Source organism: Pseudomonas fluorescens, from assembly GCF_041354075.1.
Lineage (GTDB): Bacteria > Pseudomonadota > Gammaproteobacteria > Pseudomonadales > Pseudomonadaceae > Aquipseudomonas > Aquipseudomonas fluorescens_CE.
The window spans coordinates 226,338-310,559 of sequence record NZ_JARZGC010000007.1 but is presented as its reverse complement, the minus strand read 5'-3'; the positions used below and the strand labels follow the sequence as shown (position 1 = coordinate 310,559).

At 61.3% G+C, this 84,222-nt stretch carries 85 protein-coding genes; 48 read left to right on the top strand and 37 right to left on the bottom strand.

The features are described 5' to 3' along the window. Window positions 1-328 precede the first annotated feature (328 nt). Together QIW53_RS12500 and QIW53_RS12495 are read right to left on the bottom strand one after the other, a co-directional pair. Window positions 329-1,549: a CaiB/BaiF CoA transferase family protein gene (locus QIW53_RS12500; protein WP_371049918.1), complete on the bottom strand. Its 1,221-nt coding sequence runs from the start codon at window positions 1,547-1,549 to the stop codon at window positions 329-331. 12 nt (window positions 1,550-1,561) lie between these two features. Beyond that, window positions 1,562-2,743: an acyl-CoA dehydrogenase gene (locus QIW53_RS12495; RefSeq protein WP_305410712.1), complete on the bottom strand. Its 1,182-nt coding sequence runs from the start codon at window positions 2,741-2,743 to the stop codon at window positions 1,562-1,564. A 158-nt stretch (window positions 2,744-2,901) separates the two neighbouring features. Here QIW53_RS12495 and QIW53_RS12490 point away from each other — a divergent pair, with 158 nt between their 5' ends. The 10 genes from QIW53_RS12490 (at window position 2,902) to QIW53_RS12445 (ending at window position 12,687) form a co-directional block, all read left to right on the top strand. Further along, window positions 2,902-3,801: a LysR family transcriptional regulator gene (locus QIW53_RS12490; RefSeq protein WP_371049917.1), complete on the top strand. Its 900-nt coding sequence runs from the start codon at window positions 2,902-2,904 to the stop codon at window positions 3,799-3,801. A 433-nt stretch (window positions 3,802-4,234) separates the two neighbouring features. Next, window positions 4,235-5,356 (top strand): Re/Si-specific NAD(P)(+) transhydrogenase subunit alpha, encoded by a 1,122-nt coding sequence (locus tag QIW53_RS12485; protein ID WP_371049916.1) that lies wholly within the window; start codon window positions 4,235-4,237, stop codon window positions 5,354-5,356. Between the two features lie 15 nt (window positions 5,357-5,371). Then, window positions 5,372-5,695: an NAD(P) transhydrogenase subunit alpha gene (locus QIW53_RS12480; protein ID WP_192307356.1), complete on the top strand. Its 324-nt coding sequence runs from the start codon at window positions 5,372-5,374 to the stop codon at window positions 5,693-5,695. Further along, window positions 5,695-7,128 carry an NAD(P)(+) transhydrogenase (Re/Si-specific) subunit beta gene (locus tag QIW53_RS12475; protein WP_371049915.1) on the top strand — a complete coding sequence of 478 codons (1,434 nt, stop codon included), beginning with the start codon at window positions 5,695-5,697 and terminating at the stop codon, window positions 7,126-7,128. Before QIW53_RS12480 ends, QIW53_RS12475 begins: the two co-directional genes overlap by 1 nt. Window positions 7,129-7,308: 180 nt before the next feature. Next, on the top strand, window positions 7,309-8,802 hold the full coding sequence (locus QIW53_RS12470) for an acetyl-CoA hydrolase/transferase family protein (protein WP_371049914.1): 1,494 nt from the start codon (window positions 7,309-7,311) through the stop codon (window positions 8,800-8,802). Between the two features lie 319 nt (window positions 8,803-9,121). Further along, window positions 9,122-9,337 (top strand): DUF1127 domain-containing protein, encoded by a 216-nt coding sequence (locus QIW53_RS12465; RefSeq protein ID WP_371049913.1) that lies wholly within the window; start codon window positions 9,122-9,124, stop codon window positions 9,335-9,337. A gap of 318 nt (window positions 9,338-9,655) precedes the next feature. Continuing rightward, the gene (locus QIW53_RS12460; RefSeq protein ID WP_371049912.1) at window positions 9,656-9,973 is read left to right on the top strand and encodes a DUF2388 domain-containing protein; all 318 of its coding nucleotides are present in this window, start codon (window positions 9,656-9,658) and stop codon (window positions 9,971-9,973) included. 105 nt (window positions 9,974-10,078) lie between these two features. Beyond that, a complete protein-coding gene (locus QIW53_RS12455; protein WP_371049911.1) occupies window positions 10,079-10,381 on the top strand; it encodes a DUF2388 domain-containing protein in 303 nt (100 codons plus the stop codon). Between the two features lie 27 nt (window positions 10,382-10,408). Then, window positions 10,409-10,729, top strand: a complete 321-nt coding sequence (locus tag QIW53_RS12450) for a DUF2388 domain-containing protein (RefSeq protein ID WP_371049910.1) — start codon at window positions 10,409-10,411, stop codon at window positions 10,727-10,729. Further along, the gene (locus tag QIW53_RS12445) at window positions 10,726-12,687 is read left to right on the top strand and encodes a DUF7844 domain-containing protein (protein ID WP_371049909.1); all 1,962 of its coding nucleotides are present in this window, start codon (window positions 10,726-10,728) and stop codon (window positions 12,685-12,687) included. Before QIW53_RS12450 ends, QIW53_RS12445 begins: the two co-directional genes overlap by 4 nt. A gap of 53 nt (window positions 12,688-12,740) precedes the next feature. Here the strand turns inward: QIW53_RS12445 and trpA are convergent, their stop codons facing one another. Both trpA and trpB read right to left on the bottom strand, forming a co-directional pair. Continuing rightward, window positions 12,741-13,553, bottom strand: a complete 813-nt coding sequence (gene trpA / locus QIW53_RS12440; protein WP_371049908.1) for a tryptophan synthase subunit alpha — start codon at window positions 13,551-13,553, stop codon at window positions 12,741-12,743. Beyond that, window positions 13,553-14,788 carry a tryptophan synthase subunit beta gene (gene trpB, locus QIW53_RS12435; RefSeq protein ID WP_371049907.1) on the bottom strand — a complete coding sequence of 412 codons (1,236 nt, stop codon included), beginning with the start codon at window positions 14,786-14,788 and terminating at the stop codon, window positions 13,553-13,555. Before trpB ends, trpA begins: the two co-directional genes overlap by 1 nt. Before the next feature lie 123 nt (window positions 14,789-14,911). On the opposite strand from trpB, the gene QIW53_RS12430 reads away from it, so the two are divergent. Continuing rightward, window positions 14,912-15,826 (top strand): LysR family transcriptional regulator, encoded by a 915-nt coding sequence (locus tag QIW53_RS12430; protein WP_371049906.1) that lies wholly within the window; start codon window positions 14,912-14,914, stop codon window positions 15,824-15,826. On the opposite strand, the gene QIW53_RS12425 is transcribed toward QIW53_RS12430, so the two are convergent. Beyond that, complete coding sequence (locus tag QIW53_RS12425) at window positions 15,802-16,125, bottom strand: DUF883 family protein (protein ID WP_371049905.1); 324 nt, start codon at window positions 16,123-16,125, stop codon at window positions 15,802-15,804. The two genes, QIW53_RS12430 and QIW53_RS12425, sit on opposite strands and share 25 nt — an antisense overlap. 156 nt (window positions 16,126-16,281) lie before the next feature. Between QIW53_RS12425 and QIW53_RS12420 the strand changes: the two genes are divergently transcribed. Together QIW53_RS12420 and QIW53_RS12415 are read left to right on the top strand one after the other, a co-directional pair. Then, on the top strand, window positions 16,282-16,497 hold the full coding sequence (locus QIW53_RS12420; protein WP_010465710.1) for a dodecin: 216 nt from the start codon (window positions 16,282-16,284) through the stop codon (window positions 16,495-16,497). Between the two features lie 122 nt (window positions 16,498-16,619). Then, the gene (locus QIW53_RS12415; protein WP_371049904.1) at window positions 16,620-16,844 is read left to right on the top strand and encodes a DUF1161 domain-containing protein; all 225 of its coding nucleotides are present in this window, start codon (window positions 16,620-16,622) and stop codon (window positions 16,842-16,844) included. Window positions 16,845-16,988: 144 nt separating this feature from the next. Here QIW53_RS12415 and QIW53_RS12410 read toward each other — a convergent pair whose 3' ends face one another. Then, window positions 16,989-17,990 (bottom strand): LLM class flavin-dependent oxidoreductase, encoded by a 1,002-nt coding sequence (locus QIW53_RS12410; protein WP_371049903.1) that lies wholly within the window; start codon window positions 17,988-17,990, stop codon window positions 16,989-16,991. A gap of 236 nt (window positions 17,991-18,226) precedes the next feature. On the opposite strand from QIW53_RS12410, the gene QIW53_RS12405 reads away from it, so the two are divergent. Together QIW53_RS12405 and QIW53_RS12400 are read left to right on the top strand one after the other, a co-directional pair. Then, complete coding sequence (locus tag QIW53_RS12405) at window positions 18,227-18,658, top strand: OsmC family protein (RefSeq protein WP_371049902.1); 432 nt, start codon at window positions 18,227-18,229, stop codon at window positions 18,656-18,658. A 130-nt stretch (window positions 18,659-18,788) separates the two neighbouring features. Further along, window positions 18,789-19,028, top strand: a complete 240-nt coding sequence (locus tag QIW53_RS12400; protein WP_371049901.1) for a DUF1161 domain-containing protein — start codon at window positions 18,789-18,791, stop codon at window positions 19,026-19,028. 6 nt (window positions 19,029-19,034) lie between these two features. Here QIW53_RS12400 and QIW53_RS12395 read toward each other — a convergent pair whose 3' ends face one another. Both QIW53_RS12395 and QIW53_RS12390 read right to left on the bottom strand, forming a co-directional pair. Beyond that, window positions 19,035-19,454 (bottom strand): PA0061/PA0062 family lipoprotein, encoded by a 420-nt coding sequence (locus QIW53_RS12395; RefSeq protein ID WP_371049900.1) that lies wholly within the window; start codon window positions 19,452-19,454, stop codon window positions 19,035-19,037. Between the two features lie 40 nt (window positions 19,455-19,494). Next, on the bottom strand, window positions 19,495-19,917 hold the full coding sequence (locus tag QIW53_RS12390; RefSeq protein ID WP_371049899.1) for a PA0061/PA0062 family lipoprotein: 423 nt from the start codon (window positions 19,915-19,917) through the stop codon (window positions 19,495-19,497). Window positions 19,918-19,977: 60 nt separating this feature from the next. Between QIW53_RS12390 and QIW53_RS12385 the strand changes: the two genes are divergently transcribed. Beyond that, a complete protein-coding gene (locus QIW53_RS12385; RefSeq protein WP_371049898.1) occupies window positions 19,978-21,069 on the top strand; it encodes an aminopeptidase in 1,092 nt (363 codons plus the stop codon). A gap of 79 nt (window positions 21,070-21,148) precedes the next feature. On the opposite strand, the gene QIW53_RS12380 is transcribed toward QIW53_RS12385, so the two are convergent. After that, a complete protein-coding gene (locus QIW53_RS12380; protein ID WP_371049897.1) occupies window positions 21,149-21,799 on the bottom strand; it encodes an HAD family hydrolase in 651 nt (216 codons plus the stop codon). 27 nt (window positions 21,800-21,826) lie between these two features. After that, window positions 21,827-22,372, bottom strand: a complete 546-nt coding sequence (locus tag QIW53_RS12375; protein ID WP_371049896.1) for a gamma carbonic anhydrase family protein — start codon at window positions 22,370-22,372, stop codon at window positions 21,827-21,829. 89 nt (window positions 22,373-22,461) lie between these two features. Between QIW53_RS12375 and prlC the strand changes: the two genes are divergently transcribed. Continuing rightward, window positions 22,462-24,513 (top strand): oligopeptidase A, encoded by a 2,052-nt coding sequence (prlC, locus tag QIW53_RS12370; protein ID WP_371049895.1) that lies wholly within the window; start codon window positions 22,462-22,464, stop codon window positions 24,511-24,513. Then, window positions 24,510-24,797 carry a YheV family putative zinc ribbon protein gene (locus tag QIW53_RS12365; protein ID WP_371049894.1) on the top strand — a complete coding sequence of 96 codons (288 nt, stop codon included), beginning with the start codon at window positions 24,510-24,512 and terminating at the stop codon, window positions 24,795-24,797. Before prlC ends, QIW53_RS12365 begins: the two co-directional genes overlap by 4 nt. 45 nt (window positions 24,798-24,842) lie before the next feature. Here the strand turns inward: QIW53_RS12365 and QIW53_RS12360 are convergent, their stop codons facing one another. Both QIW53_RS12360 and QIW53_RS12355 read right to left on the bottom strand, forming a co-directional pair. Further along, window positions 24,843-25,490 carry a dual specificity protein phosphatase family protein gene (locus QIW53_RS12360; RefSeq protein ID WP_371049893.1) on the bottom strand — a complete coding sequence of 216 codons (648 nt, stop codon included), beginning with the start codon at window positions 25,488-25,490 and terminating at the stop codon, window positions 24,843-24,845. Window positions 25,491-25,668: 178 nt separating this feature from the next. Beyond that, a complete protein-coding gene (locus QIW53_RS12355; RefSeq protein WP_371049892.1) occupies window positions 25,669-25,974 on the bottom strand; it encodes a hypothetical protein in 306 nt (101 codons plus the stop codon). A gap of 231 nt (window positions 25,975-26,205) precedes the next feature. Here QIW53_RS12355 and QIW53_RS12350 point away from each other — a divergent pair, with 231 nt between their 5' ends. The 3 genes from QIW53_RS12350 to QIW53_RS12340 all read left to right on the top strand — a co-directional run bounded on the left by QIW53_RS12350 (window position 26,206) and on the right by QIW53_RS12340 (window position 29,855). Then, a complete protein-coding gene (locus QIW53_RS12350; protein WP_371049891.1) occupies window positions 26,206-27,264 on the top strand; it encodes a PA0069 family radical SAM protein in 1,059 nt (352 codons plus the stop codon). Between the two features lie 242 nt (window positions 27,265-27,506). Then, a complete protein-coding gene (locus tag QIW53_RS12345) occupies window positions 27,507-28,238 on the top strand; it encodes a carbonic anhydrase (RefSeq protein ID WP_371049890.1) in 732 nt (243 codons plus the stop codon). 90 nt (window positions 28,239-28,328) lie between these two features. Beyond that, a complete protein-coding gene (locus tag QIW53_RS12340) occupies window positions 28,329-29,855 on the top strand; it encodes a SulP family inorganic anion transporter (protein ID WP_371049889.1) in 1,527 nt (508 codons plus the stop codon). 112 nt (window positions 29,856-29,967) lie between these two features. Here the strand turns inward: QIW53_RS12340 and QIW53_RS12335 are convergent, their stop codons facing one another. Further along, window positions 29,968-30,618 (bottom strand): hypothetical protein, encoded by a 651-nt coding sequence (locus QIW53_RS12335; RefSeq protein WP_371049888.1) that lies wholly within the window; start codon window positions 30,616-30,618, stop codon window positions 29,968-29,970. Between the two features lie 370 nt (window positions 30,619-30,988). Here QIW53_RS12335 and coxB point away from each other — a divergent pair, with 370 nt between their 5' ends. The 4 genes from coxB to QIW53_RS12315 all read left to right on the top strand — a co-directional run bounded on the left by coxB (window position 30,989) and on the right by QIW53_RS12315 (window position 35,322). Continuing rightward, window positions 30,989-32,116 (top strand): cytochrome c oxidase subunit II, encoded by a 1,128-nt coding sequence (gene coxB / locus QIW53_RS12330; protein ID WP_371049887.1) that lies wholly within the window; start codon window positions 30,989-30,991, stop codon window positions 32,114-32,116. A gap of 88 nt (window positions 32,117-32,204) precedes the next feature. Next, entirely contained in the window at window positions 32,205-33,791 is a 1,587-nt protein-coding gene (ctaD, locus tag QIW53_RS12325) for a cytochrome c oxidase subunit I (protein WP_192307325.1), read from the top strand. 66 nt (window positions 33,792-33,857) lie between these two features. After that, window positions 33,858-34,409 (top strand): cytochrome c oxidase assembly protein, encoded by a 552-nt coding sequence (locus QIW53_RS12320; protein WP_371049886.1) that lies wholly within the window; start codon window positions 33,858-33,860, stop codon window positions 34,407-34,409. Between the two features lie 25 nt (window positions 34,410-34,434). After that, complete coding sequence (locus QIW53_RS12315) at window positions 34,435-35,322, top strand: cytochrome c oxidase subunit 3 (RefSeq protein WP_371049885.1); 888 nt, start codon at window positions 34,435-34,437, stop codon at window positions 35,320-35,322. 6 nt (window positions 35,323-35,328) lie between these two features. Here the strand turns inward: QIW53_RS12315 and QIW53_RS12310 are convergent, their stop codons facing one another. Then, window positions 35,329-35,532, bottom strand: a complete 204-nt coding sequence (locus QIW53_RS12310; RefSeq protein ID WP_150765453.1) for a twin transmembrane helix small protein — start codon at window positions 35,530-35,532, stop codon at window positions 35,329-35,331. Window positions 35,533-35,602: 70 nt separating this feature from the next. Here QIW53_RS12310 and QIW53_RS12305 point away from each other — a divergent pair, with 70 nt between their 5' ends. The 5 genes from QIW53_RS12305 to QIW53_RS12285 are packed head-to-tail and all read left to right on the top strand — an operon-like array spanning window position 35,603 to window position 39,512. After that, window positions 35,603-36,343: an SURF1 family protein gene (locus tag QIW53_RS12305; protein WP_371049884.1), complete on the top strand. Its 741-nt coding sequence runs from the start codon at window positions 35,603-35,605 to the stop codon at window positions 36,341-36,343. Continuing rightward, on the top strand, window positions 36,309-36,902 hold the full coding sequence (locus QIW53_RS12300) for a hypothetical protein (protein WP_371049883.1): 594 nt from the start codon (window positions 36,309-36,311) through the stop codon (window positions 36,900-36,902). The genes QIW53_RS12305 and QIW53_RS12300 overlap by 35 nt, the downstream gene beginning before the upstream one ends. Window positions 36,903-36,913: 11 nt before the next feature. Further along, entirely contained in the window at window positions 36,914-37,993 is a 1,080-nt protein-coding gene (locus QIW53_RS12295; RefSeq protein ID WP_371049882.1) for a COX15/CtaA family protein, read from the top strand. Further along, window positions 37,981-38,880 carry a heme o synthase gene (cyoE, locus tag QIW53_RS12290; RefSeq protein ID WP_371049881.1) on the top strand — a complete coding sequence of 300 codons (900 nt, stop codon included), beginning with the start codon at window positions 37,981-37,983 and terminating at the stop codon, window positions 38,878-38,880. The genes QIW53_RS12295 and cyoE overlap by 13 nt, the downstream gene beginning before the upstream one ends. Next, the gene (locus QIW53_RS12285) at window positions 38,877-39,512 is read left to right on the top strand and encodes an SCO family protein (protein ID WP_371049880.1); all 636 of its coding nucleotides are present in this window, start codon (window positions 38,877-38,879) and stop codon (window positions 39,510-39,512) included. Before cyoE ends, QIW53_RS12285 begins: the two co-directional genes overlap by 4 nt. A gap of 195 nt (window positions 39,513-39,707) precedes the next feature. Here the strand turns inward: QIW53_RS12285 and QIW53_RS12280 are convergent, their stop codons facing one another. Genes QIW53_RS12280 through QIW53_RS12270 form a run of 3 tightly spaced genes read right to left on the bottom strand, consistent with a single transcriptional unit; the run spans window position 39,708 to window position 42,186 of the window. After that, window positions 39,708-40,478, bottom strand: a complete 771-nt coding sequence (locus QIW53_RS12280) for a MetQ/NlpA family ABC transporter substrate-binding protein (RefSeq protein ID WP_192307317.1) — start codon at window positions 40,476-40,478, stop codon at window positions 39,708-39,710. Window positions 40,479-40,504: 26 nt separating this feature from the next. Further along, window positions 40,505-41,179: a methionine ABC transporter permease gene (locus QIW53_RS12275; protein ID WP_371049879.1), complete on the bottom strand. Its 675-nt coding sequence runs from the start codon at window positions 41,177-41,179 to the stop codon at window positions 40,505-40,507. Next, window positions 41,179-42,186, bottom strand: a complete 1,008-nt coding sequence (locus QIW53_RS12270) for a methionine ABC transporter ATP-binding protein (RefSeq protein WP_371049878.1) — start codon at window positions 42,184-42,186, stop codon at window positions 41,179-41,181. Before QIW53_RS12270 ends, QIW53_RS12275 begins: the two co-directional genes overlap by 1 nt. Window positions 42,187-42,432: 246 nt before the next feature. On the opposite strand from QIW53_RS12270, the gene katE reads away from it, so the two are divergent. After that, entirely contained in the window at window positions 42,433-44,571 is a 2,139-nt protein-coding gene (katE, locus tag QIW53_RS12265; protein ID WP_371049877.1) for a catalase HPII, read from the top strand. A gap of 94 nt (window positions 44,572-44,665) precedes the next feature. Here katE and QIW53_RS12260 read toward each other — a convergent pair whose 3' ends face one another. The 4 genes from QIW53_RS12260 to zur are packed head-to-tail and all read right to left on the bottom strand — an operon-like array spanning window position 44,666 to window position 47,468. Continuing rightward, on the bottom strand, window positions 44,666-45,382 hold the full coding sequence (locus QIW53_RS12260) for a PA5502 family lipoprotein (protein ID WP_371049876.1): 717 nt from the start codon (window positions 45,380-45,382) through the stop codon (window positions 44,666-44,668). Window positions 45,383-45,419: 37 nt separating this feature from the next. Next, window positions 45,420-46,208, bottom strand: coding sequence for a zinc ABC transporter permease subunit ZnuB (znuB, locus tag QIW53_RS12255; RefSeq protein WP_192307312.1), 789 nt, complete (start codon window positions 46,206-46,208; stop codon window positions 45,420-45,422). Beyond that, complete coding sequence (gene znuC / locus QIW53_RS12250) at window positions 46,201-46,986, bottom strand: zinc ABC transporter ATP-binding protein ZnuC (protein ID WP_371049875.1); 786 nt, start codon at window positions 46,984-46,986, stop codon at window positions 46,201-46,203. The genes znuB and znuC overlap by 8 nt, the downstream gene beginning before the upstream one ends. Continuing rightward, window positions 46,986-47,468 carry a zinc uptake transcriptional repressor Zur gene (gene zur / locus QIW53_RS12245; RefSeq protein ID WP_371049874.1) on the bottom strand — a complete coding sequence of 161 codons (483 nt, stop codon included), beginning with the start codon at window positions 47,466-47,468 and terminating at the stop codon, window positions 46,986-46,988. Before zur ends, znuC begins: the two co-directional genes overlap by 1 nt. A gap of 66 nt (window positions 47,469-47,534) precedes the next feature. Between zur and znuA the strand changes: the two genes are divergently transcribed. Next, window positions 47,535-48,455, top strand: a complete 921-nt coding sequence (gene znuA / locus QIW53_RS12240) for a zinc ABC transporter substrate-binding protein ZnuA (RefSeq protein WP_371049873.1) — start codon at window positions 47,535-47,537, stop codon at window positions 48,453-48,455. Between the two features lie 100 nt (window positions 48,456-48,555). On the opposite strand, the gene QIW53_RS12235 is transcribed toward znuA, so the two are convergent. Continuing rightward, entirely contained in the window at window positions 48,556-49,506 is a 951-nt protein-coding gene (locus QIW53_RS12235; RefSeq protein WP_371049872.1) for a homoserine kinase, read from the bottom strand. A gap of 57 nt (window positions 49,507-49,563) precedes the next feature. Continuing rightward, a complete protein-coding gene (locus QIW53_RS12230; RefSeq protein WP_371049871.1) occupies window positions 49,564-49,854 on the bottom strand; it encodes a DUF2782 domain-containing protein in 291 nt (96 codons plus the stop codon). 74 nt (window positions 49,855-49,928) lie between these two features. Between QIW53_RS12230 and polA the strand changes: the two genes are divergently transcribed. Further along, window positions 49,929-52,700, top strand: coding sequence for a DNA polymerase I (gene polA / locus QIW53_RS12225; protein WP_371049870.1), 2,772 nt, complete (start codon window positions 49,929-49,931; stop codon window positions 52,698-52,700). 309 nt (window positions 52,701-53,009) lie between these two features. Here the strand turns inward: polA and yihA are convergent, their stop codons facing one another. After that, window positions 53,010-53,654: a ribosome biogenesis GTP-binding protein YihA/YsxC gene (gene yihA / locus QIW53_RS12220; RefSeq protein WP_371049869.1), complete on the bottom strand. Its 645-nt coding sequence runs from the start codon at window positions 53,652-53,654 to the stop codon at window positions 53,010-53,012. A gap of 191 nt (window positions 53,655-53,845) precedes the next feature. On the opposite strand from yihA, the gene QIW53_RS12215 reads away from it, so the two are divergent. The 7 genes from QIW53_RS12215 to QIW53_RS12185 all read left to right on the top strand — a co-directional run bounded on the left by QIW53_RS12215 (window position 53,846) and on the right by QIW53_RS12185 (window position 61,185). Continuing rightward, window positions 53,846-54,136 (top strand): c-type cytochrome, encoded by a 291-nt coding sequence (locus tag QIW53_RS12215; protein ID WP_371049868.1) that lies wholly within the window; start codon window positions 53,846-53,848, stop codon window positions 54,134-54,136. A gap of 45 nt (window positions 54,137-54,181) precedes the next feature. Continuing rightward, window positions 54,182-54,793 carry a c-type cytochrome gene (locus QIW53_RS12210; RefSeq protein ID WP_371049867.1) on the top strand — a complete coding sequence of 204 codons (612 nt, stop codon included), beginning with the start codon at window positions 54,182-54,184 and terminating at the stop codon, window positions 54,791-54,793. A 200-nt stretch (window positions 54,794-54,993) separates the two neighbouring features. Next, complete coding sequence (dsbA, locus tag QIW53_RS12205) at window positions 54,994-55,635, top strand: thiol:disulfide interchange protein DsbA (protein ID WP_371049866.1); 642 nt, start codon at window positions 54,994-54,996, stop codon at window positions 55,633-55,635. Between the two features lie 14 nt (window positions 55,636-55,649). Continuing rightward, entirely contained in the window at window positions 55,650-56,528 is an 879-nt protein-coding gene (locus tag QIW53_RS12200) for an endonuclease/exonuclease/phosphatase family protein (protein ID WP_371049865.1), read from the top strand. Next, window positions 56,525-58,609 (top strand): GGDEF domain-containing protein, encoded by a 2,085-nt coding sequence (locus tag QIW53_RS12195; protein WP_371049864.1) that lies wholly within the window; start codon window positions 56,525-56,527, stop codon window positions 58,607-58,609. Before QIW53_RS12200 ends, QIW53_RS12195 begins: the two co-directional genes overlap by 4 nt. A gap of 103 nt (window positions 58,610-58,712) precedes the next feature. Continuing rightward, window positions 58,713-59,495 carry an N-acetylmuramoyl-L-alanine amidase gene (locus QIW53_RS12190; RefSeq protein ID WP_371049863.1) on the top strand — a complete coding sequence of 261 codons (783 nt, stop codon included), beginning with the start codon at window positions 58,713-58,715 and terminating at the stop codon, window positions 59,493-59,495. Between the two features lie 76 nt (window positions 59,496-59,571). Continuing rightward, window positions 59,572-61,185, top strand: a complete 1,614-nt coding sequence (locus QIW53_RS12185) for an EAL domain-containing protein (RefSeq protein ID WP_371049862.1) — start codon at window positions 59,572-59,574, stop codon at window positions 61,183-61,185. A 6-nt stretch (window positions 61,186-61,191) separates the two neighbouring features. Here the strand turns inward: QIW53_RS12185 and QIW53_RS12180 are convergent, their stop codons facing one another. Together QIW53_RS12180 and algB are read right to left on the bottom strand one after the other, a co-directional pair. Continuing rightward, window positions 61,192-62,979, bottom strand: coding sequence for a KinB sensor domain-containing domain (locus QIW53_RS12180; RefSeq protein WP_371049861.1), 1,788 nt, complete (start codon window positions 62,977-62,979; stop codon window positions 61,192-61,194). 10 nt (window positions 62,980-62,989) lie between these two features. After that, a complete protein-coding gene (algB, locus tag QIW53_RS12175; protein WP_371049860.1) occupies window positions 62,990-64,336 on the bottom strand; it encodes a sigma-54-dependent response regulator transcription factor AlgB in 1,347 nt (448 codons plus the stop codon). A 435-nt stretch (window positions 64,337-64,771) separates the two neighbouring features. Between algB and QIW53_RS12170 the strand changes: the two genes are divergently transcribed. The 5 genes from QIW53_RS12170 (at window position 64,772) to QIW53_RS12150 (ending at window position 69,241) form a co-directional block, all read left to right on the top strand. Continuing rightward, window positions 64,772-65,059 (top strand): hypothetical protein, encoded by a 288-nt coding sequence (locus tag QIW53_RS12170; RefSeq protein ID WP_371049859.1) that lies wholly within the window; start codon window positions 64,772-64,774, stop codon window positions 65,057-65,059. Window positions 65,060-65,130: 71 nt separating this feature from the next. Beyond that, complete coding sequence (locus QIW53_RS12165) at window positions 65,131-65,295, top strand: DUF1328 domain-containing protein (RefSeq protein WP_003177151.1); 165 nt, start codon at window positions 65,131-65,133, stop codon at window positions 65,293-65,295. Between the two features lie 2 nt (window positions 65,296-65,297). Continuing rightward, window positions 65,298-65,762: an inhibitor of vertebrate lysozyme family protein gene (locus QIW53_RS12160; RefSeq protein ID WP_371049858.1), complete on the top strand. Its 465-nt coding sequence runs from the start codon at window positions 65,298-65,300 to the stop codon at window positions 65,760-65,762. A gap of 712 nt (window positions 65,763-66,474) precedes the next feature. Next, window positions 66,475-67,806 (top strand): glutamate/aspartate:proton symporter GltP, encoded by a 1,332-nt coding sequence (gene gltP, locus QIW53_RS12155; protein WP_371049857.1) that lies wholly within the window; start codon window positions 66,475-66,477, stop codon window positions 67,804-67,806. A 205-nt stretch (window positions 67,807-68,011) separates the two neighbouring features. Beyond that, complete coding sequence (locus tag QIW53_RS12150) at window positions 68,012-69,241, top strand: nucleoside recognition domain-containing protein (protein ID WP_371049856.1); 1,230 nt, start codon at window positions 68,012-68,014, stop codon at window positions 69,239-69,241. A 48-nt stretch (window positions 69,242-69,289) separates the two neighbouring features. On the opposite strand, the gene QIW53_RS12145 is transcribed toward QIW53_RS12150, so the two are convergent. From QIW53_RS12145 to QIW53_RS12105, 9 genes are all read right to left on the bottom strand, one after another. Next, window positions 69,290-69,913 (bottom strand): ABC-type transport auxiliary lipoprotein family protein, encoded by a 624-nt coding sequence (locus tag QIW53_RS12145; protein WP_371049855.1) that lies wholly within the window; start codon window positions 69,911-69,913, stop codon window positions 69,290-69,292. Further along, entirely contained in the window at window positions 69,910-70,848 is a 939-nt protein-coding gene (locus QIW53_RS12140) for an MlaD family protein (RefSeq protein WP_371049854.1), read from the bottom strand. The genes QIW53_RS12145 and QIW53_RS12140 overlap by 4 nt, the downstream gene beginning before the upstream one ends. Before the next feature lies 1 nt (window position 70,849). After that, window positions 70,850-71,653 (bottom strand): ABC transporter ATP-binding protein, encoded by an 804-nt coding sequence (locus tag QIW53_RS12135; protein ID WP_371049853.1) that lies wholly within the window; start codon window positions 71,651-71,653, stop codon window positions 70,850-70,852. Continuing rightward, window positions 71,650-72,798, bottom strand: coding sequence for an ABC transporter permease (locus QIW53_RS12130; RefSeq protein ID WP_371049852.1), 1,149 nt, complete (start codon window positions 72,796-72,798; stop codon window positions 71,650-71,652). Before QIW53_RS12130 ends, QIW53_RS12135 begins: the two co-directional genes overlap by 4 nt. Before the next feature lie 54 nt (window positions 72,799-72,852). After that, the gene (locus QIW53_RS12125; protein ID WP_371049851.1) at window positions 72,853-73,881 is read right to left on the bottom strand and encodes a DUF5924 family protein; all 1,029 of its coding nucleotides are present in this window, start codon (window positions 73,879-73,881) and stop codon (window positions 72,853-72,855) included. 213 nt (window positions 73,882-74,094) lie between these two features. Further along, window positions 74,095-75,471 (bottom strand): M16 family metallopeptidase, encoded by a 1,377-nt coding sequence (locus tag QIW53_RS12120; RefSeq protein ID WP_371049850.1) that lies wholly within the window; start codon window positions 75,469-75,471, stop codon window positions 74,095-74,097. 176 nt (window positions 75,472-75,647) lie between these two features. Next, the gene (locus QIW53_RS12115; protein WP_371049849.1) at window positions 75,648-77,306 is read right to left on the bottom strand and encodes a Na/Pi cotransporter family protein; all 1,659 of its coding nucleotides are present in this window, start codon (window positions 77,304-77,306) and stop codon (window positions 75,648-75,650) included. Window positions 77,307-77,584: 278 nt separating this feature from the next. Then, complete coding sequence (locus QIW53_RS12110; protein WP_371049848.1) at window positions 77,585-78,352, bottom strand: TerC family protein; 768 nt, start codon at window positions 78,350-78,352, stop codon at window positions 77,585-77,587. An 85-nt stretch (window positions 78,353-78,437) separates the two neighbouring features. Beyond that, window positions 78,438-79,745, bottom strand: a complete 1,308-nt coding sequence (locus QIW53_RS12105; RefSeq protein ID WP_371049847.1) for a CitMHS family transporter — start codon at window positions 79,743-79,745, stop codon at window positions 78,438-78,440. A gap of 419 nt (window positions 79,746-80,164) precedes the next feature. On the opposite strand from QIW53_RS12105, the gene QIW53_RS12100 reads away from it, so the two are divergent. Further along, window positions 80,165-80,566 (top strand): GFA family protein, encoded by a 402-nt coding sequence (locus tag QIW53_RS12100; RefSeq protein WP_371049846.1) that lies wholly within the window; start codon window positions 80,165-80,167, stop codon window positions 80,564-80,566. Here QIW53_RS12100 and QIW53_RS12095 read toward each other — a convergent pair whose 3' ends face one another. Beyond that, entirely contained in the window at window positions 80,567-80,893 is a 327-nt protein-coding gene (locus QIW53_RS12095; RefSeq protein WP_371049845.1) for a DOPA 4,5-dioxygenase family protein, read from the bottom strand. Window positions 80,894-80,977: 84 nt separating this feature from the next. Between QIW53_RS12095 and QIW53_RS12090 the strand changes: the two genes are divergently transcribed. After that, on the top strand, window positions 80,978-81,649 hold the full coding sequence (locus QIW53_RS12090) for an NAD(P)-dependent oxidoreductase (RefSeq protein WP_371049844.1): 672 nt from the start codon (window positions 80,978-80,980) through the stop codon (window positions 81,647-81,649). Here the strand turns inward: QIW53_RS12090 and QIW53_RS12085 are convergent. Further along, complete coding sequence (locus QIW53_RS12085; protein WP_371049843.1) at window positions 81,636-82,586, bottom strand: choline sulfate utilization transcriptional regulator; 951 nt, start codon at window positions 82,584-82,586, stop codon at window positions 81,636-81,638. The two genes, QIW53_RS12090 and QIW53_RS12085, sit on opposite strands and share 14 nt — an antisense overlap. Before the next feature lie 114 nt (window positions 82,587-82,700). Between QIW53_RS12085 and betC the strand changes: the two genes are divergently transcribed. Next, on the top strand, window positions 82,701-84,215 hold the full coding sequence (gene betC / locus QIW53_RS12080) for a choline-sulfatase (protein WP_371049842.1): 1,515 nt from the start codon (window positions 82,701-82,703) through the stop codon (window positions 84,213-84,215). The last annotated feature ends 7 nt before the right edge of the window (window positions 84,216-84,222 follow it).

Here is an 84,222-nt window from a genome sequence, read left to right as displayed (position 1 = left end):
GCGTTACTCGCTGCTGTCAACACCTCTTTTTCACCGCTTTCGACCGAGAAGATCGAACCGTCCATCAAGCGACAACTTGCTGCTTGACCGACTCCTTCCAGGCTTCGATGACCTGAAGCATGTCGCTATCGAAAACCGCGTAACTCGTTGTTTAACAAGGAGTTTTCCGTTTCGACTGCGCCGGAAGTGGGGCGAATTATAGACGTCCAGAATCTGCCGTCAACATGTTTTTTTATATTTCTATCAATAAGTTGCAGAGAGCCCGAAATTGAACCCTCTTCTATATAGAAGAGCCGCTATCACCCCCCTTTATATAGAGAGAACGGCGTCAAAGAACCCCGGTGGCCTTGAAGGCCGCTATCGCATCAGGCTGCAACCCCAACACCCGCTGCAGTACCTCAAGCGTATGTTCACCCAGCACAGGGGGCGCATGGCGATACTCCACGGGCGTTTCGGACAGGCGAATCGGGCTCGCCACCTGCGGCACCTTCCCAGCCAGGGCATGGGGCAACTCTATTGCCAGTCCGCGCGCCTGCACCTGGGGATCGGCAAACACCTGCGCCAGGTCGTTGATCGGCCCGCACGGCACACCCGCCTGCTCCAACTGGGCCACCCATTCAGACGTGGTCTTGAACACCGTAGCCTGACGAATCAACGGAATCAGCAATGCCCGATTCGCCACTCGCTGGGTATTCGTGGCAAAACGCGGGTCATCGGCCCATTGCGGCTGCCCGGCCACTTCCGCAAATTTTCGGAATTGCCCGTCATTGCCCACGGTCAGGATGAAGTCGCCATCCGCCGTAGGAAAGTCCTGATAGGGCACGATATTCGGGTGCGCATTGCCCAGACGCTTGGGCGCATTGCCCGTCGTGAGGTAATTCATGGCCTGGTTCGCCAGACAAGCCACTTGAACATCCAGCAATGCCATATCGATGTGCTGACCGCCACCGCCCTGATCCCGATGCGCGAGCGCCGCGAGAATCGCCACGGTCGAGTAGAGACCGGTCAGGATGTCCGTGAGCGCCACGCCAACTTTCACCGGCCCTGCCCCTTCCGCACCTTCAGGCTGCCCTGTAAGGCTCATCAGGCCACCCAGACCCTGGATCATGAAGTCGTAACCGGCGCGCCTGGCATAAGGACCGGTCTGACCAAACCCGGTGATCGAGCAATAGATCAGCTTCGGGTTGATTGCCTTGAGCGACGCATAATCCAACCCATAAGCCGCCAGCCCACCCACCTTGAAGTTCTCGATGAGGATGTCAGACCTGGACGCCAGCTCACGCACCAGTTGCTGCCCTTCCGGACGCGTGAAGTCGATGGTCACCGATTGCTTGTTGCGATTGGCCGACAGGTAATAGGCGGCCTCGCTGGTGTTCTCGCCGTAGGCATCCTTGAGGAAAGGCGGCCCCCAAGCGCGCGTATCGTCACCGCTGCCCGGGCGCTCGACCTTGATCACTTCGGCGCCAAGGTCCGCCAATATCTGCCCGGACCAGGGCCCGGCCAGCACTCGTGATAAATCCAGTACCCGCAGATGCGAAAGCGCGCCCATGGCGTTCTCCTGTCAGTAGAACGCCTGAAGGCCGGTTTGCGCGCGACCGAGGATCAGCGCATGGACGTCGTGCGTGCCTTCATAGGTATTCACCACTTCCAGGTTGACCAGGTGACGCGCCACACCGAATTCGTCGGAGATGCCGTTGCCACCCAACATGTCACGCGCCATGCGAGCAATGTCCAGGGACTTGCCGCAAGAGTTGCGCTTCATCATCGAAGTGATTTCCACCGCCGCCGTGCCTTCATCCTTCATGCGCCCCAGACGCAGACAGCCCTGGAGTGCCAGAGTGATTTCGGTTTGCATATCGGCCAGCTTCTTCTGGATCAGCTGAGTGGCAGCCAATGGGCGACCGAACTGCTGACGATCCAGCGTGTATTGGCGAGCGGTATGCCAGCAGAACTCGGCCGCCCCCAGCGCCCCCCACGAGATGCCGTAGCGTGCGGAGTTGAGACACGTGAAGGGGCCTTTCAAGCCACGGACATCAGGGAAGATGTTCTCTTCTGGCACGAACACGTTGTCCATGACGATTTCGCCGGTGATGGAAGCACGCAGCCCCACCTTGCCGTGAATCGCCGGAGCACTCAGACCCTTCCAGCCTTTCTCCAGGACGAAGCCACGGATGTCGCCGGCATCGTCCTTGGCCCAGACCACAAACACGTCGGCGATCGGGCTATTGGTGATCCACATCTTGCTGCCCGTCAGGCTGTAGCCGCCCTCCACTTTGCGCGCACGGGTAATCATCGCACCCGGGTCGGAGCCATGGTTAGGCTCGGTCAGACCGAAACAGCCGATCCATTCGCCCGTCGCCAGCTTTGGCAGGTACTTCTGCTTCTGGGCTTCAGTGCCGAACTCGTTGATCGGCACCATCACCAACGAAGACTGCACGCTCATCATCGAGCGGTAACCCGAGTCGACGCGTTCGACTTCGCGGGCGATCAGACCGTAGCTGACGTAATTCAGGCCGCTACCACCATATTGCTCGGGAATGGTGGCGCCGAGCAGGCCCACTTCGCCCATCTCGCGAAAGATCGCCGGATCGGTCTTTTCATGGCGGAAAGCTTCGAGAACACGCGGCGCGAGTTTTTGCTGAGCGAATTGCTCGGCAGTGTCGCGAATCATGCGCTCTTCTTCGGTGAGCTGTTGATCCAGCAGCAGGGGATCAATCCAGTTGAAGCTGACTTTACCGCCCATGAGTAGGTCCTCTCGAATCAGGTCAAATAACGTGGCAATGATCCTAGGCCGGCTTCGGCACTGTCGCAAACGAGGATTTCGCATACTGTTGTGCTAATTTCTCACTCCGTGAGATCGAGAAACGCTAATTTTGCGGTGAATTAGTGAGGTAGAGGTACATGCGCAGGAAAATCCCCAGCACAGCGGCGCTGATCAGCTTCGAAGCCGCTGCGCGCCACGAGAGCTTTACCAAGGCGGCGCAGGAGCTTTCACTCACTCAGGGCGCCATTTGCCGGCAAATCGCCAGCCTTGAGGAGTTCCTCGGCGTGGAACTGTTCCGACGCTCCCGGCGCGGGGTGAAACTGACGGAGGCCGGACTTTCCTACAGCCGCAGGGTGGCTACCCAACTGGACGCGGTCGAGCGCGACACGCTGTCGGTGATGGGCCAGCAAGGCACCAACGTGATCGAACTGGCAGTCGTACCGACGTTCGGCACCCAGTGGCTGCTGCCCCGACTCAAGGACTTCCAGCAAAAGCATCCCGAAGTGACCGTCAACCTCACTAACCGAACCCGCCCCTTCCTGTTCGCGGATACCGAATTCGATGCGGCGATCTACTTCGGCGATGCGGACTGGTCGGGTACCGAATCCCACAGATTGATGGGTGAAAACCCCATGCCGGTGTGCAGCCCCCACCTGATGGGCCGGAAGGCCAGCCTGACCCTTGCCGAAATCGCCGAACTGCCACTGCTGCAGCAGACCACTCGGCCCTATGCCTGGCGCCAATGGTTCAACTCGCAAAACCTGAACGTCCCGCGCGACATGACAGGTCCCCGCTACGAGCTATTCTCCATGCTGGCCCAGGCCGCCATGCATGACATGGGGATTGCCTTGATCCCGCCGTTTCTGATTCAGCGCGAACTAGCGGAGAAACGCCTGGTAATCGCCAACACGCAATCCCTGACGAGTATCAAGGCGTATTACCTCATGATTCCTGATCGAAAGGTCGAATCGGCGTCCCTGAAGGCATTTCGCGACTGGCTGGTGAGCCAGGCACAGAGCTACAGCCTCGAAGAATAAAGGCATTCAGAGTAAATTGACTTCGTAGTCAGAAAAATAAAAGCCCTACAGATATAATTATTTGTCGCATATGCGCAGACTGTATCGGAATCAGTACAAACGTCCCACAAGCGCCATAATACGTGGCTTTGAGCCGCCATTGGCCACCCATGCCCGCTCATTCACCCGGTCAATGAGAAATTTTCTGAAATTCGGCCAGAATCCATACGAGGCAAGGCTCATAAGGGATTGACCCGCCCTGTTGCGACATTCGGTCACAGGGTGACTTGTAGTTAATTTTCCGTCACCCGTCATAATCCCTTGATGGGCACATGGTTCGCCTGCAAAATGCCGCGCCCCGCCTTGAATGGGCGGGATCGTGCTGATCGGCCGCCCCAGACGCACCATCCGAAGTGCCTGGGTTAATTCAATAAGATCACGCAGGAGATTTGACGTGCACATTGGTGTTCCTCTCGAGACCCAGACGGGTGAAACACGGGTTGCTGCAACCCCGGAAACCATCAAGAAGCTGATCAGCCAGGGCCACAAGGTCACGGTTCAAAGCGGCGCCGGCGTAAAAGCCAGCGTTATCGACAGTGCCTATGAAGCCGCCGGCGCAACCATTGGCAGCGCCAGCGATGCCTTGGGTGCCGAGCTGATTCTCAAGGTGGTCGCCCCCAACGACAGCGAACTCGCCCTGATCAAACGCGGCACGGTTGTGGTGGGCATGCTCAATCCGTTCAGCAATGAAACCATCGCCAGGCTGGCGGAATGCGGCATTACCGCGTTCGCTCTGGAGGCCGCACCACGGACCTCACGCGCTCAGAGCCTGGACGTGCTGTCCTCCCAGGCCAACATCGCGGGCTATAAGGCCGTGCTTCTGGCCGCTCACCATTACCCACGCTTCATGCCGATGCTGATGACGGCCGCAGGCACCGTGAAAGCGGCGCGCGTGCTGATCCTCGGCGCCGGCGTCGCGGGCCTGCAGGCCATCGCGACGGCGAAACGCCTGGGCGCGGTGATCGAAGCCTCTGATGTGCGCCCTGCCGTCAAGGAACAGATCGAATCCCTCGGCGCCAAATTCGTCGACGTGCCCTACGAAACCGATGAAGAGCGTGAATGCGCCGTCGGTGTCGGCGGCTATGCGCGTCCGATGCCGGCGAGCTGGATGCAGCGCCAGGCCCTGGCCGTGCACGAGCGCGCCAAACAGGCTGACATCGTCATCACCACCGCGCTGATTCCGGGCCGCAAGGCGCCGACGCTGTTGAGCGCGGAAACTGTGGCGCAAATGAAGCCCGGCTCCGTGGTCATCGACCTCGCCGCCGCCCAGGGTGGCAATTGCCCGCTGACCGTGGCCGATCAGGTGGTGGTCGCGCATGGCGTGACCATTTGCGGCCCGACCAACCTGGCCGGTGAAGTCGCGGCAGACGCTTCGGCCCTGTACGCCCGCAACCTGCTGGACTTCCTCAAACTGGTCTTCAACAAGGAAGGTCAGTTCGAGATCAACCTCGAAGACGACATCGTCGCCGCGTGCCTGATGTGCCGCGACGGCCAAGTCATCCGCAAAAACGCCTAAGCAGGGATTCAGACGATGGAAGAGCTTATCTCCCCCGGTATCTACAACCTGATCATCTTCGTGCTGGCGATCTATGTCGGTTATCACGTGGTCTGGAACGTTACGCCTGCACTGCACACGCCCTTGATGGCGGTGACCAACGCAATTTCGGCGATCGTGATCGTTGGCGCCATGCTCGCTGCGGCACTGACCGTGACGCCACTGGGCAAAACAATGGGCACCCTGGCAGTGGCCCTGGCAGCGGTGAACGTATTCGGTGGCTTCCTGGTCACCCGCAGAATGCTTGAGATGTTCAAGAAAAAAGCCCCGAAAGCCACAAAAGAAGAGGCGCCGAAGTAATGAGCATGAACCTGGTAACGACGCTCTACCTGATCGCGTCCATCTGCTTCATCCAGGCCCTGAAGGGCCTGTCGCACCCGACCACGTCGCGGCGCGGCAACCTGTTCGGCATGCTCGGCATGGCCTTGGCGATCCTCACCACCGTAGGCCTCATCTATAAGCTCGGTGCTGAGCTCGCCACCGCAGGCATCGGCTATGTCATCGTCGGCCTGCTGATCGGCGGCACCGCTGGCTCGATCATGGCCAAGCGCGTTGAAATGACCAAGATGCCTGAACTGGTCGCCTTCATGCACAGCATGATCGGCCTGGCGGCGGTGTTCATTGCCATCGCTGCGGTCGTTGAGCCGCAATCGCTGGGCATCGTCAAACAGTTGGGCGATTCGATTCCGGCCGGTAACCGCCTGGAGCTGTTCCTCGGCGCGGCCATCGGCGCAATCACCTTCTCCGGTTCGGTGATCGCCTTCGGCAAACTCTCGGGCAAGTACAAGTTCCGTCTGTTCCAGGGTGCACCCGTACAGTTCGGCGGCCAGCACAAGTTGAACCTGGTGCTGGGCCTGGCCACGCTGGCACTGGGCATCACCTTCATGCTGACCGGCAACCTCGCGGCCTTCGTGCTGATGCTGATCCTGGCCTTCGTCATGGGTGTGCTGATCATCATCCCGATTGGCGGCGCCGACATGCCGGTAGTGGTGTCGATGCTCAACAGCTACTCCGGCTGGGCGGCAGCGGGTATCGGCTTCTCGCTGAACAACTCGATGCTGATCATCGCCGGCTCGCTGGTGGGCTCCAGCGGTGCGATCCTCTCGTACATCATGTGCAAGGCGATGAACCGCTCCTTCTTCAATGTGCTGCTCGGCGGCTTCGGCAACACAGCCGACGCAGGCCCTGCCGGCGCCAAGGAAGAGCGCCCGGTCAAATCCGGTTCGGCCGACGATGCGACCTTCCTGCTGACCAACGCCGACACCGTGATCATCGTTCCAGGTTACGGCCTGGCGGTGGCCCGAGCACAACACGCCCTCAAAGAGCTGACCGAGAAGCTGACCCATCACGGCGTCACCGTGAAGTACGCGATCCACCCGGTTGCCGGCCGCATGCCCGGCCACATGAACGTGTTGCTGGCCGAGGCCGAAGTGCCTTACGACCAGGTGTTCGAGATGGAGGACATCAACTCCGAGTTTGGTCAGGCCGACGTGGTGCTGGTGCTCGGCGCCAACGACGTGGTCAACCCGGCGGCGAAGAACGATCCGAAATCGCCGATTGCCGGCATGCCGATTCTCGAAGCGTTCAAGGCCAAGACGATCATCGTCAACAAGCGCTCGATGGCCAGCGGCTATGCCGGCCTGGACAATGAACTGTTCTACCTGGACAAGACCATGATGGTGTTTGGCGACGCCAAGAAAGTCATCGAGGACATGGTCAAAGCTGTGGACTAAAACTTGCTCCAGCGCAATACCCAAAACCTCAGCCTTTAGTAGGCTGGGGTTTTTTATTACCGGTCAAAACCCGACAAAAGGCTCTAAATCGTGGTTCTGCATTCGACCATGGTAGCGCGAGGAATTTTTTCCAAATCACTAGACTGCACACCTTGCTTTCGTTGCCCGAGATAACAATCCATGTACCGTGAACGTATTCGCTTGCCTTCGTTGTTGGAAAAGGTGATGAGCGCAGAGGACGCTGCCGCTCTGATTGAGGACGGCATGACCGTCGGCATGAGTGGCTTCACTCGCGCCGGCGAAGCCAAGGCCGTGCCTCACGCACTGGCCGAGCGCGCCAAGGTCTCCCCCCTGAAGATCTCCCTGATGACCGGCGCGAGCCTGGGCAACGACCTCGACAAACAGCTCACCGAAGCCGGCGTCCTTTCGCGACGCATGCCGTTCCAGGTCGATAGCACGCTGCGCAAGGCGATCAACGCTGGCGAAGTGATGTTCATCGATCAACACCTGTCGGAAACCGTCGAGCAACTGCGCAACCAGCAGTTGAAGCTACCGGACATCGCCGTGATCGAGGCGGTGGCGATCACCGAGCAGGGCCATATCGTGCCGACCACTTCCGTGGGTAACTCGGCCAGCTTCGCCATTTTCGCCAAACAGGTGATCGTCGAGATCAACCTGGCGCACAACCCGAACCTCGAAGGTTTGCACGACATCTATATCCCGACCTACCGCCCGACTCGCACGCCGATTCCGCTGGTGAAGGTGGATGATCGCATTGGCAGCACCGCCATTCCGATTCCCCCGGAGAAGATCGTCGCCATCGTCATCACCAACCAGCCGGATTCGCCTTCGACGGTCACCCCGCCAGACGCCGACACCCAGGCCATTGCCGACCACCTGATCGGCTTCCTGAAGCAGGAGGTGGCCGCCGGACGCATGAGCAACAAGCTCGGTCCCTTGCAGGCCGGTATTGGCAACATCGCCAACGCGGTGATGTGCGGTCTGATTGACTCGCCGTTCGAAGACCTGACGATGTACTCCGAAGTGCTGCAGGACTCCACTTTCGACCTGATCGACGCCGGCAAGCTGAGTTTTGCTTCAGGCAGTTCGATCACCCTGTCGAGTCGTCGCAACAGCGACGTGTTTGGCAATCTGGAGCGCTACAAGGACAAACTGGTGCTGCGTCCGCAGGAAATCTCCAACCACCCGGAAGTGGTGCGCCGGCTCGGCATCATCGGCATCAACACCGCGCTGGAGTTCGACCTGTACGGCAACGTCAACTCCACCCACGTCTGCGGCACGCGAATGATGAACGGCATTGGCGGTTCCGGTGATTTCGCGCGCAACGCCCACCTGGCGATCTTCGTGACCAAATCCATTGCCAAGGGGGGCGCGATCTCCAGCGTGGTGCCGATGGTCAGTCATGTCGATCACACCGAACACGACGTCGACATCCTGGTGACGGAGATCGGCCTGGCGGACTTGCGAGGCCTGGCGCCCCGGGAACGGGCTCGCGCGGTGATCGACAACTGTGTGCACCCGGATTACCGCCAGGCACTTGACGACTACTTCACCGCGGCTTGCGCGCTGGGCGGACACACCCCACACATCCTGCGCGATGCCCTGAGCTGGCACGTCAACCTGGAAGCCACCGGGCGCATGCTCGCCCAGTAACGGGTACAGATAGCAGCTGACGCAAACACCGTTTCGTCAGCTGCACCTCAACCCACAGTAATATGTTTAAAACTGTACTGCTGTACCGGTCATTTCCTACCAATTTATCCCGCCTCAATCATCCAAATCGACTAAATTGCACCAATAGAGTGCAGACAGGTACAGTTGCCTCAATTTAGACCAGTACACCCCCTTCAAACAGTTAACTGGTCCCTCACAATACAGGTGAACTGTATCTAGAGAGACTGGCCAAACGAGAGGATCATTGGCATCAGTTAAACCACTACCTAATCCCGCCACAAGCGGAAGGATGTCTACCATGGAACGTACACTCAGTTCCGAGCTGTTCTTCGAAGATACTGCTGCAAAAACCCAGGCTTCCATGCCTCTTCGCGTTCTCGCCAACCTGATGTTGTGGCAGCGCCGCATCGCCAGCCGCCATCAACTGGCTCGCCTGGATTCGCGTCTGCTGGCCGATGCCGGGATCAGCGAAGCACAACGCTACGAAGAACTGGCCAAGCCGTTCTGGCGCTAAATCAGCGTCGCTGGCTCTGATCCGCAGGATCACCCGCCAGCACCCGAATTGAACAAACAAGGCCCGTCGTGGGAAACCACGACGGGCCTTGTCGTTTCCGGCCTTTGAAACGAGAAATTGAGGCTGGAATTCGCAACAGGTACAGTTTTAGATTTTCTACATACTTGCCATTACAGTTGAACGAAGCAGAGGGTACTGTGCGAACTGCCACTGCCAGGCCTAATATCAATCCAGAACGTGGCGATGATTGCGTGACAGGCGTCTGACTCAACAGATACTGCGCCACCTCTCAATCAGTACACCCATAGGAGTTACACCATGTCCCGTCTCCGCCTGCTCAGTGCTGCAGCCCTGCTTGCCGTGGCTGCCAATTCCCACGCCACCAGCTTCATCGTGACCACCGACGCTGTCGTCGGGGCGCTCAAGGCCACATCCGATGCCACATCCGATGTCACCTCGTCTTTTCGCGATGACAAGATCGTCCGCGCGGCTCGTGACGATGCCGCCAGTTTCGTTGCCAGCGAAGGCGCCATCCGGGGCGTGAAGCTGGAAAGCGCGCTCGACCACATTCGCCACCAGGCACCTGACCTGAACGCGACCGACGCGCAACTGGCCCAGGCGATCCTGACGATCTGAATCGCCACCGAACAGGGACACTCACGACCTGTCCCAGCATCTCGGCGCTGGCTCTAGGCCGGGCGTTACGCTAGCCTTGGGACTCATTTTCAACTGTCGAGTCCCATGAGCTTTCCTAAATACCTGCTGTTCACACCGGTTTTCATCGCCTGTTGGGCGGGTTCCGTCCAGGCCTTTGACCTGACCACCCAAGGTGTCGTCGCTTCGGGTTACGCCACAAGCATGGTGACCTCCGCCCCCTTCGACCGTAAGCTCCTGGCTGCCCGGGATGACGCTGCGTCATTCATTGCCAGCGACGGCCAACTGCGCGGAGCACAACTGGAGTCCGCCCTGAATTATCTGCACCGGACCCAGCCAAAACTTCATGCAAGCGACCTTGAACTGGCACAGGCTATTCTCGTCCAATAGTTATCCTTGTTCCTCCGGAGTCGTTCCATGCGTAACCCGCTGATAATCGCCACCCTTGGCCTGCTGTTGTTGGCCGACGTGACCCAGGCACACACCCTGGTGGGCACCAGTAACATGCTGCTCAACGCCACCCGCCGTTCCCTTGATTTCACTTCCGATACCACCACGTCCATTCGCGATTCGAAAATCGTTCGTGAAGCCCATGACGATGCAGCGAGCTTCGTTGCCAGCGAAGGTGAAATCCGCGGCGCGCACCTGGAAGCGGCCATCAATGTATTGCGCACCCGCGTACCGGAAGCCCGGGACGCCAGTGACCAGGCACTGGCCGAAGCCATCCTCGCACTGTGAGGCGGTTCGGGACCTGGCTGCTCGCCGGGCTCGTGTTGCTGCTTGGCAATACGGCCCAGGCCGGCCTGCAATTACGCCTCAAGACCGAGGGCCTGAGCCCGGCCCAACAGCAGGCCAGCCAGGCACTGCTCGATGAAGCGATGCAGGCATTGCCGCCGCGTTTCATCGAACAACTCGACCGACGCATCGATGTGGGCTGGACCGATGACATGCCGGGCAACGCCTACGGCCAGGCATCGCTGGTGTCCGAGCTGGACCTCAATCGCAATCTGCTCGCCAGCCTCACCGATGGCAGCGCCGCCAGCAAGAAAACCTACCGTCCCCACGGCACCGTGCGCCGCGAGATGCTGGCCACGGTGCTGCACGAACTCACCCACATTTATGACCGCGCGCGGCTATGGCCCGCCGCCGAACGCACGCTGATCCAGCGCTGCACCCGACGCAGCAACAGCTCCGGGCTGGTCGGCATCCCGGATGAATGCCGTGGTCAATCCGCCCGACGCTTTACCCTCAGCGATGACCCGCGCCTGCTCGACCTCGCTGGCTGGCCGCAATACGTGGGCCGTCGCGGCGAACGCGAGCAGCACAATCGCCAGGTCGCCCGCAGCCCGGACATCTACGAGACGAGCAGCCCGAAAGAGTTCGTTGCGGTCAACATGGAGTATTTCCTGCTCGATCCGAGCTACGCCTGTCGCCGCCCTTCGCTGTACCGCTACTACAAAGAGCATTTCGGCTGGGCGCCGGCCGCCAAGAACACCTGCAGCCAATCCTTCGCCTTCCTCAATGCCGGCAATGACTTCGCCAAGCAGCCCCTGGGTCAGGTCGACCCCGAGCGGGTATACGCCGTCGACTACCTGCTGGCCGAAGCCAACCAGAACTGGGTCAGCCGTTGGGGCCACAGCATGCTGCGCCTGGTGATCTGCGCCCCAGGCCGCCCCCGTGGCCCGGATTGTCGACTGGACCTGGACCAGCACCTGGTGTTGTCCTACCGCGCCTTCGTCGGTGACGTGCAGCTGTCGAGCTGGGACGGCCTGGTTGGAAAATACCCGTCGCGCCTGTTCGTCCTGCCCCTGGCCCAGGTGATCGACGAATACACCAAGACCGAACTGCGCAGCCTCGCCTCCGTGCCGCTGAACCTGTCGCGCGACGAAATCGAAGGCGTGGTGGAACACGCGGCGGAAATGCACTGGAGCTACGACGGCAATTACTTCTTCCTGTCCAACAACTGCGCGGTGGAAGGCCTGAAGCTGCTGCGCAGCGGCAGCAACAACGCCAAACTGGTCGGGCTCGACAACATCATGCCCAACGGCTTGCTGGAAGTGCTCAAGGGTCGCGGGCTGGCGGACACCAGCGTGCTGGACGATCCCCGCGAAGCCCTGCGCCTGGGCTACCGATTCGACTCCTTCCGCGACCGCTATCAGGCCATGTTCGAGGTGCTGAAAAAGCACCTGCCGATCAAACAGGACAAGGTCGAGGACTGGCTGTCCCTCAAGGCAGAAGAGCGCCGTCCGTGGATCGAACAGGCCGACCTGCGCACCAGCGCGGCCCTGCTGCTGCTGGAACAGGCCGCCTTCCGCCAGCAGTTGGTGCTGGCTCAGGACGAGGTGAAACAACGCTACCTCGGCGCTCGGGAACTGAAAAACGGCGGCATGGACAAGGCCAACGCGACTTTGCAGGAGATTCTCGCCAACAGCGGCTTCCTCAGCCGTCCGGCCGAGCTGCTGGGCACCGGCGGCTATGGCTTGCCACAACCCAATGAATGGGAGCGCCTGGAGTCGGAAAGCAGCCTGCGGCAGAAGCAGCTGCAACTGCTGACCGGTGATCTGGACAAGGAAGTCAGGGCCCTGCTCGAACCCGGGCGCGCGGCCGAAATGGCCGCCAACGAAGCCAACTTGAAGCAGGTGGGCGAGCATTTGCGCAAATTGCACAAAGCAGCAGGCGGCTTGGAACTGCCATGAAAAAAGGCTTCAGAACAGCGTCCTGAAGCCTTCGTGCCAAGCGGCGGTCCGCCTTAGCCGAGGCGAGCGTTGCGCACACCCTCGGCCAGTGCAGCACAATGACTCAATACGCCATCGACCGCCTGCTCCGGGGTCGAGGCGTTGGCGATGTGATCGATCAGTGCCGAACCCACCACCACACCGTCGGCCAGCCGCGCGATGGACGCTGCCTGCTCCGGTGTCCGGATGCCGAAGCCGATGCTGATCGGCAGATCGGTGTGGCGACGCAGGCGCGCGACCGCTTCTTCGACATGCTCCAGCGTCGCCGCGCCAGCACCGGTCACCCCGGCAACGGACACGTAGTAGACGAAGCCGGAGCTGCCGTTCAACACGGTCGGCAGGCGCGCATCGTCAGTGGTCGGCGTGGTCAGACGGATGAAGTCCAGGCCGGCGGCCTGAGCCGGGTCGCACAATTCGCCGTTATGCTCGGGCGGCAGGTCGACCACGATCAGGCCATCCACGCCAGCCTCTTTGGCGTCGGCGATGAAACGCGCTACGCCATACATGTGGATCGGGTTGAAGTAGCCCATCAGCACCAGCGGCGTTTCGCTGTTGCCCTGGCGGAATTCGCGAACCATTTGCAGGGTTTTCACCAGGTTCTGCTTGGCGCCCAGTGCACGGATATTCGCCAACTGGATCGCCGGGCCGTCGGCCATCGGATCGGTGAACGGCATGCCCAGCTCGATCACGTCGGCGCCTGCCGCCGGCAAGCCCTTGAGGATCGCCAGCGAGGTGTCATAGCTCGGGTCACCCGCGGTGACGAAGGTCACCAGGGCGGCGCGGTTCTGTTGCTTGAGTTCGGCAAAACACGTTTGCAGGCGGCTCATCAGTGTTTCTCCTGCTGGGATTGCGCTTGTTGAGACTGTTCCATGTGGTGCATCACGGTTTGCATGTCTTTGTCGCCACGGCCGGACAGGTTCACCACCATCAGGTGATCCTTGGGCAGGGTCGGTGCGCGCTTGAACACTTCAGCCAGGGCATGGGCGCTTTCCAGTGCAGGAATGATCCCTTCCAGGCGGCAGCATTTATGAAACGCGTCGAGGGCTTCGTCGTCGGTCACCGAGGTGTACTGAACGCGGCCAATGTCGTGCAACCAGGCGTGTTCAGGACCGATGCCCGGATAGTCGAGCCCGGCGGAAATCGAGTGGGCATCGATGATCTGGCCGTCGTCGTCCTGCAGCAGGAAAGTGCGATTGCCGTGCAGCACACCCGGTACACCGCCGTTCAGGCTGGCCGCGTGCTTGCCGGTTTCGATGCCGTGACCGGCCGCTTCGACCCCGATGATCTCGACGCTCTTGTCATCGAGAAACGGATGGAACAGGCCCATGGCGTTGGAACCGCCGCCGATGCATGCCACCAGGCTGTCAGGCAGACGGCCTTCCTGGGCTTGCAGCTGGTCGCGGGTTTCCTTGCCGATGACGGCCTGGAAGTCACGAACCATCGCCGGGTAAGGGTGCGGACCGGCGACCGTGCCGATCAGGTAGAAGGTGCTGTCGACGTTGGTCACCCAATCACGCAGGGCTTCGTTCATCGCATCTTTCAGGGTGCCGGTGCCGGCCACCACCGGGATCACGGTCGCGCCCAGCAGTTTCATGCGGAACACGTTGGCCTGTTGGCGTTCGATGTCGGTGGTGCCCATGTAGATCACGCACTCAAGGCCGAATCGCGCGGCCACGGTGGCGGTCGCGACGCCGTGCATGCCGGCGCCGGTCTCGGCGATGATGCGTTTCTTGCCCATGCGTCGCGCCAGCAGGATCTGCCCGATGCAGTTGTTGATCTTGTGCGCGCCGGTGTGGTTCAGCTCTTCACGCTTGAGATAGATCTTGGCACCACCGCAAGCCTCGGTCAGGCGTTCAGCGAAATACAGCGGGCTCGGGCGTCCGACGTAATCGCGCTGAAAGTAGGCCAATTCCTTGTTGAACGCCGGATCCTCCTTGGCCGCTTCGTATTCGCGGGCCAGGTCGAGGATCAACGGCATCAGGGTTTCGGCGACGTAACGGCCGCCGAACGCGCCAAACAGGCCGTTGGTGTCGGGGCCGTTGCGCAGATTAGTCTGGGTCATGGGTCGCTCCGGTGGAATGCGTGGGGTGGTGCTTTTGCAGAAAGTGGCTTCACTCTACCCCTGACGCCCGCCGCTGAAAACCGATAAGATCGCCGTAACCTGTCAGGAAAACTCACATATTCCATGAGCCACGATCTTCCCCCGCTCAACGCCCTGCGTGCCTTTGAAGCCACTGCCCGCCTGAACAGCGTCAGTCAGGCCGCCGAACAGCTGCACGTGACCCATGGTGCGGTCAGCCGGCAGTTGAAAGTCCTTGAGGAGCACCTTGGCGTGAGCCTGTTCGTCAAGGATGGACGCGGCATTAAACTCACAGATGCCGGTGTGCGGCTGCGGGACGCCAGCGGCGAAGCCTTCGAGCGCTTGCGCACGGTCTGTGCCGAACTGACCCAAAGCACCGCCGATGCGCCGTTTGTGCTCGGCTGCTCGGGAAGCCTTCTGGCACGCTGGTTCATTCCACGCCTGGGACGGTTGAATGCCGACCTGCCGGACTTGCGCCTGCACTTGTCTGCCGGGGAAGGAGATCTGGACCCTCGTCGCCCGGGACTGGACGCCTTGCTGGTATTCGCCGAGCCGCCCTGGCCCGCCGACATGCAGGTCTATGAGCTCGCCAGCGAATGCATCGGTCCGGTCATCAGCCCACGGTTTGACGGCTATGAACGCCTCGACACGGCGCCTGCCAATGCCTTGTTGAGCGAACCGTTGCTGCACACCACCTCGCGACCGCAAGCCTGGCCCATCTGGGCACAACAAAACGGCCTCGACGCAAACGCGCTGAAGTACGGGCAGGGTTTCGAGCATTTGTATTACTTGCTGGAGGCCGCCGTGGCCGGGCTTGGCGTGGCGATTGCGCCGCAGCCATTGGTGATCGAGGACTTGAAGGCAGGGCGCCTGGTTGCGCCGTGGGGTTTCAGTCAAACCCCGGCGCAACTGGCGCTGTGGCTACCCAAGCGCGCCGCGGACGGGCGCGCGAGGCAACTGGCGCAGTGGCTGAAAAATGAGCTGCGCCAGACGGATCAGTCGCGCTTGCACAGCAGGTAAGCCGCCAGCAGGCCCAATGCCCCGACCGCCACACCGGCAGTGGTCCAAGGGTGTTCCTGGGCGTAATCCCGGGTGGCGATCCCGGTTTCGCGGGTTTTCACTTTCACTTCTTCATAAGCGTCGCTGAGCAGGTGACGCGAATGCTTCAGCGCACTCTCGGCATTGGCTTTCAAAGACTTGAGCGTTTTACGCGACTCGTCCGAGGCGTCGTCCTTGAGGCTTTCCAAAGACTTCAGCAGACTCTCGATCTCGGCTTCCATGCTCTGCAACGAGGCTTTACGTAAAGAGGTGTTGGCCATGGTGGCTCTCCTGCATTGGTGATGAGTGGCGTGTGTTGGTTGGGACTTCGGTGGTTTGAAAAAGTGCAGTAAATCTGAACTTCTGCGCGGCAATGGCCGCCAGAAGTAATACGAAAATCACTGCTAGGCTGTATTTCACACCCAAGGAGAACGCCCATGACAGACCATCACACCTACAAGAAAGTCGAGCTTGTCGGCTCATCCACCAGCAGCATCGAGGATGCCATCAACAATGCGCTGGCCGAGGCCAATAAAAGCATCAAGCACCTGGAATGGTTTGAAGTGACCGAGACTCGAGGTCACATCAAGGACGGCAAGGCCGCACACTTTCAAGTGACGCTCAAAGTAGGATTCCGGATTGCCAGCAGCTGAGTTCTGGCGAGTCTTCTGAACTTGCGCGCTGGCCGAGTGCCATAGGGAATGGCAAAGAGCTACACCTGTGCATCCGGCCGCTGGCCGGATGTTCCCTTTGATCCGACCAGGGAGAGCGACCGATGAAGAAGTTTATGTTGGCAGTTGGATTGTTGAGCCTTGCAGGCGCCGCATTGGCCGATGGCAAGCCATGTGAAGAGCTGAAAGCGGAAATCGCCGCCAAGATCGACGCCAAGGGCGCGTCGAATTACTCACTGGAGATTGTCGATAAAGGCACTGCCGCCGACGGAAAAGTGGTCGGCACCTGTGAGAGCGGCACCAAGGAAATCGTCTACAAGCGCGGTTGATTGCTTCAAAGCCGCACCTCCTGTGGGAGCGAGCTTGCTCCGCGCGGCGTTCCGACGATACCATCGAATCAGCCAATGCATTCGTTGGCTGACACAATGTCATCGGCGAAACGCCGCCCGGAGCAAGCTCGCTCCTGCAGGGATTTATCCCTTGATGACCTGCGCCAGCAGCTCGTAGGAATGCAGCCGATCGGCGTGCTCATACAGATCGCAGGTGAAAATAAGTTCATCGGCCTGGGTCTGTTCGATCAGGACTTCCAGTTTGGCGCGGATTTTCTGCGGACTGCCGACCATCGCCAGCCCTAGGAAATCACCGACCGCCTCTTTCTCATGGGGCAGCCACAGTCCGTCCATGGTCTTGACCGGTGGACGCTGCACCAGACTCTGCCCACGCATCAACGCGAGAATGCGCTGATAGACCGACGTCGCCAGGTACTCGGCTTGCTCATCCGTGTCAGCGGCTACCAGCGGAACACCCAACATCACGTAAGGTTTATCCAGAACCGCTGAAGGCTTGAAGTGGTTGCGATAGACGCGAATCGCCTCATGCATGAAACGCGGTGCGAAATGGGACGCGAAGGCGTAGGGCAAACCACGCTCGCCCGCCAATTGTGCGCTGAACAGGCTCGAACCCAGCAACCACACCGGGACCTGGGTGCCTGTGCCCGGCATCGCGATGATGCGTTGGTCCGGGGTGCGCGGGCCGAGATAGCGCACCAGCTCGGCGACGTCCTGCGGAAAATCGTCAGCGCTGCCCGAGCGCTCGCGGCGCAGGGCGCGGGCGGTCATCTGATCGGAGCCGGGGGCACGACCCAGGCCAAGATCGATGCGACCCGGGTAGAGGCTCTCAAGGGTACCGAACTGTTCAGCGATCACCAGTGGCGCGTGATTGGGCAGCATCACGCCGCCGGAACCCACGCGAATGGTCGATGTGCCACCGGCCAGATACCCCAGCAACACCGAAGTCGCCGAGCTGGCGATACCGTCCATGTTGTGGTGCTCGGCGACCCAGAAACGGGTGTAGCCGAATTTTTCCACATGCTGCGCCAGGTCCAGGGAGTTGCGCAGCGACTGAGCCGCGCTGCCGTTCTCGCGCACGGGCACCAGATCCAGGGTTGAAAACTTGATGTCGGACAGTCGTTTCATAAGGCCTGCTTCTCCAAAGGGGCGCAGGTTTTTGACGAACGGAAACCTGCCGAATTCATAAGCGTGTTTCATGCAATGAGGGCATATACCCGAGTTTCAAGAGTGACGAAGAAATTTCCTACTCAAACGCTGGGAATTAATATCCGGTGAACTTTGCCTCACCGTCTATCCTCAGAACCTTGGCAAGCAATACCACCACGGCGCGACACCTCGCGCCGCACGCTGAGGAGGCAGACATGGCTATTACCAAGAAAGCATCGGCCCATTGGGAAGGTGATCTGAAAACCGGCATCGGCTCGATTTCCACGGAAACCGGCGTGCTCAGGGAAGCGCCCTACGGCTTCAAGGCCCGTTTCGAAGGTGGCAAAGGAACCAACCCCGAGGAGCTGATTGGTGCGGCCCACGCCGGCTGCTTCTCCATGGCCTTTTCCATGATTCTCGGCGGTGCCGGCCTCAAGGCTGACAGCATCGATACCAACGCCGAGGTCGTGCTGGACGAGGTGGACGGCGGTTTCGCCATCACCGCCGTGAAGTTGACCCTGAAGGCGAAAATCCCGGGGGCCACCCAGGCGCAGTTCGAGGAATTGAGTAACAAGGCCAAGGAAGGTTGCCCGGTGTCCAAAGTGCTGAATGCCAAGATCAGCCTGGACGCTACGCTGGTCAGCTAGTCTGTATTGACGCGACCCGCGATCGCAGCCTTCGACAGGCTGCGATTTTTTTGCGCGGAAACAAAACCTGGCTGGCGCAATGATGGTCCAATAAATGACAGCAACGTGCTGCTTCAAAGGAGCTTCATCGATGAAACGTTTTGCCCTGGCGTTTATCTGTACCGCACTGGCGACTTCAGCACTGGCGGCGCCCAAGGATTGCGAAGAGCTGAAGAAAGAAATCGAAGTGAAGATCCAGGCGAATGCCGTGCCTTCCTACACCCTGGAGATCGTGTCGAAGGAAGAGGCCGATAAACATGACGTCGCCATGGTCGTCGGCACTTGCGAAAACGGCAGCAAGGCCATCATCTATCAGAAGAACGATCTCTGACACCGCTCAGATGATGCAATTGACTTCCCGATCCTCAGCCACGATCTCGCGCTTGGCGTTATACAGGCGCGCGCTGGGGGTGAACGCCAGCGAGCGGCCTTCGAGCACATAACGCTGGCCCGCTTCGAAGTGGTCGAACCGGATGGTCAGGTAGCACAAGCGCTCGACCGGGCCGGTCATCAGGCTGCCGCCGCCGCCAAACACCTCGAAATCAAACCGCACCCGCAACTCGTGACTGCCGGGGCTGACCTGAAAAAAACGCCCGTCGCGCAGGCGCTGGTTGTCCAGCCGCTCGGCCATCAGCAACTTGCCCCCAGGTGTGGGCGTTGCGAAGTCGATCCAGGCCATCTGTGGATCGACCGCCGGTAACGGGCTCTGACAACCGGCGAAGACGCCAGCCGCGAGCAACAGCAAAAACCTGCGCATGATCAATGTCCCGAGATTTGGACAATCAGCATAGCGCCGATCAGGTGCGTTGGCAGCCCGCTGGGGTACCCTGGCCAATCACTTTTCGCTGCTGATCATAGAGTTTGGCCCACGGCCGAAAGCCAATATTCCCGGCCTGCAGCTGATATTTCTCACCGGCATTAAAACCGCTGAACTTCACGTTCAACTGGCAATCGCGCCACAGGGGCTCGGCGTCCGGGCCGATGTTGCCGGGTTCCACGGCGAATTGATAACGCACCGTCAGCTCATGACTGCCCGGCTGAACCTCGAAATAGCGTTTGTCAGTGGACGCCTTGTCGTCGACCTCCAACGCTTGCAGCGCCGTGTCCTGCTGCGGTGAATCGAGATCGATCCACGCTTGAGAGGGGTCGTGGTGAGGTAGGCCGAATCCTGCACAACCTGTCAGCATCAACAGGCCTCCCGTCAGCATCATCTTGCGCATAGCGGAGCTCCAGTCAGGCGGGATAGTCTTGCGGGCAGACTTTCCAGGGATGATTTTATTGTGATCAGGCCGTTTCAAAGCCATGGGTTACTTGATCGCGTTTTGCGCGTTTTGTTTCCGGGTGCCTTGTTTTTATTGCTCAGTGGCTGCGCCGGCGTCAGCTACTACGGCCAATTGGCCAACGGTCAGTTGCAGCTGCTGCGGGCTCGGGAGCCGGTATCCGAGGTGATCGCCGATCCTTCACGCGACGCCAAACTGCGTGCGCATCTGGCCCAGTCGCAAAAGGCCCGAACCTTCGCCAGCCAGCAACTGCACCTGCCGGACAACCAGAGCTACCGCCTGTACGCCGACATTGGCCGCCCCTTCGTCGTCTGGAACGTCTTTGCCACGCCGGAATTTTCCCTGTCACCCCAGAACCATTGTTTCCCCATCGCCGGCTGCGTGGCCTATCGCGGTTACTACACCCAGGGTGCGGCGCGGGGTCAGGCGGCGTTGCTGCGAGAGCAAGGTATGGACGTGTCGATCGGCGGCGTCGAGGCCTATTCGACGCTCGGTTGGTTCAACGATCCGATTATCAGTTCGATGATGGGTTGGGGCGATGAACGGCTGGCGACGTTGATCTTCCATGAGCTGGCGCACCAGCGTGTGTATGTGAAGGATGACACTGAGTTCAACGAGTCCTTCGCAACGTTTGTCGAGCAGGAAGGCACCCGGCAATGGCGTGTCTGGCGCGGCCTGGCGCCGGACAACGGCAACCCGGCGCAGCAGCGGGACCAGTTTATCCAGCTGGTGCTGTATACCCGCTCGCGACTTGAACAGCTCTATGCCACGCCGCTGTCGACCGAGCAGATGCGCCAGCGCAAGGCGCAGGAATTCGAACGGCTACGCAGCCAGTACCGCGCGCTGCGAGACAGCCAGTGGGCTGGGGATAAACGCTATGACGCGTGGATAAACGCGCCGATGAACAACGCCCGGCTGTTGCCGTTTGGTTTGTACGACCAATGGGTGCCGGCGTTTGCGGCGCTGTTCAAGCAGGAACGAGGAGACTGGCCGGCGTTTTATGCGGCGGTGGAAAAACTCGGCGCGTTGCCGGCTCCTGAGCGAAAGGCGGCTTTGAAAGGGTTGGCAGGGCCCGGCGATGGCGCGGGCTGATCCGCGCCTCTTCGCGGGCAAGCCCGCCCCCGGTGCTTGACTACTGCGTGGAGCAGGCTGGCCCGCGAAGGCGAGTTGCCTAGCGCCGCAAAAACGCCTGGTGCAACTCGTCCAGCGTTTCGAAATGATAGGCCGGCGCTTCCGCGCTCAGCTCCTCGCGGCTGCCAAACCCATAGCCCACCGCAGCCGCATCCAAGCCGTTGCTGCGCGCGCCAATCAGGTCATGCTTGCGGTCGCCGATCATCAGGGTATTGGCCGGGTCCAGCCCTTCTTCGGCCATCAGGTGGGCAATGAGCTCGACCTTGTTGGTTCGCGTGCCGTCCAGTTCGCTGCCATAGATCACCTTGAAGTGCCTGGCGAAATCGAAATGCCGGGCGATTTCCCGGGCAAAGATCCACGGTTTGGAGGTCGCGATGTACAACTGCCGCCCCTGCCCGCCCAGGGTTTCCAGCAGCGGCGTGACACCCTCGAACACGCGATTCTCGTAAAGGCCGGTGACCTTGAAGCGCTCGCGATAGAAATTCACCGCCTCCCAGGCCTTCGGCTCGTCGAAGTCGTAGAACTGCATGAACGCCTGCAGCAACGGCGGGCCGATGAAATGCTCGAGCTTGCTCAGGTCAGGCTCGTCGATGCCCAGTTTGCCGAGGGCGAACTGGATAGAGCGGGTGATGCCTTCGCGAGGATCGGTCAGGGTGCCATCGAGGTCGAACAGAACGGTCTGGTAATGCATGTCGAATCCTGAATAAGAGTGTCGCGATCAGATCTGGTCGTAGCCTTCGGCCAGGTGCAGGTCCTTGAGCTTCACGTAGTTCGCCGCACTGTAGGTAAAGAATGCCCGTTCCTTCTCCGTCAACGGCCGGACCTGTTTGACCGGACTGCCCACGTACAGGAACCCGCTGTCCAGGCGCTTGCCTGGGGGTACGAGACTGCCGGCGCCGATGATCACGTCGTCGGCGACCACCGCACCGTCCATGACAATGCTGCCCATGCCGATCAACACGCGGCTGCCCACGGTGCAGCCATGCAGCATCACTTTGTGGGCGATGGTCACATCGTCGCCGATCAGCAACGGAAAACCATCGGGGTTGAACGGACCGGCGTGGGTAATGTGCAACACGCAGCCATCCTGCACGCTGGTGCGCGCGCCGATGCGGATGCGGTGCATGTCGCCACGAATCACCGTCAGCGGCCAGACAGAGCTGTCGTCGCCGATTTCGACATCGCCGATCACCACTGCCGAGCGGTCGACAAAAGCGCCTTTGCCGAGCAACGGCGTGTGGTTCTGGTACTTGCGAAGATTCACGATAGGGTTTCTCTCTGTTGCCGATAGCTGCGGTGAACGCCGATTGTAATTAAGATGGCTGCATGTTTCTTCCAGCCAAGGTGCCAACCGTGAGCGTGAACAACCCTCTTTTGCAGTCCTACGACCTGCCGCCGTTCTCGGCGATCCGTGCCGAACACGTGCAACCGGCCATCGAACAGATTCTGGCAGACAACCGCGCCGCGATTATCGAGATTCTGAAAACCCAGGGCAAACAACCGACCTGGGCCGGCCTGGTGCTGGCGATGGACGAACTCAACGATCGCCTGGGCGCCGCCTGGAGCCCGGTCAGCCACCTGAACGCCGTGTGCAACAGCGCCGAGCTGCGCGAAGCCTATGAATCCTGCCTGCCGGCACTGAGCGCCTACTCCACCGAACTGGGGCAGAACCGCGAATTGTTCGAAGCCTTCCAGGCCCTGGCCAACAGCCCGGAAGCCGCTGGTTTCGACGTGGCACAAAAAACCATCCTGGAACATTCCCTGCGTGACTTCCGCCTGTCGGGTATCGACCTGCCGCAAGCCGAGCAAAAGCGTTATGCCGAAGTTCAAAGCAAGCTCTCGGAACTGGGCAGCCGTTTCTCCAACCAGTTGCTGGACGCAACCCAGGCCTGGACCAAACACGTCACCGACGAAGCCGCGCTCGCCGGCCTGACCGACTCGGCCAAGGCGCAAATGGCGGCAGCGGCCCAGGCCAAAGGGCTGGACGGCTTCCTGATCACCCTGGAATTCCCCAGCTACTACGCGGTCATGACCTACGCCAACGACCGGGCCCTGCGCGAAGAAGTCTACGCCGCCTACTGCACCCGTGCGTCGGACCAGGGCCCGAATGCTGGCCAGAATGACAACGGCCCGGTCATGGAAGAAATCCTCGACCTGCGTCAGGAGCTGGCAAAACTCCTGGGTTTCACCAGTTTCTCCGAACTGAGCCTGGCCACCAAGATGGCCGAATCCAGCGATCAGGTCCTGAGTTTCCTGCGCGACCTGGCCAAGCGCAGCAAGCCGTTCGCGGCGCAGGATCTGCAACAGCTCAAGGCCTACGCTGCCGAACAGGGCTGCCCGGATCTGCAAAGCTGGGACAGCGGTTTCTACGGCGAGAAGCTACGTGAGCAACGCTACAGCGTCGCCCAGGAAGCGCTGCGCGCCTACTTCCCGATCGACAAGGTGCTCAGCGGCCTGTTCGCCATCGTCCAGCGTCTGTACGGCATCGAGATCGCCGAGCAGACCGGTTTCGACACCTGGCACCCGGATGTTCGCCTGTTTGAAATCAAGGAGAACGGCCAGCACGTCGGCCGCTTCTTCTTCGACCTCTACGCCCGCGCCAACAAGCGCGGCGGTGCGTGGATGGACGGCGCCCGCGACCGTCGCCGCACTGCCGGGGGCCTGCTGCAAAGCCCGGTGGCCAACCTGGTGTGCAACTTCACTCCGGCCGACAGCGGTAAACCGGCGCTGCTGACCCATGATGAGGTCACCACCCTGTTCCACGAATTCGGCCACGGCTTGCATCACCTGCTGACCCGCGTCGAACACGCGGGCGTGTCCGGCATCAACGGCGTGGCGTGGGATGCGGTCGAACTGCCAAGCCAGTTCATGGAAAACTGGTGTTGGGAGCCGGAAGGCCTGGCGCTGATTTCCGGTCATTACGAAACGGGCGAACCACTGCCGCAGGACCTGCTGGGCAAGATGCTCGCGGCGAAGAATTTCCAGTCCGGCCTGATGATGGTTCGCCAGCTCGAATTTTCGCTGTTCGACTTCGAACTGCACGCCACCCACGGCGACGGCCGCAGCGTGCTGCAAGTGCTCGAAGGCGTGCGTGACGAAGTGTCGGTCATGCGCCCGCCGGCCTACAACCGCTTCCCCAACAGCTTTGCGCATATCTTTGCCGGCGGTTACGCGGCGGGTTACTACAGCTACAAGTGGGCCGAAGTACTGTCCGCCGATGCATTCTCGAAATTCGAAGAGGACGGCGTGCTCAACGCCGAGACCGGTCGCGCGTTCCGTGAAGCGATCCTGGCACGCGGTGGCTCCCAGGAGCCGATGGTGCTGTTCGTCGACTTCCGTGGCCGTGCGCCGTCGATTGACGCACTCTTGCGCCACAGCGGCCTGAGTGAGGACGCAGCAGCATGAGCGAGGCGCCTGTGAAAACGAAAAAACGCTTCATCGCCGGGGCGGTCTGCCCGGCGTGCAGCGAGCCGGACAAACTGATGATGTGGAGTGAAGACAGCACCCCGCATCGGGAGTGCGTGGCCTGCGGTTATACCGACACCCTGAATGAACAAGGGCTGTCGGTGCCCAAGGAGCTGGGTACGCGGGTCAACGTCTCGGCGCTGAAGGCGCCGGACGCCAAGGTTCAGGCCGTGCAGTTCTTCCCCAACCCGAAGCTGAAGAAAAAACCTGACGAACAGCACTGACCCGAGTTTTCGCCTCCCACTGTGCAATGCCGTGGGAGGCGCTGCTTATTCGACGTGGGCAGACTTGAACCAGTTCTTCATCGAACACGCGGCAAACGGGCTCGTGCTGCAATCGCCATTGGCCAGTGCCGTACGCAATTTATCCGCATCAGCCTGCATCATGTAGCGGATGTCATCCTTGAAGTGACTGTTCTCCCCAAAGCCTCCCTGAGTCATCTCGCCCAAGGCTTCCTCTTTGCTCCAGCCCTGCACGACGACCCGGTACATGGCCGCCATCAGGCCGGTGCGGTCCGACCCATGCTTGCAATGCATCAACACCGGCCCCTTGGCTTCAGCCGCCTGGATGGCGCGCAGGACCTTGATCACTTGCGCATCGTCCACATGATTGGGGCGGTAAGGCAGCTGGATCTGCTCGATACCAGGTGTGACAAGCCAGTTTGAATCGGGCTCCGGCAGGAAGTTGATCACCGTCGCAATCCGCAGCTTTTCCAGCAACGCAACGGCGCCGGCGCCGGCGTCGGGCAGCGCGCTGCGGTAGAGCGTTGGGGACATCTGGAAGAGGTTGTATTGAACCTCGACCGGCTGAGCCCAATCCGCTGGTCGGGATGCAGGAGAATCGTCTGCGTGGACGGATGTCAAGTTGAACAAGGCGACCAGCGACAGGCACAGCGCTGGAGTGAGGCGTAAGGACATGCTCGGCGACCGTACAAAGACAAGGAAGGGTGACGACGCCAGATTGAGGCAGGTGGGGTCAAAAGACCGTGAGCCTTCTGTCAAAGGATCGTGAACAGCGCGGGAGCAGGGAAGCATAAGGCCTGCCCTGGTTTAAATCAGGCCCGCATCAACTTGATGCGGGCCTGATGTGAACATATTACGGGCTGACGATCGCGGAATAAGCAGCCGCCAGCGCCAACAACTTCTGCTTGTCGTCATTATCGATATCGCCGTCACCGTCGACATCGCTCTTCAGGGTCTTGATGGTGAAGGTACGGCCACCATCATCCGAGATCGCCGTCGCGTACACAGAGTCGACCAGCGCCTCCGAGACCTTTTCCGTGGCCGGGTCCCAGATGGATTCCTTGCGTGCAAGCTGCATGGCAACCTGGGCTTCGAGTGGGTTGACGCGAGTGGGCGCCAACAACTGTAGAAAGATACCGCGCTGATTCAAGAACGACATAATAAAAATCCTTTTAATGAGTGGAAAACACGACACTTCGTGCGAAGCGGATATTACTGATCAAGTTAATTAACTCGCTATTCGCTTTATGTTTCCCGGAATTGCAACTTGCAGTTGTACGCAACTAAGTGAGTTTCCAGAAAGTCAGATTTCTGCCGAGTCGCCCAACGGCACTGGTCGACGCGCATCGCCTTGGGTACTGTATACACATACAGCCTTGAGAAGCGACTGATGAACACGCCCTTGCCACCTCGCGGTCGCGGCACCGCCACCAATCCGCATAACCGTTTCGCACCGAACCGTTCGGTGGCACAGGACGATGGCTGGTACCAGGAAGTTCCGGTGACCCAAGGCACCGAAGTGCGTATCGAGACGGCAAAAACCATCATCACCCGCAACAACTCGCCCGACCTGCCCTTCGATCGCTCGATCAATCCCTATCGTGGCTGCGAACACGGCTGCATTTACTGCTACGCGCGCCCCAGCCACGCCTACTGGGACCTTTCGCCGGGGCTGGATTTCGAAACCCGGCTGATCGCCAAGACCAACGCCGCCGACGCGCTGGAACAGCAACTGAACAAACGCGGCTATCGATGCGCACCGATCAACCTGGGTTCCAATACCGATCCGTACCAGCCGATCGAGCGCGAACACCGGATCACCCGGCAAACCCTGGAAGTGCTGCTGCGTTATCGCCACCCGCTGACGATCATCACCAAGGGCTCGCTGATCCTGCGTGACCTCGACCTGCTGGCCGAACTCGCAGAACAAAGGCTGGTGGCCGTGATGATCAGCCTCACCACCCTGGACGATGAACTCAAACGTATCCTCGAACCCCGCGCCGCCGCACCCAAAGCCCGCCTGCGGGCGATTCGCGTCATGCGCGAGGCCGGAATTCCGGTGGGCGTGCTGTGTTCACCGATGATTCCGATGATCAACGATTGCGAGCTCGAAAGCCTGCTGACCGAAGCGCATGCCGCAGGGGCGCAAAGCGCGGCGTACATGATGCTGCGCCTGCCGCTGGAGGTGGCGCCGTTGTTCGAGGAATGGCTGGCGGCCCACTATCCGCAGCGAGCGACCCATGTCCTGAGCCTGATCCGCCAAAGCCGTGGCGGTGAGCTCTACGACAGCCGGTTTGGCAGCCGGATGCGCGGCGAAGGCCCGTTTGCCGACCTGCTGGCGCAACGCTTTGCCAAAACCATCAAGCGCCTGGGGCTCAACCGCCGCGAGGGCTTCAACCTGGATTGCGATGCCTTTTGTCCGCCGGGTCGCCAGATGACGCTTATTTGAGGACAATTGACCTATGGTTGATCTGTGCGAACCTGTGACGGATCAGGCCGGTCACGTTTTACGTGCCCTGTAACATACGGTCCAGAGCGCTTGATTCAGTTTGAGTTAAGTTTCGCCGGCTACCTTGTTCATCGAGTGACTGACGGGTCAAGATTTCACGCCCGGACGTTTTTTAAACAGCCACTGGCTTCACACCGGACAAAACGGGAAGATTCCCTGAATCCGCCAATGAGGAAGACTTCATGAGTGACAAGGATAAACAGCCGTTGGCTGCGTCGGCTTCAGCCCCACAAGAGGCGGAAACCGCCGATGCAGCGCTGCAACATATCGTTGACGGTTTTTTGCATTTTCATCACGAGGTTTTTCCACAGCAGGAAGAACTGTTCAAGAAACTCGCCACCGCGCAAAAGCCACGGGCGATGTTCATCACCTGCGCCGACTCGCGCATCGTTCCCGAGCTGATCACCCATAGCTCGCCGGGCGATCTGTTCGTCACCCGTAACGTCGGCAACGTTGTTCCGCCTTACGGGCAAATGAATGGCGGCGTTTCCACCGCCATCGAATACGCGGTGCTGGCGCTGGGCGTGCAACACATCATCATCTGCGGCCACTCCGATTGCGGTGCCATGCGCGCGGTGCTCAACCCCGGCAGCCTGGAAAAGATGCCCACGGTCAAAGCCTGGCTGCAGCATGCCGAGGTCGCCAAGACCATGGTCCATGACAACTGCAACTGCGCCAACGAAAGCGAGACGATGCACGTCCTCACCGAGGAAAATGTCATCGCTCAACTGCAACACTTGCGTACCCACCCCTCGGTAGCCTCGCGCATGGCGAACGGTCAGCTGTTCATCCATGGCTGGGTCTACGACATCGAAACCAGCAAGATCAAGGCTTACGACGCGGACCAGAGCAGTTTCCTGCCGCTCGACGGCAGCGGACCGATTCCGGTGGCGACGCCCAAAGCGCGCTTCTAACCCCTCCTAAAAATCTGTGTGGCTTGACGCCGGCCGCTGTTTCAGCGGTCCGGCCCCGTCACGCCTGAAGAAAACTTCGGGAGAACCACCATGCGTGCTGCGCAACTCAAAGCTGTTCTGCCACGGGAGCTGTTGGCGTCCGTGGTTGTGTTCCTTGTCGCCCTGCCTTTGTGCATGGGCATCGCCATCGCCTCGGGGCTGCCGCCGGCCAAGGGCCTGATCACCGGCATCATCGGCGGGCTGATCGTGGGTTGGCTCGCCGGCTCGCCCCTGCAAGTGAGTGGTCCGGCTGCGGGCCTGGCGGTTCTGGTGTTCGAACTGGTCCGCCAGCACGGTATCGCCATGCTCGGACCCATCCTGTTGCTGGCGGGGTTTCTGCAACTGGTTGCCGGACGCCTGAAGCTGGGCTGCTGGTTCCGGGTCACGGCGCCCGCCGTGGTGTACGGCATGCTCGCCGGGATTGGCGTATTGATCGTGCTATCACAGGTGCATGTGATGATCGACGCGGCGCCGAAGGCTTCCGGGCTGGATAACCTGGCGGCGTTCCCCGGTGCGGTGATGCAGGCACTGCCGTCCCTGGGCTGGCAGGCCGGGCTGCTGGGCCTGGGCACGATCGCGGTGATGTGGCTGTGGGAGAAATTTCGCCCGAACGCTCTGCGCTTCGTTCCCGGCGCCCTGCTGGGTGTGGGGTTGGCCACTGCTGCCAGCCTGTTACTCGCCCTGCAGGTCAAGCGAGTGGAAGTGCCCGCGAACCTGGCGGAGGCCATCGACTGGCTGAAACCGGCGGATTTGCTCAACCTCGCCGACCCGACCCTGCTGATCGCGGCCCTCGCCGTTGCTTTCATCGCCAGCGCCGAGACCCTGCTGTCAGCGGCTGCGGTGGACCGCATGCACAGCGGCCAGCGCTCGGACTTCGACCGGGAACTCTCCGCGCAGGGGATCGGCAATATGCTCTGCGGCCTGCTCGGCGCGCTGCCGATGACCGGGGTGATCGTACGCAGTTCGGCCAACGTCCAGGCCGGCGCGACCACGCGCTTTTCGACGATCTTCCACGGTTTGTGGCTGCTGGCGTTCGTGTTGCTGCTGTCGAGCCTGCTGCAAAGCATTCCGGTAGCGAGCCTGGCGGGCGTGCTGGTGTACACCGGCTTCAAACTGGTGGACCTCAAGGTTTTCCGTGGCCTGGGCCGTTATGGCCGGATGCCGATGTTCACCTACGCCGCCACCGCACTGGCGATCATCTTCACCGACTTGTTGACCGGTGTGCTGATCGGTTTTGGCCTGACCCTGGTGAAACTGGCGCTGAAGGCTTCGCGGTTGAAGATCAGCCTGATCGACCTGCCCGGTGAAGGTGAAATGGAACTGCGCCTGATCGGCGCGGCGACCTTCCTCAAGGTGCCCGCGCTGACGCAGGTACTGGGGAGCATTCCGGCGGGCTCGACCGTGCATGTGCCGCTCAATAACCTGAGCTACATTGATCACGCGTGCCTGGAACTGCTTGAGGAATGGGGGCGAGCCAACGCGGCCAAGGGGTCGAGGTTGTTGATCGAGTCGCGAGGGTTGAAGCGCAGGCTTGAAGGACGGTTGAGAACCAACACCGGCATCGGTTCCGCCGCCTAGAAAGCACTGTGGGAGCGAGTCTGCTTGCGAAGGCGGACAGTCATTCAACATTGATGTTGGCCGACACACCGCCTTCGCGAGCAGGCTCGCTCCCACAGGTTCGTGGAGGGCATTACGCCACAGTTTGATCCAGCTCCAGCCCCACGCCCAGGCGACGGGACATGCACGGCCAGCGCTTCCAGGCAGCCCCCGTGTCCGGGCTGCTGAGTTTTTCACGGTAGGCTTCCACCGACTCCAGCGCGAAGCTGTCGTCGTCGAGCATGCTGTCCACCGCGTGATGCACCACTTCGTCCAGCTGGTTGGCGAAGGCCTCACCGATCAATTGATGGGCAATAAGGTTGGCGACAGTCATGTCCAGGGGGATCAGTGGCTGGCCAAAATGCTTGATGTACAGGTCGTTGACCTCCTCGACAAACCGGTGCGCCAGGTAGGCTTCGTCCAGCAGGCTGTCCAGGCCGACGTGCCCCGCCATGATCTGCGGCGGCTGGAGGAAGTACTGTTCGGCGATTTTCAGCACCGGCTTGATCTGGGACTCGATACCCGCTTCCCTGGCGACTTCATTGGCCGCATCCAGCAGATCGGGGACCTCGTCGATGTAGGCGGCAACAAAACGCGTCAAAACGCCGTGGGCGTCGGCCTCCGGCAGTTGGATCGTGGGGTGCAGTTTCGGCAATTTGCTTTCCAGCTGACGGGTCAGCAGGCCGGTTGCAGCTTCGTGTTGTTGGGCTTTTTGGATCTGCTCGCGTAATGCGGCGGTGTTCATGAAAACTCCAGGAAACAAAGGCAATGAAATAGGAAGACATAACTTAGCTGGCTCACGAAAACGCTTAAGACGCATTTGTCATAATTGTTTAACCGTTGAGACGGCAAAGTTATAACCATTTGCCACCACTCGTCCGCATCCTTCTCCATTCGGGACCTTGAACGCAAGTCCTGGCTGTTTCAGATGATTTACGCCCTCACATTGCGAGGTGTCAGTCGCTGTCTATACTCGGGTTTGAATGGAGTTAGCTGATGACGCCCGACTGCCCACGCAGCAAGGCCCGGCGATTCAAGTTCGTAGTCTGATGCAGCCGCTCCCTTGCCGCAGGTGAAAGCCGGCGGGATAACAAGAACGATAAGGGGAACCCGCAATGATGCGACATCCACATGTCTGGATGGGCCTCCTGTTGTGGTCGATTTTCAGCCCGGCACACGCTGCCTGGACTGTGAATATGGCGCCGGGAGCGACTGAAATCAGTCACGCTGTGTTCGACCTGCACATGACCATCTTCTGGATCTGTGTAGTGATCGGCGTCATCGTCTTCGGCGCCATGTTCTGGTCGATGATCCTCCACCGTCGCTCGACCGGGCAGGTGGCCGCAAAATTCCATGAAAGCACCACCGTCGAAATCCTCTGGACCATCGTGCCTTTCCTGATTCTGGTGGCGATGGCCATTCCCGCGACGGCCACCCTGATCAAGATGTACGACGCCAGCGAGCCGGACATTGATATCCAGGTCACCGGTTATCAGTGGAAATGGCACTACAAATACCTGGGCCAGGACGTCGAGTTCTTCAGCAACCTGGCCACGCCCGCCGATCAGATCCACAACAAGCAAACCAAGGGCGAGCATTACCTGCTGGAAGTCGACAAGCCGCTGGTGTTGCCGATTGGCGCCAAGGTGCGCTTCCTCGTGACGTCCGCCGACGTCATCCACTCCTGGTGGGTGCCCGCCTTCGCCGTCAAGCGCGATGCCATCCCGGGCTTCGTCAACGAAGCCTGGACCCGCATCGACAAGCCGGGCATCTACCGTGGGCAGTGCGCCGAACTGTGCGGCAAGGACCATGGCTTCATGCCGATCGTGGTCGAGGTCAAGGAAAAGGCCGATTACGAAAAATGGCTGGGCGAGCGCAAGGCCGAAGCGGCGCAACTCAAGGAGCTGACCAGCAAGGAATGGACACTCGACGAGCTCAAGGAACGTGGCGACAAGGTTTACCACAGCACCTGCGTGGCTTGTCACCAGGCGGAAGGCCAGGGCCTGCCGCCCATGTTCCCGGCACTCAAGGGTTCGAAAATCGCTACCGGGCCGAAAGATGCGCACCTGAGCATCGTCTACCACGGCAAGCCTGGCACCGCGATGGCGGCGTTCGGCAAGCAGTTGTCGGAAGTCGATATCGCGGCGGTCGTGACCTACGAACGTAACGCCTGGGGCAACAACAAGGGCGACATGGTCACTCCCAAGGAAGTGCTGGAGCTGAAACAGGCGGAAAGCAAATGACCCGGTCCATTGCGCACGTTAGCAACCGGTCGGGGCAACACGCCCCGGCCTGCCCAGCCCCACTCTCGGCCTTTGCAGGAGACAAGCCATGAGCGCCGTCATCGATGACCATGGTCATGCCGACCACGCCCACGGCCCCGCCAAAGGCCTGATGCGCTGGGTACTGACCACCAACCACAAGGACATCGGCACCCTGTACCTGTGGTTCGCCTTTTCCATGTTCCTGCTCGGCGGATCGTTCGCCATGGTGATCCGCGCCGAACTGTTCCAGCCGGGGCTGCAGATCGTCCAGCCGGAATTCTTCAACCAGATGACCACCATGCACGGCCTGGTGATGGTCTTCGGTGCGGTGATGCCGGCCTTTGTGGGCCTCGCCAACTGGATGGTGCCGCTGATGATCGGCGCGCCGGACATGGCCCTGCCACGGATGAACAACTTCAGTTTCTGGCTGTTGCCGGCGGCGTTCCTGCTGTTGGTCTCGACGCTGTTCATGCCCGGTGGCGGGCCGAACTTCGGCTGGACGTTCTACGCCCCGCTGTCGACGACCTACGCTCCGGAAAGCGTGACGTTCTTCATCTTCGCCATCCACCTGATGGGCATCAGCTCGATCATGGGCGCGATCAACGTGATCGCTACCATCCTCAACCTGCGCGCCCCCGGCATGACCCTGATGAAAATGCCGCTGTTCGTCTGGACCTGGCTGATCACCGCGTTCCTGCTGATCGCGGTGATGCCGGTACTGGCCGGGTGCGTGACGATGATGCTGATGGACATCCACTTCGGCACCAGCTTCTTCAGTGCCGCCGGTGGCGGTGATCCGGTGCTGTTCCAGCATGTGTTCTGGTTCTTCGGGCATCCCGAGGTGTACATCATGATCCTGCCGGCCTTCGGCGCCGTCAGCTCGATCATCCCAACCTTCTCGCGCAAGCCGCTGTTCGGCTACACCTCGATGGTCTATGCGACGGCGAGCATCGCGTTCCTGTCGTTCATCGTCTGGGCGCACCACATGTTCGTGGTCGGCATTCCGCTGGTGGGCGAACTGTTCTTCATGTATGCCACGTTGCTGATCGCCGTGCCGACCGGCGTGAAGGTGTTCAACTGGGCCAGCACCATGTGGCAGGGCTCGCTGACCTTTGAGACGCCGATGCTGTTCGCGGTGGCGTTCGTGATCCTGTTCTCCATCGGCGGCTTCTCCGGGCTGATGCTGGCGATCGCACCCGCCGACTTCCAGTACCAGGACACCTACTTCGTGGTCGCGCACTTCCACTATGTGCTGGTGCCGGGGGCGATCTTCGGGATCTTCGCTTCCGCCTATTACTGGCTTCCGAAGTGGACCGGTCACATGTACGACGAAACCCTCGGCAAGCTGCACTTCTGGCTCTCGTTCATCGGCATGAACATGGCGTTCTTCCCGATGCACTTCGTGGGCCTCGCCGGCATGCCGCGGCGGATTCCGGACTACAACCTGCAATTCGCCGATTTCAACATGGTGTCATCGATCGGCGCGTTCCTGTTCGGCACGACTCAGCTGTTCTTCCTGTTCATCGTGATCAAGACCATTCGCGGCGGCCCGCCAGCACCGGCCAAACCCTGGGATGGAGCCGAAGGCCTGGAATGGAACATCCCGTCACCGGCGCCGTATCACACCTTCACCACGCCGCCGGAAGTGAAATGAGCACCGAATTCCCTGTAGGAGCGAGCATGCTCGCTCCTACAGAGGTTGGTGTAGAGAGGAGATGTCATGGCTGACTCGATCTCGATGAAAAAACTGGTCACGCGACTGTTGCTGGTGGTGGTGGCGATGTTTGTCTTCGGGTTTGCCCTGGTGCCGATCTACGACGTGATGTGCAGGGTCTTCGGCATCAACGGCAAGACCGCCGGGCAGTATGAGGGGGAGCAGATCGTCGACGCCTCACGGCAGGTGCGCGTGCAGTTTCTGTCGACCAACTCCGCAGACATGCCCTGGGATTTCTTTCCCACCAAGGATGAGCTGACGACCAACCCCGGGGCGGTGAACGAGATGGTGTTTATCGCGCACAACCCCACCGACCGCCCGATGAGCGCCCAGGCCGTGCCAAGCATCGCCCCCAGCGCCGCGGCGGCGTACTTCCACAAGACCGAATGTTTCTGCTTTACCCAGCAAGTGCTGCAGCCCGGTCAACGGATCGAGATGCCGGTACGTTTCATCGTTGACCGTGACATGCCCAAGGATGTGAAGCACCTGACGCTGTCCTACACGCTGTTCGATATCACCGCCCGACATCCACCGGTGGCCGTAAATACTGGCGGTTGAGCGTGCCCGATAAGGAGAACAATAAATGGCAACTCATGAGCACTATTACGTACCGGCCCAGAGCAAATGGCCGATCATTGCCACGGTGGGCATGTTCGTCACCGTGTATGGGCTGGCGACCTGGTTCAACGACCTGAAAGCTGCGCGACCGGAATCCCATGGCCCACTGGTGTTTTTCGTGGGCAGCCTGTTGCTGGCCTACATGCTGTTCGGCTGGTTCGGTACGGTGATCAAGGAAGGTCGTGCCGGGCTGTACAGCGCGCAGATGGATCGCTCGTTCCGCTGGGGCATGAGCTGGTTCATTTTCTCCGAAGTGATGTTCTTCATCGCGTTCTTCGGCGCGCTGTTCTACGTACGCCATGTGTCCGGCCCCGCCCTGGGCGGTGAAGGCACCAAGGGCCTTGCCCATATGCTGTGGCCCGGCTTCGAGTTCACCTGGCCACTGTTGAACAACCCGGATTCCAAACTCTTCCCGCCGCCCAAGGACGTCATCAGCCCCTGGGGCCTGCCGCTGCTCAACACGGTGCTGCTGGTCAGCTCCAGCGTCACCGTGACCATCGCCCACCACGCCTTGAAAAAAGGCCATCGCGGCGCACTGAAACTGTGGCTGGCGATCACCGTGCTGCTGGGCTGTGCGTTCCTTGGCTTCCAGGCGGAAGAATACCTGCACGCCTACCACGAACTGGGCCTGACCCTGGGCTCGGGCATCTACGGGGCGACCTTCTTCATGCTCACCGGTTTCCACGGCGCCCACGTGACGATCGGCACGCTCATCCTGTTCGTGATGCTGATGCGGATCATGCGCGGGCATTTCGACAACGACCATCAGTTCGGTTTCGAGGCCGCCAGTTGGTACTGGCACTTCGTGGACGTGGTGTGGATCGGCTTGTTCGTTTTCGTCTACGTGCTGTGAACCGCCTCACCAGGACACGTGCGACACCAGCTGGCCGCTGAAAAAACCCCAGGCGATCAAGCCGACGGTGATGGCGGCCAGGGCCACACGAACACTCAAGGCGATGACGAGGCGGTTCGAGCTGCTGTCGTCCTTGACCAGAAAAAACAGGCCGCTGAACAGGCTGACAACCGTGGCAATCAGCATCAGGACGATAGCTGCCTTGAGCATGGGGAATCTCCGGGGGGAAGGCGATGCAGTTGAGTATAGCTATCGCGACCAGCGAACTTCTGGCGGCGCCATGAAACGCTTCCGGCCGGGTGTCGTGCCGACATTGGTGGTTGCACTCTTGCTGCCGCTGCTGGTGTCGCTGGGTTTCTGGCAACTGGGCCGGGGCGCGGAAAAAACGGCGCTGCTCAACACTTACGCTGAGCGGCGGGCCGCCGAGCCGATGTCCAGCACCGAGCTGCAGCACACTCAAGACCCGGCCTTTCGCCGCGTGCGCCTGCATGGCCAGTTCGATGCCGCGCACAGCCTGCTGCTGGATAACCGCCAGCGCGATGGCAAGGTCGGCGTGGAGTTGCTGCAACCGTTTCAGGATCAGACCACCGGACTGTGGTTGTTGGTCAATCGCGGCTGGCTGCCCTGGCCCGACCGGCGCACGCCGCCACAATTCACCACGCCGTCCCAGGTGCTGAGTCTCGATGCCTGGGTCTACGTTCCGCCCGGCGCGACCTTTCAGTTACAGGCCGATCCGAGCGCCACAACCTGGCCCGAACTGGTGACCGTCGTCGACCCGGCGAAGCTGTGGACCACGCTGGATCGTGAAGGCTTCGCCTACGAATTACGCAAAGAAAGCGGCCCTGCCTCGTACCGGGCCGATTGGCCGGTAGTCGCCCTGGGCCCGGAAAAGCACATCGCTTACGCCGTGCAATGGTTCGCCATGGCGATCGCCCTGCTCGGCCTCTTCATTTACCTCGGCTGGCACAACGCAAAGGAGAAACACCATGGGAGCGGCCATGAATCCACCCAGCATGTCTGAGGCGAAAACCCCGGTAAACCGGCGCAAGGGGCGCGTGCAGTTGCTGCTGATCCTGCTTGGGGTGATCGGCCCGATGATCCTTGCCACCGGCATGTACAAATTGCAGTTCTGGGTGCCCGAGGGTCGCAGCTACCACGGCGAATTGATTGGCAACGGCCAGACGCGTGCCGACCTCGGCGTACAGGCGCAGGAGGACCGCTGGCAGATCCTGGTGACGGCACCGAAGGCGTGCTCCGTGGACTGCCAGCAACTGGTGTACCTGGCGCGGCAGGTGCAGATCGGTCTCGGTCGCGATGCTTCGCGTGCCAGCCATGCATTGGCCGCCGCGCAACCGTTGGCCAGCGACTACGACGCCAAGCTCACCCGCGAATACCCGCAACTGCAACGCTACCCCATGGACCTGACCACCTTCAGCAAGACCACCGGTGACCAGGCCGTGCCGCAGCTGTGGATCATCGACCCCCACGGCAATCTGGTGCTGCGCTACGACCCGGCGGTGAAGGGCAAGGACCTGCTCAATGACCTGCGGCACCTGCTGAAACTGTCGAACATCGGATAAAGGGCATCGTCATGGCCAAACCTGGATTTCGCCTCGCGCTGTTTGCCACCCTGCTGGCGTTGATCGTCGTGCTGCTCGGCGCTTACACCCGGCTGACGCACGCCGGTCTCGGCTGCCCGGACTGGCCCGGCTGCTACGGCTTCATCAGCGTGCCGAAAAGCGAGGCTCAGCTGGCCCATGCCGAGCTGCATTTTCCCGACTCGCCCGTCGAAGCGCACAAGGGCTGGAACGAGATGATCCACCGCTACTTCGCCGGCACGCTGGGCTTGCTGATCTCGGTACTGGCCGGGCGAGCCTGGGTGCATCGACGTCACCCGGGACAACCGGTGAAGCTGCCGCTGTTTCTGCTGGCGGTGGTCATCGCCCAGGCGGCCTTCGGGATGTGGACAGTGACACTCAAGCTGTGGCCGCAAGTGGTCACCGGGCATTTGCTCGGAGGATTCGCGACATTGAGCCTGTTGCTCCTGCTGACCTTGCGCCTGTCCGGTGTGCTGCCGGCGCTGACCGTGCCCCGGCGCCTGCAGTATTGGGCGACCGCCGGGTTATTGCTGGTGATCCTGCAAATCGCCCTCGGGGGTTGGGTCAGTTCCAACTATGCCGCCGTGGCGTGCATCGACTTCCCGACCTGCCACGGTCAATGGCTGCCGCCGGCGGACTTCGCCAATGGCTTTCACCTGACCCAGCACATCGGCCCCAATTACCTCGGCGGGCAACTGGACAGCGAGGCCCGCACGGCGATTCACCTGACTCACCGCATCGGCGCCTTGCTGGTCACCCTGGTATTGCTGGGCCTGGCGTGGCAATTGAAAGCCGTCGGCATGACGCGACTGGCCGCGCTGGTACTGATCGCGCTGGGCGCACAAATCACCCTCGGCATCAGTAACGTGCTGTTTCACCTGCCGTTGCCGGTGGCCGTCGCCCACAACGCCGGCGGCGCAGCGTTGTTGCTGACCCTGGTGCTGGTCAACTATCACGCACGAACCAGCCTGGTTCGGGTCAAGCAGCCGTCGCTCGGGCGCTGGCGGTTCAGCCCGCGCAAACAGTCGGTCGGGCCCATCACAATAAAAGGAGAGATGCCATGGCGACTCTGACCGGTACACGGCACAGCCAGGCGATCTGGCGTGATTATCTGGAGCTGACCAAGCCTAAAGTGGTGGTGCTGATGCTCATCACATCGCTGGTCGGCATGTTTCTCGCGACCCGCGCCGGGGTGCCATGGACGGTGCTGGTGTTCGGCAACCTGGGGATCGCGCTGTGCGCCGGCGGGGCGGCGGCGGTCAACCATGTGGTGGACCGGCGGATCGACGCGGTGATGGCCCGCACCCACAAACGCCCCCTGGCCGAAGGCCGGGTTTCACCGACCGCGGCGCTGACCTTCGCACTGGTGCTGGCGCTGCTGGGCCAGGCGCTGCTACTGGCCTTTACCAACCCGCTCACCGCCTGGCTGACCCTCGCCTCCCTGCTCGGCTACGCCGTGATCTACACCGGCTTTCTCAAGCGCGCGACACCGCAGAACATCGTCATCGGCGGCCTGGCCGGTGCCGCCCCGCCGCTGCTGGGGTGGACCGCCGCCACTGGCCACGTTAGTGCCGAGCCGCTGCTGCTGGTGCTGATCATCTTCGCCTGGACCCCGCCACATTTCTGGGCGCTGGCCATTCACCGCAAGGAAGAATACGCCAAGGCCGACATCCCGATGCTGCCGGTCACCCACGGCGAGCACTACACCAAGATTCATATCCTGCTCTACACCTTCGCGTTGCTGGCGGTCAGCCTGATGCCCTACGTGATCCACATGAGCGGTCTGCTTTACCTGATTTGTGCGCTGGGCCTGGGCGCGAGGTTTCTGCAATGGGCCGTCGTGCTGTACCGTGGCACTCGACCGCACGCGGCGATCAATACCTTCAAGTACTCTATCTACTACTTGTTCCTGCTGTTCATCGCGTTGCTCGTGGACCACTACCTACTGTTGAACCTATGACTCGAACTCAGAAAACCGTCTTCATCCTCGTCGCCCTGATCGCGCTGGTGCTGGGCCTGACCATCAACAAAGTGCTGTCCGGCAAGGGCCAGGGTGACCCCACCGCATTGATCGACGCCGGGATCATTCTGTTGCCGCAGAGCCGTACGCTGCCAAACGTGACGATGACCGACCAGGACGGTCAACCGGTGGCGGTCAACGAGCTCGAAGGCAAGTGGTCGCTGCTGTTCCTGGGTTACACCTTCTGCCCGGACATCTGCCCGACCACCCTCGCCCAATTGCGCCAGATCAAGAGCGAACTGCCGAAAGAGGCTGTGGATAACCTGCAGATCATCCTGGTGAGCGTCGATCCGAACCGCGACACGCCCAAGCAACTCAAACAGTACCTGGGCTACTTCGACCCACAGTTCCGGGGCCTGACCCCGGCCTCGGTGGACGACATTCAGAAACTGGCCAATGCCGTGAGCATCCCGTTCATTCCGGCCGACACCAGCAAGCCCAACTACACGGTGGATCACAGCGGCAATCTGGCGGTGATCGGACCGGATGGCAAACAACGCGGGTTCATCCGCGCACCGTTGAACAACGTGAAGCTAGTGGCGCAGTTGCCGGTGATGCTCAAGCGCGATTAAGAAAACCGTTGCCTTTGTAGGAGCGAGCATGCTCCGGGCGGCGTTCCGACGATGGTGGTCAAGATAAGGCGGGCAGCCTGAATGCCCGCGTCGTCTGGGCTTCCATCGCGAGCATGCTCGCTCCTACAGGGGGGGGTGTTTCAGGCATGAAAAAGGGGCGCATTCGATGCGCCCCTTTTTCAATACGGCTTCAGATCAGAACGCCGGCACTACCGCGCCTTTGTACTTCTCGATGATGAACGCCTTCACTTCCGGGCTGTGCAGGGCGGCGACCAGTTTCTTCATGTCTTCGCTGTCCTTGTCGTCCGGACGGGCCACCAGGATGTTGACGTAAGGCGAGTCGCTGCCTTCGATGACCAGCGCGTCTTTCGACGGATCGAGCTTGGCTTCCAGCGCGTAGTTGGTGTTGATCAGCGCGAGGTCGACCTGGGTCAGCACGCGAGGGATGGTCGCGGCTTCCAGTTCGCGGAATTTCAGGTCTCGGGTGTTCTCGGTGATGTCCTTGACCGTCGAGAGGATGTTGTTCGAATCCTTCAGCTTGATCAGGCCCGCCTTGGCCAGCAGCAACAGTGCACGGCCGCCGTTGGTGGCGTCGTTCGGAATCACCACGTTGGCGCCGCCCGGCAGCTCCTCCAGCTTCTTGTACTTGCTGGAGTAGGCGCCCAAGGGTTCCAGGTGCACGCCGGCGACCGACACCAGGTCCGTGCCCTTGGCCTTGTTGAACTCATCAAGGTACGGCTGGTGCTGGAAGAAGTTGGCGTCCAGGCGCTTCTCGGCCACTTGCACGTTCGGCTGAATGTAGTCGGTGAAGACCTTGACCTTCAGGTCCACACCTTCCTTGGCCAGCACTGGCTTCACGAATTCGAGGATTTCTGCGTGCGGCACCGGAGTGGCCGCCACGGTCAGGGTGTCGGCGTGGGCGGAAAAGGCTGCAACGGCAGCGAACGCGACGAGTAATTTTTTCATTCAGCTCATTCCTTTTCAGTACCCGCTCACTTGCGGGAAAAATGCACGACCAGCTTGTCACCAACCGTTTGCAACACTTGAACCAGTACCAGCAGCAACACCACGGTGACCACCATCACGTCGGTCTGGAAACGCTGGTAACCGAAACGGATCGCCAGGTCGCCGAGCCCACCTGCGCCCACCACACCGGCCATGGCCGTGTAGGACACCAGCGTAATCGCTGTCACCGTAATCGCAGCGAAGATGCCCGGACGGGCTTCCGGCAGCAGCGCATTGGTGATGATCTGGCGGGTCGTCGCGCCCATGGACTGGGTCGCTTCGATGATGCCGCGATCCACTTCGCGCAGGGCAGTTTCCACCAGCCGCGCAAAAAACGGGGTGGCACCCACCACCAACGGTGGAATCGCCCCGGCCACGCCCAGCGAGGTGCCGGTGACCAGCACGGTGAACGGAATCATCACGATCAGCAGAATGATGAAAGGCAGCGAACGCAGGATGTTCACCATCAACGACAGCATCGCGTAGATGCCCTTGGCCTCGAGCAATTGGCGCGGGCTGCAGAGGAACAGCAACACGCCCAACGGCAGCCCCAGGAGCACGGTGAACAGCAGCGAACCGCCGAGCATCAGCAGGGTATCGCCAGTGGCCAGCCAGATTTCGAACCAGTCGATGTTAACGAAGAAACTTGTCAGGGCTTCCATCAGCGCAGCACCTCCATGTGGACGTCAGCGGCGGTGAAACGGGCAAACGCCGCCTCCATGTCGCCACCGGTGACCGCCAGGGTCAATTGCCCGTAGGGGATGTCTTTGATGCGGTCGATACGACCGGCCAGGATGCTGTAGTCCACGCCTGTTTCGCGGGCGACTGTGCCCAGCAACGGCGCGTAGGTGGCGTCGCCCTGGAAGGTCAGGCGCACGATGCGGCCCGGCACATGAGCGAAATCATCGCGTTGCTCGCTTTCGTCGATCTGTTCGCTTTCCTGGACGAAGCGCTTGGTGGTCGGGTGCTTGGGATGCAGGAACACCTCGGCCACGGAGCCTTGCTCGACGATCACACCCGCATCCATCACCGCCACCTGATCGCAGACCCGACGGATCACATCCATCTCGTGGGTAATCAGGACGATGGTCAGCTTCAGCTCACGGTTGATCTCGGCCAGCAACTGCAGGACCGACGCCGTGGTTTGCGGGTCCAGGGCGCTGGTCGCCTCATCGCACAGCAGAATTTTCGGCTTGGTCGCCAGAGCGCGGGCAATGCCGACGCGCTGCTTCTGGCCGCCGGACAACTGCGCCGGGTACTTTTTCGCATGGTCGGACAACCCCACCCGCGCCAGCAATTCGGCGACACGCTGATCGATCTCGCCACGCGACAGCTCGCCAGCCAGGGTCAACGGCAGCGCGACGTTATCGGCCACGGTCTTGGAGGCCAGCAGGTTGAAGTGCTGGAAAATCATCCCGACCTGTTGGCGAAAGCGGCGCAAGCCATTGGCGTCGAGCGCCGTGACTTCCTCGCCGTCGACGATGATCTTGCCGCCGGAGGACTCCTCCAGGCGATTGATCAGACGCAGCAGGGTACTTTTTCCCGCACCGGAATGACCGATCAGGCCGAAGACCTGACCGTTCTCAATCGTCAGACTGGTCGGGTGCAGGGCGGGGATATCCTTACCGGCGACGCGGTAGGTTTTATGGACGTTTTGAAACTCGATCACGTAGCGAACCTTGTGGGGCGCGTTGGAAAAAGATCAGCGTTTAGCCGGGCGCGCATTTTAGCCTGTCCGTATAGAGGTTATTAGCATTTATTCGGCAATCAACCTTCGATTTGGCAATAACGCGACCGAAAGTCATAAAAAAGGAACGGTTGGAAGCCCCCGTCAGTCACTCATTAGGCAACTCGACGATCGCCAGGTGCCGTGCCTGGACGCATTTTCCCACGTCCGACGAGGAGTTTACGACTGATGAGTATCAAGAAGCCTGGCGCCACGAAGAGCGCATTGGCCGGGACCGACACCCTGGACCGAGGCAACACCAATACCAAGCTCGACAGCCTGGAAACCTTCCGTTCCGACGCCACCGATCAGGCCCTGCGCACCAACCAGGGCGTCAAGGTGTCGGACAACCAGAACACGCTGAAAGTCGGCGCCCGCGGGCCGTCGTTGCTGGAAGACTTCATCATGCGTGAGAAAATCACGCACTTTGACCATGAGCGCATCCCGGAGCGCATTGTCCACGCCCGCGGAACCGGCGCCCACGGTTTTTTCCAGTCTTACGAAAACCATTCGGTGTTGACCAAGGCAGGTTTCCTGCAGGACCCAGGCAAGAAAACCCCGGTCTTCGTACGATTCTCCACGGTGCAAGGCCCGCGCGGGTCGGGCGACACCGTGCGCGACGTACGTGGTTTCGCCGTGAAGTTCTTCACCGACGAAGGCAACTTCGACCTGGTGGGCAACAACATGCCGGTGTTCTTCATCCAGGACGCGATCAAGTTCCCCGATTTCGTCCATGCGGTGAAACCCGAGCCGCACAACGAAATACCCACCGGCGGCTCGGCCCATGACACCTTCTGGGATTTCGTGTCGCTGGTGCCGGAGTCGGCGCACATGGTGATCTGGGCCATGTCCGACCGGGCGATCCCGAAAAGCCTGCGCAGCATGCAGGGTTTTGGCGTGCACACCTTCCGGCTGATCAATGCCGAGGGCAAATCCAGGTTCGTCAAATTTCATTGGCGCCCGACGGCGGGGACCTGCTCGCTGGTGTGGGATGAAGCGCAGAAACTCGCCGGCAAGGACACCGACTACCATCGCCGCGATCTCTGGGAAGCCATCGAAATGGGCGACTACCCGGAATGGGAGCTGGGCGTACAAGTGATCGAGGAAGAAAACGAACACGCCTTCGATTTCGACATTCTCGACCCGACCAAGATCATTCCCGAGGAAATCGTCCCGATCACGCCGCTGGGCAAGATGGTGCTCAACCGCAACCCGGACAACTTCTTCGCCGAGGTCGAGCAGGTTGCATTCTGTCCGGGACACATCGTGCCCGGGATCGACTTCTCCAACGACCCGTTGCTGCAGGGCCGGTTGTTTTCCTACACCGATACGCAAATCAGCCGACTCGGTGGGCCGAACTTCCACGAAATCCCGATCAACCGTCCGGTGGCACCCTTCCACAACGGCCAGCGTGACGCACTGCACCGCACCACCATCGATAAGGGGCGCGCGTCCTACGAGCCGAACTCCATCGACGGCGGCTGGCCGAAGGAAACTCCGCCTGCTGCCCAGGACGGTGGGTTCGAGTCCTACCCCGAGCGCATCGACGCCGCCAAGATCCGTCAGCGCAGCGAGTCGTTCGGCGATCATTTCTCCCAGGCGCGGTTGTTCTTCAACAGCATGAGCCCGCACGAACAAGAGCACATCATTGCCGCCTACAGCTTCGAGCTGGGCAAGGTCGAGCGCGAGTACATCCGGGCGCGGGAAGTGAACGAGATCCTCGCCAACATCGACCTCGGGCTGGCCGGGCGTGTCGCGCAGAATCTAGGGTTGCCGGCACCGAAAGCCGGGACGGTGGAGGTACCGAAAACGTCGCTGGAGCGCTCGCCGGCGCTGAGCCAGGCCAACCTGTTGCCGGGCGATATCAAGACCCGCAAGGTGGCGATCCTGGCGGCCAACGGGGTGGATGGCGCGGCCATCGATGCGATGAAAAAAGCCCTCAAGGCCGAAGGCGCGCATGCCAAACTCCTCGGCCCCACCTCGGCTCCCGTGAAGACGGCGGATGGCAAGATGCTGCCGGTGGATGCATCGATGGAAGGCATGCCGTCCATTGCGTTCGACGCGGTGTTCGTACCGGGCGGTGCGGCTTCGATCAAGGCATTGAGCGGCGATGGCGTCGCCCTGCATTACCTGCTCGAAGCCTATAAACACCTGAAAGCGATTGCCCTGCACGGCGAGGCGAAACAGTTGCTGGATGTGTTGAAGCTGGAGGTGGATGAGGGGTTGATCGTAGGGACGGATGCCAAGCTGCACAAGGCGTTCTTCGACGCCATCGGGCAGCATCGGGTGTGGGCACGGGAGCCGAAGGCCAAGGCGGTTCCGGCTTGAGGTCTTTGTAGGCAGGAAGTCAGCTATCGCTGGCAAGCCAGCTCCCACAGGGGCGATGCAATCAACTGTGGGAGCTGGCTTGCCAGCGATGCTTTCAGGGCTTACGCGGACTCAGCACGATCTGCGCCGGCACCGTGCGCACAATCTGCTTGCGCAGCTCCAGTTCAAACCCCGAATCCAGTTTCTTCACCCGCTTGGTCAGCAAGGTCGCCAGCCATGGGTAGTCATCCGTGCGCGGCACCTGGATGCTCACATCGCATTGGTAGTTCACGGTATCGGCAGCGATGGCGTCCAGTTGTCGCCGAAGTTTGCCCATATCGGTGAGATTCAATGCAACGGTCGTGCTTTCAGCCGCCGGATCGATCACCTTCGCCGCCGGGCGTGCCTCGGCCGCCAGCAGCGCCGCCTCGGCCCTGTCGAGTTCAGCCTTGCGCGCATTGACAATGGCGTTGTTGACCCCGCCCGTCAGCGCCGGAGCCTTGGGCATCAGCACCCGTGCACGGCTCAGGGCGGTGGCGGCGGCATTCACGTCGCCCTTCTGCAGCACGATCTGGCTGCGGCGCAGGTAGGCTTCGGCCAATTGCCGCTGGTACTGCTCAAGGGACTGATCGTTGGGGGATTCGGCCTGCAAGGCTGCCAGCTGGCCTTCGGCAGTGGCCAGTTCGCTGCTGGCGAGGCTTTGCTCAAGCTGTGCGATGGCCGAAGCCCGCGCATCAGTGGCCTCGGGGGCCGCCGGCGGCGTGCTTTGGCAGGCGCCCAGTAGCAGCGAAAACGCGACAAGGAGCAGATAACGGGAGGCGAACGGCTTCATTCCTGCGACTCTCTATTTGCGCAAAAAACGAGCAAGTCTACACCCCTCGACGGGGCAGGACAAAACTCAGCAGAAACAGTGCGGCGGCCGTTACCACGATCGACGGGCCTGCCGGGGTGTCCTTGAACCAGGACAACGCCAGCCCGCCACACACCGCGAGCATGCCCAGCAGGCTTGCACCCAGCGCCATCTGCTCCGGCGACCGGGCGTGACGTTGTGCCGCAGCGGCAGGGATGATCAGCAGTGACGTAATCAGCAACACACCGACGATTTTCATCGCTACGGCGATCACGACGGCGATCAGCAGCATCAGGGTCATGCGCAGCGCCGGCACCGGCAAGCCTTCCACCCGCGCCAGTTCTTCATGCACCGTGATCGCCAGCAAGGGCCGCCACAATGTCACCAGCAACACCAGCACCGCCGCGCTACCGCCGAGAATCCACGCCAGATCGGTGGGACTGATCGCCAGCAGGTCGCCGAACAGATACGCCATCAGGTCGATCCGCACTTCGTGCATGAAGCTTAGTACGACCAGGCCGAGCGAGAGCGTGCTCGGTGCAAGAATTCCCAGCAGGGTGTCCGACGCCAATGGCTGGCGCTGTTGCAGGGTCACCAGCAGCACCGCCAACAGCAGGCAGCCGACGGTCACCGCCACCGTCGGGCTGACATCCAGCAGAAAGCCCAGTGCCACGCCGAGCAATGCCGCGTGCGACAGCGTGTCGCCGAAATACGCCATGCGCCGCCAGACCACAAAGGACCCCAACGGCCCCGCCACCAGCGCCAAAGCCAGACCTGCAAGCAGGGCATAAAGCAGAAAATCAGCCATGCTTGCAGCTATCTCCGTGAACGTGGGGTTGGGCGGCAGAGGACGCGGTGACCACCGAGCCATGCAAGTCGTGAGCGTGGTCGTGATGGTGGTGATAAATCGCCAGGCTCGGAGCGTTCTTGCCGAACAGTTCGACGAACGCCGGGTCGCCGCTGACCTGCTCGGGGTGGCCCGAACAGCAGACGTGCCGGTTGAGGCAGACCACCTGGTCGGTGGTGCTCATGACCAGGTGCAGGTCATGGGAGACCATCAGCACGCCGCAGCCGTGGCGGTCGCGCAGTCGGGTAATCAGGCTGTACAGCTCGGCCTGACCTGCGACGTCGACCCCCTGCACCGGCTCGTCGAGCACCAACAGTTCAGGTTCGCGCAACAGGGCCCGGGCCAGCAGCACCCGCTGCATTTCGCCGCCGGACACACTTTGTACCGGGCTGTCGATCACCTGCTCGGCACCCACTTCCCTGAGTGCCGCCAGCGCACGGGCGCGATCCACCCCCGGCACCAGGCGCAGGAAACGCAGCACCGACAGTGGAAGCGTCGGATCAACGTGAAGTTTTTGCGGCATGTAGCCGATGCGCAGTTTCGGCTTGCGCCAGACGCTGCCACTGTCGGGCTTCAACAAGCCGAGCACCGCCCGCACCAGCGTGGTCTTGCCGGCACCGTTGGGGCCGATCAGGGTGACGATCTGCCCCGGCTCGACACTCAGTGCGATGTTATCCAGCACCGCCTGGCCGGCAAACGTGACGGCAACCTGCTCGAGGCGGATCAGCGCGTTGCTCATCACGCCCCCTGGCAACCCGAGCAGAGGCCGACCACTTCCACGGTCTGACCTTCGACGACAAACCCGACCTCCCTGGCGCTGCCGACAATCGCGTCGCTGATGGATTTCTGTTCGAGCTCGATGGCGGCATGGCATTCGCGGCAGATGAGGAACTGCCCCTGGTGCGCGTGTTCGGGGTGATTGCAACCGACGAAGGCGTTGAGCGAGGAAATGCGGTGCACCAGGCCGTTTTCCAGCAGGAAGTCCAGCGCACGGTACACGGTTGGCGGCGCGGCACGGCGCCCGTCCTGGTCACTCAGCACCGCCAGGATGTCGTAGGCGCCCAGTGGCTTGTGGCTTTGCCACACCAGTTCCAGCACCCGACGGCGCAGCGCAGTCAGGCGCAAGCCTTGCCGCGCACACAGGGCATCGGCCTCCGACAGGGCGCTGTGAACGCAATGTGAGTGGTCGTGGGGACGGCTGGCAATCGGTGTAATAGGCATGAGCGGAGACGAGTTTAGTGAGAGACGTTATTATGTTACCCGTTCTTTCATCTTCGAGTGGTCATCGTGTCCCGACTTTTTTCCATCTTTGTCGCTTTCGTCGCAAGTTTTCTGTTCATCGGTGCTGCCCAGGCCGAAGTCAAAGTGCTCACCAGTATCAAGCCGCTGCAGCTGATTGCCGCTGCGGTACAGGACGGCGTGGCGATCCCCGAAGTGCTGCTGCCGCCCGGTGCTTCACCGCACAATTACGCACTGCGCCCATCCGACGTACGGAAGGTGCAGTCGGTGGATCTGGTCTACTGGATCGGTCCGGACATGGAAGGTTTCCTGCCTCGCGTGTTGAAGGGTCGTACGTTGCCGAGCGTCGCCGTGCAAGATCTGCCGGGTCTGAAGTTGCGTCATTTCGCCGAGGACAGCCACTCCCACGCTGAAGAAGCCGACGAACATGACCACGATCACCGCCCGGGCAGCCTGGATGCCCATCTGTGGTTATCGCCAGTGAATGCCCGGGTGATTGCGACGAAAATGGCCGCTGACCTGAGCGCCGCCGATCCGGACAATGCGCCGCGCTACCAGAGCAACCTGAAAGCCTTCGATGAACGTCTGGATGCACTGGACCTGCGCCTGAAGGACCGTCTGGCAGGCGTCGCCGGCAAGCCGTACTTTGTCTTTCATGAAGCATTCGATTACTTCGAGGACGCTTACGGCCTGAAGCACACCGGCGTCTTCAGTGTCGCCGCTGAAGTGCAACCCGGTGCCCAGCACGTCGCCGCCATGCGCACCCGCTTGCAGGAAGTCGGCAAGACCTGCGTGTTCAGCGAGCCACCGTTGCGCCCGCGCCTGGCCGAAACCCTGGTGGCCGGGCTCCCGGTGAAGCTCGCGGAACTGGATGCGCTGGGCGGCTACACCCCGGCCACAGCCCAGGGTTACGAGCAGGTGCTGGAGAAGTTGGGGAATGATCTGGCGGGGTGCCTGGAGTCGCTTTGATCAAAAATTGAGGTGACCTTATCGCGAGCAGGCTCGCTCCAACAGGGGATTTCATTCGCACTGAAGATCCAATGTGGGAGCGAGCCTGCTCGCGATGCTTTTAGAGGGCAAAAGGCAGTGGCGTACTGACCTTCTGCCGCTGCGCCAGGCGCAACTGGAACTCCATCGGGTCGTGAATCAGCACGTCCTGCCCGGCGAAGGATTCCGCCGCAATCAGGCGCGATAACCAGAACCGCACACATGCGACGCGCAGCATGGTCGGCCATAGCTCGGCTTCGGCGGCAGTGAATGGCCGCAGCGCTGCATAGGCGCCCAGCAACGCCCGCGCCCGTGGCCCGTCAAGCAGCCCGTCGTCATCCGAACACCAGTCGTTCAGGGCAATGGCCACGTCATAGAGCATCGGCCCCGAGCAGGCGTTGTAGAAGTCGATCAACCCGGTCAGGTGCGTGCCTTCGAACATCGCGTTGTCACGAAACAGGTCGGCGTGGATGTTTGCCCGAGGCAACGCCAGAATTTTCGCTTTCTGCTGCGTGATCTCGTCCAGCGCCCGTCGCAGCAGATCGCTCTGCTCGGCATCGAGATGCGACAGCAGTTGCGTGCCCTCCTCCAGCATCCAGTCCAGGCCACGATCGGTTTTGCGCTTGATCATGTTCGCCTGGGTCGCCAGATGCAGATGACCGAGCAACTCGCCGACCTGGGCGCAATGCTGGGCGTTGGCCTGCTTGATGTGCTTGCCGGCCAGGCGCGGTTGCAGCAGCGCAGGCTTGCCGGCCAGTTCGCGCAAGGCGACGCCGTCGGTGGTGCGCAACGCGTAAGGCACCGGCAGGTTGGCCTCATGCAGCACATCCAGCAGCTCGATGAAGAACGGCATCTCCTGCACCGGCCCCCGCTCGACCAGGGTCAGGACGAATTCGCCCTGTTCCAGGCTGATGAAGAAGTTGGTGTTTTCGCTACCGGCGGCAATCCCCTGGAAATCGAGCAGGCGGCCGAGCCCGTAAGGGGCGAGAAAGGTTTCCAGCTCGGGCCGAGCCAGCGGGGTGAACACAGACATGTTTTAACTGCCAGTACGGGCGCCGCCAGGGAGCGGGCGCCAATTGAAATTAAGAAATTACTTCCATTCGAAAATCTTCCACGCCGGAATCAGCATATCCGGCTGATCCGAGCGGATGAAGTTACCGTCCGATCCATCGGCGCGCACCAGAAAGTACGGCTTGCCTCCCCTCGGCGTCACCTGGATGGCGTACAGGAAACCATTCTGGCGGTATTCCTTGATCGTGTTATCGCCTTCGGTACGGATGGTCACATCCGGTTCCGGCGATGGCGCATCATCCGCGGCCATCACGGCCAGCGGTGCAATTGCAAACAAGCCAGCCAGCAACAGGCGATTTAGTGTACGCATGATAACCTTGTCCCTTTGTCGTCAACGGTCCCGCTATTCTAGCGCCGGACCCGCCGAAAAGGTTGATCCTGCTCATGAGCCAAGCCCCCCTCGTCCTGGTCGACGGTTCTTCATATCTGTACCGGGCCTTTCACGCGCTGCCCCCGCTGACCACCTCCAAAGGCCTGCCGACCGGAGCGGTCAAAGGCGTGTTGAACATGCTCAAGAGTCTGCGCAAGCAGTACCCGGACAGCCCCTTCGCGGTGGTGTTCGACGCCAAGGGCGGGACATTTCGCGATGAAATGTACGCCGAGTACAAGGCCAACCGTCCGAGCATGCCCGATGACATGCGCGTTCAGATCCAGCCGCTGCACGACAGCGTCAAGGCGCTGGGCTTTCCGCTGCTGTGCGTCGACGGTGTCGAAGCCGACGACGTGATCGGCACCCTGGCCCGCAGCAGCGCCGCCGCCGACCGCCCGGTGGTGATCTCCACTGGCGACAAGGACATGGCGCAACTGGTCGACGGCCACATTACGCTGGTCAACACCATGACCGGTAGCGCGCTGGACGTCGAGGGCGTGAAGGAGAAATTCGGTGTCGCTCCCGAGCAGATCATCGACTATCTGGCGCTGATGGGCGATTCGTCCGACAACATCCCAGGTGTTCCCGGCATCGGGCCGAAGACCGCGTCCGGCCTGCTGGTGGGTGTGAACGGTGGCCTGAACGAGCTCTATGCGCAGCTGGACATCGTCCCGACCCTGCCGATCCGTGGCGCGAAAACGCTGCCGGCCAAGCTCGAAGAGCACAAGGAGATGGCATTCCTCTCCTACCAGCTGGCCACCATCAAGATCGACGTCCCGCTGGACATCGGCCTCGACGACCTGCAAATGGGCGAGCCGGATCACGACGCCCTCGCCGAGCTCTACACCTTGCTGGAGTTCAAGAGCTGGTTCGACGAGAACCAGCGCGACGCCAAACGTTCCGGGCAGACCGTGTCCGCGCCCGTGGTGGAGGAAGCCGCTGGCGAAACCGAGCACCAATACACCACGATCCTGACCCAGGCCGATTTCGACCTGTGGCTCAACAAGCTCAACGACGCCAGCCTGTTTGCCTTCGATACCGAAACCACAGGCCTCGACGCGCAACAGGCGCAACTGGTCGGCCTCTCGTTCGCGGTCAAGGCCAACGAGGCCGCCTACATCCCGTTGACCCACTCCTACATGGGCGTGCCGGACCAACTGGACCGCGACACCGTGCTGCGCGCACTGAAACCGATTCTGGAAGACCCGAACAAGCTCAAGGTCGGCCAGCACGCCAAGTACGACATGAACATCCTGGCCAATTGCGCCATCGGCGGTGACCAGAACTGCGGCATCAATGTGCAGGGCATCGCCTTCGACACCATGCTCGAGTCCTACGTGCTGGACTCCACCGCGACCCGTCACGACATGGATAGCCTGGCGCTGAAGTACCTGAACCACACCACCATCGGCTTCCAGGACATCGCCGGCAAGGGCGCCAAGCAGTTGACCTTCGACCAGATTGCCCTGGAAGTGGCCGGGCCTTACGCCGCCGAAGACGCTGACGTCACGCTGCGCCTGCATCAGACCCTGCAGGAAAAGCTCAACGCCATTCCAAGCCTGGGCAAGGTGCTGAGCGAGATCGAAATGCCGCTGGTGCCGGTGCTCGCCCGGATCGAACGCCAGGGCGCGCTGGTCGATGCCAACCTGCTGGGGATCCAGAGCGTCGAACTGGGCGAGAAAATGGTTGCGCTGGAGCGTGAAGCCTTCGCCATTGCCGGCGAGGAATTCAACCTCGGCTCGCCGAAGCAGTTGGGCGTGATCCTCTACGAAAAACTCGGCCTGCCGGTCCTCAGCAAAACCGCCAAGGGCCAGGCTTCAACCGCCGAAGCGGTACTGGCGGAACTCGCCGAGCAGGATTACCCGCTGCCCAAGGTGCTGATGCAGTACCGCTCGATGAGCAAACTGAAAAGCACCTACACCGATCGCCTGCCGGAACAGATCAACCCGCGCACCGGGCGGATCCACACCTCCTATCATCAGGCCGTGGCGGCGACCGGGCGTTTGTCGTCCAGTGATCCGAACCTGCAGAACATTCCGATCCGCACCGCCGAAGGCCGGCGGATTCGCCAGGCGTTCGTGGCCCCCAAGGGCTACAAGCTGCTGGCGGCGGACTACTCGCAAATCGAACTGCGGATCATGGCGCACCTGGCCAAGGACGAAGGTTTGCTGCACGCCTTCCGCAACGACCTGGACGTGCACAAGGCCACCGCTGCCGAGGTATTCGGCGTTGAACTGGCGCAGGTGACCACCGATCAGCGTCGCAGCGCCAAGGCGATCAACTTTGGCCTGATCTACGGCATGAGCGCGTTTGGCCTGGCCAAGCAGATTGGCGTCGACCGCAAGCAATCCCAGGCGTACATCGACCGTTATTTCACCCGCTACCCAGGTGTCCTGGCGTACATGGAGCGCACCCGCGCCCAGGCGGCCGAACAGGGTTTCGTCGAAACCATCTTCGGCCGGCGCCTGTACCTGCCGGACATCAATGCGAAAAACCCGGCCCTGCGCAAAGGTGCCGAACGCACGGCCATCAACGCCCCGATGCAAGGCACCGCGGCGGACATCATCAAGAAAGCCATGGTGGCTGTGGATAACTGGCTGACGAGCTCGGGCCTGGACGCCAAGGTGATCCTGCAAGTGCACGACGAACTGGTGCTGGAGGTGCGCGAGGACCTGGTGGATCAAGTGCGCGAGGAGATTCGCCAGCACATGAGCCAGGCCGCGACGCTGGACGTGCCGCTTCTGGTGGAAGTGGGTGTAGGCAATAACTGGGATGAGGCGCACTGATCCGATCAGCGGCCGCCTGTAGGAGCGAGACTGCTCGCTCCTACATGGATGCTTTTGTTGCGGCATAGTGTCGCGGCGCAGAGGCTTATTTCGGAAAATGAGCGGGTTTATTTCAAATGGTTTCTGAACACCCGGAACTAAACCTGTGAACCACGACTCAGAGTAACTGAATGGCTGGTGAAGCCGTTCATTGCTCCTATGTTGTGTTAAGTGTTGGCAGATATTCGGACCCCGCCCTAGCGGTCCGGAACTTGAACCCCGGAACTTCCCCCTCCCCATAAGAAGTCCGGGGTTTTTTTTGCCTGCGATTTACTGCTCGGCCGGTTCTGCGCCCTTGTCCGCCAGTTCCAGCCAGCCCGCCAGTACAGTGTAGGCGTCTTCCAGGCCCATGCGCTTGGGCGCCGAAAACAACTGGATGGTGATCGCATCGCCCCAGCCTTTGCGAATGTCCGACTGGACCTTGAGCAAGACGTTTTTTGCCGCGCCGTAGGTCAACTTGTCCGCTTTGGTCAGCAGAATGTGCATCGGCATGCCACTGGCCACGGCCCAATCGAGCATCAGCAGGTCGAAATCGGTCATTGGATGACGGATATCCATCATCAGAATCAACCCTTTCAAACTCTCGCGACCGCCCAGATAAGCTTCCAGGTGACGCTGCCAGTGCTGCTTGAGCGGGATAGGCACTTTCGCGTAACCGTAGCCCGGCAGGTCGACCAGACGACGATCATCGTCTAGCTTGAAAAAGTTGAGGAGTTGCGTGCGCCCCGGCGTCTTGGAGGTCCGCGCCAGGCTGGCATGCGTCAGGGTGTTCAACGCGCTGGATTTACCGGCATTGGAACGCCCGGCGAAGGCCACTTCGAAGCCTTCGTCGTCGGGACATTGGTCGACTTTGGCAGCGCTGAGCATGAAGGTGGACTGTTGGCACAGGCCGAGGATGGGATTCTTGAGTTGCATGGGATTTCCGATGTGGGCGGCGCCGGGAATGGACGCGGCAAGCGGTGTCGTTTCCGTTTCAGTAGCGCCAGTATATAATGCCGCAGATTTTGTGTGCGCTTTGTCCCAGCGTAGGATGAAGTTCACGAGAGCGATTGACCTTGATTGCGCATTAGAACGCAGAACGCTCTCAACCCTGAAAAGGTCGTTTTATGACGAAATGGCTGCTAGCTGCCGGTGTCCTGATACCGCTTTACAGCGCTCAGGCTACACAGGATCCGGAAGCTGTGTACAACCGTGTTTGTGGTGCCTGTCATTCCGGCCAACTTCCCATGGCGCCCCGAAAAGGCGATCGGGAGGCTTGGACGCCGAGGTTGGCGAAAGGTATGGAGACGCTGGTGCAACACGTGACCCAGGGTTTCAAGGCGATGCCGCCGCGTGGTTTGTGCATGGACTGCAGTGCCGAGGATTACCGAACCGTCATCCAGTGGATGAGCGAGTGATCCCGGTCCATAACTCTTAACCCTTAGCCGTAGTTGGATTAGCTGATGAACAAATTGATCGTGAGTCTGCTGTTGACCGTGGGGATCTCCGGCATAGCCCATGCTGCAGGTGATGCGACAGCGGGTCAGGCGAAAGCCGCCGTGTGTGGCGCCTGTCATGGCCCGGATGGCAACAGCATGGCGCCTAACTTTCCGAAACTGGCAGGTCAGGGCGAACGTTATCTGAACAAGCAGCTGCACGACATCAAGTCCGGCAAACGCACGGTACTGGAAATGACCGGGCTGCTGACCAACCTGAGCGATCAGGACCTGGCCGATATCTCCGCCTACTTCGCCAGCCAGAAAGGCAGTGTTGGCGCCGCCGATCCGAAGATCGTGGCTCGCGGTGAAGCACTGTTCCGTGGTGGTGACCTGGCCAAGGGCCTGCCAGCCTGCACCGGCTGCCACGCCCCCAACGGCGCGGGCAACGCGGCAGCCGGCTTCCCGCACCTGGGCGGCCAGCACGCTCAGTACGTGGCCAAGCAGCTGACCGATTTCCGCAAGGAAGAAGGCGGCCGCAACAACGACGGCGATGCCAAACCCATGCAAAGCATCGCCAAGCGCATGAGCGATGAAGACATCGCCGCAGTGTCCAGCTACATTCAAGGGCTGCACTGAGAGCAGTGTATCGAGCGGCGTGCAGGCGATAGACCTCCTGTCACGTTAACGCTCCATTAATCTGTCTCGGCAAGTATAAAAAGGGTGGCTCAGGCCGCCCTTTTTTGTGGCCGCTGCCGTTACACTACAGAACTCAAGCCCGCCATGGCCTGTCTGAAAACAGGTCGCGCGAGGCGACCCCATTTGTCCAGGAGTAAAGCATGCGTAATCTGATCATCAGCGCCGCATTCGTCGCTGCCAGCCTGTTCGGCATGACTGCACAAGCCGCCGAAACACCTACCGCCCCCTACGTCGAACTGGCCAACCCGGTGGCGGTTGCGGTGCCTGGCAAAATCGAAGTGGTGGAGCTGTTCTGGTACGGCTGCCCGCATTGCTACGCCTTTGAACCGGTGATCAATCCCTGGGCCGAGAAGCTGCCTTCGGACGTCAATTTCGTGCGCATCCCGGCCATGTTCGGCGGCCCATGGGATGCACACGGCCAGATGTTCCTGACGCTGGAAGCCATGGGCGTCGAGCACAAGGTCCACGCGGCGGTGTTCAATGCGATCCAGAAAGAGCACAAGAAGCTCGTCGACAAGAACGAAATGGCCGACTTCCTGGCCACCCAGGGCGTCGACAAGGACAAGTTCCTGGCAACCTTCGACTCCTTCGCCATCAAGGGCAAGATCGTCCAGGCCCGTGAACTGGCCAAGAAATATGAAATCACTGGCGTTCCAACCATGATCGTCAACGGCAAGTATCGTTTCGACATCGGCTCTGCCGGCGGTGCCGAGAACGCACTGAAGCTGGCCGACCAGCTTGTGGACAAAGAGCGAGCGGCGAACAAGGCTGCCTCCAACTAAGCCCGGCAACCGCCATGCGCCGCTGGGGAACTGAACGTGTCGTTGGCCTGCATGATCCGCGGGTCAACGATCACCACCTGGAATCGACGGGTCTGCCCGCAGACAGCCGTCTGCGCCTGCTCAGCTTCAACATCCAGGTGGGCATCAGCACCGAGCGCTATCGGCATTACCTGACCCGAGGCTGGCAACACCTGTTGCCGCACACCGGGCGTGCCGACAACCTGCAGAAAATCGGCAACCTGCTCGGCGACTTCGACCTGGTCGCCCTGCAGGAGGCCGATGGCGGCAGCCTCAGAACCGGCTACGTCAACCAGGTGGAACACCTGGCCCAGCTCGGCGCCTTCCCCTACTGGTATCAGCAGCTCAATCGCAACCTGGGGCGTTTCGCCCAGCACAGCAATGGCGTGCTCAGCCGTCTGCGTCCGTGGGCCATCGAAGACCACCCGCTGCCCGGCCCCAAGGGTCGCGGCGCTATCCTGGTGCGCTTCGGCGAAGGCCCGGAAGCCCTGGTGGTGGTGATGATGCACCTGGCGCTCGGCGCTCGCACCCGCAGCCTGCAACTGGCCTACATCCGCGAGTTGATCGGCGACTACAAGCATCAGGTGCTGATGGGCGACATGAATACCCACGCCAGTGACCTGCTGCAAAATTCGCCGTTGCGCGACCTCGGCCTGCTGGCGCCGCAACTGCAAGCGACCTTTCCCAGTTGGCGCCCACAGCGCTGCCTGGACCATATTCTGCTGAGCCCGAGCCTGACGCTTGAAAAAGTCGAAGTGCTGGCTCAACCCATTTCCGATCACCTGCCGGTCGCGGTAGAGATTCGTCTGCCGGGTTCGCTCACGGCCGATGCATTGCCCGCGTTGAGTCCTGCCCTTCGCGGAACCGATGAATGAGCGACGAAACACAGCGCTGGAAAGAGAAATACCTCAAAAGCATCGAACAACAGGAAAAGCTCGAGCGTCGCTGGGACGCCCGCCTCGACCTGTTGCGGCGGGGGCTGGTGCGCAGCACCCTCGCAGCCGAGGGCACCGACCGCGCCGTTGACCAGTGCATGAAGGAAATGCGCGACGTCATCCGCAGCGATGAAATGGATGCGGGCCTGGCCGCGCTGCTGCCTCGACTGGAAAAAGCCGTGCTCGACTCCGAGCAGCGTCGCGAGACCCGCGTCAACCAGACCAGTGTCGCGCTGAACGCACTCGTGACACAGTTGCAAACCTTGCCGTTGCCACGGGAAGTCAGCCGACCGCTGAAGAGCTTCGCCAAACACCTGGACACACGCGTCAGCCAGGCACGCGAGATCCCGCTGCTGCTCAGCGAACTGAGCGGGCTGCAGGGCAAGGCCTTGAGCCAGCTGGAGCATCCGGCGGAGCCCGGCCGGCCAAGCTTGTTGCAGCGCCTGTTCGGTCACAGGGAGGGCGAAGACGCCCCTCAACAGACAGCACCGGCAGCACCGGACCCCCCCGTGCACACCGCGCAACCTGACGAGGGCATCGAAGAGGCGGCAGAAATGCCCCCTGCTACGCGTTCGCAGGCGCCTGTCGAACCCGCACAGGCGGTTGAACAGCCTCCCGTAGCACCGTCGCACGAACAACCTGAAGAGACGGTCGCGCAGGTGCTCGAAGCAGCGCCGGCAATGCCGACACCCGAGCCTGCCGTGGCCTATGTCCCCCCGGTTCATGCGCCGGAGCCTGCCGCGCCCACGGCCGAAGCGGTTGAGACTGAAGAACCCGATCCCCAGCCAGCTCAACCATCGGCTGTCGCGCCGGCTGCCCCGATGCCTCTGCAGGAGAACCCGGACGAACTGACCCCCGAGGTGTTTCTCGACCGGCTGCCCCTGCCCCCGGCCATGGCCCAGGCCTTGGCGGCTATCGATCCGGAACAAGCCGAGCAGGATATTCTCTACGCGCTGCCTGATTCGCCGGAACCGTCCTACAGTTCCGTCGCCAAGCACATCGAAGACACCCTGCTGGGCCTGCTGGATGACCTGTCCCTGCCGGAACGTCACCGCCCGCAAGCCGAAGCCATGCGCGATCGCCTGCAAAACGGGTTGAACTGGTACGAGCTGCTGCCGATCCTCGACGATCTGGCCACGCTGATGCTGGCGATCAACGACAGCGGCCAGCACGAATTCGAAGTCTATCTGCAGCAGCTCAATGAGCGCTTGGGATCATTCCAGAGCAACCTCAAGGCCGCCAGTGATGGCCACGCCGACAACCTGTCTGCGGCACGCGAAATGGACACGCAGATCCGTGAACAGGTCGACGGCCTGCAAACCAGCGTGCAGGACGCGGCGGATCTCGAAGATCTCAAGCACGTGCTGGAGAACCATCTCGAAGGTCTGCTGGGGACCATGGACCAGCACCGCCAGCAGCGCGACGAACGCGAGCAGGAAGTGGCGGCGCGCCTCAAAGGCCTGGCCGAACGCGTGGCGCATATGGAGCAGGAGGCTCTGGGCTACCGCGAGCACCTTGAAGAGCAGCGCCAGAAAGCCCTGATCGACCCGCTGACCACCCTGCCCAACCGGGCTGCCTGGAGCGAACGGCTGGAGTACGAAATCAGCCAGTGGCAGCAACATGGCAACACCTTGTTGCTGGCCATTCTCGACCTCGATCACTTCAAGCGCATCAACGACAACTATGGTCACCTGGCAGGCGACAAAGTCCTGAAAATCATCGCCAGCGTGCTGCGCAAACGCCTGCGGGGCACGGATTTCATCGCCAGGTTCGGGGGTGAGGAGTTCGTGCTGCTGATGCCAGGCACGGTGCCCGCCGTCGGGGCAAAACTGTTGGAAAAGTTGCGCTCATCGATCGAAGCCTGCCCGTTTCACTTCAAGGGTGAGCCGGTCACCATCACTGTTTCCATGGGCATGACCGCTTTCAGACCCGGCGAGCACAGCGATCTGGTGCTTAAAAGAGCCGATCAGGCGCTCTACCGAGCCAAACACGCAGGCCGCAACCGGATCGAGCTGGGCTGACAGGCCATTTGTCCCATTTTGTTGAAATCGGCTCGGTCGGCGGCCACGGCGCAGGACAGTACGTTACACTGTTGCATTACCGTCTTGCGCGTTGCCTTTTGCCATGAAATTTTTCGCTCTCATCCTGTCGTTGGTCCTGCTGGCCGGATGCACCAGTGGCCCCCGGTTCGACACCAGCCACCCTTCCGTCAATCACGACAGCCGCATTCAGTTCGTGGTGGTGCATTACACCTCCGCGTCCCTTGAACGTTCGCTGCAACTGCTGACCCACGGCGAAGTCAGCAGCCATTACCTGATCGGCGACGACAAGGACGCCACCGTCTACAAGCTGATGGACGAGAGCCTGCGGGCATGGCACGCGGGTGAAAGCGAGTGGCAGGGCCGGACGTGGCTCAACTCCAGCTCCATCGGCATCGAGATCGTCAATCCCGGATTCAAGGAGATGCCCGATGGCCAGCGCTTCTGGTATCCCTACAGCGAAGCTCAGGTGCAGTCATTGATCGTCCTGCTCAAGGACATCAGTCAACGGTACGCCATCAACCCGCGCAGCATCATTGGCCACAGCGACATCGCGCCCTTGCGCAAACTCGACCCCGGACCGCTGTTCCCCTGGAAACGCCTGGCGGCCGAAGGTCTGGGGATCTGGCCGAACGAGCAGGCCGTGGCGCGCCAGCAAGCGCAATTCAACGCACAATTGCCGAGCATCAGTTGGTTTCAGGCTCAGTTGGCGCGCCTGGGTTATGCCACGCCGCAAACCGGCGAACTGGATGTCGCGACCCGTCATGTGATCGCTGCCTTCCAGATGCATTTCCGTCCGTCACGCTTTGACGGCCTGCCCGACGCGCAAACCGCCGCGCTACTTCAGGTGTTGAATCAGACAAAATAATGACGCCCGCCCGACGGTCAACGCGCTTTCTCAAACAGCAGCTATAACTCATTGGTAATCCTTCGGATCTACCATCATGCCTGCTGCTCGAGAGACGCTTCGTAGCTGGTTTTATCGCCCCTGGTTGTTGGCGATGCTGGCGGCTGTCCTGAGCACCTTGCTGCTGTTGACGGGCAGCATGTTCGTCGCCCTGAATCAGATCGAGCAGAACGAAAGCCTTGAAATGAATGCGCAGGGTGAGCGCTTCCTGGCGCGCCTGGAGCAGTTGTTCGGGCAACTGCGCGAAAGCCTCGATGATCTCGAAGCCCAGCCGCTGCGCATGTGCAGCGATGAAATGATCGCCACCCTGCAACAGGTCACGTTCAACTACCGCTTCGTCTACGAAGCCGCGTTCATGGACGGTTCGCGGATCTGTTCCAACCGCCCGCGTCAGGAAGGCTTGTCGATGGTACGGCCACCGGACATCAAGGACCCGGCCTACAGCTACTGGCTGAACACCTCCACCGAACCCGATGAAAACCGCGCCGCGCTGATGCTCGGACGTGGCAATTTTCGCGTCGCCACCTCTCGCGGCCACCTGACCGACATGGTCGACCTGTCGCCGGGCAGCAGCCTTCTGGTGGTGTTGGATCACGGCAAGCGAGCCATTCCGGTGCTGGGCACGGCGCAGGCCTGGCCGCCCGCCGAAGCCTGGCCACCGGACAGCCGCGACGCCTTGCAGGTGACCCAGACCCGGCTGATCTATCGCATGCCGACCGACAACCCCGAATACCAGTGGGTGCTGATATCGCCGCGCACCGGTCGGCATGTGCCCACCGCGTGGTGGTGGCTGGGGCCGGCCAGTGTCATCGCCGGGCTGTTCGTGGGCTTCATGGTGTTTCTGCTGGTGCGCCAGCGCCAGTCGCTGGATGCCGAATTGGCCGGTGCGATACGACGCGGGGAGCTGCAGGTGTTGTATCAACCGATCTTCAACCTCGACAACCGTCATTGCGTCGGGGCCGAAGCCTTGCTGCGCTGGCGCCGGCCAGACGGCACCCTGACCAGCCCCGACCTGTTCATTCCGATGGCGGAAAACACCGGACAGATCCGCCAGATGACCGATTTCGTCCTGCAACGCCTGCTCGAGCAACTGGGTCATTTGCTGCGGGCCAATCCGCAGCTGTACATCTCGGTCAACCTGGCGGCCTGTGATGTGATGGTGCCGCGCATCGGCCAAGTGATGGCGCGACTGTTGACCCTGCATCGTGTGGCCGCCAGGCAGATCGCCTTTGAAGTCACCGAGCGCGGCCTGATCGACGTGGAGATCGCCCGTGGAAACCTCCAGGCGCTACGCGATGTCGGGCACCAGGTGCTGATCGACGACTTTGGCACCGGCTATTGCAGCCTTGCGTACCTGCAGACCCTGCCGGTGGACTGTCTGAAAATCGACAAGGCGTTCATCGATGCGCTGGGGCATGACGCCGCCAGCAGCGGCGTGGCACCGCACATCATCCACATGGCCCAGGCCCTGCAGCTCAAGGTGATTGCCGAAGGCATCGAGCATGAAGCCCAGGCCGCATTCCTGAGCAGTGAAGGGGTCAAGTTCGGCCAGGGCTGGTTGTTCGCCCATGCCCTGAGCGCCGTGCAGTTCATCGAGCTGATTACCCGAGGTCGGCGCCTGGCCGCCCGGCGCATCGATGACGAAGCCTGAAGCGGATCAGACGGTCAGCGCCATGTAGAACTGGGTGCCCTGCCCCGGACGCGAGTAAACCCCCATCCTTCCACCGTGCAACTGCACGATTTCCTTGCACAGCGCCAGGCCCAATCCCGCGCCGCCCTTCTTGCGCCCGACCTGCACGAACGGCTCGAAGATCCGCCCCTGCTGGCCATAGGCAATGCCCTCACCATTGTCTTCGACGCTGATGATCACGCGCTCGGCATGCCGTCGCGCCTGCAGGCGGATCTGGCCGTCGGTGCCGGTATGGCGCAGGGCGTTGTCGATCAGGTTGTCCAGTACGCGCTCCAACTGCGGCTGGTCGGCCTGCAACCAGGGTAACGGCCCCTGCAGTTCCACCAACAGGTCGATGCCCTTCTTCTGCGCCGCCTCGGCAAACCGCAAGCGGGCCTGCTCCAGCAAGTCCTCGATGGAACACGGCGCCAACGTGAGTTTCTGCAAGCCGTTCTGATAGCGGGAGAAATTCAACAGATCGTTGATCAACTGCATCAGACGCTGCATTTCCTCGTTTACCGTGTCCAGCAGGTCCGCTTCCCGCGAGTCCGCAGGAAAATGCGCCCGCTCGCGGAACAGCCCGAAGGCCATGTGCATGCCGGTGACCGGTGTGCGCAGCTCATGGGAGGCGCGCAAGACGAATTCGCTGCGCACCCGCTCGAAGGCGCGCTGCTCGGTGACATCATGCAGCACCATCACGGCGCCCAGGATATGCCCCTGGGTATGACTGACCGGCGTCAGGCTGTACGTCAGCAAGCGCGACTCGCCATCGACCTCGATACTCAAATCCTCCGGCACCCGCTCCAGCGTGCCGCCGCGCAACACCAGTTGCAGCTGCTGATCCAGTTCCGGTCGGCCGAGCGCCACGCCGAGCCCTTTACCCAGGGACTCGCGGTCCCAGCCCAACTGACGCTGTGCCACCGGGTTGAGGTGTTCGAGGTGGCCGTCGCGATCGATCATCAGCAGGCCGTCATCGATGCTGTCGAGCACCGCTTGCAAACGCTGCTGGCCGGCGAGCAATTCGTCGACGTTGGTCGCCTGATGCTCACGCAGCGCTTCGGCCATGAGACCGAAGCGCCTGGTCAGCTGATTGATCTCGGCAGCGGAGGACACCGGCAACATCACCTCGAAGTTGCCTTGGCCAATATTGTCGGCGGCCTTGGCCAGGGCTTCGATGGGCGCACCAAAACGTCGGGCGATCGCCTGTGCCGTGACGAAGCCGATGATCAGCACCGCCAGCCCCACCAGGCCGATCAGCCCGGCAATCAGCAGCGCCCGTTCCCGGGCCTGGCGCTGCATGTCATTGATGTTTTCCAGCGCGTGCTTGTGCTCGGTGATCAGCCCGTTGCGCAACACGTTGAATTTTTCCGTGAGGTCTTCATTGCCACTCAGCACATGGGACGGTTCACTCGAGCGCCCCAGAGCCTGGAGAAATTCCACGTAATCGTTCTTGGCCTGCAGGAAACCAGACGGGTGCCCGTCGCCTTGATCATGGGCGATACCCTCCTCCAGCAGTTGGAAATAACGCTGTTTGGACGCTTCGAAGGCCACCGGATCGGGCTTGTCGCCCATCAGCAGGATCAACTGGTCGCCCAGGGTCTGGCGCAATTTCAGCCCCAGGTCCAAGGTAACGAAGTTGTCGCGTACCAGCGCTTCCTGGGTGCCGGCCATCTGCATCACGCTGACCATCCCGAGCAACAGCCCCAACAGCGCGACGGTGATCAGTGCGGAGATACTCAGAAACAGCCGAGTACGCAACTTCATCGCCAGTTTCATGGCCCCGTACTCACAGGTTGTACTGCTTGCGTTTGCGATACAGCGTCGAGGCATCGATACCCAGCGTCTTGGCAGCCTGGTCCAAGGTGCCGGCGGTGGCGAGCACGGCACCGATGTGCGCTTTCTCCAGCTCATCGAGGCTCAGCGCAGCGCCGATGCGCGGCGCGTTGTTGACCGGGGTCTCGGCCATGCCCAGGTGACTGATCTCGACCCGCTCCTGCGGGCAGATAATGCTCGCCCGCTCCACCACGTTACGCAGTTCCCGGATGTTCCCCGGCCAGCGATAACCCAGCATCGCTTCACGGGCCTCGTCACTGAAGCCTCGCGCCGGGCGCGCGTATTCCTTGACGAAGCGCGCCAGAAAACGATCTGCCAGGTTCAGAATGTCTTCACGGCGCTCACGCAGAGGTGGCAGGTGCAAGGTGATGACGTTCAGGCGATACAGCAAGTCCTCACGGAAACGTCCGTCACGCACCATGTCCTCGAGGTTGAGGTTGGTGGCCGCCAGAATGCGCACGTCGGCGCGGCGGGTGACCGGATCACCGACACGCTCATATTCCTTGTCCTGGATAAAACGCAGCAACTTTGGCTGCAACGTCAGGGGAAAATCGCCGATCTCATCGAGAAACAGCGTGCCGCCGTCGGCCTGGTTGACGCGCCCCAGGGTGCTCTCACTGGCACCGGTGAAGGCGCCCCGGCTGTGGCCGAACAGTTCGCTTTCCATCAACTCGGCCGTCAACGACGGGCAGTTGATGGTGACGCAGGCTTTCTTCGCCCGTTTGCTCCACCCGTGAATGGCCTGGGACAGTTCACCCTTACCGGTGCCGGACTCGCCAAGAATCAGGATGTTGGCATCGGTGCTGGCCACCTGGCGGGCCGTCTCGAGTACCACTTTCATCGCCGGGCTGTGGGAATCCAGGCCGTCCTTGGGCTTTCTGACTTCACCCTCCAGCGCCTCGAGGCGCGCCGACAGTTGCCGCACCTCCAGTTGCTTGGCGGTGGCAAGGCGCAACTGATCTGGGCTGCATGGCTTGACCAGGTAGTCCGCAGCGCCCGCCTGGATCGCATCGACCGCCGTATCCACGGCCGAGTGCGCAGTGACGATCACCACCCGCATCCACGGGGCCTGAATGCGCATTTGTGCCAGCACATCGAGACCGTTGTCCTCACCGAGGCGCAGGTCGAGGAAACACAGGTCGAACACCTGGCGTTGCAGTAACGCGTCAGCCTGCGCCGCGCTATTGGCAGTGGCGACGCTGTAGCCCTCGTCTTCGAGGCAATAACGGAACGTTCGCAGGATGGCGGACTCGTCGTCCACCAGCAGAATACGGCCCTGATGGTCGGTGGCAGATTCCATTTTCCTACGCTCCTAAAAGAATGATCTTGGTTAGTCCCAGAAAAATCGGGCAAGTTGCATGGTTGATTCTGGCCGATTTCGCCTACAACGGAGTAACTATCTACTCACGCGACGGCTAATCGCCTGATTTTCTTGTTATTTTTTTTGAACTACAAAAATTCAGGCTGATCTGCCTGGAATTCAGACAGCAACGCCCTCTGCTCAATTCAAAAAAAACAAGAAAGCTCCTACGAAATTATCGTGCATTTCGCACGACCCTCAATAGGCCATCGTGCAGGATGCGTCCGACCGATAATTTTTATCATTTATAAACTATTGATTTATAAAGGTTTTTTTGTTCAAAAAAACTGGCATGCCGACTGCAATGGTGTTGGTATCCGGGGCAATCCGAACGCCCCCCAATAACAATCACCACCGTGTGGGAGGAGCTTCAGGATGAATCGCCAACGTGCCGCCCAATTGCGTATCTCGCCACTGCATATCCAGCAGGGCCTGTTCGCCGTACTGGCGCTGCTGATCACCTTGATTGGCGGTCAGCAATATCAGCGCTGGATGCAGAGCCAGCAGCCAGAGGCGCCGCGCGTGTCGTTTCAATATCCGGTTCAGACTCACTTCAGCGCCGTGCACAGCACCGCTGCGGACAGCGCTCCCATGCGAATGATGGACGTCGACCAGGCTCAGCCTGTGGATGAGATGCCACCTCAGGACCGCTGGGTATTTTGACCCCTGGCGCATTCCTGCGCCGGGACTTGCAGCACCGTACTACCTCTAATAGAAGCGTAAGGAGAATCACCATGTTGAGCTGGGCAATCACATTCCTGATCATCGCCATCATCGCCGCAGTACTGGGCTTCGGTGGTATCGCGGGCACCGCCACGGGTATCGCCAAGATTCTCTTTGTCGTGTTCCTGGTGATGTTCATTGCTTCGTTCTTCTTTGGCCGCCGCGGCCGGGGCTGACGATGAACGTTTCGTTGAAAACGCTGGCAGCCGCCCTGCTTCTGGGCGGCAGCGCCTTCGCCATGGCAGCCAACGACGGTCAGACGCGGGTCAATGAGTTGCTCACCGCAGACCCGCAGTTCCGCGAGACCTGGCAAGACGTAGTGAAGAAGGAAGAGCGCCTGCCGGAATGGGTGATGAACCTGTCTGGCAACGCCGAGCAAATGAATGCGGTGCAAGAGGATGGCGATCAATACCTGGTCGGTCCGCTCTGCGAATCCAGCAGCACTTGCCAGAGCAATCGCCTGATCGTCGCCGTCAGTTTCGACAAGAAGGACGCCTACGCCATGCTGGTTCAGGTGCCTGCAGGACTGCCGGCCGACAAGTCGCCGACGCGACATGCCGATTACCGCTTCCTCGGCAAGCCGGACCAGGGCATGCAGGACCTGTTGATGGAGCAACTGAAGAAAGATCCGAACTGGTACTGAATTTGTCACATGAAAGAAGCAGCATTGCTTCTCTCTGCTGCGCCGCCTGAGGAAGGCGGCCGCATGACCAAGGGGCCGGGACGTTCTGCCTGTTTCAGGGGCGGAGTGACCTACGGGTACAGGGAGTACCTGCGCAAGGGCCGGGTCAGGAAAAAGCTGCGACGCAGGTTCGTCGTCCACCAAGGAACGACGAGCTTGCGGAGAGCTTCAAAGCGTTTCGCGCTGTCAGCAACGTCAACCCTTCAATCGAACTACCTCACCCTCTTCACTCAAATCCTCGCCCCGATTCGAGTAATACCGCGTCTGCGTTGTGACCGTACATCGAGAAAAACACGCCTCGTTTCGCGGCGTTTTGTCGCGACTCGCTGTCGGACAATTCCTCAAAAAACCCTTCGTTAAGCTGATCAAAAAACAACCAACCTCATCGGAGATGGCCGGTTCACGGCACTTCCATAACCGAAATGTCACTTCCGAACCATTTGCGACGTCGCTTTTGGCACATAAACCTCATGCCGATTCGGTATGGGGTAGTCGTTTACGGCATTAGACGCCGCATCCCCGCATCGGAATAGTTGCGCCTTTTTTCAGCTGCCAGAGAGCCATAAAAACGCTCCGGGGCACCTTATACGGGGGCGGATGCACACGACTTTTTCGCCACGAGCGGTCCAGTTTGCGCATTCGGCCCGAGTCAAACTGAAGTAAGGGTAAAGATATGAAGAAGGCAAAGCTCAGCCTCGCCTGGCAGATCCTCATCGGTCTGGTGTTGGGGATTGCAATCGGTGCGCTGCTCAACCACTTCAGTGCCGAGAAGGCCTGGTGGATCAGCAACGTCCTGCAACCGGCAGGCGATATCTTTATCCGTCTGATCAAGATGATCGTGATCCCGATCGTGATTTCCTCGCTGATCGTCGGCATCGCCGGCGTGGGTGATGCGAAGAAACTCGGCAGCATCGGCCTCAAGACCATCATCTACTTCGAGATCGTCACGACCATCGCCATCGTGGTCGGCCTGCTGCTGGCCAACCTGTTCCACCCGGGCGCCGGCATCGACATGAGTACCCTGGGCACGGTGGACATCTCCAAGTACCAGGCGACCGCCGCCGAAGTGCAGCATGAACACGCGTTCATCGAAACCATCCTCAACCTGATTCCGTCCAACATCTTCGCGGCCATGGCTCGCGGGGAAATGCTGCCGATCATCTTTTTCTCGGTGCTCTTCGGTCTCGGCCTGTCGAGCCTCAAGCCGGAACTGCGCGACCCGCTGGTGACCATGTTCCAGGGCGTTTCGGAAAGCATGTTCAAGGTCACCCACATGATCATGAACTACGCCCCGATCGGCGTTTTCGCACTGATCGCGGTCACCGTGGCCAACTTCGGCTTCGCGTCGCTGCTGCCACTGGCGAAGCTGGTGATCCTGGTTTACGTCGCCATCGCCTTCTTCGCCTTCGTGGTGCTGGGCTTGATCGCTCGCCTGTTCGGCTTCTCGGTGGTCAAGCTGATGCGCATCTTCAAGGATGAGCTGGTGCTGGCCTACTCCACCGCCTCCTCCGAAACCGTGCTGCCGCGCGTGATCGAGAAGATGGAAGCCTACGGTGCGCCGAAAGCCATCTGCAGCTTCGTGGTGCCGACCGGTTACTCGTTCAACCTCGACGGCTCGACCCTGTACCAGAGCATTGCGGCCATCTTCATCGCCCAGCTCTACGGCATCGACCTGTCGATCAGCCAGCAACTGCTGCTGGTGCTGACCCTGATGGTCACCTCCAAAGGCATCGCCGGGGTTCCGGGCGTGTCCTTCGTGGTGCTGCTGGCCACACTGGGCAGCGTCGGCATCCCGCTCGAAGGCCTGGCGTTCATCGCCGGTGTCGACCGCATCATGGACATGGCGCGCACCGCCCTGAACGTGATCGGCAACGCCCTGGCCGTGCTGGTCATCGCGCGCTGGGAAGGCATGTACGACGACGCCAAGGGTCAGCGCTACTGGAACTCGCTGCCGCACTGGCGCAGCAAGGAAAAATTGCCGGTTGGCGAGGTTTCCAGCAACTGACAGGAATGGCCATTTGTGGGAGCGAGCCTGCTCGCGATGGCGGTGTATCAGACGACAGACATGTTGAATGGGCCGCCCTCATCGCGAGCAGACTCGCTCCCACCCGTGTCAATGCCGACCCTACCGACAAACCCCGGACAATTCCGGGGTTTGTCGTTTCTGGCCACCCCGCTATCATTCGCGCATCTTTGGGGGGATTTGACTGATGCTTAATGGCCTGTGGCTTGGCTTCTTCATCGTGGCGGCCGTGTCGGCGCTGGCGCAGTGGCTGATCGGGGGCAACGCCGGGATCTTTGCGGCGATGGTGGAGAGCATTTTCGCCATGGCCAAGCTGTCGGTCGAAGTCATGGTGCTGCTGTTCGGCACCCTCACCCTCTGGCTGGGCTTCCTGCGGATCGCCGAGAAAGCCGGGATCGTCGACTGGCTGGCCAACGCACTGGGCCCGCTGTTTCTGCGCCTGATGCCGGAAGTGCCGCCCGGCCACCCGGCCATTGGCCTGATCACCCTGAACTTCGCCGCCAACGGCCTGGGCCTGGACAACGCCGCCACGCCGATTGGCCTCAAGGCCATGAAGGCGCTGCAGGAGCTCAACCCCAGCCCCACCATCGCCAGCAACGCGCAGATCCTGTTCCTGGTGCTCAACGCCTCCTCCCTGACCCTGCTGCCGGTCACCATCTTCATGTACCGCGCGCAGCAAGGCGCGCCGGACCCGACGCTGGTGTTCCTGCCGATCCTGCTGGCGACCAGTTGCTCGACCATCGTCGGCTTCCTGGCCGTGGCCTTCATGCAACGCCTGCGGGTTTGGGACCCGGTGGTGCTGGCCTATCTGGTTCCCGGCGCACTGATCCTGGGTGGCTTCATGGCGTTGCTGGGCACGATGTCGGCCGCCGCGCTGGCGGGCCTGTCGTCGATCCTTGGCAACCTCACGCTGTTTGGCCTGATCATGCTGTTCCTGATCATCGGCGCGCTGCGCAAGGTCAAGGTCTACGAAGCGTTCGTCGAGGGCGCGAAAGAAGGCTTCGATGTGGCGAAGAACCTGCTGCCGTACCTGGTGGCGATGCTCTGCGCGATTGGCGTGCTGCGTGCTTCCGGGGCCCTGGACTTCGGCCTCGACGGCATCCGCCACCTGGTGGAATGGGCCGGTTGGGACACGCGCTTCGTCGACGCGCTGCCGACGGCGATGGTCAAACCGTTCTCCGGCAGCGCCGCCCGGGCAATGCTGATCGAAACCATGAAGACCTCAGGTGTGGACAGCTTCCCGGCGCTGGTCGCCGCGACGATTCAGGGCAGCACCGAGACGACTTTCTACGTACTGGCGGTGTACTTCGGCGCGGTGGGGATCCAGCGTGCGCGGCATGCGGTGGGGTGTGCGCTATTGGCGGAGCTGGCCGGGGTGCTCGGCGCCATCGGGGTTTGCTACTGGTTCTTCGGCTGAAACATCCACCCTGTAGGAGCGAGCATGCTCGCTCCTACAGGGTGGGGTTCATGGCTTGGCGGGCGCCATCTTCTGCCCTTGCTCCACCGCCCAGCTCACCACCTGCCTGGTCAACTGATCGCCCGCCTGACCAAACCCGCTGACCACCGACGGCACCTTCACGTCGTTCAGCGCCTGGCGCACTTCGAAGCGGCGGCTGGCGAGGATGCGCTGGTCAAAGCCGCGCACCAGCACCGCATCCAGGCGCATCACCACGCTGGCCATCGTACCCTGATACTCGGTCTGGAACGCTTGCAGCGTACCGCCCAGTTCCAGGTCAGCCTGGAAATTGCTGTCGTCGGTGCTCAACAACGTCACCCGGCCGTCATGCTGAAAGCCATCGAGCAGCCGGTTGCGCAGCAGCTCCGGCGCCGGGTCGCTCCAGCGGGAAGCCTTGTAGCTGCTGATCAGATCGCCTTGAGGGATGACCGCGATGTTGCGACTGTTCAACGCTTCGCTGGCTTGCGGCTTGACCAGACGCAGCGACCAGGGTTGCGCAGTGCCGTAGCTGGCGATCGCGCTACTCTGGGACGAAGGCAAGCGATACACATCCGCCGGTTCGGCCTTGGGCAGGATCGAGCAGGCGCTGGTCAACGCCAGGGCGCCGAGGAGGGCAATGTGGCTCAGCTTCATGGCGTGAATTCCTTGTTCTTGTCAGTGCCCAGCAGGTAACCGCTGGGGTTGGCTTCCAGGCGCTGGGAGATGGCGCGCAGCGACGTCAGGGTGTCACGCAATTCCCGCACCGCAGGCGCCAGGCCATTGAGGCCCTGCATGCCGTTGTTGAGCGAATCCTGGTTGCTGCTGAGCAGCTTGTTGATGGTCGCGCTGCTCTGTTCCAGCGATTTCATGGCCTGCTCGGCGCTGCCGAACATCTGTTTGCCCTGATCGTTGAGCAAGCCGTTGGCGTTGCGCATCAGCGTCGATGTCTGTTCGAGCATGACGCTCGCCTGCTTGCCGACCGACGCCAGTTGCTGCATCGCCTGACGGATGTCGCCGCGTTGGTCGGCGATGGCACCGGTGGTTTGTTCCAGATGCTCCAGGGTCTTGCCGATGCGCTCGACGTTTTCAGTGGAGAGCAGGCGGTTGGCGTTGTGCATCAACATGTTCACGCCGGTCATCAGGTCGTTGCTGTCGTTGAGCAGGCGCGCGATGGGCGAGGGCGAAGCGACGATGGTCGGCAGTTCGCCGTCCTGGCCCTTGAGCGCCGGGCTCTGTGGCGTGCCGCCGCTGAGCTGGATGATCGATGTCCCGGTGACCCCAGTCAGCGCCAGCTTGGCCTGGGTGTCTTCCTTGATCGGGGTGTCACCGGCCAGGCGAATCCGCGCCAGCACGCGGCGCGGGTCCTTGGGGTCCAGGCGCAGGTTCACCACGTCGCCGACCTTGATGCCGCTGTACTGCACCGAACTGCCCTTGGACAGGCCGCTGACCGCCTCGTTGAAGACCACTTCATAGTCCTTGAACTCGGTGTCGACACTGGATTTGGCCAGCCACAGACCGAAGAGCAGGGCGCCTGCGACGACGATCACCGTGAACAGGCCGATCAATACATGATGGGCTCGGGTTTCCATGTCAGACCTCTTTCAACTGTTGAGCAGCGGTCAACGCTGCGCGGCCGCGGGGGCCGTGGAAATATTCGTGAATCCACGCGTCGTCGGTTTCCGAGACGACATCGATGGCGCCCGCCACCAGCACCTTCTTCTGCGCCAGCACCGCCACCCGGTCGGTGATGGTGTAGAGGGTGTCGAGGTCGTGGGTGATCAGCAGCACACTCAGGCCCAGCGCATCGCGCAGGGTCAGGATCAACTGGTCGAACGCTGCCGCGCCAATCGGGTCGAGACCCGCAGTCGGTTCGTCGAGAAACAGGATGTCCGGGTCCAGCGCCAAGGCCCGGGCCAGTGCTGCGCGCTTGATCATGCCGCCGGACAGCGACGCGGGGTATTTGTCCGCAGCCGACAGCGGCAGTCCCGCGAGTGCAAGCTTCACCGCCGCCAGATGCTCGGCATCGTCGCGGCTGAGGCCGGCGTGTTCGATGAGGGGCAGGGCGACGTTTTCGGTGACGGTCAGCGAAGAAAACAGCGCGCCTTTCTGAAACAGCACGCCAAACCGCCGCTCGACCAGCGAGCGTTCGTGCTCGGACAAGGCCGGCAGGTTCTTGCCAAACACCTTGACCATGCCATCGCTGGGCTGGCGCAAGCCGACAATGCTGCGCAGCAGCACCGATTTGCCGCTGCCGGAGCCCCCGACCACGGCGAGGATCTCGCCCTTGTACAAATCCAGGTCGAGGTTCTCGTGCACGCTCTGGCGACCAAAGCGATTGCACAGCCCACGGACTTCGATCACCGCCTCGGAGGGCGCTCGGGGTAGACGACTCACCAGCCCATCTCCATGAAAAACAGCGCGGCCACGGCGTCGAGCACGATCACCACGAATATCGACTGCACCACGCTGGATGTCGTGTGCGCGCCGACCGACTCGGCGCTGCCGCTGACCTTGAAGCCTTCCAGGCAGCCGATGGCGGCGATCAGGAAGGCGAAGATCGGCGCTTTGACGATCCCCACCAGAAAATGCTGAACACCGATGTCCGAATGCAGCAGCGACAGGAACATCGCCGGGGAAATATCCAGCGATACCGCGCACACCACGCCACCGCCAACGATGCCCGAGAGCATCGCCAGGAACGTCAGCATCGGCAGCGAAACCAGTAGCGCCAGTACTCGCGGCACCACGAGCAGCTCCATGGGGTCCAGGCCGAGGGTGCGGATGGCGTCGATTTCTTCGTTGGCCTTCATCGAGCCGATCTGCGCGGTGAAGGCGCTGGCCGTGCGACCGGCCATCAGGATCGCGGTCAGCAGCACGGCGAATTCGCGCAGGAAGGAGAACGCCACCAGGTCCACGGTGAACACCGTCGCGCCAAAGTTGGCCAGCACCGTGGCACCCAGGAATGCCACCACCGCGCCCACCAGGAATGTCAACAAGGCGACGATCGGCGCCGCATCGAGGCCGGTCTGTTCGATGTGGGCCACCATGGGCGTGATTCGCCAGCGCCAGGGACGAACCAGCCCACGCACCAGGGTTTCGAGAATCAGGCCGACGAAGCCCAGCAACTGCAGGGTGTCCTGCCAGACCGTATCCACCGCCCGGCCGATGCGGGTCAGCAGTTGAATGCCGACACTGATCTCCGGCTCCTTGATCGGCACGCAGAAGTCGGTCATCGAGCGGTACACCGTCTGCAACAACGCCCGGTCGGCCGATGTCAGGGTGCAATCGGGGTGTTCGGCGGAGCGGCCAAGACGCTCCGAGCCGAGCATTTCCACCAACAGCGAGGCGCCGGCAGTGTCGAGTGCGCCGAGGTTGTTGAGGTCGATGTGGGTGCTGTTGTCGTACTGGCCGCGCAGCTTTTCGCACCGATCCTTGAGGACGGCGTAATGGGCGAGCGTCCAGTCCCCCGTCACGCGAAGTTGCGCGGGGGTGTGCGAGGTGTCCAGGAGGGCACTGCCCGGTGTCGTGCTGCTGGTCATAAGCTCCGTGCTTGTTCGGCTGTTACGCAGCCCTACGTAATAGCACGAACCCGGTTACTTTTCTTTGGTCGGTGTGCTGTCTGTGATCTTGAAACGCAGCACGCCAATCAACTGTCCGTCCTCGGTCAGCACGCGAACCTGCCAGTTGCCGGCCGGGTTGCCGGGGAAATTCTGCTTGTGGGTCCAGGCGCGGTAGCCTTCCTTGCGCCCGCCGTGGATGTCCAGGGCGATACGGTCGACTTCCTTGCCGTTGAATTGCCAGACGTGATAAATCCGCTCGTCCAGGCCACGCGGCGCGTTGATCGCGGTGTAGGCATAGAGCCCGGCGCCGCGAATCTGCTCGGCACTGACTTCATCGAGGCTGTCGCCAGGCGTGCGGTCCTGCATCTGCGTGCTGATCGCCACGTCGGTCATCCACAGGGTGGCCGGCGGCACCCAGGAGCGCAGCACCCAGCCTACGCCGCCAATGCCTACGGTGATGCACAGGATCGCCAGCGCATTACGCACCGTACGGATCGGAAAGATCGACGCCAGGCTCGGGAACGACAGGATGACGGCCGTGCCCAGGGCCAGCTTGAAGCTCTGGGACGTGGTCAGGTGCAGAATGACGGGCAGTGCGGTCAGCAGCGCCGCGAACAGCGTCAGCGTGTGCAGCGCCAGGAACGCCCAGCGCCGGGGCGCCAGCCATTTGTAGTACAGCGGGTCGATGATGGAAATCAGCGCGGCGAGGCCCAGCAGCCCGGTGAAAAACAGCTGCCCGCTATTCCAGGTGGTGGTGATGAAAAAGAACGGCAGGACGAAGAACAGGCTTTCCTGGTGAATCATCTGCGTCGCGTAACGCAGCAAAGGCTGGGGGATTTCGCGCTTGAAGACGCGGGTGAACAGCTGGGTGAGGCTGTTTTCCAGCATCAGCCAGATCCAGCTGAGCACCATGATCACGGTGATCCAGGTCGCCAGCCCTTGTTGACGGTCCACCAGCATGAAACTGGCGACCCCGGAGATGAAACCGCCGAGCGCAATGACCCCTGGATAGCGCTTCATCAGTTCGAGGAGGCGCTGGATGAACAAGGTCAGGGTCGGCATTCGAGGATTCACAGGCGGCATGGGAAAAGACCTCGACAGGGTACCGCTCGCGGGCCTGCATGGCGAGCAGAGCACGCCGCACACCCTGTAGGAGCGAGCATGCTCGCGATAGTGGTCCGGACAACGCGGGGTGTCAGGCTGCCAACGTCATCGTTGACGACCATCGCGAGCATGCTCGCTCCTACAGGGTTTCCGGTGTGGGCGAGGGCGAATTCAGCGTTTGCGGTAGATGCGCCAGCCCAGAATCCCGAACACCAACACCGCAAGCACAGCGGCAATCGCCACGATCAACTGGTCATCGCTGAGCAGCGGTTTTTCAACCCGCACGTAACCGGGCTGCATCAGCAACTCCCGCATGGCCTTGTTCGCCTGCGCCACCGTCACGCCCTGCAACTCTTTGGCGGGGTCGGCGAAGCGGCCGTCCTCGTAGTCGCCCAGCGCACTCCAGTAATAGTCGGCCAGCGCGCTGTTGCCTTGCACGGCCCAGGCCTGGCGGGCGATGGCGGCCTGCTTGAGGCGGTTGAAGGTGTCCGCATCCAGGCCATCCCTGAGCAGTTCGGACTTCAACGCATCCAGCGCCTGCGCGGCCTCGGCCACATCGTCGCGCTCGAGGTCGGCGTTGAGGCTCATGAAACCCACACCGCCAAACACCTCGCGTTCGGCGGAAGGGCCGTAGGACAGACTGTGCGCCAGGCGCAACTGGCGATACAGCGCCCAGTCGAGGTAATCCTTGAGCAAGTCGAAGGTGGCGTCGTTCACATCGTCCAGCACCGGTTCCGGCACCAGCCAGTGCAGTTTGGCCGAGTCCCCCACCAGCGCGCGACTCAAGGTACGCTCATGCGCCGCACTGGCGAGGATGACCGGCAGGGGCGGGTGTTCACTGGGATCAACCGGCTTCAGCGCGCCCCAGGCCCGCTCCAGGTACGCCGGCAGCAGGCGTTCCAGATCGCCCACCATGATCAGCGTCATGTTGTTCGGCGCGTACCAGGCCTGGCGTACGGCCTCCAGTTGCTCGCGGGTCAGGTGATCGACTTCGGCTCGCTCGGGGCATTTGAGGCCCAGTTCCACGGCCAGTTGATTGCTCGCCGTGTGGCCCAGGTCCTGCCGGTCCAGCCAGCGCTGCAGGTGCGTGTAATGGCCGCCGTCCTCGCGTTCGACGACTTTCTTGGCGGCGCTGATCGCGTTGTCGTCGATGCGCGTCTGGGTCAGCAGGGCCAGCAGCAGATCGAGGACCTTGCGCTGGTTTTTCGCCGGGGCCTCGATAACGAACGTAGTGTCGGCGTTGCTGGTGTAGGCATTCCATTCACCGCCCAGCGCCTGCATACGTTCTTCCAGCCCACCTTCGCCGGTGGCGTCGATGCCGCTGAACAGCAGGTGTTCGAGCAGGTGCGGCAACTCTTTGTCGGCACAGCTGAAATCATCGAGACCGACGCCGACCACCAGCCGGATCGCCACGTGACCGCGCTCGTTGCCCGGTTTGAGCAGCAATTGCAGACCGTTGCGCAGCGTATAGCCTTCGACCTGGAAGCGGTCCAGGGCAAACGAAGGGAGTGAGCCCAGCAACAGGCAGGCGAACAGCAGGCAACGCATAAAGAGCTTCCAGGCAAATCAGTCGGAGATCCGTTTCGTCAGTCAGCCCCCAATCGCGAGCAGGCTCGCTCCCACAGGGTATTGTGGACACCGCAGAACCCATGTGGGAGCGAGCCTGCTCGCGATAGGGCCATCAGGCCGAACCCAAGTTACTGACTGACCACGGTGCCAGACGTTCAAGGCGAATGTGTGATATCCGCCAGATCGTCCACCACGAGCGCACCGGTTTCGGAGGTTTCCAGCACCACATAGGCACTGCCGCAGAACAGCGAGTTCAGGCGCTTCATGTCGGCAATCATTTCCAGGTGCAGCGAACTGGTCTCGATACTTTGCACGATCTTGCGTTGCAACCGGCTGACATGGGCATGGGCCAGGCGGCGTTCCTGTGCGCGGAAACGACGTTTTTCGCGCAGCAACTGACGGGCGCTTTCCTTGTCGGCGCTGAGAAACACCGACAAGCCCAGGCGCAGGTTGACGATGAGCTGGCTGTGCAGCCCTGCCAACTCTTCCAGACCGACCTCGGAAAACGAGCGGCGCTGCGCGGTTTTCTGCTGTTGCACCTTGCGCAGCATGCGTTCGATCAGGTCGCTGGCCAGTTTGAGGTTGATCGCCAGTTCGATGATTTCCGCCCAGCGCCGACTGTCCTGGTCGCTGAGATCCTCCCGGGGCATCTGCGCCAGATAGAGCTTGATCGCGCTGTACAGCGCCTCGACGTCATCGCTCAAGCGGCGCATTTCCTGGGTCACGGCGGTTTGCTTGCCCTGCAGCACGTCGAGCATCGCCTCGAGCATGTGGTCGATCAGGTCCCCCATGCGCAGGGTTTCCCGGGAGGCATTGGCCAGCGCGAGGCTGGGCGTGACCAGCGCGGTCGGATCGAGGTGACGGGGCTTGGCCATGCCGTTGGTTTGCGGCCGCTCCGGCAGGACCCAGGCGCAAAACCTGGCCATCGGTCCGACCGTGGGCAGCAGGATCAGGCAGCGCGCCGTGTTGTAGAGCAGGTGAAAGCCGATGACCATTTCCTGTGGGCTGTAATCCAGGCTGTCGATCCAGTGCACCAGCGGATCGAGCACCGGAATGATCAGCAGCAGGCCGATCAGCTTGTACAGCAGGCTGCCCAACGCCACCTGGCGCCCGGCGGGGTTCTGCATGCTGGTGCTCATGAACGCCAGCACACCGCTGCCGATGTTGGCGCCGATGACCAGGCCGAGCGCCACCGGCAGGCTGATGACTTTGGCCCCGGCCAGGGTCGCGGTCAGCAGGACGGCGGCGAGGCTGGAGTAGGAAATCATGGCGAACAGCGCGCCCATCAGGGCATCGAGCAGGATGTCGCCGGTCAGCGAGGCGAAGATCACCTTCACCCCCTTGGCGTGGGTGATCGGGTCAGCGGCCTCGACGATCAGTTGCAGCGCCAGGATGATCAGCCCCAGGCCCAGCGCGACGCGGCCCATCTGGCCAACGCGCGTCTGCTTGCGTGACAGGAAGAAAATCACCCCGACAAAGATCAGCAGCGGCGACAGCCAGGACAGGTCGAAGGTCAGCACCCGCGCCATCAGCGCCGTCCCCACATCGGCGCCGAGCATGGTCACCAGTGCCGGCGTCAGTGCCATCAGCCCCTGGCCGACGAACGAGGTGACGAGCATCGCCGTGGCGTTGCTGCTCTGGACCATGGCGGTGACCGCGATCCCGGAGAGGAAGGCCAGCCAGCGCCTGGACATGTTGCGGCCAATCACGTGGCGCAGATTGGAACCATAAACCCGCAGAATGCCGGTTCGGACGATGTGCGTGCCCCAGATCAGCAGGGCCACGGCTGAGAGCAAATTGAGCAGGGTGAGCATACAGGCCCCCTGTGGTGGTAGCGCCCCAAAGGAGCAAGTGGACGGTGCCGCGCGACGTTCTACGTCTTGTAGTTAAGCTGTAGTTGGCTAACGGTCTATGCGCCAGCATCGCATAGCTTAATCAGCGATTGAAACAAAACTGTCATGAAACGACATGCCCACTGTAGGAGCGAGCATGCTCGCGATGGACTCGAGAACGCCAAGGGGTGTCAGGCACCCCGCGTTATCGTTGACGACCATCGCGAGCATGCTCGCTCCTACAAGGGTTTGCAGACGGCTTACTGGCCTGGAATGTCCTTGCGCAGTTTCACCGGGTCCTGCTGCTTTTTCTTTTTCGCCGTTGCGGTGCGCATCTTGATGTTGAAGGCTTCCACCGCCAGCGAGAACGCCATGGCGAAGTAGACGTAGCCTTTTGGCACGTGGACGTCGAAGGACTCGGCAATCAGCACGGTGCCGACCACCAGCAGGAACGACAGCGCGAGCATTTTCAACGATGGGTGCTTGTCGATGAAATCGCTGATGGTGCCCGCCGCCAGCATCATCACCAGCACAGCAACAATGATCGCCGCCACCATGACCGGAACATGGGACACCATGCCGACGGCCGTAATCACCGAATCCAGCGAGAACACGATGTCGATGATCGCGATCTGGATGATGGTGTAGAGGAAATTCCCGCCCTTGCCACTCGGCTCGTCGCTGGTTTCGTCTTCGCCTTCCAGCGCGTGGTACATCTCTTGCGAGCTCTTCCACAGCAGGAACAGGCCACCGAAGAACAGGATCAGGTCACGCCCGGAAATGCCCTGGCCGAACACTTCGAACAGGTCGGCGGTGAGGCGCATGACCCAGGTGATCGACAGCAGCAACAGGATTCGCGTGACCATGGCCAGCGCCAGGCCGAAGATCCGGGTGCGCGCCTGCATGTGCTTGGGCATGCGGCTGACCAGGATCGAGATCATGATGATGTTATCGATACCCAGGACGATTTCCAGGGCGGTCAGGGTAAAGAAGGCAACCCAGATTTCAGGGTTGGTCAGCCATTCCATGTGTATTCCTTTGAGGATGTGTTAAACCGCAACGGGCCCGGGTTTCATGCAACAAAACCTGGACCCGTTGCGGTGAGTCTTGGGCTTATAGAGTGCTGAACAGCGGAAAGATCCCCATCAGCAATGCGGCTACCAGTATGCACATGCACACCAGCACTGCCCACTTCAGGGTGAAGCGCTGGTGGTCACCGAAGTCGATCCCGGCCAGGGCCACCAACAGGTAGGTCGATGGTACCAGCGGGCTCAGCAAGTGGACGGGTTGACCGACGATCGAGGCACGTGCCATTTCCACCGCCGTGATGCCGTAGTGGCTGGCGGCTTCGGCCAGCACCGGCAACACGCCGTAGTAGAAAGCGTCGTTCGACATGAAAAACGTGAACGGCATGCTCACCAGCGCGGTAATCACGGCCAGGTACGGGCCGAGGAAGTCCGGGATGACCGCCAGCAGGCTCTTGGACATCGCATCGACCATGCCGGTGCCCGTCAGGATACCGGTGAAGATGCCGGCTGCGAAGATCAGGCCGACGACCGCCAGCACACTGCCGGCGTGAGCCGCGACGCGGTCTTTCTGCTGTTGCAGGCAAGGGTAGTTGACGATCATCGCAATGCTGAACGCCACCATGAACAACACCGGCAGCGGCAACAGGCCGGCGATCAGGGTGCACATCAGCGCCAGGGTCAACGCACCGTTGAACCAGATCAGTTTCGGACGACGGGCATCCGGGAACTGCGAAACGCTGATTTCGCTGTGATCGATCTCGTCGCCCACCAGGTGCAGTTCACCCAGGCGCGCACGCTCACGTTTGCCATAGAAGTAGGCAATGGCCAGGATCGCCACGACGCCGGCAGCCATCGCCGGAATCATCGGCACGAAGATCGCCGACGGGTCCACATGCAGTGCACTGGCCGCCCGGGCGGTCGGACCACCCCAGGGGGTCATGTTCATCACGCCGCCGGCGAGGATGATCAGGCCTGCCATGATCCGCGGGCTCATGCCGATGCGGCTGTACAGCGGCAGCATGGCGGCCACGCAGATCATGTAGGTGGTCGCGCCGTCACCGTCGAGGGAGACGACGAGCGCCAGGACGGCGGTGCCGACCGACACTTTCAGCGGGTCACCCTTGACCATCTTGAGGATCTTGCGCACGGCCGGGTCGAACAGGCCGGAGTCGATCATCAGGGCGAAATACAGAATGGCGAACATCAGCATCACGCCGGTCGGCGCGAGCTTGGTGATGCCTTCGAGCATCATCGGGCCGATTTTCGGGCCGAAACCGCCAAACAGGGCGAAGATGATCGGGATGATGATCAGGGCGATCAGCGCGGACAGGCGCTTGGTCATGATCAGGAACATGAACGTGATGACCATGGCGAAGCCAAGGAAAGTCAGCATGGGAATACTCCAGGCGTAGCGCGACTAGGGAATGGGCGAACCGGGTGGGGTCAGCGCAGAACGGGAAGCACGAGACGTACGGGCGGAGTGATGGCGAAGCGGCGGGTAGTAAAGGACATCAGGGTCACCATTGTTGTTGTTTAATGGGCTGTGCGAGCGATAAAACACTGGCAGTGGCCGACCGGTCTGTTGCCGGTAGTGGGGCGATCCTAATCGGGGAAGCTTTCAGCCAGCTTTCGCCCGGTAAAGCTTTGACCGGATGTGCAACCGGTCATCGGAACGGGGCAGTGAAGTACAACCGTGTTGACCCCTTCGCGAGCAAGCCCGCTCCCACACTGTTTTGTGTGCGCCACAGATCAAATGTGGGAGCGGGCTTGCTCGCGAAGGCGTCCGCCCAATACACCCCAGGAGGAAACAGCATGACCAGCACTCACACCGGCGGCTGCCATTGCGGGACCCTGCGGTACCAATTCAGCGGTCCACTGAAAGACATCGCCCACTGCCACTGCTCGATCTGCCGACGGGTCAGCGGTGGCATCGTCACCACCTGGATCACCGTGCCTGCATCGACGTTCGCCTGGGTCAAGGGCACCCCGGCGCAGTACGACTCATCCTCGAGTTGTGTGCGTTATTTCTGCGCAAACTGCGGGGCGCAACTCGCGCTGGTGACCCGGCTCAGCCCCCACAGCATCGACCTGACCATCGCCACCCTCGACCACCCGGAATCGGCACCGGCCGAACGGCATATCTGGACCGAGAGCCGCCTGCCTTGGCTTCATCTGGACGAGCACTTGCCGGGTGAAGTCGAAGAGACCCTGTGATCAAAAAACAGACAGGTCCAATGGACGGATCGCGCCCATCCAGATCGCATGCTCGGTGTGGTCGAGCAGATCGTCACCGGTGTCCGGGTGCAGAAATACCACCAGCCCGTTGCGGTTGAGCGCCAGCCAAGGCAACACCTCGCCCAGCAGTTCCGGGCCGAACGCCAACTGGCAGCTCCAGTCCGGATGCGGTCCGACCAGGCGCTCATGCACGCGGCCCATTTTCAGCGGGAAGTCACGGGCCGCTTGCTCACACAGCGCTCGCGCCTGATCGACGCTGGCTGCGTCGAAATACACATGGGCGTGATAGCCCTTGATCTGCTGCATCTCGATCCCTCCAAAACCCGTTCGAACCCCGGGCGCTGCCCACGGGTCACACGCCATATACGTGGAAAAGTGTGGAGATCAGCCATGAAAAATGCCCAAACCCCAGCCGTAAAGGTGGTGCTGTATGGTGCCATGAGTAGCCTGGGCAGTGCGCTGATGGCTGAGATGCTGCGCCGCCAACATGAAGTCATTGCGATTCTTGACGAGCTCACGGCCTTGGCGCCGCGCCCCGGCCTGCGCGCCAAGACCGGTGATCTGTTCGACGCCGAACGCGTGAAGCAGAGCGTGGCGGGAAGCTCTGCGGTCATCTGCCTGCTGGATGCACCGGGGCTGCCTTTCAACAGCGAGCACGTGGAAAGAACCATCGTGCCAGGCCCGGTGGAGCAGGTGCTGGCGGTCGATGCCTTGATCGACGGCCTGCAGGCGGCAGGCATCACGCGGCTGTTTGTAGTGGGTGACTTCGAGATGCTGGACGACCCGGAAGGTGAAGATGACTTGCAACGCCACGCCGCCGAAGAAATCCGCGAGGCCCTGCAAAGCAGCCCGTTGCAGTGGACACTGGTCAATTCCCCACGGGCCGTGGCCGGGCTGACCATCGAGCACTTCAGCCAGGTCAGCAGCAGCCTGGAACCCGGGCTGGCAGAACCACTGGAGCGCTTGAGCCGCGTGGCGACAGGGATCGTCGACGAATTGCGGCTGAATCTGCATCTGGGGGAGCATGTGAGTTTCGTCGGGGCCGACGCTACACCGCAATAGACGGCAGCGTCAGGCCATTGATCGATTGCGCGCTGCTGGCCTGCTCGGCCATCAGCCAGTCGACGAACTGCTGGATCAACGCACCGCGTCGTTTGCGCGGCGGCAGGACCACGTAATAGCCCTGGCGTGAGATCACCGTCTGGGTGATCGGCCGGCACAGCAAACCTTGCGCCAGCAAGTTATCCACAAGGTGACGCCAGCCGATCGCCACGCCCTGGCCACCAATGGCCGCCTGGATCAGCAGGGTGTAATTGTCGAAGCGCAACTGCCCCGGTGCCGGCGTCGCGCTGATGCCCAGCTCGCGAAACACGCCGCTCCAATCGAACCACTTGCTGCTGTTTTCGCCGCGCAGGTGCAGCAGCGGGAATTCCAGCAGCGACTGCACCGGCAAGGGCAGGGCGCGGTCCTTCAACAGCTGGGGGCTGCACACCGGAAACACTTCTTCGCTGAACAGCCAATGGCTCTCGCCTTGTTTGAAGCGGCCATCACCAAACAGGATCGCCACATCGATGTCGGTGCGCAGCATGTTGAGGCTGCGCTCACTCGTGACCAGGCTGACATCGACCTGGGGATTGGCTTCATGGAACCGGTGCAGACGGGGCATCAGCCAGTAAGCGGCGAAGGCGAAATCGGTCGCGACCTGCAGCACTTCATGTTGGCTTTGCGTGCTGATCGCGCTCAATCCTGCCTCGATATTCTGCAAACCGAGCTGAACCTGTTCGAAAAGTATCGTTCCGGCCTCGGTCAACTCGATGCCGCGATAGATGCGGTCGAACAGGCGTGTAGCGAGCTGGTCCTCCAGCCTTTTGATCTGCTGACTGATCGCCGGCTGCGTGGTGCCGAGCTCCACGGCGGCGGCGGTGAAGCTGCGCTGGCGAGCCGCTGCTTCAAAGGCCCGAAGCAGGTCCAGGGACAAATCACCCAAGGCGTCATACATAAGCTGTGCTTATCCTAGTCATTGTCTGGTATGGGCTTTACCACAATCTTCATGGAATCCATCCTCGATCGCAGCACTCTCGCATAAATATTCACTATGGAATGCCGCGATCACATGAAGCGCAAGAACATTCTTTTCATCATGGCCGATCAAATGGCCGCGCCAATGTTGCCGTTCTACGGCCCTTCGCCCATCAAACTGCCGAATCTGAGCCGCCTCGCCGCCGAAGGCGTGGTGTTCGATGCCGCCTATTGCAACAGCCCGCTGTGCGCGCCATCGCGTTTTACCCTGGTCAGCGGTCAGTTGCCGAGCAAGATCGGCGCTTATGACAATGCCGCCGACTTTCCCGCCGATGTACCGACCTACGCCCATTACCTGCGGCGCCTGGGCTATCGCACCGCGTTGTCGGGCAAGATGCACTTCTGCGGCCCGGACCAGTTGCACGGCTACGAGGAACGCCTGACCAGCGACATTTACCCCGCCGACTACGGCTGGGCAGTCAATTGGGACGAACCGGACGTGCGCCCGACCTGGTACCACAACATGTCGTCGGTGCTGCAGGCCGGGCCGTGCGTGCGCACCAACCAGCTGGACTTCGATGAAGAGGTGGTGTTCAAGGCGCAGCAATACCTGTTCGATCACGTTCGCGAAGACGGCGACCAGCCGTTCTGCCTGACCGTGTCGATGACTCACCCACACGACCCGTACACCATTCCCAAGGCGTTCTGGAACCTCTACGACGATGCGGACATCCCGCTACCGGAAACGCCGGCGCAGACCGATCTCGACCCGCATTCCCAGCGTCTGCTCAAGGTCTACGACCTGTGGGACAAGCCACTGCCTGTGGATAAGATTCGAGACGCTCGCCGTGCCTATTTCGGCGCGTGCAGCTACATCGACAGCAACGTCGGCAAACTCCTGCAAACGCTTGAGGAAACCGGGCTGATCGATGACACCATCATCGTGTTCTCCGGCGACCACGGAGACATGCTTGGCGAGCGCGGACTCTGGTACAAGATGCACTGGTTCGAAATGGCCGCCCGCGTGCCGATGCTGATCAGTGCACCCGGGCAGTTCGACGCAGGCCGCGTGAGCGCGGCGGTATCGACCGCCGACCTGCTGCCCACCTTCGTCGAACTGGCTGGCGGCTCGCTGGAGCCGGGCCTGCCGCTGGACGGCCGTTCGCTGGTGCCGCACCTGCAAGGGCAGGGCGGTCACGACGAGGTCTTCGGCGAATACATGGCCGAAGGCACGGTCAGTCCGTTGATGATGATTCGCCGTGGGGCCTACAAATTTATCTACAGCGAACAGGACCCTTGCCTACTCTTCGACGTACACAACGACCCGCGTGAACGGGAAGAGCTCAGCCAGTCGCCGCAACATCGCGCGCTGTTCGAGGAGTTTCTCGCCGAAGCCCGGGCCAAATGGGATATACCGGCGATCCACCAGCAGGTGCTCGCGAGCCAGCGGCGCCGGCGGTTCGTCGCCGAGTCGCTGACCATCGGCAAGCTGAAGAGCTGGGATCACCAGCCGCTGGTGGACGCCAGTCAGCAGTACATGCGCAACCACATCGACCTCGACGACCTGGAGCGCAAAGCACGTTATCCACAACCCTGCCAAAACCAATAATGTTAAG

Bases quoted from the DNA above. Each gene is read 5' to 3' on its own strand.
- QIW53_RS12390 (WP_371049899.1), bottom strand. From the start codon at position 19,917: ATGCGCAAGATGATGCTGACGGGAGGCCTGTTGATGCTGACAGGTTGT.
- QIW53_RS12470 (WP_371049914.1), top strand. From the start codon at position 7,309: ATGTACCGTGAACGTATTCGCTTGCCTTCGTTGTTGGAAAAGGTGATG.
- algB (WP_371049860.1), bottom strand. From the start codon at position 64,336: ATGGAATCTGCCACCGACCATCAGGGCCGTATTCTGCTGGTGGACGAC.
- QIW53_RS12315 (WP_371049885.1), top strand. From the start codon at position 34,435: ATGGCAACTCATGAGCACTATTACGTACCGGCCCAGAGCAAATGGCCG.
- QIW53_RS12475 (WP_371049915.1), top strand. From the start codon at position 5,695: ATGAGCATGAACCTGGTAACGACGCTCTACCTGATCGCGTCCATCTGC.
- znuC (WP_371049875.1), bottom strand. From the start codon at position 46,986: ATGAGCAACGCGCTGATCCGCCTCGAGCAGGTTGCCGTCACGTTTGCC.
- QIW53_RS12305 (WP_371049884.1), top strand. From the start codon at position 35,603: ATGAAACGCTTCCGGCCGGGTGTCGTGCCGACATTGGTGGTTGCACTC.
- QIW53_RS12345 (WP_371049890.1), top strand. From the start codon at position 27,507: ATGAGTGACAAGGATAAACAGCCGTTGGCTGCGTCGGCTTCAGCCCCA.
- yihA (WP_371049869.1), bottom strand. From the start codon at position 53,654: ATGCAACTCAAGAATCCCATCCTCGGCCTGTGCCAACAGTCCACCTTC.
- QIW53_RS12450 (WP_371049910.1), top strand. From the start codon at position 10,409: ATGCGTAACCCGCTGATAATCGCCACCCTTGGCCTGCTGTTGTTGGCC.
- QIW53_RS12090 (WP_371049844.1), top strand. From the start codon at position 80,978: ATGAAAAATGCCCAAACCCCAGCCGTAAAGGTGGTGCTGTATGGTGCC.
- QIW53_RS12200 (WP_371049865.1), top strand. From the start codon at position 55,650: ATGCGCCGCTGGGGAACTGAACGTGTCGTTGGCCTGCATGATCCGCGG.
- QIW53_RS12365 (WP_371049894.1), top strand. From the start codon at position 24,510: ATGAGCGAGGCGCCTGTGAAAACGAAAAAACGCTTCATCGCCGGGGCG.
- QIW53_RS12355 (WP_371049892.1), bottom strand. From the start codon at position 25,974: ATGTCGTTCTTGAATCAGCGCGGTATCTTTCTACAGTTGTTGGCGCCC.
- QIW53_RS12230 (WP_371049871.1), bottom strand. From the start codon at position 49,854: ATGCGTACACTAAATCGCCTGTTGCTGGCTGGCTTGTTTGCAATTGCA.
- ctaD (WP_192307325.1), top strand. From the start codon at position 32,205: ATGAGCGCCGTCATCGATGACCATGGTCATGCCGACCACGCCCACGGC.
- QIW53_RS12420 (WP_010465710.1), top strand. From the start codon at position 16,282: ATGACAGACCATCACACCTACAAGAAAGTCGAGCTTGTCGGCTCATCC.
- QIW53_RS12360 (WP_371049893.1), bottom strand. From the start codon at position 25,490: ATGTCCTTACGCCTCACTCCAGCGCTGTGCCTGTCGCTGGTCGCCTTG.
- QIW53_RS12160 (WP_371049858.1), top strand. From the start codon at position 65,298: ATGAACGTTTCGTTGAAAACGCTGGCAGCCGCCCTGCTTCTGGGCGGC.
- QIW53_RS12110 (WP_371049848.1), bottom strand. From the start codon at position 78,352: ATGGAATGGCTGACCAACCCTGAAATCTGGGTTGCCTTCTTTACCCTG.
- QIW53_RS12480 (WP_192307356.1), top strand. From the start codon at position 5,372: ATGGAAGAGCTTATCTCCCCCGGTATCTACAACCTGATCATCTTCGTG.
- QIW53_RS12500 (WP_371049918.1), bottom strand. From the start codon at position 1,549: ATGGGCGCGCTTTCGCATCTGCGGGTACTGGATTTATCACGAGTGCTG.
- trpA (WP_371049908.1), bottom strand. From the start codon at position 13,553: ATGAGCCGCCTGCAAACGTGTTTTGCCGAACTCAAGCAACAGAACCGC.
- QIW53_RS12185 (WP_371049862.1), top strand. From the start codon at position 59,572: ATGCCTGCTGCTCGAGAGACGCTTCGTAGCTGGTTTTATCGCCCCTGG.
- QIW53_RS12300 (WP_371049883.1), top strand. From the start codon at position 36,309: ATGGGAGCGGCCATGAATCCACCCAGCATGTCTGAGGCGAAAACCCCG.
- QIW53_RS12410 (WP_371049903.1), bottom strand. From the start codon at position 17,990: ATGAAACGACTGTCCGACATCAAGTTTTCAACCCTGGATCTGGTGCCC.
- QIW53_RS12170 (WP_371049859.1), top strand. From the start codon at position 64,772: ATGAATCGCCAACGTGCCGCCCAATTGCGTATCTCGCCACTGCATATC.
- QIW53_RS12235 (WP_371049872.1), bottom strand. From the start codon at position 49,506: ATGTCTGTGTTCACCCCGCTGGCTCGGCCCGAGCTGGAAACCTTTCTC.
- QIW53_RS12310 (WP_150765453.1), bottom strand. From the start codon at position 35,532: ATGCTCAAGGCAGCTATCGTCCTGATGCTGATTGCCACGGTTGTCAGC.
- QIW53_RS12465 (WP_371049913.1), top strand. From the start codon at position 9,122: ATGGAACGTACACTCAGTTCCGAGCTGTTCTTCGAAGATACTGCTGCA.
- QIW53_RS12495 (WP_305410712.1), bottom strand. From the start codon at position 2,743: ATGGGCGGTAAAGTCAGCTTCAACTGGATTGATCCCCTGCTGCTGGAT.
- QIW53_RS12350 (WP_371049891.1), top strand. From the start codon at position 26,206: ATGAACACGCCCTTGCCACCTCGCGGTCGCGGCACCGCCACCAATCCG.
- QIW53_RS12425 (WP_371049905.1), bottom strand. From the start codon at position 16,125: ATGGCCAACACCTCTTTACGTAAAGCCTCGTTGCAGAGCATGGAAGCC.
- QIW53_RS12125 (WP_371049851.1), bottom strand. From the start codon at position 73,881: ATGCCGACCCTGACCTTGTTCATCCAGCGCCTCCTCGAACTGATGAAG.
- QIW53_RS12275 (WP_371049879.1), bottom strand. From the start codon at position 41,179: ATGGAAGCCCTGACAAGTTTCTTCGTTAACATCGACTGGTTCGAAATC.
- QIW53_RS12335 (WP_371049888.1), bottom strand. From the start codon at position 30,618: ATGAACACCGCCGCATTACGCGAGCAGATCCAAAAAGCCCAACAACAC.
- coxB (WP_371049887.1), top strand. From the start codon at position 30,989: ATGATGCGACATCCACATGTCTGGATGGGCCTCCTGTTGTGGTCGATT.
- QIW53_RS12395 (WP_371049900.1), bottom strand. From the start codon at position 19,454: ATGCGCAGGTTTTTGCTGTTGCTCGCGGCTGGCGTCTTCGCCGGTTGT.
- QIW53_RS12190 (WP_371049863.1), top strand. From the start codon at position 58,713: ATGAAATTTTTCGCTCTCATCCTGTCGTTGGTCCTGCTGGCCGGATGC.
- QIW53_RS12150 (WP_371049856.1), top strand. From the start codon at position 68,012: ATGCTTAATGGCCTGTGGCTTGGCTTCTTCATCGTGGCGGCCGTGTCG.
- gltP (WP_371049857.1), top strand. From the start codon at position 66,475: ATGAAGAAGGCAAAGCTCAGCCTCGCCTGGCAGATCCTCATCGGTCTG.
- dsbA (WP_371049866.1), top strand. From the start codon at position 54,994: ATGCGTAATCTGATCATCAGCGCCGCATTCGTCGCTGCCAGCCTGTTC.
- QIW53_RS12340 (WP_371049889.1), top strand. From the start codon at position 28,329: ATGCGTGCTGCGCAACTCAAAGCTGTTCTGCCACGGGAGCTGTTGGCG.
- QIW53_RS12280 (WP_192307317.1), bottom strand. From the start codon at position 40,478: ATGAAAAAATTACTCGTCGCGTTCGCTGCCGTTGCAGCCTTTTCCGCC.
- QIW53_RS12145 (WP_371049855.1), bottom strand. From the start codon at position 69,913: ATGAAGCTGAGCCACATTGCCCTCCTCGGCGCCCTGGCGTTGACCAGC.
- polA (WP_371049870.1), top strand. From the start codon at position 49,929: ATGAGCCAAGCCCCCCTCGTCCTGGTCGACGGTTCTTCATATCTGTAC.
- QIW53_RS12100 (WP_371049846.1), top strand. From the start codon at position 80,165: ATGACCAGCACTCACACCGGCGGCTGCCATTGCGGGACCCTGCGGTAC.
- QIW53_RS12180 (WP_371049861.1), bottom strand. From the start codon at position 62,979: ATGAAACTGGCGATGAAGTTGCGTACTCGGCTGTTTCTGAGTATCTCC.
- QIW53_RS12105 (WP_371049847.1), bottom strand. From the start codon at position 79,745: ATGCTGACTTTCCTTGGCTTCGCCATGGTCATCACGTTCATGTTCCTG.
- znuB (WP_192307312.1), bottom strand. From the start codon at position 46,208: ATGGCTGATTTTCTGCTTTATGCCCTGCTTGCAGGTCTGGCTTTGGCG.
- QIW53_RS12430 (WP_371049906.1), top strand. From the start codon at position 14,912: ATGAGCCACGATCTTCCCCCGCTCAACGCCCTGCGTGCCTTTGAAGCC.
- QIW53_RS12320 (WP_371049886.1), top strand. From the start codon at position 33,858: ATGGCTGACTCGATCTCGATGAAAAAACTGGTCACGCGACTGTTGCTG.
- QIW53_RS12380 (WP_371049897.1), bottom strand. From the start codon at position 21,799: ATGCATTACCAGACCGTTCTGTTCGACCTCGATGGCACCCTGACCGAT.
- QIW53_RS12260 (WP_371049876.1), bottom strand. From the start codon at position 45,382: ATGAAGCCGTTCGCCTCCCGTTATCTGCTCCTTGTCGCGTTTTCGCTG.
- zur (WP_371049874.1), bottom strand. From the start codon at position 47,468: ATGCCTATTACACCGATTGCCAGCCGTCCCCACGACCACTCACATTGC.
- QIW53_RS12195 (WP_371049864.1), top strand. From the start codon at position 56,525: ATGAGCGACGAAACACAGCGCTGGAAAGAGAAATACCTCAAAAGCATC.
- QIW53_RS12115 (WP_371049849.1), bottom strand. From the start codon at position 77,306: ATGCTCACCCTGCTCAATTTGCTCTCAGCCGTGGCCCTGCTGATCTGG.
- QIW53_RS12405 (WP_371049902.1), top strand. From the start codon at position 18,227: ATGGCTATTACCAAGAAAGCATCGGCCCATTGGGAAGGTGATCTGAAA.
- trpB (WP_371049907.1), bottom strand. From the start codon at position 14,788: ATGACCCAGACTAATCTGCGCAACGGCCCCGACACCAACGGCCTGTTT.
- QIW53_RS12490 (WP_371049917.1), top strand. From the start codon at position 2,902: ATGCGCAGGAAAATCCCCAGCACAGCGGCGCTGATCAGCTTCGAAGCC.
- QIW53_RS12455 (WP_371049911.1), top strand. From the start codon at position 10,079: ATGAGCTTTCCTAAATACCTGCTGTTCACACCGGTTTTCATCGCCTGT.
- QIW53_RS12165 (WP_003177151.1), top strand. From the start codon at position 65,131: ATGTTGAGCTGGGCAATCACATTCCTGATCATCGCCATCATCGCCGCA.
- QIW53_RS12295 (WP_371049882.1), top strand. From the start codon at position 36,914: ATGGCCAAACCTGGATTTCGCCTCGCGCTGTTTGCCACCCTGCTGGCG.
- betC (WP_371049842.1), top strand. From the start codon at position 82,701: ATGAAGCGCAAGAACATTCTTTTCATCATGGCCGATCAAATGGCCGCG.
- QIW53_RS12415 (WP_371049904.1), top strand. From the start codon at position 16,620: ATGAAGAAGTTTATGTTGGCAGTTGGATTGTTGAGCCTTGCAGGCGCC.
- QIW53_RS12215 (WP_371049868.1), top strand. From the start codon at position 53,846: ATGACGAAATGGCTGCTAGCTGCCGGTGTCCTGATACCGCTTTACAGC.
- katE (WP_371049877.1), top strand. From the start codon at position 42,433: ATGAGTATCAAGAAGCCTGGCGCCACGAAGAGCGCATTGGCCGGGACC.
- QIW53_RS12095 (WP_371049845.1), bottom strand. From the start codon at position 80,893: ATGCAGCAGATCAAGGGCTATCACGCCCATGTGTATTTCGACGCAGCC.
- cyoE (WP_371049881.1), top strand. From the start codon at position 37,981: ATGGCGACTCTGACCGGTACACGGCACAGCCAGGCGATCTGGCGTGAT.
- QIW53_RS12085 (WP_371049843.1), bottom strand. From the start codon at position 82,586: ATGTATGACGCCTTGGGTGATTTGTCCCTGGACCTGCTTCGGGCCTTT.
- QIW53_RS12285 (WP_371049880.1), top strand. From the start codon at position 38,877: ATGACTCGAACTCAGAAAACCGTCTTCATCCTCGTCGCCCTGATCGCG.
- QIW53_RS12460 (WP_371049912.1), top strand. From the start codon at position 9,656: ATGTCCCGTCTCCGCCTGCTCAGTGCTGCAGCCCTGCTTGCCGTGGCT.
- QIW53_RS12210 (WP_371049867.1), top strand. From the start codon at position 54,182: ATGAACAAATTGATCGTGAGTCTGCTGTTGACCGTGGGGATCTCCGGC.
- QIW53_RS12120 (WP_371049850.1), bottom strand. From the start codon at position 75,471: ATGCGTTGCCTGCTGTTCGCCTGCCTGTTGCTGGGCTCACTCCCTTCG.
- QIW53_RS12130 (WP_371049852.1), bottom strand. From the start codon at position 72,798: ATGACCAGCAGCACGACACCGGGCAGTGCCCTCCTGGACACCTCGCAC.
- QIW53_RS12140 (WP_371049854.1), bottom strand. From the start codon at position 70,848: ATGGAAACCCGAGCCCATCATGTATTGATCGGCCTGTTCACGGTGATC.
- QIW53_RS12400 (WP_371049901.1), top strand. From the start codon at position 18,789: ATGAAACGTTTTGCCCTGGCGTTTATCTGTACCGCACTGGCGACTTCA.